85 protein-coding genes and 2 pseudogenes (1 of these 87 running past the window's edge) are annotated in these 115343 nt (G+C 73.0%); 35 read left to right on the plus strand and 52 right to left on the minus strand.

Annotated elements, in window-relative coordinates; translation table 11 throughout:
• Nucleotides 1-171 precede the first annotated feature (171 nt).
• Nucleotides 172-396: pseudogene (locus tag GXB85_RS18825) on the minus strand (transposase); the annotation flags it as partial.
• Nucleotides 377-727: pseudogene (locus GXB85_RS18830) on the minus strand (transposase); the annotation flags it as partial. The pseudogenes GXB85_RS18830 and GXB85_RS18825, both read right to left, overlap by 20 nt.
• Between GXB85_RS18830 and GXB85_RS18160 the strand changes: the two are divergent.
• Nucleotides 692-886, plus strand: coding sequence for a hypothetical protein (locus GXB85_RS18160; protein WP_237728101.1), 195 nt, complete (start codon nt 692-694; stop codon nt 884-886). The pseudogene GXB85_RS18830 and the gene GXB85_RS18160 overlap by 36 nt on opposite strands.
• 425 nt (nt 887-1311) lie before the next feature.
• On the opposite strand, the gene GXB85_RS08420 is transcribed toward GXB85_RS18160, so the two are convergent.
• From GXB85_RS08420 to GXB85_RS08470, 11 genes are all read right to left on the minus strand, one after another.
• Nucleotides 1312-6753, minus strand: a complete 5442-nt coding sequence (locus GXB85_RS08420; RefSeq protein WP_161917204.1) for a DUF3320 domain-containing protein — start codon at nt 6751-6753, stop codon at nt 1312-1314.
• Nucleotides 6750-8957 (minus strand): ATP-binding domain-containing protein, encoded by a 2208-nt coding sequence (locus GXB85_RS18835; protein WP_161917205.1) that lies wholly within the window; start codon nt 8955-8957, stop codon nt 6750-6752. Before GXB85_RS18835 ends, GXB85_RS08420 begins: the two co-directional genes overlap by 4 nt.
• Nucleotides 8958-9074: 117 nt before the next feature.
• Entirely contained in the window at nt 9075-11315 is a 2241-nt protein-coding gene (locus GXB85_RS08430; protein ID WP_161917206.1) for a UvrD-helicase domain-containing protein, read from the minus strand.
• Nucleotides 11315-17752 (minus strand): DEAD/DEAH box helicase, encoded by a 6438-nt coding sequence (locus GXB85_RS08435; RefSeq protein WP_161917207.1) that lies wholly within the window; start codon nt 17750-17752, stop codon nt 11315-11317. Before GXB85_RS08435 ends, GXB85_RS08430 begins: the two co-directional genes overlap by 1 nt.
• Nucleotides 17749-22356 carry a class I SAM-dependent DNA methyltransferase gene (locus GXB85_RS08440; RefSeq protein WP_161917208.1) on the minus strand — a complete coding sequence of 1536 codons (4608 nt, stop codon included), beginning with the start codon at nt 22354-22356 and terminating at the stop codon, nt 17749-17751. Before GXB85_RS08440 ends, GXB85_RS08435 begins: the two co-directional genes overlap by 4 nt.
• Nucleotides 22353-25247, minus strand: coding sequence for a helicase-related protein (locus GXB85_RS08445; RefSeq protein WP_161917209.1), 2895 nt, complete (start codon nt 25245-25247; stop codon nt 22353-22355). The genes GXB85_RS08440 and GXB85_RS08445 overlap by 4 nt, the downstream gene beginning before the upstream one ends.
• 511 nt (nt 25248-25758) lie before the next feature.
• Entirely contained in the window at nt 25759-26274 is a 516-nt protein-coding gene (locus tag GXB85_RS08450; RefSeq protein ID WP_202627751.1) for a hypothetical protein, read from the minus strand.
• Nucleotides 26275-26339: 65 nt separating this feature from the next.
• Nucleotides 26340-26861 carry a hypothetical protein gene (locus GXB85_RS08455; protein ID WP_161917210.1) on the minus strand — a complete coding sequence of 174 codons (522 nt, stop codon included), beginning with the start codon at nt 26859-26861 and terminating at the stop codon, nt 26340-26342.
• 62 nt (nt 26862-26923) lie between these two features.
• Complete coding sequence (locus GXB85_RS08460; protein WP_161917211.1) at nt 26924-30088, minus strand: helicase-related protein; 3165 nt, start codon at nt 30086-30088, stop codon at nt 26924-26926.
• Entirely contained in the window at nt 30085-31911 is a 1827-nt protein-coding gene (locus tag GXB85_RS08465; protein WP_161917212.1) for a phospholipase D family protein, read from the minus strand. Before GXB85_RS08465 ends, GXB85_RS08460 begins: the two co-directional genes overlap by 4 nt.
• Nucleotides 31898-33121 (minus strand): DUF6361 family protein, encoded by a 1224-nt coding sequence (locus tag GXB85_RS08470; protein ID WP_161917213.1) that lies wholly within the window; start codon nt 33119-33121, stop codon nt 31898-31900. The genes GXB85_RS08465 and GXB85_RS08470 overlap by 14 nt, the downstream gene beginning before the upstream one ends.
• A gap of 204 nt (nt 33122-33325) precedes the next feature.
• Here GXB85_RS08470 and GXB85_RS08475 point away from each other — a divergent pair, with 204 nt between their 5' ends.
• Both GXB85_RS08475 and GXB85_RS08480 read left to right on the plus strand, forming a co-directional pair.
• A complete protein-coding gene (locus GXB85_RS08475; RefSeq protein ID WP_161917214.1) occupies nt 33326-34924 on the plus strand; it encodes an SIR2 family protein in 1599 nt (532 codons plus the stop codon).
• Nucleotides 34925-34935: 11 nt separating this feature from the next.
• Nucleotides 34936-35229, plus strand: coding sequence for a hypothetical protein (locus GXB85_RS08480; RefSeq protein ID WP_161917215.1), 294 nt, complete (start codon nt 34936-34938; stop codon nt 35227-35229).
• A 53-nt stretch (nt 35230-35282) separates the two neighbouring features.
• Here GXB85_RS08480 and GXB85_RS08485 read toward each other — a convergent pair whose 3' ends face one another.
• Nucleotides 35283-36107: an endonuclease/exonuclease/phosphatase family protein gene (locus GXB85_RS08485; RefSeq protein WP_161917216.1), complete on the minus strand. Its 825-nt coding sequence runs from the start codon at nt 36105-36107 to the stop codon at nt 35283-35285.
• A gap of 206 nt (nt 36108-36313) precedes the next feature.
• Between GXB85_RS08485 and GXB85_RS08490 the strand changes: the two genes are divergently transcribed.
• From GXB85_RS08490 to GXB85_RS08505, 4 genes are all read left to right on the plus strand, one after another.
• The gene (locus GXB85_RS08490) at nt 36314-38026 is read left to right on the plus strand and encodes a hypothetical protein (protein WP_161917217.1); all 1713 of its coding nucleotides are present in this window, start codon (nt 36314-36316) and stop codon (nt 38024-38026) included.
• An 858-nt stretch (nt 38027-38884) separates the two neighbouring features.
• A complete protein-coding gene (locus GXB85_RS08495; RefSeq protein WP_161917218.1) occupies nt 38885-39664 on the plus strand; it encodes a hypothetical protein in 780 nt (259 codons plus the stop codon).
• Nucleotides 39665-39727: 63 nt separating this feature from the next.
• Nucleotides 39728-40183, plus strand: a complete 456-nt coding sequence (locus tag GXB85_RS08500; RefSeq protein WP_161917219.1) for a hypothetical protein — start codon at nt 39728-39730, stop codon at nt 40181-40183.
• A 51-nt stretch (nt 40184-40234) separates the two neighbouring features.
• Nucleotides 40235-40657, plus strand: a complete 423-nt coding sequence (locus tag GXB85_RS08505; RefSeq protein ID WP_161917220.1) for a hypothetical protein — start codon at nt 40235-40237, stop codon at nt 40655-40657.
• Between the two features lie 38 nt (nt 40658-40695).
• Here GXB85_RS08505 and GXB85_RS08510 read toward each other — a convergent pair whose 3' ends face one another.
• From GXB85_RS08510 to GXB85_RS08520, 3 genes are all read right to left on the minus strand, one after another.
• Nucleotides 40696-41196, minus strand: coding sequence for a hypothetical protein (locus GXB85_RS08510; protein WP_237728102.1), 501 nt, complete (start codon nt 41194-41196; stop codon nt 40696-40698).
• A 73-nt stretch (nt 41197-41269) separates the two neighbouring features.
• Complete coding sequence (locus GXB85_RS08515) at nt 41270-42421, minus strand: hypothetical protein (RefSeq protein ID WP_161917221.1); 1152 nt, start codon at nt 42419-42421, stop codon at nt 41270-41272.
• 2 nt (nt 42422-42423) lie between these two features.
• On the minus strand, nt 42424-42714 hold the full coding sequence (locus GXB85_RS08520; protein WP_161917222.1) for a hypothetical protein: 291 nt from the start codon (nt 42712-42714) through the stop codon (nt 42424-42426).
• A 217-nt stretch (nt 42715-42931) separates the two neighbouring features.
• Between GXB85_RS08520 and lgt the strand changes: the two genes are divergently transcribed.
• From lgt to GXB85_RS08545, 6 genes are all read left to right on the plus strand, one after another.
• On the plus strand, nt 42932-43840 hold the full coding sequence (gene lgt, locus GXB85_RS08525; protein WP_161917223.1) for a prolipoprotein diacylglyceryl transferase: 909 nt from the start codon (nt 42932-42934) through the stop codon (nt 43838-43840).
• Between the two features lie 788 nt (nt 43841-44628).
• The gene (locus GXB85_RS17825) at nt 44629-45306 is read left to right on the plus strand and encodes a hypothetical protein (protein ID WP_202627752.1); all 678 of its coding nucleotides are present in this window, start codon (nt 44629-44631) and stop codon (nt 45304-45306) included.
• Between the two features lie 179 nt (nt 45307-45485).
• A complete protein-coding gene (locus tag GXB85_RS08530) occupies nt 45486-45983 on the plus strand; it encodes a sigma-70 family RNA polymerase sigma factor (protein ID WP_202627753.1) in 498 nt (165 codons plus the stop codon).
• The gene (locus GXB85_RS08535) at nt 45967-47040 is read left to right on the plus strand and encodes a hypothetical protein (RefSeq protein ID WP_161917225.1); all 1074 of its coding nucleotides are present in this window, start codon (nt 45967-45969) and stop codon (nt 47038-47040) included. The genes GXB85_RS08530 and GXB85_RS08535 overlap by 17 nt, the downstream gene beginning before the upstream one ends.
• Nucleotides 47037-48068: an ABC transporter ATP-binding protein gene (locus tag GXB85_RS08540; RefSeq protein ID WP_161917226.1), complete on the plus strand. Its 1032-nt coding sequence runs from the start codon at nt 47037-47039 to the stop codon at nt 48066-48068. Before GXB85_RS08535 ends, GXB85_RS08540 begins: the two co-directional genes overlap by 4 nt.
• Nucleotides 48065-48913, plus strand: a complete 849-nt coding sequence (locus GXB85_RS08545; RefSeq protein ID WP_161917227.1) for an ABC transporter permease — start codon at nt 48065-48067, stop codon at nt 48911-48913. Before GXB85_RS08540 ends, GXB85_RS08545 begins: the two co-directional genes overlap by 4 nt.
• A 34-nt stretch (nt 48914-48947) precedes the next feature.
• On the opposite strand, the gene GXB85_RS08550 is transcribed toward GXB85_RS08545, so the two are convergent.
• The 3 genes from GXB85_RS08550 to GXB85_RS08560 are packed head-to-tail and all read right to left on the minus strand — an operon-like array spanning nt 48948 to nt 51124.
• On the minus strand, nt 48948-49886 hold the full coding sequence (locus tag GXB85_RS08550; RefSeq protein ID WP_161917228.1) for a hypothetical protein: 939 nt from the start codon (nt 49884-49886) through the stop codon (nt 48948-48950).
• Nucleotides 49855-50523 (minus strand): ATP-binding cassette domain-containing protein, encoded by a 669-nt coding sequence (locus GXB85_RS08555; protein ID WP_161917229.1) that lies wholly within the window; start codon nt 50521-50523, stop codon nt 49855-49857. The genes GXB85_RS08550 and GXB85_RS08555 overlap by 32 nt, the downstream gene beginning before the upstream one ends.
• 52 nt (nt 50524-50575) lie before the next feature.
• Nucleotides 50576-51124 (minus strand): hypothetical protein, encoded by a 549-nt coding sequence (locus tag GXB85_RS08560; protein ID WP_161917230.1) that lies wholly within the window; start codon nt 51122-51124, stop codon nt 50576-50578.
• Nucleotides 51125-51501: 377 nt separating this feature from the next.
• Here GXB85_RS08560 and GXB85_RS08565 point away from each other — a divergent pair, with 377 nt between their 5' ends.
• Nucleotides 51502-52839: a hypothetical protein gene (locus tag GXB85_RS08565; protein ID WP_161917231.1), complete on the plus strand. Its 1338-nt coding sequence runs from the start codon at nt 51502-51504 to the stop codon at nt 52837-52839.
• Nucleotides 52840-52886: 47 nt separating this feature from the next.
• Here GXB85_RS08565 and GXB85_RS08570 read toward each other — a convergent pair whose 3' ends face one another.
• Nucleotides 52887-53741, minus strand: coding sequence for a hypothetical protein (locus GXB85_RS08570; protein ID WP_161917232.1), 855 nt, complete (start codon nt 53739-53741; stop codon nt 52887-52889).
• A 219-nt stretch (nt 53742-53960) separates the two neighbouring features.
• On the opposite strand from GXB85_RS08570, the gene GXB85_RS08575 reads away from it, so the two are divergent.
• Entirely contained in the window at nt 53961-54635 is a 675-nt protein-coding gene (locus GXB85_RS08575) for a hemolysin III family protein (RefSeq protein WP_370524103.1), read from the plus strand.
• Here the strand turns inward: GXB85_RS08575 and GXB85_RS08580 are convergent.
• Both GXB85_RS08580 and GXB85_RS08585 read right to left on the minus strand, forming a co-directional pair.
• Complete coding sequence (locus GXB85_RS08580; protein WP_161917233.1) at nt 54617-55000, minus strand: DUF4440 domain-containing protein; 384 nt, start codon at nt 54998-55000, stop codon at nt 54617-54619. The two genes, GXB85_RS08575 and GXB85_RS08580, sit on opposite strands and share 19 nt — an antisense overlap.
• Before the next feature lie 40 nt (nt 55001-55040).
• A complete protein-coding gene (locus tag GXB85_RS08585) occupies nt 55041-55466 on the minus strand; it encodes a DUF2510 domain-containing protein (protein ID WP_161917234.1) in 426 nt (141 codons plus the stop codon).
• Nucleotides 55467-55749: 283 nt separating this feature from the next.
• On the opposite strand from GXB85_RS08585, the gene GXB85_RS08590 reads away from it, so the two are divergent.
• The gene (locus GXB85_RS08590; RefSeq protein ID WP_161917235.1) at nt 55750-56883 is read left to right on the plus strand and encodes an NADH-dependent oxidoreductase; all 1134 of its coding nucleotides are present in this window, start codon (nt 55750-55752) and stop codon (nt 56881-56883) included.
• Between the two features lie 99 nt (nt 56884-56982).
• On the opposite strand, the gene GXB85_RS08595 is transcribed toward GXB85_RS08590, so the two are convergent.
• The 3 genes from GXB85_RS08595 to GXB85_RS08605 form a co-directional block, all read right to left on the minus strand.
• A complete protein-coding gene (locus GXB85_RS08595) occupies nt 56983-57276 on the minus strand; it encodes a growth/differentiation factor (RefSeq protein WP_161917236.1) in 294 nt (97 codons plus the stop codon).
• 2 nt (nt 57277-57278) lie between these two features.
• Nucleotides 57279-58418 carry a TFIIB-type zinc ribbon-containing protein gene (locus tag GXB85_RS08600; RefSeq protein ID WP_202627754.1) on the minus strand — a complete coding sequence of 380 codons (1140 nt, stop codon included), beginning with the start codon at nt 58416-58418 and terminating at the stop codon, nt 57279-57281.
• Between the two features lie 95 nt (nt 58419-58513).
• Nucleotides 58514-59746: an SPFH domain-containing protein gene (locus tag GXB85_RS08605; protein ID WP_161917237.1), complete on the minus strand. Its 1233-nt coding sequence runs from the start codon at nt 59744-59746 to the stop codon at nt 58514-58516.
• Between the two features lie 138 nt (nt 59747-59884).
• On the opposite strand from GXB85_RS08605, the gene GXB85_RS08610 reads away from it, so the two are divergent.
• Nucleotides 59885-60760 carry a PhzF family phenazine biosynthesis protein gene (locus tag GXB85_RS08610; RefSeq protein ID WP_161917238.1) on the plus strand — a complete coding sequence of 292 codons (876 nt, stop codon included), beginning with the start codon at nt 59885-59887 and terminating at the stop codon, nt 60758-60760.
• Between the two features lie 84 nt (nt 60761-60844).
• Here the strand turns inward: GXB85_RS08610 and GXB85_RS08615 are convergent, their stop codons facing one another.
• The 5 genes from GXB85_RS08615 to GXB85_RS08635 are packed head-to-tail and all read right to left on the minus strand — an operon-like array spanning nt 60845 to nt 65598.
• Complete coding sequence (locus tag GXB85_RS08615; protein WP_161917239.1) at nt 60845-61621, minus strand: MBL fold metallo-hydrolase; 777 nt, start codon at nt 61619-61621, stop codon at nt 60845-60847.
• On the minus strand, nt 61618-62778 hold the full coding sequence (locus tag GXB85_RS08620) for an ABC transporter ATP-binding protein (RefSeq protein ID WP_161917240.1): 1161 nt from the start codon (nt 62776-62778) through the stop codon (nt 61618-61620). Before GXB85_RS08620 ends, GXB85_RS08615 begins: the two co-directional genes overlap by 4 nt.
• Nucleotides 62775-63686, minus strand: a complete 912-nt coding sequence (locus tag GXB85_RS08625; RefSeq protein WP_161917241.1) for an ABC transporter permease — start codon at nt 63684-63686, stop codon at nt 62775-62777. The genes GXB85_RS08620 and GXB85_RS08625 overlap by 4 nt, the downstream gene beginning before the upstream one ends.
• Nucleotides 63683-64537, minus strand: a complete 855-nt coding sequence (locus tag GXB85_RS08630; protein WP_161917242.1) for an ABC transporter permease — start codon at nt 64535-64537, stop codon at nt 63683-63685. The genes GXB85_RS08625 and GXB85_RS08630 overlap by 4 nt, the downstream gene beginning before the upstream one ends.
• The gene (locus tag GXB85_RS08635; RefSeq protein ID WP_161917243.1) at nt 64534-65598 is read right to left on the minus strand and encodes an extracellular solute-binding protein; all 1065 of its coding nucleotides are present in this window, start codon (nt 65596-65598) and stop codon (nt 64534-64536) included. Before GXB85_RS08635 ends, GXB85_RS08630 begins: the two co-directional genes overlap by 4 nt.
• A 178-nt stretch (nt 65599-65776) precedes the next feature.
• On the opposite strand from GXB85_RS08635, the gene GXB85_RS08640 reads away from it, so the two are divergent.
• On the plus strand, nt 65777-67195 hold the full coding sequence (locus tag GXB85_RS08640; protein WP_304515671.1) for an MFS transporter: 1419 nt from the start codon (nt 65777-65779) through the stop codon (nt 67193-67195).
• On the opposite strand, the gene GXB85_RS08645 is transcribed toward GXB85_RS08640, so the two are convergent.
• Nucleotides 67196-72088 (minus strand): DUF2510 domain-containing protein, encoded by a 4893-nt coding sequence (locus tag GXB85_RS08645; RefSeq protein ID WP_161917244.1) that lies wholly within the window; start codon nt 72086-72088, stop codon nt 67196-67198.
• Between the two features lie 244 nt (nt 72089-72332).
• Between GXB85_RS08645 and GXB85_RS08650 the strand changes: the two genes are divergently transcribed.
• Together GXB85_RS08650 and GXB85_RS08655 are read left to right on the plus strand one after the other, a co-directional pair.
• The gene (locus GXB85_RS08650) at nt 72333-72932 is read left to right on the plus strand and encodes a DUF6318 family protein (RefSeq protein ID WP_161917245.1); all 600 of its coding nucleotides are present in this window, start codon (nt 72333-72335) and stop codon (nt 72930-72932) included.
• Between the two features lie 389 nt (nt 72933-73321).
• Nucleotides 73322-73801 (plus strand): PKD domain-containing protein, encoded by a 480-nt coding sequence (locus GXB85_RS08655; RefSeq protein ID WP_161917246.1) that lies wholly within the window; start codon nt 73322-73324, stop codon nt 73799-73801.
• A gap of 13 nt (nt 73802-73814) precedes the next feature.
• Here GXB85_RS08655 and GXB85_RS08660 read toward each other — a convergent pair whose 3' ends face one another.
• Nucleotides 73815-74255, minus strand: coding sequence for a hypothetical protein (locus tag GXB85_RS08660; RefSeq protein WP_161917247.1), 441 nt, complete (start codon nt 74253-74255; stop codon nt 73815-73817).
• Nucleotides 74256-74403: 148 nt separating this feature from the next.
• Nucleotides 74404-74589 (minus strand): hypothetical protein, encoded by a 186-nt coding sequence (locus tag GXB85_RS08665; protein WP_161917248.1) that lies wholly within the window; start codon nt 74587-74589, stop codon nt 74404-74406.
• Nucleotides 74590-74789: 200 nt separating this feature from the next.
• Between GXB85_RS08665 and recC the strand changes: the two genes are divergently transcribed.
• The 3 genes from recC to recD are packed head-to-tail and all read left to right on the plus strand — an operon-like array spanning nt 74790 to nt 83616.
• Nucleotides 74790-78254: an exodeoxyribonuclease V subunit gamma gene (gene recC, locus GXB85_RS08670; protein ID WP_370524105.1), complete on the plus strand. Its 3465-nt coding sequence runs from the start codon at nt 74790-74792 to the stop codon at nt 78252-78254.
• On the plus strand, nt 78251-81631 hold the full coding sequence (locus GXB85_RS08675; protein WP_161917249.1) for a UvrD-helicase domain-containing protein: 3381 nt from the start codon (nt 78251-78253) through the stop codon (nt 81629-81631). The genes recC and GXB85_RS08675 overlap by 4 nt, the downstream gene beginning before the upstream one ends.
• Complete coding sequence (gene recD, locus GXB85_RS08680; protein WP_161917250.1) at nt 81628-83616, plus strand: exodeoxyribonuclease V subunit alpha; 1989 nt, start codon at nt 81628-81630, stop codon at nt 83614-83616. Before GXB85_RS08675 ends, recD begins: the two co-directional genes overlap by 4 nt.
• A 32-nt stretch (nt 83617-83648) precedes the next feature.
• On the opposite strand, the gene GXB85_RS08685 is transcribed toward recD, so the two are convergent.
• From GXB85_RS08685 to GXB85_RS08705, 5 genes are all read right to left on the minus strand, one after another.
• Entirely contained in the window at nt 83649-84524 is an 876-nt protein-coding gene (locus GXB85_RS08685) for a hypothetical protein (RefSeq protein WP_161917251.1), read from the minus strand.
• Complete coding sequence (locus GXB85_RS08690) at nt 84503-85717, minus strand: hypothetical protein (RefSeq protein ID WP_161917252.1); 1215 nt, start codon at nt 85715-85717, stop codon at nt 84503-84505. The genes GXB85_RS08685 and GXB85_RS08690 overlap by 22 nt, the downstream gene beginning before the upstream one ends.
• Nucleotides 85714-86010 (minus strand): hypothetical protein, encoded by a 297-nt coding sequence (locus GXB85_RS08695; protein ID WP_161917253.1) that lies wholly within the window; start codon nt 86008-86010, stop codon nt 85714-85716. Before GXB85_RS08695 ends, GXB85_RS08690 begins: the two co-directional genes overlap by 4 nt.
• Nucleotides 86007-86579, minus strand: coding sequence for an SAV_915 family protein (locus GXB85_RS18170; protein WP_237728104.1), 573 nt, complete (start codon nt 86577-86579; stop codon nt 86007-86009). Before GXB85_RS18170 ends, GXB85_RS08695 begins: the two co-directional genes overlap by 4 nt.
• 79 nt (nt 86580-86658) lie before the next feature.
• Entirely contained in the window at nt 86659-86862 is a 204-nt protein-coding gene (locus tag GXB85_RS08705) for a hypothetical protein (protein WP_161917254.1), read from the minus strand.
• Nucleotides 86863-87122: 260 nt separating this feature from the next.
• On the opposite strand from GXB85_RS08705, the gene GXB85_RS08710 reads away from it, so the two are divergent.
• The 4 genes from GXB85_RS08710 (at nt 87123) to GXB85_RS08725 (ending at nt 92262) form a co-directional block, all read left to right on the plus strand.
• On the plus strand, nt 87123-88667 hold the full coding sequence (locus GXB85_RS08710; RefSeq protein ID WP_161917255.1) for a glucose-6-phosphate dehydrogenase: 1545 nt from the start codon (nt 87123-87125) through the stop codon (nt 88665-88667).
• Between the two features lie 171 nt (nt 88668-88838).
• Entirely contained in the window at nt 88839-90041 is a 1203-nt protein-coding gene (locus tag GXB85_RS08715; protein WP_161917256.1) for a DUF4190 domain-containing protein, read from the plus strand.
• Nucleotides 90042-90202: 161 nt separating this feature from the next.
• Nucleotides 90203-90688, plus strand: coding sequence for an NfeD family protein (locus tag GXB85_RS08720; protein ID WP_161917257.1), 486 nt, complete (start codon nt 90203-90205; stop codon nt 90686-90688).
• Between the two features lie 86 nt (nt 90689-90774).
• Complete coding sequence (locus GXB85_RS08725) at nt 90775-92262, plus strand: flotillin family protein (RefSeq protein ID WP_161917258.1); 1488 nt, start codon at nt 90775-90777, stop codon at nt 92260-92262.
• Between the two features lie 60 nt (nt 92263-92322).
• Here the strand turns inward: GXB85_RS08725 and GXB85_RS08730 are convergent, their stop codons facing one another.
• Nucleotides 92323-92778 (minus strand): ATP-binding protein, encoded by a 456-nt coding sequence (locus GXB85_RS08730; RefSeq protein WP_161917259.1) that lies wholly within the window; start codon nt 92776-92778, stop codon nt 92323-92325.
• A gap of 220 nt (nt 92779-92998) precedes the next feature.
• Between GXB85_RS08730 and GXB85_RS08735 the strand changes: the two genes are divergently transcribed.
• On the plus strand, nt 92999-93256 hold the full coding sequence (locus GXB85_RS08735; protein ID WP_161917260.1) for a hypothetical protein: 258 nt from the start codon (nt 92999-93001) through the stop codon (nt 93254-93256).
• Here GXB85_RS08735 and GXB85_RS08740 read toward each other — a convergent pair.
• The gene (locus GXB85_RS08740) at nt 93235-93504 is read right to left on the minus strand and encodes a hypothetical protein (protein WP_161917261.1); all 270 of its coding nucleotides are present in this window, start codon (nt 93502-93504) and stop codon (nt 93235-93237) included. The two genes, GXB85_RS08735 and GXB85_RS08740, sit on opposite strands and share 22 nt — an antisense overlap.
• Nucleotides 93505-93720: 216 nt before the next feature.
• On the opposite strand from GXB85_RS08740, the gene GXB85_RS08745 reads away from it, so the two are divergent.
• Nucleotides 93721-94188: a hypothetical protein gene (locus tag GXB85_RS08745; protein ID WP_161917262.1), complete on the plus strand. Its 468-nt coding sequence runs from the start codon at nt 93721-93723 to the stop codon at nt 94186-94188.
• Between the two features lie 7 nt (nt 94189-94195).
• On the opposite strand, the gene GXB85_RS08750 is transcribed toward GXB85_RS08745, so the two are convergent.
• The 4 genes from GXB85_RS08750 to GXB85_RS08765 all read right to left on the minus strand — a co-directional run bounded on the left by GXB85_RS08750 (nt 94196) and on the right by GXB85_RS08765 (nt 97601).
• Complete coding sequence (locus GXB85_RS08750) at nt 94196-94969, minus strand: purine-nucleoside phosphorylase (protein WP_161917263.1); 774 nt, start codon at nt 94967-94969, stop codon at nt 94196-94198.
• A gap of 10 nt (nt 94970-94979) precedes the next feature.
• A complete protein-coding gene (locus GXB85_RS08755) occupies nt 94980-95132 on the minus strand; it encodes a methionine/alanine import family NSS transporter small subunit (RefSeq protein ID WP_161917264.1) in 153 nt (50 codons plus the stop codon).
• On the minus strand, nt 95132-96733 hold the full coding sequence (locus tag GXB85_RS08760; RefSeq protein ID WP_161917265.1) for a sodium-dependent transporter: 1602 nt from the start codon (nt 96731-96733) through the stop codon (nt 95132-95134). Before GXB85_RS08760 ends, GXB85_RS08755 begins: the two co-directional genes overlap by 1 nt.
• A gap of 181 nt (nt 96734-96914) precedes the next feature.
• Nucleotides 96915-97601 (minus strand): DUF2993 domain-containing protein, encoded by a 687-nt coding sequence (locus GXB85_RS08765; protein WP_161917266.1) that lies wholly within the window; start codon nt 97599-97601, stop codon nt 96915-96917.
• Nucleotides 97602-97656: 55 nt separating this feature from the next.
• Here GXB85_RS08765 and GXB85_RS18175 point away from each other — a divergent pair, with 55 nt between their 5' ends.
• A complete protein-coding gene (locus GXB85_RS18175) occupies nt 97657-98094 on the plus strand; it encodes a hypothetical protein (protein ID WP_237728105.1) in 438 nt (145 codons plus the stop codon).
• 9 nt (nt 98095-98103) lie between these two features.
• Here the strand turns inward: GXB85_RS18175 and GXB85_RS08775 are convergent, their stop codons facing one another.
• Nucleotides 98104-101124: an AAA family ATPase gene (locus GXB85_RS08775; protein ID WP_161917267.1), complete on the minus strand. Its 3021-nt coding sequence runs from the start codon at nt 101122-101124 to the stop codon at nt 98104-98106.
• On the minus strand, nt 101124-102335 hold the full coding sequence (locus GXB85_RS08780) for an exonuclease SbcCD subunit D (RefSeq protein ID WP_161917268.1): 1212 nt from the start codon (nt 102333-102335) through the stop codon (nt 101124-101126). The genes GXB85_RS08775 and GXB85_RS08780 overlap by 1 nt, the downstream gene beginning before the upstream one ends.
• A gap of 239 nt (nt 102336-102574) precedes the next feature.
• Here GXB85_RS08780 and GXB85_RS08785 point away from each other — a divergent pair, with 239 nt between their 5' ends.
• Entirely contained in the window at nt 102575-104746 is a 2172-nt protein-coding gene (locus GXB85_RS08785) for a prolyl oligopeptidase family serine peptidase (protein ID WP_161917269.1), read from the plus strand.
• Nucleotides 104747-104780: 34 nt separating this feature from the next.
• Here GXB85_RS08785 and GXB85_RS08790 read toward each other — a convergent pair whose 3' ends face one another.
• The 4 genes from GXB85_RS08790 to GXB85_RS08805 form a co-directional block, all read right to left on the minus strand.
• A complete protein-coding gene (locus tag GXB85_RS08790; protein WP_161917270.1) occupies nt 104781-106178 on the minus strand; it encodes a Cpe/LpqF family protein in 1398 nt (465 codons plus the stop codon).
• A complete protein-coding gene (locus tag GXB85_RS08795) occupies nt 106175-106552 on the minus strand; it encodes an STAS domain-containing protein (protein ID WP_161917271.1) in 378 nt (125 codons plus the stop codon). Before GXB85_RS08795 ends, GXB85_RS08790 begins: the two co-directional genes overlap by 4 nt.
• A 98-nt stretch (nt 106553-106650) precedes the next feature.
• Complete coding sequence (locus tag GXB85_RS08800; RefSeq protein ID WP_370524106.1) at nt 106651-107187, minus strand: aminoacyl-tRNA deacylase; 537 nt, start codon at nt 107185-107187, stop codon at nt 106651-106653.
• Nucleotides 107188-107253: 66 nt separating this feature from the next.
• Nucleotides 107254-108117, minus strand: coding sequence for a universal stress protein (locus tag GXB85_RS08805; protein ID WP_161917272.1), 864 nt, complete (start codon nt 108115-108117; stop codon nt 107254-107256).
• 162 nt (nt 108118-108279) lie between these two features.
• Here GXB85_RS08805 and GXB85_RS08810 point away from each other — a divergent pair, with 162 nt between their 5' ends.
• Complete coding sequence (locus tag GXB85_RS08810; protein ID WP_161917273.1) at nt 108280-109392, plus strand: hypothetical protein; 1113 nt, start codon at nt 108280-108282, stop codon at nt 109390-109392.
• A gap of 2 nt (nt 109393-109394) precedes the next feature.
• On the opposite strand, the gene GXB85_RS08815 is transcribed toward GXB85_RS08810, so the two are convergent.
• Nucleotides 109395-110168 (minus strand): hypothetical protein, encoded by a 774-nt coding sequence (locus GXB85_RS08815; protein WP_161917274.1) that lies wholly within the window; start codon nt 110166-110168, stop codon nt 109395-109397.
• Between the two features lie 164 nt (nt 110169-110332).
• On the opposite strand from GXB85_RS08815, the gene GXB85_RS08820 reads away from it, so the two are divergent.
• The 3 genes from GXB85_RS08820 to GXB85_RS08830 form a co-directional block, all read left to right on the plus strand.
• Entirely contained in the window at nt 110333-114904 is a 4572-nt protein-coding gene (locus tag GXB85_RS08820) for a DUF3418 domain-containing protein (RefSeq protein WP_370524107.1), read from the plus strand.
• Nucleotides 114905-114989: 85 nt separating this feature from the next.
• Nucleotides 114990-115175: a hypothetical protein gene (locus GXB85_RS08825; protein ID WP_161917275.1), complete on the plus strand. Its 186-nt coding sequence runs from the start codon at nt 114990-114992 to the stop codon at nt 115173-115175.
• A gap of 92 nt (nt 115176-115267) precedes the next feature.
• On the plus strand, nt 115268-115343 hold the 5' portion of the coding sequence (locus GXB85_RS08830) for a DNA-3-methyladenine glycosylase I (protein ID WP_161917276.1). 563 nt of this gene lie beyond the right edge of the window; 76 of the gene's 639 nt are visible here — the first part of the coding sequence; it begins with the start codon at nt 115268-115270; its stop codon lies beyond the right edge, outside the window.

Consider the following 115343-nt stretch of genomic DNA (forward strand, 5'->3'; position numbering starts at 1 on the left):
CAACGGGCGACTGGAGCACCTACGCGGCATCGCCCTCGGCTTCCGCAACCTCACCAACTACATCGCCCGCAGCCTGCTCGAGACCGGCGGCCTCAGACCGCGACTACACCCTCGATTGCGATGAGCCGGCAATGGTGTGACCTCCCAGTCCGGGTCCCCAGCCTCCAGGGCCGTCTCGAGTCGGGTGACCTGCCGGGCGGACAGGTGCTCGGCGCCGTGTCGCAGCAGCCCGCGGATCTCGCAGGGCGGGTCGTTCTTGTGTCCGCGGTGACCGAGGGTGTCCTGCTGGACGCGGCAGCGGACCTCGTCGACCACGGCCGTGCCGAGCTTGACGACGTGGAACGCGTCCAGGACCGCGACGGCGTTCTGGGGCCTCGCCGCGGATCGCGTTGGCATAGTTCCGGAACAGGTCCAAGGCGGCGTGCTCGACCGTCGCGGTGAACCCCTCGGCCTGGGCGGCCAACCACCTCAAGTAGGCGGTCCCGGACCGGCCAGAGACCACGCCCAGCAGCCGTGCGCGGACGCGCCCGTACTCGTCACGGCTCAGATCGACCATCGAGGTCACCGCCCGGTCCCCACCGCGGCGCGAGGGCTTCCAGACGTGCTCGTCCGCCCCCAAGGTGACCACCCCATCGAGCGCGTCCCAGCAGGTGTGCCAGTCCACTCCAGGTGCCGGGCCAGGGTTGCCACGGTGGTGTCGTCGTGGGGCAGCGCGTCGGTCGCCCACCCGATCGCCCGGCTCGTGAGCTTGGCCCGCGGCCCGATCAGCGGGTGGTCCTCGGAGAAGGTCACCACCGAGCAGCCGGCATCGGGACATCGCCAGATCCGCTTGCGCCAGCAGATCAACACCGAAGCCCCGAACGCCGGCGCGTCGTGCACCCGGTGAACACGGCGACCGTGACCGATCGCGACCACTTCGCAGGACCGACAGCCGATCACGACCTCATCGGTCTCGACCGTCACCACAGCCGGCCCGCGCCATCGTGAGCGACCTCGAGCATGTACAAGCCGGGGCGTGGAACACCTCGTCAGCGCGGGCGCACCAACGTGCGCCGTCGCCGCATCTGCTCCCAGACACGTCGGGCTTCCGAAGGACGGTTGCTTGGTCGCTGCCGACCTTGGAGGCCCCGACACCTACCTCCCTGGAGCACCGCGCACACCGCCCACGACGACCACCCACGCTCGACTCCGAAGAGCCGGATTCAGGAGATGCACGGCCGATCAATCACTCTGCGAGCGAAGCGCGCCGACCGGCCCGGCCGTGACCTGCTCCAGTGGCGCTGGGAGCGGTTCACGTCCTGAGTGCACGGGTCACGTCGACGCGTGAGCGATGCGGAAACTATCCCCTCGATTCTCGAGCCGACGTTCATGGACCAGCCGAGCCACAGCCTGGTTGGCCATGCGGCGCACTTCTTCGGTCGTGTTCCATCCGAAGAACTTGGCGACATCCCTCGCGATCTGGTCGCTCTCCGCTACGACGGCGTCGTCCACGATATGCGTGATCGCGACGCGGATCTCCTCGGGCGGGACTTGCCTGGGCTTGCGCTGGGACTCCGGGCCACTCGGGTAGCGGGGCACTCTGAAGGCCTCGCCAGGCAACGTGATGAAGTCCATCGAGTCGATGACGACCTTGCTGTCTCGGACACGAACCCCTTCGATCGCCCGGCGCGCGTTGCCGTCGATCTGCGACCCGATCCGGCCAATGCCCCAGTCGCGTCGCAGCCGGTCAAAGGCAACTGAGAGATGCATTGGCGCCTCGACGGCGAGAAGCTCTGCGAAGTACTGCCGCATGGCGGGCCGCGCCTCCACCGCGCCCGGCTCGTGCCAGGTCCGGTATCTCTCGCCACCCACGCGATACGGTCTCCCCCACTCTGGCGGCGCGTCCAGGTCCACTTGTTCGACTTCCAGCACAGGCGTCGTCGGACGAGTGAGGATGGCTGGCATACCCGTCGCCGAGACCGCCGCCTCGATCGCGGCGCGGAGCCGATCCAGCTGCTCAGCCCGTTCGCGGACCCAGCTAATGCCCCAGATGCGGTGGATGCGCCAGCCGAGCCTGGTCAGCACCTCCTCGCGAAGGCGATCGCGATCTCGCGCGACTCTCGACGAATGGTAGGCCGCGCCGTCACACTCGACACCGAGGATGAACCGTCCCGGCTCGAGGGGGTGCCGGATGCCGATGTCGATCCTGTAACCCGCTGTCCCGACTTGCGGGACCGCCTCGTAGCCCAGAGCGACGATCTCTCGGATGACGTCTTCCTCGAACGGGCTCTCAGCGTCGCCGAGACTGTCAGTGAGGTCCACGGCAAGCGCGGGCATGCCTCGTTGAGCGAAGTCGATGTAGCGCGCGAGTGCGCTGACACCCTCGTTCACGGAGACCAGTTGCCCCGGATGGAACGAGCTAACGACCTCGACCCGCTGACGGGCGCGTGTGATGGCAACATTCAAGCGCCGCCATCCGCCTTGTCGGTTCAGGGGACCAAAGTTTGTCGTCATCTTGCCGTGCTCGTCCGGGCCGTACCCGATGGAGAACAGGATGATGTCCCGCTCGTCACCCTGGACGCTCTCGAGACTCTTGATGAAGAAACCGTCAAGGCGGTCGTGCGAGTTCAAGAGGTCTGAGATCACGGGGTGTTCGAGCGCCTGTCGTTCCATCTCCGCGAAGATGGCGTCCTCCTGAGCGGTCGAGAAGGTGACCACCCCCAAGGAAAGGTCGGGGTGCTCCGTCGCGTGATGGACGATCCGCTCCACGACCTTCTGGGCCTCGACCGGGTTGTCGCGGGACGTACCTCGCCGGTACGTCCCGTTCACGACGATCGACTCGAGGCCGATGTCAGAGCCTTGCTCGCGCGCGCTCGGGAAGGTGAACAGCTCACCCTTGTAGAAGCGGTGGTTGGAGAAGGCGATGAGGCTCTCGTGGGCACTGCGGTAGTGCCAGCTGAGTGGTAGCGACGGCAGGGCGCCCGCTGCCTTGCATTGGTCGAGCACAGACTGGAAGACGTCCGGCTCCTCCTCGTCGTCCGTCTCCTCGTCCTGAAGGCCGCTGGTGAAGAAGCTCGTGGGCGGGAGCTGCTTCACGTCGCCGGCGACGATCAGTTGCTTCGCACGGTAGATGCAGTTGACCGCATCTGAGGGCAGCACCTGCGACGCCTCGTCAAAGATGACGACGTCAAAGCGCATGCCCGCAGGCAGGTACTGGGACACCGCCAGCGGGCTCATCATGAAGCAGGGCTTGAGCTCCTGGGCCACCTGCCCGGCGTCGGCAAGCACGGTACGGATCGGCTTGTGACGGCTCTTAAGATTCGCCTGGCGCTGGATCAGCTGCGCGCCCCTGCTGGTGGCCGACTTGGGTCTGCGAGCGTTGCAGGCCACAACCACCTTGTTGTGAGCTTCGTGGACGAGGCGCCGGTCGAGGTGGTGGAAGCGCTCGACCAGGGCGTTCCGGTCGTCTGCTCGAAGGGGCTTCAGGCGGTGGTCGGCGTTGATCGTTGCGTCGACCCAGGCCTCGAGGACGGCACGCTCCACAGCCTCAGGGACGTCCGCAGCAGCCGCTCTGGCACTTGTGAGCTCCTCGATCAGCGGGGCGCAGCCGAAGTCCTCGAACTGCTGGACGCGGTTCCGGTACTCGGCCCACACCGGGACGTCACGAGGTGCGTCAGCAGCCAGCTCCGCCAGAACCTCGTGCGCGATGTCAAGGTCCGTGTCGAGATCCGCCCGTAGCTCGGCTCGGCGGGCCTCGTCGAAGTTCGACAGCAGATCGTGGACTTGTCGCGAGTACGTCTCGACAAGCGGCGCCAGCTCGACCGAGCGGATTGTTGGCTCCCAAAGTCGCTCGGCGACCCATAGAGGAATTTGGTCGTTCACCCGCCCTCGGACCGCGCTGGCCCAGCCAAGCGCCCGCTCGACGGCGGGCCACTCGGTCGAGAAGGACTCGTACGCCGGGCCCAACGCGGCTCGGTCGTCCTCGTACCGGTCCAGGATCGTTGCCGTGGTGCGCGCATGGTCACCGACTGCCGTGAGGATGCTGCGCGCGTCGGCGATCGTCGTGTCGCGCCCGGCCGCGACGGCGACGCGCTCGAGCACCGTGACAGCTGCCCGGTAGCTCTCATCGAGCTGCTGCGCCGCCTCGGCGATGTCCTGAGGCGTACGCGGCGCTTCTGGCCGGTTGGTTTCGCCCCACGCGGCCGCCAGTGAGTGCCACCGAGAGAGCGCAACCTCGATACGGTCGGCGGTGCCGAGCAGCTGTGGGTCCGGATTGCCGGTCGCGCTGAGTTGGCGGGCGAGCGCGTCGGCATCGAGGTCGTCACCGACGAGCCGCAATGCTTGCTCGGCGGTCGCGATGGCGACGCTCACACGGCTGAAGTCCGTGTCGGTTCGGCGGTAGTAGCCGCCCAGCCGCGCGGCGTGGTCAGCCTCGGCACGGGTCAGGGCTGCCTCAGCTTGTTGCCACGAGATGGCATTCGGGAGCGCAGCGACCGCCTGCTTGTCGGCTCGACCACGAACCGTGATGCTCTTGAGCAAGCGACGATCCGCGCGCGCCGCGCTCGACCACCGACGCAGGCCGACATGCGTCTGGGTCAGCCTGGTGTGCAGAGCCGGGAGGTCCACGGTGAGCGCGTCTGACGTGAACTCGGCTTGCGTTCCCTTCTCCCACCCACGGACGAGCTCGACAAGGCTGCCGAGGATGCGCGCCGACTCGTGCACGGCTGCGGTCACAGCGGGGTTCAGCCAGTCGGCCTCCGGCCGTGCGCTCTGAGCTCCCAGCCTTGCGAGTGCGACGAGATCAGCGAGTCGCGAGACGGCGAGCCGCTCGGCGTCGACGCCGAGCATGTGAGCCAGTCGACGCCCTTCGCTGGCGAGCTCGGCGAGTACCACCGGAGCGTTCCTTGCCGCGTCGACCGCGGCCCGGAGCTGCGTCGCTGACGTCGAGGGGCTCGGCGACCAGAGGTCGTTCGCGATCTCGAGAGCAGTGAGCAGCTCGAGGTCGTCCGGTTGCAGCTCAGTCCATCTCGGACCGACGGACTCCTCGATCGTCGTGGTGGCGCGCGCGTGTGCGTCGACGAGCCGTCGCACGTCGGCCAGGCGCTTGCGGACTGCGTCGAGGTCCTCGGTTGTGAGGTGCGCGAGCTGGCTGCCGTCGGGGCGTTCTTCGAGGAGTTGCAGGAGGAGCACACGATCGCTGGCAGCGGCCGCGGTGACGGGCATCGAGACTTCAAGGTCGTCGTCGACCGCACGAGCTCGGGACGCGAGCGCCGCGGCGGAGTCACGGGCGGCGACTGCAAGGCGACGCAGCCGCTCGGGGTCTCCAGGGTCGGCGCAGCGCACGAGCCCTCGCCACGCGAAGGCGCTGCCGCGCTCCACCGGATCCCAGACCCGTGCCAGCGCGCCGGCGCCGCTGCGGATGTCGGCCAAGTCGTCGGCGCTGAGCGACGACCACTGAGCGCCACCGGGGAGCCGGAAAGTGGAAAGGCGGTGTGCAGCCGCCATCGTTCCAAGCGCCCAGTGAATGCTCCGGCCCGTGCGCGGTCGCACCTCGTTGAGCGCGATGGCGTAGCCGCTGAGATCGTTCCGCGCGCGTTCGAGCTCCTTGGCCTCCACGGCGGACAGGGGCTGCCCGGCACGAATGCGCTCGGAGAGGGCCTTACCCATGGTCTCGGCGAAGTGCTTGCGGGTGGTCGCGCTGCTGTGGAGTTCGAGCAAGAAGGGACCGAGCCCAACGTCCGAAAGTCGGTTGCGGACGACGTCCAGAGCGGCCGCCTTCTCGCTCACGAAGAGCACAGACCGCCCGCTCGCCATGAGCTCAGCGATCATGTTGGCGATCGTCTGGCTCTTGCCGCTCCCAGGTGGGCCATCCATGACGAAGCTGCGACCGTCACGGGCGGCGAGGATGCACTTGCGCTGGCTACCGTCGGCGTCCATCACGTTGTGCAGCAGCTCGGGAGGCATGACAGTGTCGAGCTCGTCGTCGCCGATGGGGTCAAACGCGAAGGAGCCTGCTGAAGGCGCGTCGGGTCCGAGGGCGACTAGCTGGACGAGTTCGCTCGCAAGCACCTCGTCCTGGTGCTCGCGCAGATCCTGGTAGATGGCTTCCTTGTGGAAGCTAAATGTGGTGAGGACGACACGTTCCTGGACGTCCCACCCACGGTGAGCCGCCACCTTCGCGCGGACCCCGGCGAACACCGAGGCGACATCCAACACATCCGGGTCGATATCGTCGAGGACGAGCCCGAAGTCGTGCTCGAGCTTGAGCGCAAGAACCGGGTTGAGCACGACGTCGTCCTCGGTCCGCGTGACGACGTACGGCATGTCCGCCGACGTCCGGCGCAGTCGCACGGGCGCTAGCAGGATGGGGCTGACAACCGGCTTGTCGTCCTGCGGGTCGCGCCAGGCGAGCATGCCGAGCCCGAGGTAGAGGGTCCACAGACCGCGATCGGCGAACGTCTGCTGGGAGTGCTGGTCGAGGCGTCGCAGACCCGCCTTAAGCTCGCTCTCGGTCTTGTCGACGATCACGAGCTCGCGTCCACCGACGGACGTTCGTTCGCCGTCGAGCACGACGCGAACATCGCCGTTCTCGGTGAGCATCAGAGCATTGCTAGGACTGGGCGCGACCACCTCGAGCGACGCAGACTTCGTGTGCTTGAAGTAGAGCAGCCGCTGCCGGCGGTCGAGCGTGACGAGTTCCCGACGCCATGTCTCGAGCTGACGTTCCAGGCGCGCGCGCACGTCGGACCGAGCGCCCGTCGAGTCTTCTGTCATGAGTCGTTCCTCGAAGTCCCCGGCATGAGCCGTCGTGCCATCGTGAGCAGTACCTCGACATCGTCATCGGCCAGGCCAGCGACGATCTCGAGAAGGCGATCGCGAGGGCCGCGGGTTGGCTCGTCAGGCGCTGGCTCGGCCAAGGGCTCGACGCGATCGTCCACCGGTTGCTGCGCCGAGGGTGTGGTGTCGAGGTGGTCGAGCCCGAGAGGGAGTGGCCGTGTGTGCGCGATGTACAGCGCCTGCGTGCATCGGGTCATCGCGGCGTAGAGGAGGCGCCGGTTGTCGTCGGAGGTCCCGACGATCGCGTCGGGCTCGGCAACGATCACGGCGTCGAACTCCAGGCCCTTGGCCAGCCGAGCGGGCACCACGGTCGTCGGACCAGCGAAGTCCCCGTCGCGGCCGTCCCCGATTGATGGGTCGAGCTCTCGAAGGTCGGCGAGCAGGCCGTCGTAGCCCGCGTCTTCGACGACGACACCGACGGACATCTCGAGCCTCCGCGCGTGCCGTATGGCGGACTCGACGACCGCGACGAGCGTGTCGGGCTCACCCCGGAGTACCTGAGGAACGAGTCGACCGGTTCGGATGGACTGTGGCGCACGAAGCGCCGAGGAGATGAGCGGAAGCTGACGCGCGGCGAGGTCGAGCACGGCGCTCGGGACGCGATAACCGATAGTCAAGGTCTCGACCTGGGCCGCGCTGTCTGACAGGTGTCGGCAGATCTGCGACCAGTCGTCCACCGCCCAGGTCGTGCGTGCCTGTGCGAGGTCGCCGAGCAGTGTCATCGAACCGCTTGGGCAACGGCGCGCCAACGCCCGCGCCTGCATCGGCGAGAGATCCTGCGCCTCGTCGACGACAACGTGTCCGTATGTGACGGGTGCTCCGTCGAGAAGCGCGGATAGCTCGTCGAGGCAGTAGAGATCCGCTTCCGTCCACGCCACCTCCGCGATCGGACCCGTGCCCTCACGGGCGATCGCCGCACGCTCGTCCGGAGTCAGGATGTCGGTGGCCGCGTCGACCAGCCACGAGCGCGTGGCGTAGAGCGTCCGGAGGAAGTCCTCGGGGGTGAACGTGGGCCAGAGCCGGTCGAGCGCGTTGGAGAACGCCGACAGCCGTCGGATCGTGGAGTCGTTCGCGACGGGTGGCCGTCCGTTGCGCCGCTGCTCGGCCGCGTAGACCTCGTACAGGGCATTCCCGAGGACCTGGCGGAGGACGCCGCGAGCCTCGTTGTGCGGCAGCGAACGACCGCGCACGTCATCGAGGATGGCCATCACCCGCGTACCGGGCAGTCGCACGCGGTCGGCACCGACTGCCAGCTCCACGTCTCCCGGCTGTGGATTCACCCTCTGCCGCAGCGCTGCCGCAAGGACCGCGGCCATGCGGTCAGAGCCCTTGACTGCTTCGCCCAGGGGCGTGTCCGTCGCGGTCGCACGGCCGTCTCCCGCGTACAGGTCCGGCAGCTGCACCTGCAGCACGTCGTTGACTCCGAGCAAGGGCAGGACGCCGCTGATGTAGCTGAGCAGCGTCGCGGACGGCGCCACGACCAGCATGCCTCGCTCGCGAAGCGCGGCGTTGTTGTAGGCGAGCCACGCGGCGCGATGCAGGCCGACGACCGTCTTGCCCGTGCCCGGCCCGCCCTGCACGACCAGCAGGTCCTCCATCGGGGCGCGGATCACTCTGAACTGCTCCGCCTGAATCGTGGCGACGACGTCACGCATGGCGCCGTCACGTGAGCGTTCCAGCTCGGCGAGGAGAGCGTCGCTGATGGTCGGCCCGCCCAGCGCGCCGACGGCGGTGTCGCCGAAGACCTCGTCGATCAGGCGGACGATTCGGCGCTCTTCTTCGACGAACGTCCGCTTGCTGGTCAGCCCCTGCGGATCGGCTGGCGTCGCCTGGTAGAAGGGAGCGGCCGCCGGCGTGTGCCAGCTGATGACCTTGAGGTTTTTCTTCTCGTCGTACACACGGCGACGACCTACGTAGAGGGTGGCGTCGGGTGCGTCCACGCGGCCGAATATCAGCGCACCGGTTCCTTTGGAGTGGCGTAGGACCTCGAGCGCGCGCCGCAGGGCGCGCGCAGAGGCCCGGTCGCCAGGCACCGCCGCCGCAATGCTCGCCTCGGCGTCGGCCATGCCGCGTTCGAGCAGGTCGTACGCGGTGTCCAGGTAAGCCTGCTCGTCCGCAAGCGCAGGATGGGCCGCCGTCACTCTCTCTCCTTCGGCACCGATGACTTGCTGCTGAACAGCTCTTCGGTCTCGTGAAGACTCGCACCGCTGGCCGGCATGCTCGTTGGGGCGACGGTCTGGCACCGCCCATTCCGCTGATCAATCACGACGCACCACCACCAGCTCGTCCCGCGCCCGCGTCGCTGCCACGTACTCGACCGATCGCTCCCGCAGCTCGGCGTCCGCGCGCTCGGCCTCGTCCAGTCCGGCGAATCGTCGCTCCGTCGCGCTCGGGTCGCCCAGGACGAGTACCACCTTGGAGAACTCCATGCCCTTGGCGCGGTGCATGGTCATGACCAGCGGCCTGCCGGCAACGGGCTTCTCGCGGTCGACGGCGCGCACCTCGACGCGGCGCTCGGCGAGGCCGCTCACCACGCGCTCTCGCTGGAAGCGGTCGTGCACCAGCACCGCAATCGTCTCTGCCGGCACCGCCGTGCCCAGCCAGCCGCGGACCCTGTCAGCGATGAGGTCCAGCTCGGCGGGGAGTGAGGCGACGTCGACCAGCTCGGGCTCCGGTCCACTTCGGGCAGAGCGGTAGCCAGTCTCCTCGGGGACGTTCTCGAGGTCGACGTACTCACCCTCCTCGAGGATTCCCATGGCGTAGCGGAGGTTCTGCGCGGTGGTCCGGTAGTTCAGCGTGAGGCGTCGCGACCGGCCGACGATGTTGATTCCGTAGCGGCTGAGCACCAGGCGGGGGCCGTAGATGCGCTGGTGCGAGTCCTCGGCGATGAACAGGTCGTCCGGGCCGGGCTCGACGAGGGCTCGTAGCAGCTGCCAGTGCCCGGGCGAGAGGTCCTGCCCTTCGTCCACCAGCACGTGGTCAGCGAGGCGGCGAGGTTCGCCACCCGCTCCCTCCAGGTAGGCCGCGGCCACGGCGGCGGTCTCGGGGTAGTCGAGCGTCCCGTCCACGCGGCCCTGGGCGCGGTACCGGCTGATGAGTTCCCACACGGCCGCTCGGCGCTTGCGGTCCAGTGGTGTCCCGCGGCCGGGCCGCCGTACGCGGAGGTACTGCTCCTCGGTGAGCACCCGGTTGGGCAGGACGACGGTCGCGTACTCGGCGGCGAGGAAGGCCTCGTGTGCGAGCTGTGGCGGAAGGTCGGTGGATGTCCCTTCGACCACCGCGCGCCACCGACCCTCGGGAGTGCGCCCACGCAGCTCGGGTCGCTCGTCGCCCAGCACGGCCTGCGTCGCCGCCCCGAGCGAGGGACCGCCGGCACTCCGCAAGACCGCGAAGGCGAGCGCATCGATGCCGGTGACGTGCACTCCGGCCTCGCCGGGTCCACCGGCGACAGGCACACCGGGATCGAGCTGCTGAAGGCTGTCCCGCAGGGAGTCGGCGAGGTTCCGCGTGAAGGTGGTGACGAGCATTCGCGCATCGGGTCGCGCACGGGCGAGGGCGCGTGTGCGGTGCACGACCACCACGGTCTTGCCCGTCCCCGCACCACCCGAGAGGCGGAAGGGCCCCTTGGTGGGGCGTTCGACGTAGCGCCGCTGGTCCGGGTGGAGGAACACGCGCCAGGCGCCGAAGTCCCCGGACTCGATGACGCGTCGCAGCTCGTCCTGGTCCTCGATGAACGTGAACTGCATCTGGGCGGCGGGGCGGCGCAGCGACCGCAGCAGCGCTTCATCGTCGTCGCTGGGCTCGGGCGCAGCTGCGATCTCCATGCGCTCGCGCACCGTGTCGACGCTGTCGCCGGTGGCGAGATCGATCAGCATGGTGCCGAGCCAGCCCTCGTGGTGCTGAGCCACGGCGAGCACACCGTCCTCGTCCGGCGCCACCAAGGCGAGGTCGGCAACCTCCACCGGCACGCCGAGGCGCTCGACGAGGTCGCTCCGTGTGACTCCCCGGCGACCGAGCAGCGGCTCGGTGGGCACGGGCTCCTCGCGAGTGTCGACCTCATCGCGTCGGACGTCGACAGCCGGCTTGTCCTGAGGCTCGTCGCTCCGCACAGGCCTTTCGCCCCCTGGGCCGGCGGCCGCGTGCTCACCGCCTCCCCCAGCGTCCGCCGGGACCGGGATCTCCTCGATCTGCGGCAGGCCGTTGATGGGGTTGAGCTTGAGGCGCACCTTCTTGGCGACCGCGATCGCGTCGTCGTGCTGCCACACCCCGTGGATGACGTAGTGGGGCTCACCCGCACCGTCGAGCCGGAACATCACGGCGCGGTAGGACTGGTCCACACGCCCGGTCCGCACGCGCGGGTCTGCGGACTGCTGGATGGGCTCGACGTGCAGCCCGGGCGTGGTGTCGTCGGCCGAGAGCTTCTGCAGGAACGCCATCGCCTTGGAGCGCACCGAGCCGTCGATCTTCACCGGCCACTTGGTCATGATGATGGTCGGCATCAGGCGTCGGCCTCCTGCTCGTCGGTGCGCTCGGCGTCGCGCAGCACCTGGGCGATCATGTCCACGTCAGGGTCCAGAACCTGCCACCCCGCACTGACAAGGTCGGCGCGATCCTCGTCAGCCATCGGGGCGACCTCGACGGCGATCCGCCGCGTCGGCCACGCCAGGTCGACCATGATCCCGTCCGGGCCCTCGACACCGACGGCGGGGGCTTCGACGCTCCCGGTGAGGCCCTTGCGGCTCGCGAGTGCCTGCACGAGGTCGCGCTCCGGGCCGGCCGTTGCGGCCTGCGCCGCCTCCCGCCATGCGCGCGGCCAGCTGACGTCGATCGTCGCCGGGGCCGCCTGCTCGGGCTGGCTCTCCGTGGCGGGCGTGGGCAGCGACGCACCACCGCCCTGCTCGGCGTCGACCAGGGTCAGCGTGGTGATCACGGTGGGCCAGTCGCGCAGCGCGAGCACATTGGACAGGCGCAGCCACGCGCGCCAGGCCTCGGCGTGCCCGTCGTCGAGGGACTCGTCACGGTCGTCGAGCACCACGGCCACGTCGATCACCGGGCCACGCGGCTCGATCGCGGCGACCAGCGCGCCGTGCCGCCACACCGCGACGCGACGCGTGCCCGACGGCGGCTGCTGGTCCCGTAGGCGCGCGGCGGCCACGTGCGCGAGCGGCACGCTGTCCGCGACCGTGAGCGCCTGCGCGCCCTGGGTGAGGAAGAACGGGACGGCCCGAGCGGTGATCCGCCTGTGGGCGGCGTCGGGCTCCTGGATCCACGCGAGCAGGCGGGCCAGGGGACCGTCGGCCAGCGCGGCGTAAGCGGACGGTGACGCCATGAGCGCGGGCCGGGTGATGAGGTGCCCGACGGCGTTCTCGTCGTACCAGGAGGGTGGGTCGGGCTGTTGGTGCTCGGCGGCGTCGAGGTCGGCAGAGGTGACGCCGACGACGACGTACCCGGCGGCACGCAGGTCCGCCCGTTTGGTCGCGTCGTCGCGCAGACGGTTCACGGCGGGCACGGCATGGAACCGTCGTCCGTCGACGAAGACGGCGATGCGCGGCACGTTCGTGTCGTTCGACTCGAGCAAGAAGTCCGGGCGGCAGGTGACGAGGTTCGCCTGCGGTCGCAGCGTCCAGCGCCGCTGCGACGAGGGCAGTGTGAAGGTGAGGGTGTTGCCCCAGGGGCCGGGGGTCTCGGTGACGGCCGCGCCCAGGGTGCTCAGGCGTTCGAGCACCATCTTCCGGAAGCGCTGCTCGAGGTAGGACTCTGGGTCGGTGTCGTCGGGCGCCTCGTCGGTGACGGTCCACGTCATGGTGTCCACGTCTGTGGCGTCGTCGGTGATCCCGAGGAGCGCGCGCAGGTGGCGTTCGGCGACGGCGCGGGACACCTGCCCGACGGCGTGCGGGGCGGCGAACGGGAGCAGGCAGCGGTGGCAGGCGAGGCGCTCCTCCGCGCTGCACTCGCAGTCCCGCACGTGGCGCCAGGCACGTGCGAGCAGGGCGTGCAGGCGCTCCGGCGTCGCGAGCTCGGCGAGGTAGCCGGTGCCGCCGGGCACGATGTCGTGCAGCAGCAGGCCGTCGTGGTTGGCCGAGCCGTCGCTGTAGGTCGGGTCGACCACGTGCGCCACCTGCAGGTGGTCGGGGTGCCCGCCCATCTGCTCGCGCAGGCCCAGGAGGAGCGCGGCGGAGAGGCTGGGCAGCGCGAAGGCGTCACCGACGGTCACGGTGCGCGGCAGCCGCAGCAGCAGACCTTGGGTTCTCAGGGTGCGCGTGAGCGCGACGGAGCGCGTGTTCTCCTCGAGGGAGTCGCGGTACTGGCACCAGGGCCGGTGCTCGTGCCTCGTGTTGCGCCCGGTGTCGCTGTCGAGCTTGCCGCAGCCCGCGCAGAGGCGGAACAGGGCCGCGGGTCTGTCCTCCCCCGCGATGGTGCGTGTCGTGCCGTGACCGGGGACGCCGGCGTTGATCCAGCGCAGGTTCATCGCGGTCAGGTAGGTGCAGCCGAGGCCGACGCCCTCGGTGAACCACCGGTGCCGGATGTGCTCAGGGTCCACGTCGGCGGCCATGAACACCTGGAAGCGGGCATTGTCGCGGGTGTCCTTGCGGTCGTTGATGGTGGCCTCGTCGCGGCGCACCTCGGCCGTGGCGTGGGTGAGCTCGACGACGTCGACGCGCTGGCCGGTGTCGGCGATGCCCGCGGAGCCGCAGCGCGGGCACTTGCTGAGGTGCACGGCTGCGCCGGTGGCCTCGACGTCGACGGCGTACCCGCAGGCGGGGCAGAAGGCCCAGGGGCGGATCGACTCGCCGTCGATGCCGAGGTCCACGGCGTCGACGCCGATCTCGAGGCCGCGCGCGTAGAAGGTCGCACCGGGTGCGAACTCCCGGATGGCCTGTGCGGCACCACGGACGAAGCCCACGTGGGCGGTCTGGAAGGTGTCGGTGTCCGGGTCCGTCCAGCTCAGCCCGACGTCGAGAGTCACGGTGTCGTCGAGCAGGGTGTAGTTCGGCAGGATCCCGTACTCCTCGAGCACGGCGATCCAGTGCTCACCGCGGAGGTGGCGTTGCTGGCCCTCGGTGAGCCTGCGCGCGGTCTGCGCCGAGCGCAGGGCGCGCTTGTCGTCGTCGGTCGCGGCGGGTGAGTCGGCCTGCCGCTGAAGCTCCGGGAGCACCGCGTCGATCGCGGTGATGCGGTGACCGAGGGTCTCGACGGTGCCCTGCCAGCGCCGGCTCGCTGCGTGAAGGTGTGCGGCGAGGCCGCTCGATCCAGGACCGTCCTGCGGGGTCGCCCACGCGCGAAGGCCCACCAGGGCTGCGTCGCCCACACCGTCAAGGCTCGCGGCGAACTGGCTGAGGTGCTCGTCGGTACCCGACTCGGCGAGCTCGATGAGGTCGCCGAGAAAGCTGCCGGGTTCGATCGAGCCGATGGCGTGCGTCGCGCGGCGTGGGTGGGTGCGGCTCGAGTCGCGCGCGAGGTGGTCGACGAGGTGCGCGGTGTACTGCCGCCGCAGGATCTCCTCAGCGTCGAGGTAGGTGGCGGGTGGCCGCACCTCGCCGTTGATGACGGACAGCGGGTCGCCGAGCTTGGGCAGGTGCTCGCCGCGGCCGGTGACGTACGCGAGGCTCAGCGCGTTGCCGGTCAGGCGCCCTGCCCGGCCCACGCGCTGGAGGTAGGACGCGACGGTGCGGGGCAGGGACGCGAGGAACACGGCCGAGAGGTCACCGATGTCGATGCCCATCTCGAGGGTGGGCGTGGCGACGAGCACGTTGGGGGCCTGCGGGTCGTCCTGGGCGCCCTTGAAGCCGTTCTCGTAGGCGAGGCGGGTCTCGTCGTCGAGCAGGCTGGTGTGCTCGCGCGCGACGACGCGGCGCATGTCGGGCGACGAGTACAGGCGACGGTAGAAGCCGTCGCCGACAGGGGCCGGGCGCAGCCGTCCGGTGCAACGCACGGCCAGGCAGGGCGCGTCCGCGAGCTCGGCGACCACGGTCGGGCTGCCTGGGGTGACGGCCCGGCAGACGTCGCACGTGAGCATGTGCTGGCCGGCGCGCAGCGCGTCGTCATCGGTGGGGCTCACGACGACGCTCGACGGCGGGATGGCGTAGACGGTCCCGCCGGACTGGGTGGTGGTCTCGACGAGCACGCCGTCCTTGGCGAGACGGTCGAGGAGCAGACGAGCGAGCAGGCCGCCGTCCTGGGGGCTGACAGGCAGCACGCGTGAGGTCCAGCGCGCGTACCAGGACTTGGCTGAGGTCACGGCGGCGAGGCCGGACTCCTTGGCCGCGTCTTGTGCGCCGCCGACGCGCGGGTACTCGGGGGCTGGGCGGCCACGGGGGAAGGCCGGCATGCCCTGTCCGCGAGGGCGCCCGCCCCAGATGGTCCAGCGGGCGCCGTCCTCGGCGCGGTAGCGGGCAAACCACTCGTGGTCGATCGCGCCCTGGGCGCGCATCCGGTCGAGCACGCCACGTACCCACTGGACGAGCACTCGGTCCCCAGGCTCATCCGAGCCGCCGTCAAGGGTGCCCAGGAGGGCGAAGCCCGAGAGGACGGTGCGCGCGGCCTTGGCCATGCGCTCGGGGTGGACCTGCACCTCCGCGGCGACAGCCCCGGTGAGCTCGAGCGTGCGGCCGGTGCGCGAGTTGAGGCCGAGCTCCATCGCGGCGTCGAATGCGAGGCGCCGGTGCACGCGTTTGCGCACGCTGGTCGAGACGCCGCGCAGGGTCGGCGCCTGCCAGAACGGCCGGAAGGCCTCCCGGTCCGCGCAGTCGGGCGAGATGATGCGATACCGGGCGAAGGCGTCGTCACCCGCGCGGCGGATCACCTCGTCGACGAGGGCATCGAGGGTGAGCGGGCCGTCGTCGACGGCCTCGCGCAGCACGGCGCGCAACGTGAGGGTGTGGGAGCGGGCCTGGACGAACCCGGCGCGGTGGGCGGCGTCCTGCACCGAATCGGTGAAAACGAGCGCCTTCTTCTCGCGTGCGTCGAGCTGGGCGGAGCCGAACAGGGTGGAGAGCGACACCGAGAGCAGCGTGGCGATCGCGCTACCGAGGAACCGGATGCCGTCGGCCTGCCCGCAGGAGGGGCAGTCGTCGTCCTTGGCAGCCTTGTCCGCGTCGGGTCCCACGGTGGTCAGCACCGGCAGCACCCAGCCGTCGCGCAGCTCGGGGTCGTCCTCGGCGGGCATCTCCTGGAGCAGGGTGCGGCCACGCACGGAGAACCAGACGAGGCCCTCGGGGGGATCACCCTCACCGAAGAACGCGCGGTCGGCCTCGACCGGGGCGTAGAGGAGGGCGCGGAAGCGTCCCTCGCGGGTGAGGTGGTTGACGCGGACCTTCTCGTCGCTGGACGCGAGGTCCCACCCGCCGCCGGGGGCGAGCTCGACGCCCCAGCCCGAGCGCCCGCAGTGCCGGCAGTAGAGGGCCGGGAAGGGTGGTCGTAGGTCGCCGGTCTCGGCCACCGGCGACGCCGGCCCGTCGTCCGCCCAACGGTACTGCGTGGTGGAGTCCGCTGCCCGGTCGATGCGGCTGAGTTCCCGCACCCACAGGTGCACGTCGACCGAGAGCGCGTCCCGCCCCGTGAGGGCACGGACGTGGCCGAGCATCGCGACGACGTGCGAGAGCACCTGCCCCCACGGGTCGTCTCGCCCGGCAGGTGGGCGTCCGAGCACAGCCTCGACGAGGCGCTCGACGGGCACGGCCTCGGCCGCGGCGCCGGCGAGAGCATGAACCAGGGGGTGCGACCGCGCGGCGTCGAGCAGCAGTCCGGTGTCCGGGCCTGCCCCGGTCACGGCGGAGAGGGCGGCCTCATCGCCGCTGAACAGGTGCTGCACGACGACGTGCGCGAGCGCCGACGACGACGGGTCGTGGCCGAGGGCCTCGACCGCCTCGAGCACGGCTGCGGGGTCGATCTCGGATGTGGCGCGTGGCGTCAGGCCGACGGCACGCGTGCGTGCCGGTGCGTCGGCGGCCCACTCCTCGAGGCTGAGGCGCGACTCCGTGACGACGGAGTCCGGCCCGAACTCCTCGCCGAACACCGTGCGGGCGAAGTCGACCATCACGGTCGGGTCGCCCTTGTCGCCGAGGGTGGCTGAGGTCGCGACCGGCGTGATGCGGCCGAGGGGCCGGGCGCGGTCCTCGTCGGTGCCGGTGGCGTCGTCGGTCCAGTGACTTTTGAGGGTGAGCCCGAGGCGGCGCAGGAGCATCGCGACGTCGGTGCCCTGGGCGCCGTCGTAGGTGTGGAACTCGTCGAGCACGAGGTACTGCAGGCTCGTGGCGGACTGACGCCACAGGTCCTGGTCGTCGCGGCGCAGCAGCAGCTGGTCGAGCATCTTGTAGTTGGTGAGCAGGATGTCCGGCGCCGAGTCGCGGATCACCGCGCGGTCGGTGATGAGCCCGTCCGCGGTGACACTCGTGCGCGTGGGGCCGGCCTGGCCGGTGTAGAGCGCGGCGGTGATGCCCGCGAGGTCCGACTTGGTGGTGAGGAGCTGGGTGAGGCGCAGCGCCTGGTCGTTGGCCAGGGCGTTCATCGGGTAGAGGATCAGCGCCTTGGTGCCGGTCACGCCGTCGCGGCGGGCGCGGAGTACGTGGTCGAGGATCGGGTAGAGGAAGGCCTCGGTCTTGCCAGACCCGGTGCCCGTGGTGACAAGGGTGGGCTGCGGACGGCGGCGCTGACCGTCCACCATCGACGAGAGCCGCCGGAAGGCGGCGGCCTGGTGGCCGTAGGGCGGGAATCCGTCGTACCACTCGAGGGCGTCCCGCCAGCCCTCGTCCGCCGGGCGGAACGGCAGGCGCAGGCGCACGTAGGGGCCCTTGAACATGCCGTCGGTGGGGTGCGACAGGAACTCGTCGAGTGCGTCGCGGGCGTCGGCGTCCGTGAGGGCGAAGGTGGTGACGAGGTAGTCGAGCAGTCCGCGGCGAACGCTCTCCGCCTGGGCGGTGGGGAGGAGCTCACTCACGAGCGCTCCGCGAGCCGACGCTCGAACTCCGTGTACGCCTGCCGCATGTCGGCCTCACGATCATAGCCCCCGCCAGGCTCAGCCGCACACGACCGACCATAGTCGTCCCCCGTCGACCTCAAGTCCTCCAGCCTAAACACACCGAACTGGGCTCGGTAGATCCCGATGAGTTCCTCGATGGTGAGCCCAAACCACATCGACACAATGACGTCGATTTCCAAAAGCGCCTGTCTACGGGCCCAGTCGCTCCGCAATGCTGTTTCCCACTGCCAAGTGCGACCTTGAAAGACGGGGCACTTCTCCTGCGCGGCGAGCTTCCCAGGCGGGGGCGACGTCCACCGGTCGCAGACTGGGCTGGCAGCCCGCTCTGATGCCCACTTATCCCACAGTCCGGCGTAAGCGGCGTTGACACAATTGAGGCGAAGTACGCGCAGCGCAAATTCCTGTTCTAGCGCCCCGACCACAGGCAACCGAAGCCGAGCGAGCGTCCCACCGCGGATGTCAGAGCGCTGCGCAACACGAATCTGGAAATCAAGCGGAAGGCTTGCCAGCACACCGCAAAGTACCGCCACAGCCACAGCGGGCCAGTCTGGATGGCCCACGCTCATAAGGGCGTCGATGTGCTTCACCCCGGGGGGAAGGATTGCAGCCTGCAGAGATCGCGCGCCGGCTGTGCTGACACGCCGGCGCCACGCCACACGAAACAAGTCATCGAACCCACACGAGGGAACCTTGGGCATGGAGTCGATAAGGCCCGCTTCGTTGACGACCTGGTAACCAGTCACCCATTCGGGCTCGGAAGGCAGATGTCGCAAGTCGACATCGAGCCAGTCACGGTGGTTACGCATTCCAACGCCGCGCTCCTGAAGAACCGGGTTGGCTACGCCGATGTGCGGGCCCTGTAGCACAACCTTGCTCGCGTCTCGTTGGCGCACCCAACCGGACCTGATTACGCCATGATCGACCCCGAAGGTCTCGCCGATTCCCGCCCATATGTACGGGCGCGAAGGACCAAACGCTTCGAAGCGCGGCGAACCGCCTATGATCGCGATTGCTCGGTCGACAAGGTTGTTGACCGCGAACATCAGGGGCGCCTGCTCCGGTGAAGCGCTCTCGTCGACCACCCATTCACGTAGCGCCGCGCGGTCGATCTTCCGTATGCGGGCGCGGTGAGGCCGATGATCCCAGCCGCCCTCTTCGGCCTTGATGTTTGGTGCCGCTCCGCTTCCGTCATGCGCCAAGGACCGCTCGATCACGTCCGGGTGTAACGCGAAGCAGGCATTGAGGAAGCAGGGGGAGGTGCGTGCGCGCCGATGTACGCTAATCGCGTACGCGACCCGGTTCCCGATTTCACCGAACAGCTTGAGTTCATTCGTGAAGTGCCACAGGCGCTCGAGCCTTCGGTAGCTCTCGCCTCGGAGTTCCGCGCCAGATTCCTCCTGATACAACGCGGCCGAGTGGATCAAGCCTGCGCGGCCACGATCCGACAGAAGGGCCCATGACCGCTCGAGGAACGATTTGTAGAGATCAGTCAGCGCTCCGGCCAGGAACGGGTAGTTTGCGCTCGCGCGCAGGAAGGACGATGAATTCGTAATTTGAGTTGCAGCCTCGAGCACCTCATCAACCTGAACCTGCGCCGCGTCCCGGGCCCATGCCCTCACCTCTGGTCGCTCATTGCCCAGAGCGACTTCTGGCGCGAACTCCGCTACCGCGATTGCGAGCTTGAACTCCTGACGGACCCAAGGCGGGTTGCCCACCTGGAGGTCGAATCCGCCGCGCGCGAAGACGGTCGCAAACTCGAGTTCCCAATGGAAGAAGCCCTGCTGTTCGGCCACCGCCTCGCACACCCGCAACCAGGGGTGCTTCTCGAGCACCGACCCGACCGGCATCGCGCTGGCGAACAGCTGGTCGGTCTGCTCATGGTCGGTGAGCTCCTCCCACGTCACGCCCGTGCTCAGCATCTGGTTGCCACCTGAGGCGGTGCGCGCCTTGCCGCTGTGCCGTCCGAGCAGCATCTGCAGGGCGTCAATCCACTGCTGCAGGCTCGGCGGCTGGATCCGCTGCACCACACCGTCGACCGTCCGCGTGGTGAGCGTGTCGGTGAGCGGCCAGAACCACAGCGCGCACCACGCGTCCATGACCCGACGCAGGCGCCGGTACGCACCCTTCGCATCGGCGAGCGCCAGCTCGATCTGCTCTCGCTGCACGGCCCCGCCTGAGGGCAGACCCTCCGCACCCCACACGGGGATCGCGCGGCGCACCTCGCGCTCGGCGATCTCGAGCCGCTGCAGGGCGATCTGCCACAGCGCCTCGACCCGGTAGGAGAGGTCAACCAGGGCGTCGACCTGCGCCTTGGTCGGCTTGGCCTGGACGGCCGAGCGCCAACTCTTCAGCCGCGCGAGCGCCTCAGGCCCGAGCTCCTTCGCCTCCTTGGCGTCCACGGCGGAGCCCCAGCCGGGGGCGGGCAGCAGGAAGTGATGGACGCCGCCGTCGACGCCCCTTGCCAGGGCGCCGTCGCGCACGTCGTCGGCCAGGGAGGTCAGTGGGACGTCGCGCGGCACCTCCTTGAGGTACGCCTTGGTCGTCACCTGGTCGCGCCGGAAAACCGCCCGCCGCGCGCCGATCAGGGAGTTCCCGCGCCGAAGGTGCAGCCCAAACCAAGGGGCGTCCAGCCCTTCGACCATCGTGTCGAGCCACAGCGAGATCTCGGCGAGCTCGACCGCTGTCGCGTTCAGGTCGACCCCATAGACGTTGTGCAGCGCGAGGTAGGCCTTGACCTCCTGGAGCCGCCGCGGGTACTCGTCCGGGTCGATCCGCTCGCCGAGCTCCTTCTGCCGTCGCTGGAGATACTGCTCCGCGAGCTGGCGCACGGCCTCGATAGCGAACGCACCCGAGCCCAGAGCCGGCTCGCACACGCTCAGCTCGAGTACCTCGGCCGCCGTCGTCGTTGTGCCGTCCTGGTCGAGCAGCTCCTCGAGCGCCTGCCCCACCGTGAACCGGGTGAGCACCTCGGGGGTGTAGTACGAGGCCGACTGCTGGCGCTCCCGGCCGGCGAGCCGGTAGACGAACGTGCCGCGCTCGTGCAGCACCGGACGTTCCTCACCGGTGGCGGGATCCTTGACCCGAACGAAGTCCTTGGCGTCGATGCCCTCGGCTCGCTCGACCGGAACCACCCATGAGCCCTTGCTCGGGTCGCCGCCCTTGGCGACCTCGTAGAGATCAGTCTCCGCGAAGAAGCCGGTGTACGACATGAGGCCCTCGTAGACCGCGCCCAGCTGGTTGATGCCGAGCTCGGCATAGGAGATGAAGCCGCGGTCCCGGCCACGGGACTCCTTGCTCAGCAGCAGGTGGCTCAGCACCTGTTGGAGCGCGACGTTGCTCATGCCCACCGTGTCGATGTGGGCCGTGGCCTGCGGGGTGAAGAGGTCCGCGCGCAGCGAGTTGAACGTGAGCCCGGCGTTCGTCGTCGAGTCGCCGTCGGCGGTCACGGTCCGTTTCGGGCTGTGCCCGCGGTCGACCAGGCGGAACAGCACGCCCAGGGACTCGTAGAGGTGCGTGCCCTCGCGGGACTGCGGCGTCGCAAGCTCGACCTGCACGAGCTCTCGCAGGCGGTCGAGGCTGTAGCCCTGCGCGTACTCGGGCTCGTTGACCGGCAGCACCCCGAGCTCCGGGGACGCCTCGGCGTAGAGCAGGAAGAGGATCCGGTAGAGAAACCGCAGCGACTGTGTCGCGAGCACCTGGGCCTGGTCCTGCGGCAGCGGCTCGAGCCCCTGGGCCGCACGCCGCGCGACGACGTCGTTCGCCAGGATCTCGATGGAGAGCCTGACCCCCTCGCGCAGGTCCTTCGAGACCCCGACGGTGTGCTTGACGGACTCCTCGAGCACCCCGTGCCACCACAGGTCTCCGTCGGCGTCCGGGGCGATGGACTCCGCGCTCAGGCACGTGAGCGCACGGTCGATCTCCCCGCCGCGCTTCGCCTCGTTGCGCTCGCACACCAGCTGGAGGTCGACGGCGAGGTAGCGACCCTCGGCCCACCGCTCCTGCTCGGCGAGCAGCGCCCAGCGCCCGGCGAGCACCAGGACCAGGGACGGCGCGCCCTCGGCGACGAAGAGTGCCGAGACCAGGCGGGCGGCCGAGGTGATCGGCTCACCGTCGGCGAGCTCGACCGGGTCGGCGAGCGTGCGACCGTCCTTGGCGAGCAGGTCCTCGACGCTTCCCACGGCCGTCGCGTGGACCACGGCAAGCGGAGCGCCCTCGGTGATGCCGGGGGCGGAGACCCGGAGCACCGGGCCGTCCTGGTCGAGGCGTCGGCCGTGGCCGGCGAGGCCCAGGACCTCGACCACGCGGCGGTGGACGTCCTCGGTCGCGGCGCGCTTGGTGGCCGGGTCCTCGTGCTCGTCGAGGCTCGCAAGGTCCACCTCAAGGCGGGCTCGCGCCTCGGTGAACCGTGAGCGCGCCGTCGGGCGTCCCTCTGCCGCCTCCTCATCCCACTGCTTGCGACGCTCGAGAACCTTCGCCTGGAAGGACTGCGAGCGCGCCTCGGTGGTGAAGTAGTGCTCGCTGATCCACGCCTCGCCGACAACGATCGCGTCCGACCCGCTCATGCCCGACCCTCCTGAGGAACCACGACCAGCAGCGGACGCACCAGCTGCCGGTCCGGGCTCATCGCCGCGACCAGCTCACGCTCCTGCTCGACGCTCACGCGCCGCTGCTTGAGCTCGCTGCGCTGGAACAGCACGTCCGCGTCGCGCTCCCACTGGTCGAGGCGGCGCGTCCAGTCCTCGACCCGCTGCGCGACCTCCGCCTCGGCTGCGGCGAAGAGGTCGCGCATCTGCGCGCGGGACCGCTCAACCGCCGGGGCGACGAGGGCCGTCAGCGCGTCGACGTCACTCACCGCGCCAGGGTTGCTACGCAGACCGGTCCAGCCGAGGCTCGCAAGCGCGCTCGCCGCTGACTCATGCGGGCTGATGAGCACGAAGGACGGCGACGTTAGGTCGGGGAACTCGGCCGTCAGCCAGGAGGCCGCGACCACCTGGCCGCGACGGTTGGTGAGCGTTCCGAGCAGGAGGACCGTCGGGCTCTCGACGTCGCCGCGCACGGCGAACACCTCGTTGCGGCCTAGCTTGGCGAGGGCGCGGTCAGATGCCCACTCGAGCACCGGGTGCAGCGGGCTCAGGTAGTGCGCCTCGGGCCAGCTCGAGTCGCTCTGATCCGAGAGTGCCGAGGCGAGGCTGGCCTTGCCGACCGTGGGCGTGGTCGCGAGGGTGAGCAGCTCGGTGACCTTGCGATCGGCGAGGTAGGACTGCGGGAGCACCTCGAGGCGCTGGACGAGGTCACGTGGCGGCACGAGCTCGGCCTTGCCGTAGCCCTGGTGATGACGCCAGGCCACGCTCTCCTTGCCGGGCTTGGCCGACGGGTCGAGGAACGCCGCATGCAGCGCCTCCTCGAGGTAGGTGACCTCGTCCGGATAGAGGCCGGAACCCGCCGTCGTGCCCGGTGGGCTTGCCGGCGCCGGCTGTGTGGACTGCGCGGCCGGGGCGTCGAAGAGGCGGAAGAACAGACCTGTGAGGTCGTCACCCTCCGCGACCTCTTCGACCGAGCGGACGACGTCGTCGAGGTCCTTGCTGCCCGCGAGGACCTTGCGGATCGCGTCCTCCTCACGGCCGACGTCGTACGTGCCCATGAGCGAGGCGACATCGCCGAGGGCGGTGTGCGCCTCGTGCTCCTTCTCGACCAGACGCGCGAGCACGCGGACATCACCCGAGAACCGCTCGCTCGCCGGGTCCAGGAGCAACGTCGTGATCTGCGGCGGGTGCTTCTGCCCGTACCGGTCGATGCGCCCGTTGCGCTGCTCGATGCGGATGAGGCTCCACGGGATGTCGAAGTGGATGAGCTCGTGGCACTGGGCGTGCAGGTTGACGCCCTCCGAAGCGACGTCGCCTGTGACCAGCACGCGCACGTCGGCGTGCTGCTGCTTGAACGCCTCCACGATGCGCTGCTGCTCGTCGTCCGGGAGCCCACCGTGCATCACCTCGACTGCCGCGGCGGGCATCCCGAGATCCTTGGGCAGATGCTCCTGGAGCCACCGGAGGGTCGCGATGCGCTCGGCGAAGACGACGGCGCGGGTTGAGGACCCCTTGCGCACCCCGATCTGCCGCAGGTGCTCGACGAGCCTCGTGTACTTGGCGGACGGCTGCGCCAGCGCCTGCTCGGTGAGCTCGAGCAGCCTCGCGAGCGCAGCACGCTCGTCGTCGGCCGCCTGACCCGCACCGAGGCGACCGCGGCGCTCGACGATCGTCTGCCGCAGCGCGGCCGGGGAGGAGAGGAAGGCCTTCGCGAGGGTCCAGGGGAAGAGCGAAGCGTTCTGACCTGAGTACGGGCTGCGACCGCCGACGGGGTGGAGCCACACCTCGTCGAGCTCGCGGGCGATCGCGTCCTCCGCCGGCGTCGCGGGGACGAGGACGTTCTGCGGCGGCTTGCGCTCCGCCCAGTCCGCACCGACCACCTGGGCGACCTCCGGGCTGTGCCGGTGGCGACGGATGACGAGCCGCTCGACCTCCTGGGGCACGAGGTCGCCGTCGGGCCGCACAGCCGAGGGATCCAGGAGGCGGATGAGTTCGGCGAACGAATCCGCCTTGCCGTTGTGCGGAGTGGCCGACGCGAGGATCAGCGCGTCGGAGTTGCGGGCCAAGAGACGTGCGAGCCGGTTGTTGAGCGTCGCCGAGTTCGAGAGGTTGTGGGACTCGTCGATCACGACGGCGTCCCAGCGCTGCTTCGACAAGTGCGCGACGTACCTGTCCGACTTGAGCGTGTCGATCGAGATGATCACGCGGCGGTAGAACGTGAACGGGTTGCGGGTGGCCGGGAGCTTCTGCCGAACCCGCTGGATGCCGGCCGAGTCCAGGCGGACGAACGGGAGCGCGAACCGCGACCACATCTCGTGCTGCATCTGCTCGAGCACGTGGCGCGGCGTCACGATGAGGATGCGGTCACCGCGACCACGGCGGACGAGCTCGGAGAGGATCATGCCGATCTCGAGCGTCTTGCCCAGGCCCACAGCGTCCGCCAGGAGGATGCGCGGGCGGAGGTTCGCCGGGTCCAGCGCCTTGCGCACCGCTGACTGCTGGTAGCTCAGACCGTCCGCGAGCGCGCGGGTCGAGACCGTGAGAGACGGATCCGCGAGGGGGACCGCAGTCTTGCGGATGGTCGACTCGAGCCACAGGCGCGCCTTGCGGTACTTCGGGCTGTCGTCGGGGACGACCTTGGCCTTCGCCGGATCGAGCGGATGGACGTCGTCGAGGCTCGTGTAGAACCGCGCCTCGGTCTCGCGGACCAGCTCGCCGAGCCCTTGCGCCGTGACGAGCAGGCCGTCAGCCGTCTCCTCGGTCGCGGTGACCAGCCACTCCTCATCGCGGACCACGACCACCGAGCCGGGGGCGATCGTGTCAGCCGGGCTCGCTCCGGCGGGCCGGTGCTCGTCGGTCACTGCCGTCATTGCCGTGAAGCCCCTGTCGATCGTCCTGCGGTGGCTGCGTGCAGCCTGTCACTCCGTGCTCTGTTGTGTCATCGGCGTGGGTGGGGTGAGACCTGAGGGGCCGCCGCCCATCAGGGGACTGCGCCGACGCTCGACCTGAGTCGGACGAGGACCTGGAGCAGCCTGAAGGCCGGGGCGCTCGTTGGGCGCTCGTCTGCGCGAGCGACGGCGAGCAGCTCGTTCACAGCGTCACCTCAGCGATCATTGATGGCGCACTCCAGCGCTGTGCCTCGCTGACTCAGATCCCTCGTCACCTCGTCGAAGGCTCGGGACACGGGCCCGCCGTAGTCCATCCTCTCGAGGTGCGTCGTCACCCCCGCGAAGTTGACCCGACGGGGTTCGCCAGATGCATTCCGGTGACGTCAGCCCTCCCTGCTCGCCGTCCACGTACGTGAGGAACATGACGAGATCGCAGCCCTCGACGTAGCGCAGGTTCGGCCGACGAGGTTCTCGCCGATGTCCCCAGTCATCGCTAGCCCCCCTTCCCACCCAGCGTGAACAGTGCGAGGTCGAGGTCGCGAGGTACCCACGACCGTGCGGGACCGGCGGGTGCGTCAGCGAGGAGCGCATCGAGACGCGCCATGTACCCGCTGTACACGCCGACCGGGGTGAGGGGGACGCCCAAGGTCTTGAAGCCCTCGACCACCCGACGGTCGTACACAGCCATGCGTTGGGGGGCCGCCGCCGTCAGGACCGCCGACGCCAAGGCCGGACCAGAGGCGAATCCGGGTAGCTCAAGCAGGGCTTCGCGCCCCGCCCTTGCAGCATCTTCGAGCGAGAGCGTCCGGTCGGTCACGAGCTCGATCGCGCGGGCCGTGGCCATGCGCACCACAGCATCCGGGACTGCGTGAAGCCGCGCTGCCCACCGCGCACTGGCGTTGATCCGCTTCCAGAAGACGAGGGCACCGATGCCAGCTTTGCCGAGAGAACCACGGGCCTGGATCGAGGAGGCGACCTCGTGGAGCACCTCGTCGTAGTACGGGGACACGCGCGCATCGCACGCAGCTCGCGCCTCGATCAGGCGTGGCCACGGGTCGAGATCGGAACCGTGCGTCATCGCGGTCCCTTGGTCTCTCGGGCGCTTTCCTGAGGGCCTTCGCCACCGCTCTCCGGCAAGCCCGGGGTCTCGTCCTCCGCTCGCTCGTCCTCGGGAAGCAGCGAGAGGAATGCCTCAGCCACCAAGGCGTCAGTCCGCTTCGCCACCTGCGCGAGCATGCGCCTCCTGGTTCGGCCCGTTTGCGCAGTTGCGAGCTCGAGCGCGCGCTCGATGCTCGCTGCCCGCTCGAGCCAGTCGCCTCCAACGACTGTGGCGCCATCACCAGACGCGGCCGCCTGCTCCTCGGCGATGCGGCGGACCGTGTCGAGGGTCGCGCGCACACGGGCTTCCGCACTGCGCTTCTTCTGTGCTGCGAGGAAGCTGTCCCGCCAGTCGTTGAACCGCTCACGAGCCCCGTCCGATACGCCTGGGTGCTCCTTGATGAATCGGTCCACCTGCTCGAACGCTGCACTCACCAACGGCCAGTACTTCACGAGGAACTCCCAGACCACCTTCGTGATCAGGATGAAGTTCGCCATCGCCAACTCTCCCTAGCTATCGCTTCTCCTCGACCGCACTCGTCGCGCGACCGTCCGACCGTTCACCCCACCGGCGGCCCCAGCTCCATCCGCATCCAGTCCCAGTCCGCGTCACCGGCCCCGACGTACTTGAGCAGGTCCTCCTGCCGCGGCTGCCCCACGACCATCCGGTACGCCCCCACCGTCCGCTGCAGGCGGCGGTACCGCTGCGTCTCGTTGCTGAGCGGCATCGCTGGCACGTAACGCTCGATCGCGGCGCCACCCTCGGGTGCGTAGACCCAGCACGGGACGATGTCGCTCAGTCCGTCCGGTCGTGCCCCGGTCGCGGCGAGGAACATGGCGAACCAGGGGTCGTCCACGGTCGCATGGAAGGCCGCGTCGGCGTGCTCCTGGGCGATGTTCTTCCGCACGGCGTGGCCCTTGTAGCGGTGCACCCGCCCCTCACGCTGCTCCAGGTCCACCGGGTTGCCCGGCAGGTTCCAGTGCACGACGGCGTGGGCGTAGGTGTGGAAGTCCAGACCTTCCTGACCCACCGACGTCGACGCGAGGACGAAGGGCCAGAACGGCGAGTTGAACGCCGTGCGCACGTGGGACTCGCGCACGACGGTCTTGTCCTCGGAGCGCGCACGGCCGAACCTCGCGGCGAAGTGGGACCGCACCGTGCGGCGGGTCAGGTCGAAGCCGCCGTCGTGCGGGGTGATCTCGTCGATCCCCTGGCTCGAGGTCTGGATGGTCAGCGCCTCGGTGATGCGCTCCGCCAGCCGCTCACCACGACGGTCAGGCTCCGCCTCCTGCAGACCCTCGGACTCGAGCAGCACGTGGGCGTACTCGTCGAGCACGGCCTGCAGGCCGCCGTCGAGCGCGTGCTCGAGCACCACGCGCCAGTAGGAGTCGCCGCGGTCCTCGTCGGCGCGGAGCACCGACATGATCTCGGGCCGGTTGAACAGGGACCGCAGGCCCTCGGCGACCTCGGAGGCCTGGTCACGCCGGGTCGCGTCGTCCAGGGCGTCATCGCCGCCGGAGATCCGCGACAGCGCTCGGAGCGCACACGGCCCGGGGCCGGCGAGCGCCATATCCGCCAGCACGTTCCCGAGGTCGTCGGGCCGCGGGCCGAGGTGCTCGGGTCGGATCTCCAGCAGGGTCCGAGCGTGCGCGGCGAAGCCCTGCCCGACGCCGGTGTCCTCCCGCCGGGCCCAGCGAGCCACGCGGTCCTCGAACCGGCCCTGACTCTCCAGGGCGGCCCCGCGGTCGAGCAGGATCGGAGCGGCCCAGTACCAGCGCTGGTCCACACCGGGGGTGCGCTCCGGGTCCCCGGCGGGCAGGACGCGGAGGGCGTCGTCGACCCGACGTCGCGCCTCCGCGATCACGGCGTCCCGGGGTGCGGGCAGACGATCGCCCACGGCGCGCGCGAGCTCGAGGGGGTCGCCGAGGCGAGCCAGGGTGGTGCTCGGGTAGGTGATCGCGAACGCCGGCATCCCGGCGGGGCGGTCGTTGGCGAGCCGGTACTGGAGCAGCCCGGTGGGCGGTGTCCCGCTGTAGCTGCGGCGGCCGCGGCCGGCAGGGGCGAACGCCCGTCGCTCGGCCTCGTAGCTGAGGACGATCGAGATGGCCTTGGGCACGACGGTCCAGGCCGAGAACACGAGGCGCTTGGTGAAGCGGCAGAGCGCAGGGTCGGCGTACGCGCCGGCGTGCTCGTAGTACGGCAGCGACGGCGGGAGCCAGGCCAGCCGCCACGCTCCGGCGTCGAGGACGTTGCCGACCAGGCCGCGCATCTTCGCGTTGCCGGGATCGAGAGCCTCGTACCGTTCGATCTCCTGCCAGTCGAGGAGTCCGTCGGCGCTGCGCAGCGCCTCGGTGACGGCCAGGTCGGACTGCGCGCCGGCGAGGTCGGTCTTGACCTTGTACCCGTCGCGCTCCATCACGTTGAGGATGTACGGGGCCGAGCGCCAGTACTCGAAGACGTCGCCGCGACCCAGCGCCCTCGCGACGCCGTCGAGCCCGCGCAGGGCCCGCAGGTCGTCGGCGACCACGTGACCGTCGGGGCTCGGCACCTCGCGGAGCATGCCGTCGCGGTCGTCGCTCACGGCCAGCCGCTCGGTCCGGCTCATCACCCTGCGCAGCGCAGCCTCGACACGGTCCTTGGCCGCCCGTGCCTCGTCGGTCGCATGCCCGGCGACCAGCGCCGTCCGCATGGTCCGCAGGTCCGCCTCGACCTGCGCTGCCATCGTCTTCCCGCCCAGGAAGCGCACGGTCGCGACGAAGTCCCGGTAGTGGTCGTCGCCCTCCGGCTCGTCGGGCAGCGTGTACATCTTGTACGGCGTCGCCGAGAGGAGCAGGACCTTCGCGTCGCGGTGGTCGAAGATGGCGTGCGCCAGCTCGGCGGCGTCGCTGCCCGGGTCCATAAGGTCCTTGAACCGCTGGAACTCGTCCATGATCACCAGGTCCGGCTCGAGCGCCTCGACGGAGGCTCGCGCGACCACGGAGCGCAGGGCACCGATGAGCCGGTACCGGCGCGAGGACACCTCCCAGGACGGTCGCCCACGCAGGTAGTTGAACTGGTCCACGGCGGACTCGAGCTCGTCTCTCAACGCTCCGCCGCCCGGGCCGCGGGCGGCGTCGAACGCGCGGGTGAACGCGTCGAGCACCTCGGGGTCGAGCTCGCGCGGGTCCAGCTCGGCCAGGCTGCGGCGGAACGTCTCCTCGCGGCGCACGCTCCCCTGGAAGAAGCGGACCCAGCGCCGGGGGCGGACGTGGTCCCTGCCCAGGGCGTGGGCAAGCATCCAGTAGAGGACGACCCGCTCGGCCGACTTCCCGCCGCCGTCGGCGACGTGGAACGAGGTGCCCGGGGTGAACGAGACGATGTTGATGCGCCGGCTGTTGAGCTGCTTGATGACCGTCGGCAGCATCGTGAGCCGGTCCGCGTGGTCGAGCTTCTGGCCGTCGACGACGTTGAGGCGGCTGAGGTTCTGCTGCGCGATCTGCTGGTTGGAGCAGATGTAGACGATGTCGATGCGCTCGACCTTGTCCCACAGGTGGTCGACCGTTGCGGCGATGACGCCCTTGGCGACGAGGGTCTTGCCGAGCCCCACCTCGTCCGCCACGAGGAAGCGCTTGGTCGGCTCCTCGTCGGTCCACAGGCGCCGGACCACGTGTTCCACGGTCGCGCGCTGGAAGTCCTTGAGGCCGCTCATCACGGCCGCGACGTCGGGGCGGTGGTCCACGGTCATGATCCGGCTCCGTCCATGACGACCTCGCGCACCACGGCCCACAGCTCCTCGAAGCCGTCCGGCAGCAGAGCGTCACCTCCGCGCAGCTCCTCGACCATGCCCGCGATCCGCTCGACCCCGGCCCGGTCCCGGACGGCCGCCCGGATCAACGGTTCGAAGAGGACGACGTCCTGCGGGGCAGCGGCACCGTCCATCTCGCTCGCACCCAGCGCCGTGAGCCCCGAGGAGACCGCGGAGGCGCCGAGCGTGGGGTCGGCCAGGAGGAGAGCCAGGTAGCGGACCACCGCGTCGACGTTGCTGAGGATCTCGTGGACGGCCTGCTGTCGGCGGCCGGGTGGGTCACCGATGAGCTCTGCACGCACGACGCACCGGCGCGTGACGGCGGTGCGTCCGGTCCCCGCGGTCGTCTCCACAGCGAGGAACGGGGTGACCGCCTCCACCGAGACGTCCGGCCACACCACCTCCTCCGCGAGCGGCTGCGCGTGCGTGTCCCGGCGCAGCGTGATCGGCCAGACCCGGGTCCGTCCTGGGCTCGCCGTCTCGAGCGCTACGCGTGCGGTGAGGACGACGGCGTCGTCGTCGGACCCCGCGGAGACTTCCACCTGCACCACCCCGGCCGCGAGAGCCTGGTGGAACAGCTCGACCTCGTGCTCCGTCGCCTCGCACGGGTCGACCACGCCCTCCGGGTCGGCGACGACGAACTCCTCGAGGAGCCGGGCAAGGCCGTCGGTCTCGTGCTGCCCGAGGACGGCCCGCACCCCGCAGCCGCGCACCGGTCCGGATAGATGGGCACCGAGCTCGACGTTCCCGCCCCAGGCCGCCGTGGTGAGGTTGGCGCTCCCGGTGATCACGTGGCCCCGCGAACCGACGTCGGCGACCACGACCTTGGCGTGCAGTCCGTCGGGGACGCGGCCCCAGCCGTCGCCGCTCGCGTGCGCCGGGGTGGCGTCGTCGTCGTCCGCGAGCTCGGCGTTCTCCGCACCCTCGGCGAGGCGGCTCAGCGTGCGGGTCTGCCAGCCCTCGAGCGCCGCACCGCCCAGCCGGGTGAACGTCTCCGCCCGGGAGACGAGCATGCGGTTCGCCGTCGTGCGCGCGAGGCTCGACACGGCACCGACATCCAGGAACGGGCTGATGGCGAGCGCACGGTCGACGGCGTCCGGCAGGGGCCACGCGGTGTCGTCCAGGCCCAGCGGGAGAAGCGTGACGGTGTCGAACGGTGCGGGTGCGGCCAGCCGGGCGTCGGTCAGCGTGCGCGTCAGGTCGGCGATCTGCTCGATGCGGTCGGTCGGCAGCGGCCGTACCGCCAGGCCGGGCAGCGCGCGGACGAACCCCACCAGCGGGGCGACGTCGACGCCGTGCCCGTCCTCGGACTCATCCAGCACCAAGGCGGTGTCCCAGGACCGGTCGAAGGTGAGGTTCCGGCTCAGCACGACGAGGCGGTGCCGGTGCACGCCGTCGTGGTCGACGAAGCGCAGCACCCAGACCTTCGGGTGGAAGATGTGGCCCGCCGTCGGGGCCGTGACCTCGCAGACGCTGCCCTCGACGAAGGTCAGGATGCGACGGTAGGCCCCGGGCACGGCGATGCCCCCCGCCTGGCAGAACACCGTCGTGCGCTCGCTGTACCGGCGCACGGCCGCGAGCAGGCTCGCGGGGTCAGTGCCCGCCAGGTCCTCACCCGGCTCGACGAACGCGAAGGACATGGGCGCGAGGAGCAGGGCGGTCAGGTCGAGCGAGTAGGTGGTGCCCACGGCGACGTCGAGCTGGAAACCCTCCGGTGGGCGCAGCGCGTCGCCGAGCAGCACGCGCGTGTCAGGCGTCAGCATCGACGGTCCCCTCGTGCTGGTGGAGGTCCCGGAGGAGCCGGTGGGCCACGCGCCAGCGGTAGTCGAGGCGGACCAGGCCGGAGGCGCCGGACCACTGGTCGAGGGCGGCACGGTTGCCGAGCCGGGCTCGCGCCCCCTTGATCGCATGCTCCCGCAGGCGGACCAGCTCGCGAGCCGCCGCGCTCTCGGCGACCCGCGTACCGGTGGCGAGCAGGTCGATCCACCCGTCGAGGAAGGCCCGGGTACGACGACTGATGCGGGGGTTCAGGGTCAGCAGGGTGGCCCAGAACTCGTCCCGGTCCCATCCGTCGAGGACGTCCGGCGCTGCCACCTCCGCGGCCCAGACGTCGAGGGCCTCGTTGTAGTCCTGCGTCAGGTCCTGGGAGCCGGACTCCTCCGCGAGCATGAGGTTGTAGAGCAAGGCAGCGCCGTGGACGACGGTGTGCAGTCGCCGCCCGTGGTCGACGAGGCTCACCATCGCCGGTGGAGCATGCTCGATGCCGGGCAGGTCCCACACGTGCTCGACGTCGCCCGTCGGCGGGTGGTCGACGAGCCACGCGAGGAGCGAACCTGTGGTGCTCGCCCGGATCTGGTGACCGAGGAACTCGGCCTCCTCCGCGGTGAGCCGGAAGTCGGTGCGCTCGAGGAGGCCGTCGGGCGCGGGCGGCAACGACGCGACGAAGCCCGACGTCGGCACGTGGTGGTCAGCCTCGGGATCGTCCGCACGTGGACGGGCAGCCGCGAGCTCACGCATGCCCGTGCCGCGGCGGAAGAGCCCGTCGGCGCTCTCGTCCCACACCCGGATCCCCCAGCGGCCCAGCACCGCCCAGAAGATCGCGCTCGGCATGCGCCGGAGGCGACCGCGGGCCGAGACCCCGATGACGCCCCAGCCGTCGTCGCCCAGGTCAGCAGTCCCACGGATGAGGCTGTCGATGAGCTCCGTCTCGAGCCGGCGCAGGCGACGCGCCGCCTGGGCGCTGCCGGCGGTGTGGTCCTGCGCGGCCTGGACCAGCCAGGGGACGAAGAGCACGTACCGCAGACGGGTGTGCAGCACCGAGAGCCCGGGGAAGAGCGCGTTGGCGATCGCGTCCCGCACCGTGCCGATGCCGATCTCGTCGATCGTGCCCTCGTCCTTGAAGAGCGCGACGACCTCCATCATCTGGCGACGCTGCGACTCGTTGGTGTCGAGCCAGCCGAATGTGGACGTCATCGTGCCGGCCTCGTCGTCGGGGATCTTCGGTCGATATGTCCATCGGCACCGGGGCGCGCACCTTGAGTCGGAACCGTCCTGCCGGCCTCAGCGTCACTGCTCGTCGCGCGTGTGCACCCGTCGAGAGATCCGGGGTCGAACCGCCTCTCATCGCGCCCTGTCCGGATCCGTCTCCGCTGGGCACCCGGCCGCTATCTTCCGGACATGAACGACACGGGCCACGTCTTCGTCGTCCGAGGACGACTCGAGAACCTGGACTGCGATGCCGTCGTCATCCCGACGGACCGGGCCTTCAACGTCGAGACCACGTGGGCGCCTGCTCTCGGCGTGAACGAGCCCCGAGCCGGCTACGCCTTTGGCATGCGACCCCATGACTGGGAGACCAAGCGGTGGGGCCGCTCGACCGTCCCGGGCGACGGTCAGGTGCCGGTCTGGTTCACGGACGTCGCGGTCGACCCGGAGATCCCATGGGATGCGACCGACCTGCAGGTGGATGCCGTCGTCACACGGCTTGCGTCCGTCCTCGAAGATGCGGCCAGAAACGCGAAGCACCCCCAGAACGACCGACCGCGCCCGCTCATCGCCGTTCCGACGCTCGGTGTCAGCCGGGGCGGCTTCGGACGCCATCGTGGCGCGATGATCCAGGCGCTCCTGCAGACGTGCGAGGACGCCGTCGCGCGGCTGCCGATCGACGTCGTGGTCGTCGCGTTCAACCCCGCAGACCACTCGGCATTCCAGGCTCTCCGGCGTCAACGCGCGGAGCCACCCGGTGATGAGGTGCGGCGGCTCGCGGAGCTCGCCCGGGGTGGGTCCCTCGCTCTCTTCGTAGGCGCAGGCGTCAGCGCTTCGGCCGGCCTACCGAGCTGGACGGGACTCCTGGAAGAGCTGACGGCGCGCCTCCCGGAGGACGTGGGCGTCGCGGAGCTGGCGTCTCCACTCGACCAGGCACAGCTGCTCAGGAACGTCATGGACCCGACCGGCGACACCCATCACCTGGGGGAGCACGTCAGAGAGATCGTCACGCAGCAGCAGCGGTACGGGCTGGCACACGCGCTGGTCGCAAGCCTCGGCTGCGATCACGTGGTCACGACGAACTACGACGAGCTGTACGAGAAGGCCGTGCGAGACCTCGGCGAGGACGCTGTGGTGGTCCTGCCGGGGGAGGCGAACCCTCCGAGCAAGCCGTGGCTGCTCAAGATGCACGGCAGCGTGACCGACCCGTCGAAGATCGTGCTGTCGCGCGCCGACTTCGTCGGCTTCCATGCACGCTCCGGCCCGTTCGGCGCCGTGGTCCAGTCGCTGATGCTGACCGAGCACCTGCTCGTGGTCGGCTCCTCCATGACCGACGACAACGTGCTCCGTCTCGCGCACGAGGTGCTCGCCGTGCGTGGCAAGAACGAGGCCTTCGCGACGGTCGTCACCTTCGACGTCCCGGCGGGCCTGGAAAGGCTCTGGGAGAACAGCTTCACGTTCGTCACCGTGGGGGAAGGCTCAGGGGACCGCCCACGCGAGGGGCGCGGACGCGATGCGCGTCGACTGGCGATCTTCCTCGACACCGTGGCGATGCACGCCGCGCCGACCAGACACGTCCTCGACGGTCGCTACCTCGCGGTCCTCGACGACCGCGCACGCGACGCGGCCCTCCAGGCTCGAGCACTGCGGAAGTCACTGCGCGCGCTGCCCGTCGAGATGGCGAGCGACTTCGCCGCTCTCTCGGCGGCTCTCGACGAGCTGGGAGCGGGCGGACCTGATCCTGATCGCGGTGTCAGTGGCTCGTGGGACGGTCTCACCGACAGCAGGTGAAGGAGGCGGCGATGAGCACACAACAGTTCACTCCTGGCGATCTCGGCTTCGAGATCGCTGAGATGATCGGCGGGCCTTTCGACGGTGCCCGCTACAAGGACATCCCGGTGCTCCCGGGGCCCGAGATGCCCAGCTTCCTGTCGCTCCCACTGGGCGGTGCGGACGCACCCCACGGCCGTGCGGGCTACAAGCGGCGTCCGCAGAAGGATGCGCCGTGCTGGCGCTACGACTACGTCGGGACCAAGCCGCCGAGCGCCCCGCACGCCGAGGCGGAAGCGCCCGTCCGGACGACGCTGAAGGCATGAGCGCTGAGCTGGGTGCCATCCGGGGACCAGGCTCGAAGAGGGTTGTGCACCGTTCAGACCCCCGCTCCACGCGTGATGAACTCGGCCACCACCGGCACGTGGTCGCTCAGCCCGTCGAACCCGGCATCTCTCACCACATGGCACGCCACCAGCGCGTCGTGCAGCTCGGCATCCGTGAACAGGTGGTCCAGCTCGTACGGCGCCGATGACGGCTCGACGTAGGTGCGCACCTCGTCGGGCTCGAACTTCCGCAGCGCGTGGTGCCAACCGCCGGCCTGCCGCCCGGCGAAGAACTGCGAGCTGGCCGGCGCCGTCGCCGGGTAGGTGGTGTCGAAGAGGGCGGCGACGTTCCAGTCCCCACCGATGACGAAGCGCGCGTCCTCCGTGAGCGGCGTCAGCGCCCCGGCGGCGACGTCGTTGAAGTACGCACGCGAGGCGCACGGCCGCCGCAGGGCCTCGTGGTCCTCGGCCGTGATCGCCGGATGATCAACCTCACCAGCGAGCGCATGGACACTCGCCACGTTGATCGGCACGCCCTCGACCACCAGGCGAGCCGGGGCGACGTAGCCCGCGAGGAACTCGAGCCAGCGCGCCGACGTGTCCCCCAGCTCATGGCCGTCCACGGCAACCAGAGCGTGCTCCGTCCGGGCGAGCACCGCCGCGCACGCCGTCCCGCCGGGCCGAGCCGCACCGACGATCGTGTACTCCTGCGCCATCCACGACGGCGCCAACGCGGCCAGGTCTGCGGGCCGGCACTCCTGGAGCAGAGCGACGTCGGGCGCGAGGGCAGCGAGCAGCGCCCACTGCCGACGGCGGTTCGCCGGCGTCTTGTGCCGGCTTGGCTTCATGTAGGCGAGGTTCCACGTCACGACGCGCATACCGTCACCCTCGCAGGTCGGGCTCACGTTCGGCACGGCGCTCGTCGCGCCCCTCTGCGTGCCGATAGATCCGGTAGAACCGAGCACTCTCGGGGGACGGTCGTGAGCCGCATGTCAGCGCCGGCTGCGATCCTCCACGTGAAGGAGGCCTCATGCCCAGCCGGAACCGCCATCGCGAAGCCGCGCGGCGTGGTGCCCGCGCGCGGGTGAGCGCACTCCCAGCCGCACCGCAGGCCGCCGGGCCCACGCGCATCACCGAACCTGCCGGCGCCGAGGTCCTCGCCGCGCACCTCCTGGATCCGGACCGCCGGCTGCCCGTAGCCGTGGTCTCCATCCCCAGTGGTGAGCAGGATCCCTGGATCCTCGCCGACGAAGTCGCACGCGATGTGGCGGGGCTCGCCGAGGTCTACGTCCTCCCGACGGACGAGTGCTCGTGGCGGCTGAGTGCCCTGCTCCCGGACATGACCCAGGTCTATGGCGGTGCAGGCCGGGTCTATCCCACGGGCCTGGCGTGGACCAAGGACCCGTTCGCCTCACCACTCCGGTTCGCCTACGACGCCGCCGAGGGTCAGAGAGCCACCGACGAGCTCACGCGCGACGCCCTCGGGATGGCTGCCCGCGCGGGTGTCTCCGCCTCGACCATGTCCGTCCTCGAAGCCTCCGGCACGGTCACCGCCCTCGCCCCGCCGTCGAGGGCCCTCGTCCGGCTCGACGACGGCGAGCCGGCCACGATCTGGCAAGAACTCACACTCCCGTCAGTCCCGATCGAGCATCTCGTGGAGCGGGGCATGGCCGTCTCCGGGCGGCTCGATCCCGAGACACGACGGCTCGACATCGCCGGCCTCCTCATGACGTCCCAGGCGCTCGAGCTCACGCCCGGCACCACCGTCCTGGCGAAGGTCGTGGAGGTGCGTCCCGACGTGGCGCACCTGGCTCTCCTGCCCGACGTCGTCGTCCCGGTCCAGCGCCACCGGGTCACGGCGAACCCCAACGACACGCTCACGTCACTGCTCACCGTGGGCGAGGTCGTGGTCGCCCGCGTCGAGACGGCCGGCAGCAGCATCGCGCTTCGACTCGACGACGTGGACGAGGACGACGAACCGCTCGCCGCCCCGTCCTTGATCGCCGGCGGCCCACCGTGGCTCGCGCCACCCACCTTTGGCCCCCTCGACGAGACGGACGTGTCGCCAGCCGTCTTGCCTCCCGTCGAGGCGGCACCACGTCCGCAGGCCATTGCCGCCGTTGCCCCGCCCGCCACCCGGACCCTGAGCCTCAGCCTTGACGCGGCCCGTGCACGCATCAGCGCACTCGAGGCCGAGCTGCATGCGAAGGACGCGCGCCTCGAGCCGCTCGAGAGGGAGCTCGCGGCGCATCGACGCCGGACAGAGCAGCTCACCGAAGAGGTCCAACGACTCCGCGAGCAGGTCGCGCACCAGAAGACCCACCTGCGGCTGCGCAGCAACAAGATGGCGAAGCAGAAGGTGGCCGTTGACCCGGACGTGACGACGCAGCGGTGGTTCGTCGACCCCGCAGAGCAGTTCCGGTACGAGGTCTACGCCGCGTGGGTGCGCCGCATCCCCGCGGGCGAGAAGCACGAGCGTGCCCTCACCGAGTACACGCTCGGCCCCGACTTCCTCCGGAGCATGGAACGCATCGAGGGCGTGCCCCGCGAGAAGGTCCTCAACGTGGTCGTCGAAGTCCTCACCGGCATCGCCGAGAGAGCAGCCGGCCGCGAGATGCATCCGTTGCGCAGCGGAGCCGGCGGCGCTGATCCGGTTGTCACCCGCGCCGACGGCGCCACGTGTTGGCGTGTGTCACTGCAGAGCAACACGCCGCAGGCGCGACGACTGCACTTCTGGCGGCGAGAGGGCATGGTCGAGTTCTCGCGCGTCGTCCTGCATGACGACATGAGTCCCTGAACAGCCCCGGGTGGATCCGGCTAGGTCATGCACTCCGGTCCCTCGCGCGAGATTCACCCACGCCCCGCGTCCCTGTCAGCGTCCCGGTTCGACGTCCCCGCGTCCGAGCCTCCGGGTACGGTGACCGAGCCGGAGCCAGACGACGTCGTCGCGACGTCCCAGCAGGAGGCAGGACGATGCCAGTACCGCTCATCCCCCTGGCCGTGGGCGGGGTGATCGCGGTCGGTGGGGCCGCCGTCGGGGTGTATCGCCGCCGGGCCCGGCAGCGGATGCTCCAGGTGCTCGGCCCGCGCGGGGCCGGCAAGTCCTCCCTCGCGCGGGTGCTGGACGGACACCCGGTCCCGACCTCGTACACGCCGAGCCTCGCCGACGAGCTCTCTGAGCACGTGATCCCGGGGGATCCTGAGCTCACCGTCACGCTGGAGGTGGTCCAGGGGGACGAGGGCGCTGTGCACGGGGCGCTCGGGAAGTGGCGGCACCGCGACGGCATCGTGCTCGTCGCCGATATGCGCCACCTCCTCGACCCCGACAGCGCCGAGGCGCACGCGGTGGAGACGCTCGCCAGGATCGCAGCCACGCGCCTCGACGCCAGGCGCCCACTTGGTCGGCCGTCCGTCCTGCTCGTCGTGACCCACGTGGACCACGATCCAGCCTGGCGTCGACGAACCCGGCCGCGTACATCGTCGGTCTCCGAGACCGCCCGGCGGTCAGGGCGATCAACCGCTCGCTCCGCATCTCGGACGTGGCCGCCGTCGACCTCACGGCGAGCTCCGCGCGTGAGGCTCTACGGCACGCCATCCGAGAGCTGCTGGACATGCGCGACCAGGCCGGGGCGGCCGCGCACGAGGAGGTCGACGAGTGAGCCAGCACCTTCCCGCTCGCTGGAGCGAGCGCCAGCTCCTCGTCGTGCTCACACCGGAGGAGGCGGTCGCACGCGACGAGGCCCGCCGGCGCGACCTCCCGCACGGGACGATCACCGTCGCGGCCCCCTACTTCGGCGACGACGCGCGCCTGGCCCGGCTCGAGGAGCGCGGCCTCCTGCGCCCCGGAGCGGTGCTCATCCAGAACCCCATGGACCGCGACGCCTACGTGCCCGACGACGACGCGGACGTGCGCCTCGCGGCGGAGAAGGCGATGCACTTCGCCGCGCTGTGCCAGGTGCTCGGCGCGCGCCGGGTCGCGGTGACGTCGATGAAGACCACCCACGTGGACGTCGACCGACGCGCAGACGCGAGCGGGGCCGCGCGAGGCGTCACGGCGGGGCTGGACATCCACGGCGCGAACGTCGACAGCCTCGCCCAGAAGATCGACCTCGAGATCACCTTCCCCGGCTCGCGCGAGCCAGACCTCGTCGCAGGTCGAGAGCTTCTCGCCCGCACGGGACTCGAAGGCGACTCGACCCTCGCCAACCTGCTCGAGTCACGCGGCTACCAGCGGAACCCCGTGCTCCAGCGCGTGCTCACGGTCGACCTCACCGCCGAGAGCCGCCACGTGCTCGACAGCGCCGCGAAAGCACGGGCAGCGATCGGCCAGATGACCCTCAAGGGCGGACGCACGGTCAAGAAGAGCAGCTCGTACCGCGTGACCTACGAGGTGCAGTTCCCCGAGCCGCCGTCCACACCCGCAGGCGGTGATTAGGGCCGCACGCTGAGGGATCTCGGCGGCATGTGCTCGATGCGCCGCACTCGGTGCTCGGCCCCGATGACGGAGGGACTGGCCGGTCTGGATGCACACCACGACGCGAGCTCGGATGCGCTCGACCAGCGGGAACGCCTTCGCCCCTGGATCGGCGTCGGCCTCCGGTTCGGCACGGTCCTCTTCCTCGCCCTCGGCCTGCTCGGCCTTGCCGGGGAGTGGGCGTTCGGGCTCGACGGCCCCGGATTCACGCCGATGGGCATCGTCGCAGCGGCGACGGGGGCCCTCGCGTACGTGGTGGTCAACGCGGCGAGAGAGCGGCGGGCAGAAGGGCGCCCGCCGCGAGCCCTGGGCGGGGAGGTCCTCGGCGTTGTCGCCGTCTGTGCCGCCGGCGTGGTCGTACTCCTCCTCGCCGGCGGTCTGGAACCGGTACGCGTGCCGCTCTGGTCGGTGCTCGCGCCGCTCGCCGTGGGCGTCGCGTGCGCGCTGGTGGGGAGAAGGTTCGCAAGTCCCGACGCCTGAGCAGCGCGGCCTCGCCGGAGGCCACACCCACTCCATGGAGAACCACCCCTGATGACCTCACCGACGCGCAGGCTCGTGGGCGCCGCGCTCGCCATCGCCACGCTGCTCGGCGCCACCGGCTGCACCGCATCCGACACCGACGCGGAGACGGCGACCGGTGCCGGTGAGCAGGTGACCGCACCCTCCGGCGACGTGGTCGCCACCCTCACGGAAGGCACCGAGCAGGACGGCGTCGCCATGCTCGACGTCGTCGTCACCGACGCCGACGGGACCGAGCTGTTCCGCACCCCCGAGCCCTACAGCTCACGTCACGGCGTGCTCCTGGCCTGGCAGTCCGACGACGACGTGCTGTGGGTGCTCTCCTCCGACGTCGGCACCTCGCGCATCGACGACAACGGCGACGGGTGGACCCAGACCTGGCTCACCCCCGAGACCCGCGACACCATGCCCGAGGAGATCGCCGCCCTGCGCTGAGAGCACCGGCGGCCGACCACAGCGGAGGCGCGCCTCCCTCACTCACCGACGATCACCAGCACGACGTCGTCCCCCGACTGCTCGAGGTATGCCGTCGTCCGCCAGCCGCCGTCGGAGAACGCCTCGTCCAGCTCGGGCCCGACCAGCAGCTCGGCAGGGACGTGCGTCGCGAGGTCGTCCACGACCTCGGGCCGCCCCGACGCGGGCGCGAGGTCCAGCGTCGCCCGCAGCTCGTCAGCGGCTCCCGGCGGGAGGGTCACGACGGCGTCGATCCAGTACAGGCTCGGCCCGGGCACGTCGTCAGAGCCCAGCGTCCCGCTGAACCAGACCGCCCCGGCCGCACCCTGCAGCGTCGGGATGCGGGTGGTCAGCGGTTCCAGGTCGGTCCGCTCCCGGCCGTCGCCGGACTTCTCGGCCTCGCTCGGCATGGTGGTCCTCGGGTTCTCGGGTTCGGTCGATGGTCCGATGCAGGCGGTGGTCCCCGTGACGAGCAGCAGGGCGACACCCGCGCCGGTCAGCGCCCGGGTGCGCGCGCTCACCGCGACTCCTCCGGCTCGGGCGCGGAGACGACCGGAGCCGACGGGTCGCCGAGCTGCCACGTCACGGTGCGTGTCACCTGGCCGCTGGTCGGGAACGGCTTGGCCCACCCACCTCGGTGAACCGCCCGTTCTCGTCGTCCGGGGCGCCGCTGGCGATGTCCGCCTGCCCGCGGTTGAAGTTGTAGTAGTCCTCGGCGTGGACCGTGACGACCATGGTGACGGTGTCCCCCGACACCGTGACGTCGCCGCTGCTCCACTGCTGGTAGCCGCCGACGGTCTTCTGCCAGTTCTCCGTCTCCGGGTACGCCGGTGCGCTCGCGGCGTCACCGGACATGCTGAAGGAGGTGTGGCCGCCGTCGATCAGCCGCTGTGCCCCGGCCACGGCCCGTGCGATCTCCGCGTCGACGTTGCGCGCGATCGCGGGGTCCTCGCGGATCGCCTCCTCGTAGTCGATATGGAAGCGGTTGCCGGTGTTCGACCAGTAGTGGTCGTAGGCGTCCAGCGCGTCGTCCAGGTCACGTCGCAGCACACGCGCGCCGCCCATCTTCGCCTTCCACTCGGCGGCGGAGGCGTAGTCACCCGGACCGGCGTCGTCCGAGTTCCACACGTAGTCCTCGTCCCAGGTGATCTGCGGACGAGTCGGCGGGCCGAGGACGAACTCCTCACCGCCGGCCGCACCAGGGGCCTCGCCCATGGGTGGCGCGCCCTCGAGCAGCGCACCCGGGTCAGCCACGCCGGACGACGACGCGAGGGCGAGCGCGAGGGCCTCATCCGCCTGGTCGAGGCCTGCCAGTCCCTCGCCGATCGCCGCGGAGTAGGTCTGCGCGGCCCGCAGGCGCCGCACCCACTCGGCGATGTCGAGCCCTGCGAAACGCGGCCGCACCCGGCCGGCATCGTCAACCCACAGGTCCTCACCCTGCGCGGCGGCCACCAGGCCCAGCACGTGGGTGCGCAGCGTGGCGAGCTCCTGGGCGGCGCGCTCGACGGCATGCGCGGCCGTGATCCAGTCCTCGGCGACCGTCAGCGTCGCCCGACGCTGCTCGATGACGCGCTCCCGCGCTCGGTCCGCTGCGGTCCCCTGCCAGTCGGTCGCATGCGTGTCGAAGTCCCGCACCAGTCCGTCCGCGGTGGACTCGACCACGCGGGCCGCGGTGAGCAGCTGGCTCGCGGGGGCGCCCAGCTGCCCAGGGGACCAGGTCCGCAGCACCGAGATAGTCGGACGCACCGTCAGCCACCCGCCTTCGAGCCGAACGACTGCGCCTGGCTGTGGTCCGTCGCGTCGTAGGTGGAGCTCGTCGCGGTCATCGTCGACGCGAGCCCTTGCACCGCGCGGGCCGCACCCTGGACCCGCTCCGCCTGAAGCTGCCCGACCTGCCCGGCAACCCACGCCGCGCGAGATCCCGGGAGGCTGCGCCCGACATCGGCGAAGGCCTGTGGCCCGTGGGACCGTGCGAGCTCGTCCGCAGACGCCGCCCACCGCCCTGCCAACGCGCGCAGCCGCGCCGTCGTGACGCTCATCGAACCGGACACATCGCCACCTCCCCCTGCGCGGCCGCAGCATATCCGAGGCGGTGAGAAGCGCTCCGGGTCGTCCCGGGTCACCGCTGGAGGACGGTCGCCCACCTGCCCGGCCAGGACCCCGACGACGACGACGGGCGCATCCACCGCGTGACCCTCGCTCCGCCCAGGCCCCCGAGCGGCCTACGCTCGGGATCGGCCTGCAGAAGGAGCCCGCATGCGTCTCGGCATCCCGAGTCCCGACCCGTCCTGGGCGTCGTTCTCGGTCGGCCCCCTGACCCTGCACACCTACGCGCTGTGCATCCTCGCGGGCATCGTGGCGGCGGTGTGGCTCACCTCGCGCCGGCTCACGGCCCGCGGGGGCCACCCGGACGCCGTGCTGGACATCACCATGTGGGCGGTGCCGTTCGGCATCGTCGGCGCCCGGATCTACCACGTGCTCACGCACTGGGGCGACTACTTCGGCGCCGGTCAGGACCCGCTGAGCGTCCTCTACATCTGGGAGGGCGGCATCGCCATCCTGGGGTCGCTGATCGGGGGAGCCGTCGGTGCGTGGATCGGCTGCCGCCGGGCGGGCATCCGCCTGTGGTCCTTCGCCGACGCCCTCGCCCCCGCCATGCTCCTGGCCCAGGCGCTCGGACGCCTCGGCAACTGGTTCAACCACGAGCTGTACGGGAGCCCGACCACGCTGCCGTGGGGCCTCGAGATCCCCGCGAGCAACCACGCCTTCCCGCCCGGCCTGCCCGCAGACACGTTGTTCCACCCGCTCTTCCTCTACGAGATGCTGTGGAACCTGCTGGGCATCGCGGCGATCCTGCTCCTCGAGAAGCGGTTCGCCCTGCGCTGGGGCAAGGCCTTCGGCGTCTACCTCATCTGGTACGGCGCGGCCCGGGTGTGGCTGGAGATGCTGCGAATCGACCCGACGAGCGTCACGCCGCTCGGGCTGCCCGCCAACGTCTGGGGCGCGCTGGCCGCCGTCACCGTGGGGGTCGCGATCATCGTCGTCCAGTCCCGTCGGCACCCCGAGCCCGAGACGTCGGTGTACCTGCCCGGCGGCGAGCCCGCGGCGGCTGCCGAAGCAGAGGCTCTGGGGAACGGGACGAACGGCTCCGGCTCACGCCTATAGCGTCGCATCGCACTGAGCGGCGGTGCGTTGTGCAGGTACGTGCACAACCGCCCTTGTGCAGGTACCTGCACATGCCGGTGTCGTCCAGTTCTCGCGCACTAGCGGGACGGACCAGCAAGCAACGGCTCGACGCCCCCGGCCTCATCGGGCGAGTCTGAGCTCCCCACCGCACACGCGGCCTGGACGTCGCCCGCCGCGCGACTGACAGCCTGGAGGATCGGCACCGCAACGCGAGTGGCCGACCGGACCTCCGGCTTCAGGTCACGGCACCCCGCAGGGGGAGACCCGCTCCAGTGGGAACCGATCACCAGCTCTCAAGGCTCACGCTCGACACGTCGATAGCAGGGGGGCTACACAGTGCCTCAACAGACCTCTCCCGCGCGGGCCCAACTCTCGCATCCAAAGGAACAACGATGGCAACGCGCTTCAATCCCCCACCTGGCTGGCCACCTGCACCGGAGGGATGGGTCCCGCCGCCCGGCTGGCGGCCGGACCCTGCGTGGCCTCCAGCACCCCCCGGATGGCAGCTCGTCGTCAACGATGCACAGGACGGCACGGGCCCTTACGGCCCGATGCGCACCGGAGTCACGGCTCCACATGGTGTGGCCTCCTCCTCGTCGCACGGCGCTCCGACAACGGCTCCTCGCCCTTGGCATCAGCGCACGGGCGTTCTGCTCGCGATCGGGGCAGTGCTACTCGTGGGCTCTGGTGCGGCCCTCGCCGCCCTTGCAGCAGCGGGTGGCGGTGCGAGTGTCTCGGCAAACACCGGGGACGCCGATACGCCCGCGGTGAGCCAGCCCCACGAGACCTCTACGGATGCAGGAGCGGCAGCCCCGGACGAGGCCGCCGAGGCGGCTGCACAGGCCGAAGCAGAAGCGGCCGAGCAGGCCGAGGAGAAGGCCGCCGCACAGGCTGAGGCGGAAGCCGCCGCACAGGCTGAGGCGGAAGCGGCGGCTGCGGCCGCCGAGGCCGAAGCCGCCGCTGTCGCCGCCTACGGCGAGCAGCCAGCACTTCAGAAGGAGTTCGTGGCGGCCGTCGTCGCAGCCCAGAACGCCGCGCGCGATGCGGCCAACGACCTGCAGCGGGGGGCCGCCAAGGCCGAGCGGGACCAGGCCATCTGCGCTCTGCTGCCCGCGAAGGCCGTCAGCGGGTGGACAGGGAAGATCACTGAGATCGACGCCAATGGTGACGGCAAGGGCATCTTCACAGTTGAGGTGGCTGAGGACGTCGAGATCGGGACGTGGAACAACGCCTTCTCGGACTTCCAGGACGACACGCTTGTCGAGCCGTCGTCTCCTGTCTTTACCAGCGGGCTCTCTCTCGAAGAAGGCCAGCTCGTCCGGTTCTCAGGCACCCTCGTAGCCGACTCCAGCGACGGCTGCCTGCGCGAGTCGAGCTTGACGCTCCGGGGTGGCCTTGAGAGTCCGTCGTTCATCTTCCGCTTCTCGGAGCTCGCTGGCCTGTAGGCGCGTCCCGCGCCGATATCGGGACGCCACACCACCTCTCTCGTCCCGAGGCGGCACCGGCCGGGGCGTCGCCTGCAGCCCTGAGGAAGCGGCGTCTGTACCTACCTCCTCACCGCCTCCTCACACACACTCCGCGCCGCTGTGTCACATCCACGCCGCCGGTGGTGCTCAATAGGCATGTGCACACCGGCCGCGCGGACCTCGAGCAGGTCTTCCGCACCACCTACCCGCGCGTGGTGGGCGTCGCGACCCGCGTGCTCGGCTCACCCGACGAAGCCGAGGACGTCGCCCAGGAGGTCTTCCTCTCCTTCGCCCGCACCACGATCCCCGCGGCCGAGGCACCCGGCTGGCTCGCCGTGGCCGCCGCCCACACCGCGCTCAACCACCTGCGCGGCAACCGCCGTCGGGCAGCCCGCGAGCTCCGTGCCGACGACGGCGTGCGCACCGCTCCCGACGTGGCCGACGACGTCGTCGTGCTCGACGAGCGCCGCCGCGTCCGCGCGGCCCTCGCCCGCCTGCCTCGACGGCAGGCCGTCGCCCTCGTCCTGCGTCACAGCGGCCTCAGCTACGCCGAGGTCGCCGCAGCCCTCGACCTCTCACCCGCGAGCGTCGGCACCACCGTGCGCCGCGCCGAGCACGCCCTACGCAAGGAGCTGAACGATGCGCCACCTCCATGACGGCACGCTGCGTCGCCTGGTCGACGAGCCCGCCTCCGTCACCGACGCCGACCACACCCACCTCGCCGCCTGCGCCACCTGCCGCGACGGCCTGCAGTCCGCGCGCGACGACGCCGCCCGGGTCGCCACCGCGCTGGATGCACAGAGTGAGGCGCCCGACGTCGACCGTGCCTGGGCTCGCTTCTCGGCCGCGGCCGACGACGGCGCCCCGGCGCGCGCCTCCCGCACCCTCTCGCCGTGGCGCGCCGCGATCCGCAAGCCCGTGGTGGCCGCCGTCGGCGTGGGCGTGGTGCTCGTGGGTGCCGGTGCGGCCGCCGCAGCGGACTGGCTGCCGATCTTCCGCACCGAGCAGATCGAGCCGGTCACGGTCACCGAGGCCGACCTCGAGGGCCTGCCCGAGCTCTCCGCCTACGGCGACCTCGAGCTGCTCGAGGGCCAGGAGCCGCGCGAGGTGCCCGACGCCGCGGCCGCCGCGGAGGCCAGCGGGCTCGACGTCCCCGAGGTCACCGACCTGCCGCGCGGGGTCACCGGCGATCCGACCTACCAGGTGATGGACGACGTCAGCGCGGTCTTCACGTTCTCGGCCGACGACGCCGCCCAGGCCGCCGAGGCTGCCGGTGGCACCGCGCCGCCGCCGCCCGCGGGCCTCGACGGCAGCGAGTTCCGGCTCACCGCGGGCCCGGGCGTCGCCGCCGTGTGGTCCGAGGCTCGCGGCATCCCGACCCTCGCCATCGCGCGCGGCGTCGCGCCGAGCGTCGACTCCTCCGGGGTCCCGTTCGCCACGGTCAGCGACTACCTGCTCTCCCTGCCCGGCGTGCCCGACGGCCTCGCGGAGCAGCTGCGCACGTTCGAGGACGGCACCACGCTGCCCCTGCCGCTGCCCGCGGACATGCTCGAGAGCTCCGACACGGACGTCGACGGCACCCCCGCCACCCTGCTGACCTCGAGCGACGGCACCATGGCCGCCGTCGTCTGGGTGCAGGACGGCGTGGTGACCGTCGTGGCCGGCACGCTCAGCACCGACGAGGTGCTCGCCGTCGCGCACGGGCTCGAGTGAGCGAGTCGACAACGGCCCTGCCCGTCGCCCCGGCCGTCTGGGCCTCAGGCCTGCGCAAGCGCTACGGCAAGCGTCCCGCCGTCGACGACGTGTCGTTCACGGTGAGGCGTGGCGAGGTGGTCGGCCTGCTCGGCCCCAACGGGGCGGGCAAGACCAGCGTCATCAAGATGCTCCTCGGCCTGGTCAAGCCCGACGCGGGTGAGGTGCACCTGCTCGGGCGCCCCGGCAGCGACCCGGCCGCCCGGGCGCGCGTCGGCTACCTGCCCGAGCTGTTCCGCTACCAGCCGTGGCTCACCGCGACCGAGGTGCTCGACCTGCACGTGCGCCTCGCGGGCATCGACGTCCCGCCCGCGGAGCGGCGTGAGCGGCTGGCCCTGGTGGGCCTGGCCGAACGCACGGCCGACCGGGTCTCGACCTTCTCCAAGGGCATGCAGCAGCGCCTCGGCCTGGCCGTCGCGCTCGTCGCGCGGCCCGAGCTCGTGGTGCTGGACGAGCCGACGAGCGCGATGGACCCCGTGGGCCGCGCCGACGTGCGCGACATCGTCCTCGCGCTGCGCGAGGCCGGGGTGGCCGTGCTGCTCAACTCCCACCTGATCGGCGAGGTCGAGCGGGTGTGCGACCGCGTGGTGATCCTCGACAAGGGCCGCGTCGCCGCGTCCGGGACTCTCGCCGAGCTGCTCGGCGCGCGCTCGCTGCGCCTCGAGCTGGACGCCGTCGGGCCCGAGGCGCTCGAGCGCCTGGCCCGCGACGGCGAGGTGTCGCACGACGGCGCCGTGGTAACCCTCGCGCTGTCGCCCGAGGCTCAGGGCCCAGGCGCGGTCCCGGACCTCGTGGCGGACCTGATCCGCCTGGGGGTGCGCGTGCACGCCGTCGAGCCGGGGCGTGTGAGCCTCGAGGACAGGCTGCTCGGCATCCTGCGCGGCGGCGCCGCGGCCGACGGCGACGTCCGCTCGGCCGGCGACGGCGCCAGGGCGCAGTCCCGCAGCGCCACGGCACACTCCGCCGCGAACGAGGGGGCCGAGGCATGAGCGCCGTCCTGACCATCGCATCCCTGACCCTGCGCGAGGCCGGGCGTCGTCGGGTGCTGCGCGCGCTCATCGTGCTCACCGTGGTGCTGCTCGGCCTGAGCGCCTGGGGCTTCTCGCGGCTGACGGCCGAGACCGACCTCGGGGCGCTGACCACGGGTGAGGCGCGCCTGGTCGCGTCCCAGCTGCTCAACCTCGTGATGTACGGGCTGAGCCTGATCGCTGCGTCCGGGACGGCGTTCCTCGCCGGGCCCACGGTGGCCGGGGAGATCGAGTCCGGGATGGCGCTCGCGGTCGCGGCCCGCCCGGTGCGGCGGGGGTCGATCCTGCTCGGCAAGTGGCTGGGCCTGGTGGGCTTCGGCGCGGGCTTCGTCACCGTGGCAGGGCTCGCGCAGTTCGTGATCGTGCAGGTCACGGTCGGCTACTGGCCGCCCCAGCCGGTGATCGCGCTCCTCCTGCTGGCGGCGCAGACGGCGATCCTGCTCACGCTGGCACTGCTGCTCTCGACGTTCCTGTCGCCCATGGCGTCCGGGATCGTGGCCGTGGGGCTGTTCGGCGCGACGTGGATCGCGGGCGTGGTCGGTGGCATCGGGGACGCGCTCGGCAACGACAGCGTCGCGCTCGTCGGGACCATCTCCCGGATGATCCTGCCGACCGACGGGCTGTGGCGCGGAGCCATGTACGCGCTGCAGGACCCGACCGTGCTCGGGGCGTTCGGCGAGCAGATGGCGGGTTTCCCTTTCCTCAGCCAGGCGGCGCTGAGCTGGCCGTACCTGGGCTGGGTGCTGCTGTGGGCCGCGCTGGTGCTCGGTCTCGCCACGACGGTCTTCCACCGGCGGGACGTGTAGGGGGCTGAGCCGCGGCGCGCCCGTCCCGGTGGCGTCAGCGAAGCCTGACCGACCGCGCACTGAGGACGACGACCACGGCCGCCGCCGCCAGGTAGCCGACCAGGACGCCGAGGGCGGCGCCGTCGGCGATCGGGATGGGCGGCCGCATCTCGAACTGGCCCCAGAAGTCGTAGACGCGAGACCCGAGGACGGCCACGAGGTTGCGCGGGTCCCAGCGGGACACGAACGGCAGGAGGAACAGCGCCAGTGCGGCGAGGACCATCGGCCACGACGCCGATCGGGTGACCACACCGACAGCGTACCCCACGACGCCGAAGAAGGTGCACACCAACGTCGTCATGCCGAGCTTGAGCACGAGCGGAGACGTCGACTCCGGCCGGACCAGGTCGTAGCCCATCTCCTGCGTGAGGCCCGCGACGGTGGGAGATATCGCTGCCGCGGCGGCCAGCGCGAGCAGGGCGGCAGCCAGTGTCGCGCCGACGGAGATGACGACGAGCGTGATCATCTTCCCCGTGACGACGCGGACCCAGCGCTCCCGCGAGGCTCGGAACGAGAGCGTGCCCGAGGTGCGGTCGTAGGTGGCCAGGCTCGCGCCGAGGATCAGGAAGAGCAACGGCGCGAAGATGAACGTGACCAGGTCCAGCGCGGTACCCACCATCGCGGTGCCCTGCAGCGCGTGGACAGCCTCGCTCACCTGCAGGTAGTCGTACTTCAACGGGTTGTCGATCGTCTGCATCGCCCCGTCCCCGGTGATGGTGAGGGGTGCGCTGAGCGCGTCCTCGAGCAGGATGCCGTTGCGCTCGTAGGTGACGACCTGCCGCTCGAAGAACGCGTGGGCGGAGCGGGCGCTGCTCAGCGAGCCGCTGGTGGCGACCGCGACGCCCACGGCGACGACCGCCAGGACGACGAAGAGCCGCTTGGCGTAGAACAGGTACCGGAGCTCAGCGACCAGCGCTCGGGTAGTGCTCGTCATAAACCCGCGCAAGATCGATCCTCCTCTCGGGGTGCTGCGGCGACAGGTCGGTGCGCGTCACCGTGCCGTCCTTGAGGACGAAGAGGTTGTCCACGACGTCGTCGTAGAACTCCAGGTTGTGGCCCGTGACGATGAAAGTGGTCGTCGCCGCCCGGGCCCGGATGTCGGCCTTGAGCCGATGCATCGTGTCGCGGTCGAGCCCGTTGGTCGGCTCGTCCAGGACCACGAGCTCGGCCCCGCTGTTGAGAGCGGCCGTCAGCGCGAGCCGCATCCGCTCACCGTGCGAGTAGCCCTTGACCTTCCGGCGCAGGACGTCGCGCGAGAGGTACACCGAGGAGCCGCCGACGCTCTCCGGGGAGAGGACCTTGAGGTTCTGCATGCCCGTGAGCGCAGCATGGAACGGGGCGTGGTCGAACACCGGGCACACCCGCCGTGCCGCCGGGTCGATCGGCGCGCCCTCCCAGGTGATGGAACCGCGGTACCGGTGCAAGCCGAGGATGCACCGGATCAGCGTGGTCTTCCCCGCTCCGTTCGGCCCCATCAGGAAGTTCACGGAACGGGCAGGCATCTCGACCGTCACTGCGTCGAGCACGGCCGTGCCACCGAACCTCTTGGTGACGTCCTTGATCGCCAGCATGCCGCCCCTTCCTGGGGGCGTCGCCACGGCGACGCCCCCAGGCCTCGAAGATTCAGTCCGACCAGGCCGACCAGGCACCGTTGTGGTTCACCGACAGACGGTGGACGTAGTCGGTCGAGTAGACCTTGACGTCACCCCACGGCGTCGGGACGCCCGCCCCGATCGTGTTCTTCGCACGGAACCTGTCGTTCTTGGCCGTGTTGTAGTACCGGCTGATCCCGTTGTTGCGGGCGACGTTCGGGAAGATCCAGCCCGCCTGCTGGTACGCGTCGGTCCACGTGACCCGGGACCAGTCGTACCCGAAGTCGACGTTGTCGCGGGTCCACATCAGCGCCGAACCGCGGTAGTACGAGGCGCGGCGTGACCCCGTCGCCGCGGTGGTCGCGCCGGGCGACGAGAGCCGGCCCAGGCGTGCGGCCGCGACGGTGCCCTCACCGACCTGGGCGCCCTCGGCGAACGACTCGATGGCCTCGAGCTGGGCCTGCGAGAGTCCGTCGACCGTGGTGAGGTCGTCGACGGGAATCTCCTCGGCCGCGGAGGCGGCCTGAGCGGGCAGCAGGCATGCCGCCGCGGTGACTGCTGTGACCAGAACCTTGCGCATGACGTTCCCCCATGTGTCGATCCCATGCAGAAGACGCCCCGAGTCACCGGAGCGCCACGCGCACCAACCCCCTGCCTGCGTGCCGCCCCATCAAGCCGTCAAGACGACGTTGTCATATGGCCGAGTCTCACGCGTCACTCCAAACCTAACAGCACGACCTGTAGCGGGGCGACTGGCGTTCGTCCGCCAGGTCGACGAGGCGATCGGAGCCCGAGGAGCTCACGGACTGTAGCGTTGGCCTCGTCACCAGGGCTTCTGCGAGGCGAATCCCCAACTGACAGGCCCGCGTACCGCAGGCCCGACGGCGTCGCCGTCGTCCCCCTGTCCCTCTTGGGCCCATGAGGGCGGCACAGGGCGGGGGCTCTAGGGTGACGGCCATGCCCGGCGCCCCTCGCTCCCTCGCGGCCCGCCTGCTCACGCTCGGCCTCGTGCTGCCCCTCGCCGCGTGCGGCAGCATCAACCGCGGTGACCAGCTCTCGACGGACTTCGTCACGTGGATGCGGGACGCGGACGGCGTGGCCGACGTGACGGCAGGCGGCACCAACCTGCTGCCGTGGGCCGGCAGCGCCACCGGCGTGGTGACGCTCGAGGCCGACCTCGACGAGGCCGCCGTCCGCGGCGTGCTCGAGCACGCCGATGCCTTCCCCGATCGCGACGAGGTGGACGTCGCCGCCGTGTACGCGGCAGGCGGCTTCACCGGCACCTTCGACGTGCCGCGCGCAGAGCAGGAGCGCGAGGCCGTGCTCGAGGCGGTGCTCGACGCCGCCGCACTCCCCGCCGCCGAGTCCCTCACCCTGGGCCCGCCCGCGGACGCGGACGCCGATCCCGACAGTGGCTGCGAGTACGTCCTCACCGTGACCGACGACCCGGTGGGCCGCTACGACGAGGCCGCGAGCGCGCTGCTCGGTCCGGGCAGGCCCTGCCCCACGCTCGAGGTCGCCACGCCCGACGGCGCCGTCACCGTCACCGCGCGTGAGGGCGAGGACCTCACGGGAGCCCGCGCCGCGCTCGACGCGGTCGCGACCGCCCATCCCGTGACCGAGGCGCACCTGACCCCCGAGGCCGTCGAGGTGCGCGTGGACGCGCCGCGCTCACGCGAGGTCACCGCGACCGCGAGCGCCGCTGCGCCCGGCGTCGCCGTCGTCGTCCAGTTCGGGATCGTGACGGCGGACGGCGCGTCCCCCGCAGCGCTCGCTGTGGCGGACGCCGCGGCCGCGAGCGGTGCGGCCCTCGAGGTGCACGCGGCGAGCCTCGTGACAGTGGACGTACGTGACGTCGCGGCCGCGCTCACCGCGGACGCCGCCGTCCGCGCGCTGCCCCAGGCCGCCGAGGTGCCGGTCGAGTACCGCACGGCCGACGACGTCTTCACGCTGTCGACCGACGACGGCCCGCTGGCCGACGACGCCCCGCTGCTCACCGCCCTCACCGCGACGCCGCTGCGTGAGCGCGTCGAGTCGGTCCATCGGCGCTCGGGCTGGCTCCAGGTCATGACGGACGACGCGACGACCGCCGACGACGCGCGTGCCCTCGGCGCGACGTGCGCGCACCTGCCGGTGGGCACCGAGCTGCGCCTCGTCCTCGGCGACCTCGACGGCTTCGACGTCGAGCTGCGGGCGGACGGCCCCACCGAGCCCGACTTCCACGCGCCCGACCACGAGGACGCCGGCTCGCCGCTGGTGCGTGCGTTCGACGACGCCTGCCGCGGCGCGCGCTGACGATCCCGCACGACGCGCGCGCTCGCGTCGCCGTCGTCCCCCTGTCCCTACCGGGCCCCCTCACGGGGCCCGCGCACCGTGCCGTCGGCCAGCGAGATCGCCTGCTCGGTGCCGTCGGTCGTCACGACCAGCTCGACCTCGGTGCACCCCGTCGGGACGGACAGCACGAGGTCCGTGACCACGTCCGAGTCCGTCCTCGTGTCCGCCGGGAGCGGCACCACGCCCACGTCCGCCCCCTCCACCCGGGCGTGCACCGCGACGTCGACCGCAGCGGCCCCCGGGGCCGGCTCGCTCACGAGGGTGGTGAGCAGGAACTCCCGGCCCTCACCCGCGCGCATCGGGTGCGCGTCCTCGTCGGTGCGCAGGTAGCTCACGCGGCGGACGCCCGTCACGCCGATCGTGCGGCTCGGCGTCACCAGGCGTCCGGTGAGCTCCACGTACGGCTGGGCGAGGCCGTAGGGGTCCAGCTCGTAGCCGTTGATCGCGACGTACGGCTGCTCGACGGCGGGCAGGGTCGCGAGCCACGCGTCGTGGTCGTCCACGACGGCGTGCGCACGGCCGTCGAGCCACGCCTGCAGCCGCGAGCGCCGTGCGGGGTCCGCGAGCGCCGGCGGCGCCGGGGGCACGGTCGAGACGACGACGGCGTAGCGCTCACCGAGGGCCGTGAGGTCGAAGCCCGGCAGCGGTGGCGGACGGAAGTCGAGCACGCTCAGCAGCACCGTCCCGCCGTCGTCGGTCTCGTAGGCGCAGGGGCGACCGCCGCCACCGCTCCGGTAGGTCAACCCGACGCCGAACAGGTCGCCGAGCTCGTCCTCCGTGCCGAACGCAGCGGTGCACAGCGCCTCGGCCTCGCCCGGGCCGGCCTTGCCGAGGGCGTGGAAGTCGATGGGCCCGCTACCCACGGCGGGTTCCACCGCCCGCATCCACGCCCATGCCTGCCCTCCGGCCACGTCCGCCGCGGCCGTCGGCAGTGCGCCCGGCCCGTCGACCACGCACGCTAGCGCCGGCGGCCTGCGCCGACGGCGCCTGATCATGCACCGGGCACGCGACGCCGCACCTAGGCTGACGGTGTGCCGCCTGACGCGGCACCGGTCTGCCCGGACCGTACCGAGGAAGGCATCGTGACCACCCAGCTGAGCAAGGACGGCAGCGTCCACGTCACCGACGAGCGCATCAACACCGTCTCGCACCTCGCGGCGACGTGCTTCGCGCTCGTGGGCTCGGCGTTGCTGATCTCGCAGGCGGGCGCCCAGGGCGACCCGTGGAAGATCGTCGGGTTCAGCGTCTACGGCTTCTGCGTGGTCATGCTGTTCGCGTCGAGCACGCTGCACCACGGCCTCGACCGCGGGCCGCGCGTCAACGAGGTGCTGCGCACGCTCGACTACGACTCGGTGTTCCTGCTGATCGCCGGCTCGGTGACCCCGCTGGTGCTCGTGCTGTTCCGCAACACCTACGGCACCACGGTGCTGAGCGTGGTGTGGGCGATCGCGATCGGCGGGATCGTGCTGCGGTCCCTCGTGCGCGACCTGCCCAAGTACGTGACGAACACGCTGTTCATCGTGCTCGGCTGGATGCCGGTGCTGCTGGTGGGCGCGGGGGTGGACCTGCCGTTCGGCGCGTACGCGCTCATGGCCGCGGGCGGGCTCGCCTACAGCGCGGGCTTCGTGATCTTCGTGATCGAGCGCCCCAACCCGGTGCCCGGCGTGCTCGGCTTCCACGAGATCTGGCACGTCATCGTGGTGGTCGCCGCGCTGCTGCACTACCTGCTCATGTACTTCTACGTGCTGCCCGCCTGAACGTCGTCGGGCACGCCGTCCACCACGCGCGAGCCCTGGTGGAAGCGCAGGCGCCACCCCGCCTCCGCGTCCCGCACCCACAGCGAGCTGCGCATCGACGCGATACCCCCGGCCGCGACGCGGTAGGTCACCAGCACGACGTCGTCCGCGAGCGCGACGGCCTCGAGCCCCTCGGGCTCACCGAACAGGCCCGGGTCGCCCGCGAGCATCGCGACGAGCTCGGCGTGGTGGCCCACCTGCCCCGACGGCCCGAACTCCACGACGTCCGGGTGCAGCAGCCCCTCGACGTCCTCGGGCGTGCGCGCGGCCGGGTGCAGCACCATGCGCTCGCGCCGGACGACCTGGTCCAGCTCCTCGTCCCCCATGGGGACCATCCTGACGCAGCGGCTCAGGCCGTGCCGCGCCTCAGAAGAGGAAGAGCTTGAAGAACGCCGTGCCGAGGGTCCCGAGGATCGCGAGGACCAGGCCCCAGACGGCCTTCGTCCGGCCGATCGCGCCGAAGCCCGAGCGCTCGAGCTGACCGGCCCGCGAGAGGCCGACGATCGACAGGATCAGCGCCGGCACCGAGACCAGCAGGAAGCTGTTGACGACCATGCAGATGATCCCGAGCACCATGCCCGCGGTCGCGGCGCTGTTCCTCGGCGGTGCGTAGCCGTAGGGACCGGGCGGCGGCACGATCGGCGCGCCGCAGGGACCGGGGACCATCGGCAGCTGCGCAGGGACCTGCCGCGTCGCGTGGTCCCACGCCCCACCGTTCCACCAGCGCTCGATCGGCGCGCCGCTCGGATCCGGGTACCAGCCGGGCGGGGTGACGGTGGGTCCGACGGACACGGGGTTCCTCCTCGCCGCGCCGGGCCGGCCGGCGCCGTTGGCACCGGCGGGCAGCCGGGCCGGGCCCGGGTCGACCAGGCTCACCGGGGGTATCGGCGGCCGCACCCACCTTCTGAAGCCGCCCCCGCACGCCGTCGTCGGCGGCCGCGTGCGTCACCCGGTCCCAAGGTCCCCACCAGGCGATCGAAACGGTTCGTACGCTCGAGCCAGCCCGACGGCGGGCGGCCCCCACCCCCGGCCGACGGGCTCCGACCACCCGTCTGACCTGTGGAGATGCTGCACCGTGGACCTCGAGACCCTCCTTGCCCCCTACACCCTGCCCAGTGGCGTCGTCCTGCGTGACCGCCTGGTGATGGCCCCCATGGTCGCCCAGGGATCCGACCCGGCGACGGGCCACGTCACCGACGAGGACGTCGCGTACTTCGCGCGGCGCAGCCGGGTCGCGGGCACGATCATCACGGCCGCGGCGTTCGTCGAGCGCGCGGGCCGCGGGTTCGAGCGGCAGATCTCGATCTCGGACGACTCCGACGTCACGGGCCTGCACCGCCTCGCCTCGGCGATCACGTCCGACGGCGCCCGCGCGATCGTGCAGCTGTACCACGGTGGTCGCGAGGCGCACCCCGCCGCGGCCGAGCTGGGCCGGGCCGTCGCACCGAGCACGATCGAGTTCCCGTGGCTGCCGTACGTGCCGCAGGAGATGACCGAGGCGGAGATCCGGGCGACGATCACGGCGTTCGGCGAGGCCACGCGCCGCGCCATCGAGGCCGGGTTCGACGGCGTCGAGATCCACGGCGCCAACCACTACCTGCTCCAGCAGTTCTTCTCGACGTTCTCCAACCACCGCACCGACGCGTGGGGCGGCGACCTCGAGCGGCGGATGGCGTTCCCGCTCGCCGTCGTGGACGAGGTCCAGCGCGTCGCGGCGACGGCGGGGCGGCCGTTCGTCGTCGGGTACCGGCTGTGCGCGGACGAGGTGCACGGCGAGACCGTCGGCTACACGGTCGAGGACACCGCAGTGCTCGCCGACCGGCTGGCCGCGCGCGGCGTCGACTACGTGCACGTCTCGCTGTTCACCGGCTACACGACGGCGCCCGAGGGCTCGGAGCGCAGCCACGGGCAGATCCTGCGCGACGTGGTCGCCGGCCGCTGCCCGCTGATCATCGTCTCCGAGGTGTTCACGCAGCACGACGCCGTGCGTGCGCTGGAGCACGGCGACCTGGTGGCGATCGGCCGCGCCGCGCTCGTCGAGCCCGAGTTCGCCGCCAAGCTCGCCGCGGGCCGCGCGGACGAGGTCGCGACCACCGTGAAGGGCCGCAAGGACGACGTCGTGCTTCCGGCCGGCCTGGTCGAGTGGTACCGCACCACGGGCAAGGGCCTCCTCCCGCCGCTCGAGGGCATCGACGAGCTCGAGGGCTGACTGCCCGACGACGACGCCCCGCCCCCTCACGTGCGAGGGGGCGGGGCGTCGTCGTGCAGGGGAGCTCGCCGTCAGGCGTGGGCGCCACGAGGTCCCGGCTCAGCCGTGTCGGGCTCCACGCACCTTCGTGTGGTTCGACGTGCGCATCGAGGCGTTCGAGACGCCCTTGAGCGAGTGGTTGAACTCGTCGCGGCTCTTCAGGTCGAGCACCTCGGCGCGGGTCTCGGTCTCGTGCTTGTGGCGCTTGTCCGAGTTGCGGTACCGCAGCCGCACCAGGCCGTAGAAGAGGAACCCGGACAGCAGGAACACCAGGCCGAGGTAGCTCGACTCGGAGTCCGACCCGCTCGAGGCGAGGACCACCGGGGTCGCGATCAGCAGCGTGCTCAGGTCCATGGTCAGCCACCTACCAGCATGATGAGGACCCCCACGACCGTGCCGATCGCCTGGACGACCGCCGAGACCGCCAGCAGCCGGGGCCGGTTGATCGGCACGCTGCCCATGGTCTCGCCGGTGCGGGCGTTGACCGCCACGTAGTGCAGGAACGAGCCCTTGGACGTGGTCTGGTGGTAGCTGTACAGCCACACCGGCAGGTACGCCGCGACCCACCGCTGGCCGACGACGTCGACCTGCTCGTGGTCCCAGCGCACCCCGCGGTCGTAGAAGCCCAGCGTCCGGGCCGCCCGGTTCCGGGCGATGTCGCCGATCTGCACGTGGGCGATCGGTGCCAGGTCGTCGACGTTGCTGTCGCGCCGCTCCGAGGCGAACCCCGCGAGGTAGTTCGCGTCGTACCGGACGGCGTTCTCGACGTCGAACGGCATGATCGAGTTGATGATGTTGTTCGCGCTCGTCGAGCTGCGCTCGAGGCGCTCGCTCGAGGACTCGACGGTCAGGTCGTCCACGTGCAGGTCGAACTCGCGGGCCACGTCGTAGACGTCGGCGTCGAAGAGCACCTGCTCCTTGTCGCCCTTCTTCACCGTGTACGAGCGGGTCTTGTGCTCCCCCTGCCCGACGAACGTCGCGTGCGCGTTGACGTCGACCACCATGTACGGCAGGTACACGCCCATCACGTTCTCAGGGTTGAACTCCGCCTTGAACGTGGGGTGGGCGAAGAAGGTGCGCTTGGAGACGAACTCGCCGATCTTCGCGACCGCCGCCTCCTTGGGCAGGCGGAAGGGCAGCACGACGTCGGGCACCGCGCCGTTGGGCACCTGCTGGTTCATCGACAGGGTGTTGCGGCACCAGTGGCAGCGCGCCTGCGTGCTGTGGGCCGTGTCGATGACCACCTCGGCGCCGCACGCGGTGCACTTGAAGGTCACGACGACGTCCGTGGACGGGATGATGTCCTCCGACCCGGACCCCATGACCACGCCGGACAGGCCGCCGATGTCACCGTCGAGGCCGAGGCTCGCGAGCGTCACGTCGCTCTGCCACTCGAAGCGGCAGTAGCCGCACCGCAGCCCCCCGGTGGCGGCGTTCAGCGAGATCTCCGTCGCCCCGCACCGCAGGCACTTGACCAGGCCGTCCGTCGCACCCACGTCGGTCCGCACGACCTGTGGCGCCGGCGGGCCGGCGGGCACGGGTGCCGACGTGGGCGGTGGCGTCGCTCCGTCGAGGTGGTCCACCGGTCCCCCTACAGCCCGAGGACCTTGTTCTTGGCCGCGTCGAAGTCGGCCTGGGTGATCAGCCCCTGGTCGAGCATCGCCTTGAACTGGGCCAGCTTGGCCACCGGGTCCTCCGCGGCCGCTGCCGGGGCCGCGGGTGCCTGGGGGGCCGGCTCCTGGGGTGCGGGGGCCGTGGTCTGCTGGTTCGGCGGCTGCACGTGCGGCTGCTGCAGCCCGCTCGCGGCCCCCGCCGTCGCGTTCACGCCCATGCCGAGGAAGGCCATGTTGGCCCCACCACCGGCACCGCCCGGGTTCTCCCCGGCGGCCTGGAAGCCGCGTGCGGCCGCCTGCTGCATGAACGAGTTGCCGCGCGCCCCGCCCAGGGCGTCGGCCTTCTTGACGTCGGACAGCAGGGCCCGCGTGTCCTCGTCGTACTCGATGGCCTGCAGCGCGACCTTGACGATCGTCAGACCACGCCCGGTGGTCCAGGCGTAGCCGTCCTCGACCGCCTGGGACAGCGACTGGGCGAACCCGATCGCGTCGCCCTGGATGCGGGCGATGCGGTTCCCCTTGCTCGGGTCGTTGGTGTAGTTCGAGAAGGCGGCCGAGAGCGAGCCGACCACCTCGTTGAACAGCTGGCTCGCGGCGTCGTTGTCCAGGTCGGAGAAGTCGAACACCCGCGGCGTCGCGCCCAGGTAGGTGAGGGGGACGAACTGCTTCACGAGCAGGATCGGGTCCACGATGCGGAGCGAGTACGAGCCTCGCGTGATCGCGCCCACCTGCGCGCCCAGGTAGGCGTCGTCCCAGTAGATCTCCGACTGGGTGCCGAACCGGTTGTTCGGGATCTCCTTGAGGTTGACGTAGAACGCAAGCTGCTGCGAGCCGGGCCGCCCACCGAACTTGAAGCGCTCCCACGACGTCGTCACCGTGGGGCTGAGGATGCCGTCGCCAGCGAAGAACGACTGCGAGTTCTGGTCCTCGGACGTGAAGATGAAGCCGCCGGGCTCGCCGACGAATCCCGTGAGCTGCCCGTCCTGGAACGTCACGAGGCCGTAGCCCTCGGGCACCACGATGCGGCTGCCGTTGGTGATGATGTGCTCGGACGCCTGGGTGTTGGCACCGCGACCGGCGTTCTGCCCCTGGGCCACGGCCGGGAAGATCGCGGCGGTCGGCGCCAGGTGCGCCGGCGGGGCCAGGAAGTCCTTCCACTGGTCGGCGAGCATGCCGCCGACAGCACCGGAGAATGCCTTGATGAATCCCACGGGACGTCCTTCGCTCGACCGGTCAGGCAGCTGCGATCACGCGACGACGGCGTGACCCGGCGAAACCCTATCGGCGCGACACCAGGACCCGGGGACGAACCGACACGAACGGCGTAAGGCCCCGGCTACGCTCGCGGCGTGAGCACGAGCGTCCTGCGCCTGACCGCGTTCGCCGCCGGCCCGTCGGGCGGCAACCCCGCGGGGGTGGTGCTCGACGCGAGCGACCTCACCGACGCGCAGATGCAGCGGATCGCCACCCGGGTGGGCTACGCCGAGACCGCGTTCGTGGTGCGCCCGCCCGCACCCGGGCCCGACGGCGTGCGCGCGGGCCTGCGGTACTTCTCGCCGTCCGCCGAGGTGCCGTTCTGCGGTCACGCGACGATCGCGACCGCCGTCGCCCTCGCCTGGCGCGACGGCGTGGGCACCACGGTCTTCGAGACCCCGGCCGGCCCCTTCGAGGTTCGTACCGCACGCGCCGACGACGGCGTGGTGACGGCCTCGTTCACGAGCGCCGAGCCCCGCGTGGAGCTGCTGCCCGACCACGTGCTCGCACGGCTGCTGGACGTCGTCGGGCTGGCGCCCGAGCAGCTGCACCCCGCGTACCCGCCGCGCGCGGCGTACGCGGGCAACGTGCACCCGGTGCTGGTGGTCGCGGACGTCGCGGCGCTCGACGGCGTGCGGTTCGACCCGGCCGAGCTGCGCGCGTTCATGGACACGCAGGGCTGGGCGGCGACCGTGACGATCGCCCATCCGCGCGACGCGGGGACCTTCGAGGCCCGCAACCCGTTCCCGGTGGGCACGCTCGACGAGGACCCGGCCACCGGCTCGGCGGCCGCGGCCCTGGGCGGGTACCTGCGTGAGCTCGGGCTCGTCGAACCGCCCGTGCGTGTGCTCGTCCACCAGGGCCGCCACGTCGGGCGGCCGAGCCTGCTCGCCGTCGACGTGCCCGCGACCGGCGGGATCATGGTGACCGGCACGGCGACGCCCGTCGACCCGCACGCCTCGACGCGCTAGGGGAGACGTGCTCGACCTGCTCCTGGGCCTCCTCGCCGTGATCGTCGAGGCGCCGAGAGCCCCCCGGCCGGCTCGGCCTCCGGATCAGGCGTCGAGCTCGACCACCATGCCCGGCACGGCGAGCTCGACCGGGCCCGCGAACGCGCGCCGGGCCTCCGCGAGGATCTCCGGGCCGTCGTCGGGATCGGCGAGGTGCGTGACGACCAGCCGCCCGACGCCGGCCTCGGCCGCGAGCTCGCCCACCGTGCGACCCGTGAGGTGGCCGTGCTCGCTCACGTCGATCCCCGCGGCGTCGCGGTAGGTCGCCTCGGCGAGCAGCACCTGCGCCCCGCGGCACGCCTCGACCAGCTCGGCGGACATCCCGGTGTCCGCCGTGTAGGCGAGGCCGAGGTCCGGGAACCGCATGGTCAGGGTGGGCACGGGGTGCACGGCCCGCGTGGTCGCGAGCGTCGTCCCGTCCACCACCACCGTCGCTCCCGGCTCGACCTCGGTGAGCGCGTAGCCCCCCGTGAACGGGTGCGCGAGATCGGGCAGCGTCGGGATGCCGTACACCGCGTCGAGGCCCTCGAGCTTGCGGCCGAACCCCGTGGGCGCCCACAGGGGCAGCGCGGGGAGCCGCTCGGGGAACCCCCGCCGGTAGCCGAGCGCCACCAGGTCCGCGCTGTGGTCGGCGTGCTCGTGCGAGATCACCACGCCCGTCAGGCGGCCCAGCAGGTCGCGCGACGCGAGCTCGGCCACCACCCCCGGGCCGCAGTCGACGAGCGTCGCGCCGCCGTCGTGCTCGAGCAGGTACCCCACCGCGGCACCGAGCGACGTCGGCGCGCACGCCGAGGCCCCGAGCACCGTGAGCCGCGCGCTCATCGCCCGACCACCGCCACGCTCCGCCCCGCCACGGCCGCCACCGTGACCCGCTGCCCCACCGTCAGCGGCGCGAGCGCGTGGGCGGGCACCGCGGGCCCTGCCTCGAGCCGCACCTGCAGCCGGTAGCGCTCACCCGCGAACTCCACGGTCTCGACCCGCCCCGCGGCGCCCTCGCGCGCCGCGGCGACGACCTCGCCCGACGGCGCGTCACCTGCCGCGTCCGCGTGCAGGTCACCGCTGCGCAGTGCGACCAGCACCTCGTCCCCGGCAGTGGCACGCGCGCCGTCGTCCGCGGGGGTGCGCAGCCCCACCACGAGCCCGGGTGCGAGCCGCGCGCCGCCGTCGGGCACCACCACCCCCGGGACCGTCACGGCATGACCGAGGAAGCCCGCGGCCCACGCGTCGGCCGGCTGCTCCCACAGGCGCGCCGACGGGCCGGCCTGGACCACGCCGCCGTCACGCAGCAGCACCAGCTGGTCGGCGACCGCGAGCGCCTCCTCCTGGTCGTGCGTCACGAGCAGCGTCGTCACCCCCGCCTCGCGGATCAGGGCCGCGAGCTCCGAGCGCAGCTGGACGCGCAGCTGCGGGTCGAGCGCCGCGAGCGGCTCGTCGAGCAGCAGGATGCGCGGGAACGGCGCGAGCGCCCGGGCGATCGCGACGCGCTGACGCTGCCCGCCCGAGAGGTCGGCGACGGGGCGCCGCGCGAGCTCGGAGATGCGGCACAGCTCGAGCATCCGACCCACGCGCTCGGCTCGCTCGGCCGCCGGCACCTTCTGCGCCCGCAGGCCGAAGGCCACGTTGCCCGTCACGTCGAGGTGCTCGAACAGCGCGTACTGCTGCGGCACCCAGCCCACTTTGCGCCGGGTCAGGGGCAGGTCCGTGGTGTCGGCGCCGTCGACGGCGATCTGCCCGGCCGTGGGCCGCAGCAGCCCGCCCACGAGCTTGAGCAGGGTCGTCTTGCCGCAGCCCGAGGGCCCCACGAGCGCGGTGATGGTGCCCGGGGCCGCGTCCACGTCGATGCCACGCAGCGCGTCGTCGGCGGCGCCCGGGTAGCGGAACCGCAGCCCGCTGCACACGAGGTGGGCGGCGTCGGGGCCGGTCACTGGGGGCTCGGCCGACGGCGCCGTGCGGCGCTGGGCCTCGTCGAGGAGCGTCATGCCTGCCCCACCTTCGCCCCGCCGAGGCGCTCGAGCGCGAGGGCCGCGGGCACCACGCACGCGAGGAACAGGACGGTCGCGGCGGCCGCGGCCTCGAGCCGGCCCGTGAGGTAGCCGTCGTACAGGACCACCGGCAGCGGCTGCTGCGTCGGCGTGAACAGGAAGAACGCCACGTTGAACTCTCCGAAGGACAGGGTGAGGACCATGAGGGTCGCGGCCAGCAGCGCACCGCGGACCCCGGGCAGGGTCACGGTGAGCAGGCGCCGCACCGGACCGGCGCCGAGCGTGGCCGCGACGGACTCCTGCACGCGCACGGCCGGGTCGCCGAGCGCCGGCGTGAGCGCGCCGAGCAGGAACGGCAGGGTGTAGAGCACGTGGCCCGCGACCATCAGCACGCCCGAGGGCCGCAGCGTGGGGTAGGCGAGGATCAGGCCCAGGCCGATCGCGATGCCGGGCACCGCGATGGGCACGGTGCTGACGGCCTGGAGCAGGCGCCGCCCCGGGAACCGGTGCCGCGCGATGAGCCACGCCGCCGGGAAGCCGATGAGCAGGTCCAGCACCAGCACGAGCACCGCGACCCGCACGCTCACGCCGAGGTTGCCCTGCACACGCGTCCACGCCTCGACGAGCCACTGCGTGGTGAGGCCCGCGAACGGGCCCTCGCGCCAGCTCGCGCTGAGCGCCACGAGCAGCACCAGCGGGATCGGCACCAGCGTCAGCACGGCCGCCCCGATCGCGAACGCCCGGCCCACGCGCGTCACGCCGTCGAGCGGCACCTGCTCGGGCCGACGACGACGGCGTGCGGACGGTCGGGTGGGTGAGGTGGGTGCGGGCGCGCGGACGACGTCGTCGGGCAGCGACGGTGCGCTGTCGCGAGCCGCCGCGGGTGCGCCGGGGCCCGCCGTCATGCCGGCCTCCCCTGCACCCGGGCCTCGCCGAGGCGGCCGACCCCCACGAGGATCACCGTCGTGAGCACCGCGAGCAGCACCGACAGCGTCGCCGCGAGCTCGGGCTGGAACGCGTCCGTGAACGCCGACGCGACCTCGAGCGGCACCACGCGGATGCCGCGGCTGAGCGTCGCGGCCGTGCCGAACGCGCCGAACGCCGTCGCGAGCGCGAGCGCGGCCGAGCTCGCGATCGCCGGACGCAGCGCGGGCAGGACGACGCGCCGGTAGACGGTCGCGGTCGAGGCGCCGAGCGAGCGTGCGACGTCCACGGCCTCGGGCCGCACCGCGCCGGCGGCGCCGCGCACCACGAGCACCACGCGCGGGATCTGGAAGTACAGGTAGCCGAGCAGGAGTCCGGCCCACGTGTAGGAGATCTGGAGCATGCGCTCACCCGTCACGGCCTCGGTGAGGGTGGGCACCACGCCCGTGTTGCCCACCGTGAGGATGATGAAGAACCCGATCACGATGCCCGGCAGCGACAGCGGCACCGTCATCGCGACCGCGAGCCCGCGGCCCGTGCGCGTCCGGTCGCGCTCGAGGTACAGGCCCGCGGGCACGCAGATGACCAGCGCGAGCACGGTCGAGGCGAGGGCGAGCACCGCGGTGAACACGAGCGACTCCGCGTAACGACCGCTCGTCAGCACCTCGACGTAGCGGCCCAGGTGCACGCCGCCGTCGGGCGCGGACACGCTGCGCAGCGCCATCGTGACCAGCGGCCACACGAGCACCACGAGCAGCAGGGCGCCCAGGGGTGCGCCGAGCGCCGCCGCCCGGGGGAGGCGGCGCCCGGCACGCGGACCTGCCGAGGTCATCCGAGGATCTCGGCCTGGTACCGCGCCATGACGTCCTCCTGGACCTGCTGCATCTGCGCGAAGTCGGGCGTCGCGACGAGCGAGTCGTAGTCGTCCGGGAACACCTCGGCGATCTGCGGGTCCACCTCGACGTCGCGGATCGGCTTGAGGTAGCTCTCGGCGAACAGCGCCTGGGCCTCGTCGCTCAGCACGTAGTCGAGGAACGCCTTGCCGGCCTCCTCGTGCGGGGCGTCGGCCACCAGGCTCATCACGTACGGGATCGCGAGCGAGCCGTCCTCGGGGTAGACGACCTCGATCGGGTCGCCCGCGGCCGTGAGGGTGTGGCCGTTGAAGTCCGCGTCGATGAGGATCGGGATCTCGCCCTGCTGCACGGACGCCGTCGCGGTCTGCACGGGGTTGACCACTCCGTTCGCCTTCATCTTCGCGGCCCACTCGAGCCCCGGGCCGAAGTCGTCCAGGTCCCCACCGAGCGCGAGGTTCGCGGCCGTGAGCACCGAGTAGCCGACGGCGGCCTGGGTCGGGTCGAGGTAGCCGACCATGCCCTCGTACATCGGGTCGGTGAGGTCCTCCCACGTGGTCGGCACGGGCAGGTCACCGAGCTCGTCGGTGTTCACGAGGAACGCGATCGCCCCCTGGTGCACCGCGAACCACTCGCCGTCCGGGTCCTTGAGCGCGTCGGGCACCTCGTCCACGCCCTCGGGCTCGTAGGCCTGGACCAGGCCCTTGTCCGAGGCCTGGTAACCGAAGACGACCCCGTAGTACGCGGTGTCTGCGACGGGCGCGGCGGCCTCGGCCTCGAGGGCCGCGATGCTCTGACCGGAGTTCTTCGGGTCGCTGGGCGCCTCGATGCCTGTCTCGGCGGTGAAGGCCTCGAGGACGGCGCCCCAGTTGGCCCACTCGGTGGGCGAGTTGTAGCTGATGACCGGGCCCTCGATGGTCGCTGCGGCGGAGTCCTGGCTGGGCTCCGCGGCGTCGTCGGTGGTCTCGGCGGAACAGGCCGCGAGGGCGGCGACGGCCGTGACCGTCGTGACCGCGGTGAGGGCGCGCAGGTGCGTACGCATGGGGAAGGGGGCTCCTCGATCGTCGTTGGCTGACGTACGACGACCCTTGAGGAGCGTCGTGACCTCGCGGCAGCCGCCCCTCGAACGTCGGGTGAACGTTCTCGGACGGCGGGCACGGTCGCGTCGGCGCTGCGTCGCGCCCCGATGACTTCTCGGTACCCGGCCGGTCCATCCACGCATGACCGAGCGCACCGACCTGCCTGAGGGCCTCGACCCACCCGCCGCCGCCGCGATGCGGACGTTCGGCCACCTGCTGGTCAACACGGCCGTCGCGAACATCACGACCAACTACCTGTGGTGGGCGCTGACGTTCTGGGTCTACCTCGAGACGCGGTCCGTGCTCGCCACGGGGCTGATCGGCGGCGGCTACATGCTGTTCGTGTCGTTCAGCAGCGTGTTCTTCGGCGCGTTCGTGGACCACCACCGCAAGCTCGCGGTGATGCGGGTGTCGACGGCGCTCACGCTGCTCGCGTTCGCCGTGGCGGGCGCGGTGTTCTGGTTGCTGCCGCGCGTGACGCTGCTGGACCTGGGCGCGCCATGGTTCTGGCTGTTCACCGCGATCATCCTCGCGGGCGCCGTGGTGGAGCACATGCGCAACATCGCGCTGTCCACCACGGTGACGATCCTGGTGCCCGACGAGCGGCGCGCGAACGCGAACGGCCTGGTGGGCACCGTGCAGGGGGTCGCGTTCATCGTGACGAGCGTGTTCAGCGGGCTGTCGGTGGGGCTGCTGGGCATGGGCTGGACGATCGTGGTGGCGCTCGCGCTCACGACGGTGTCGCTCCTGCACCTGCTCGGGCTGCGCTACCCCGAGGACCGCGTGGCCGCGGCCCCGGCCGAGGGGGTGCGTGCGTCGATCGACCTGCGCGGCTCGATCGTGGTGATCCGCGCGGCTCGAGGGCTGTTCGCGCTCATCGTGTTCTCGACGTTCAACAACCTCATCGGTGGGGTCTACATGGCCCTCATGGACCCGTACGGCCTCGAGATGTTCTCGGTCGAGGCGTGGGGGCTCGTGTTCGGCGTCGCGGCGACGGGGTTCATCGTGGGTGGGCTCGCGATCGCGAGGTTCGGGCTGGGGCGCAATCCGATGCGCACGATGCTGCTGGTGATCGTCGCGATGGGGCTGCTGGGCGCGACGTTCACGATCCGCGAGTGGTGGGTGCTGTACGCCGTCGGCATCTGGCTGTACCTGTGCCTGGTGCCCGCCGTCGAGGCGGCCGAGCAGACGGTGATCCAACGCGTGGTGCCGCTCGAGCGCCAGGGCCGGGTGTTCGGCTTCGCGATGGCGTTCGAGACCGCGGCCGCGCCCCTGACGGCGTTCGTGGTCGCCCCGATCGCCGAGGTGTGGATCCTGCCGTGGTCGCGCACCGAGGCGGGCCGTGCGGCGCTGGCCCCGTGGCTCGGCGAGGGCGAGACGCGCGGCATCGCGCTGATCTTCCTGGTCAGCGGGCTGCTCATGGTGGCGGCCGCGCTGATCGCGCTCCGCACGCCCGTGTACCGGTCGCTCTCGCGCACCTACCTGCGCGCAGCTCCCGCGGACGCGGCCGACGACGACGAGCCCACGGTCCCGGTGCCGGGGCAGACGACCCTGCGCTGACTACTCCCAGCCCTGGGTGGCCTCGACCAGGCGGGCGCGGCCCTGGCGGACGGTCGTGCGTCCGCGCTCGAGGAACGTCGCCGCGAGCACCACCACGAGGCCGAGCACAGCGACCAGCACCCAGGTCCCCACCTGCCCGGCCGCGGGGAGCAGCGCGGCGAGCGGCACCACCACCGCGAGCGCGACCCCGGCGAGCGTGACGCCCGCCCCCGCGAGCAGACGCCGTCGGACACGCGTCGCGACGCCCCACAGCGCGACCACCACGCCGATGCCTGCGGCGACCAGCGCGTGCAGCACCGAGACGGTGAACGCCGCGATGAACGAGGAGACGACGAGGAACGCGATCCCGGCGAGCTCGAGCCCGACGACGCCCCGGTCCGCCACCGGCAGGCTGCGGGCGCGACGGTCCGCGCGCCACACGGCGACCACGACGAGCAGGGCGAGCCCGACGGGCACGGTGAACCACACCGGGCTGCTCGCGAGGCCCTGCGCCGCGTAGACCGCCCAGGCGCCCCAGGCGACCACGGGCGACGCGAGTCGCAGCCCGAGCACGCTCCACGCCACACCGAGGGCCGCGGCCTGGACGGCGAACGTCGCGAGCACCGCGGCGACGAGGGCGGCTGAGCCGTGGTCGTCGGCCGCGGGCAGGTGCAGGGCCGCGAGCAGCGCCGTCGCGAGCCCGAGCACCGAGCCGGCGCGTGCCCATCCGGGCCGGAGCCGGCTGGGCGCGATGCCGACCTGCTCCACCGGGCCGACCCCGTCCTGCTGCCGAGGTCCGTCTGGCTCGTCCCGCTCGTTCGACCGGCCCACTCGGACCCGACGTCGCAGCACCACAGCCACCGCGGCGGCACAGCTCACCGCGACCAGGGTGAGGACCTTCCCGTCAGCCGGGACGCCCGCGGCGCCGAGGCCGACCAGCAGGCCGAACGTCGCCGTCGCGGCCGCGACCTCACGCCACCACGGCCGACGCGTCGCACCGACGAGCAACCCCGTGGCCACGGTCAGGAGCACCCACGCTGCCGTGTGCCACCACGTGGTGAGCGTGTCTGCGACGGAGAGGGACGGCGGTGTCATGTCGAGGCCACGCCACACGGCGCCGAACGAGCCCGGGGTGAGCACGAGGCCGGCGGTCGCGCCGAGCGACAGCGCGGCCGCGACCACGCCCCACACGCTCAGCCACGAGCGACCGCGACCGAGCGCGCGGACCACACCCACGAGGGCGAGCAGTGCCGCGGCGCCGGCGACGGCCGTCGCCTCGGAACCGCGCTGCGGCGTCCAGCCGGCGGCCACCGGCACCAGGAGCCAGGCCACGGCGGCGGCGAGCGCGCCGACCCACTGCCGCATGCGCCGCGCCGGGCCGACCTCACGGACCAGTGCGAGGGCGGTGTGCGCGGCCGACAGCACTGCGAAGGTGAGCACCGTCCACCACGCGCCGGCCTCGGTGGTCGCGCTCAGCACGAGCAACGTGCCCACCCAGCCGAGCACCTCACTGAGCACGCGCCGCCGTCGCACGCTCACGGCGGCGACGACCACCGCCGCGCCGACGACCAGGCGCACCGGGATGCGCTCGTCGGGCTCGGCGACGAGCACGGCGACGATCGCGGGCCATGCGGCGCCGATCGCGAGGGGCACGTCCCACCGTGCCCATCGCACCCGGGGCGGCCCGTCGGCGGCGAGGCCCTGCGCCACGGCCGCCATCGCGAGCGCCGTCCCCACGTGCGCCCACGCACCCGGGTGGTCGTCGCCGAGGAGGCCGAGCACGGCGATCCAGCCGAGCAGCACCGCACCGGCACCGAGCACGCCCACCCCGGTGAGCGCGGCGAGCGCACCCACCGCCACGGCCGCGCCCGCGACCACGACGCCCGCATCCCACGACGAGAGCCCGCCGAGGGCCACGAGCACCCCGAGCGCGACCTGGGCGGCGCCGAGCACGGCGGGCGGGAGCGCCGACCGGCGTCGGGGCAGCCAACGCGGGTCACGCGGCCGCGCGCGGTCGGCGAGCAGCGCCCCGGCCGCGAGCACGCCTCCCACGGCCACGAGTGCGGACGCGGTGAGCAGCAGGCGCGGCACGCCGTCGTCGACGAGCTGGTCGGCCACGACCGCGACCAGCGGCGTGACCGCGAGCCAGGCCGTCCACACCGGCACCGCGGGCCGCCGCCGCACGAGCGGCGCGTGCACCACGACGGCCGCGAGGGTCGCCACGGCCGGCCAACCCTCGGTCGCCATGCCCACGCCGACCAGCACGAGCGCGAACGCGAACCACGGCAGCAGCGGGAGCACCCGGCCCGCGCGCAGCACGCGCGTGAGGCCTGCGAGCACGAGACCCGCGCCCAGGACCGGCGCGGCACGCCACGCGTGGTCGAGCGACAGCGCCCCGGTGACGTGCAGCACGAGCACCGTCGAGGCGACGGCGCCGACGAGCGCGAGCGCCCAGGGGCCGTGACGACCGGCCGCGCCCAGCGCGTCGATCGCGCGTGTGGTGGGCGACCCGCGCCGGTCGCCCACCAGCGCGGTGGCCAGCCAGCCGGCCGTCCCGAGCAGCGCGGCGGCGGTGAGGGCGAGGAGGATCGCGGGCTCGCCGAACAGGTGCGCGTCGAGCACGTCCGGGGTGGGGACCACGGCGACCAGCACGGCCACGGTGCCGGTCACGTGACCTGCCACGCCGAGGGCCGCGCGCGTCGGGCCGGCGCTCTCCCGCTGGTGGGAGTGCCCGGGCAGCTGGCCGAGCAGCACGGCCGCGAGCCCCAGCACGGCGAGGCCGCCGGCCCGCACCACGACGTCGGCGTCCAGGGCGATCATCCCGACCAGCCAGAGCCACCACACCACGGGCGTCGCTGCCGCGACGGTCCAGGTGCCACGCAACGGCCCGAGGACCGTGGCTGCCAGCAGGACGAGCACGGCCCCCGGCACCGCGAGGCGCGGCCAGAGCTCCCCCGACCCGGCCTCTCCGGCGGCCGTCGCCGCGATCGTCCCGAGCAGCATGAGCACGCCGACGACGCCCCACCACCACTCCCACAGGTGCGGGGCGCCCGGGCGACGCAGCCGTCCGCGGGCGAGGGGCGTCGCCGCGAGGACCATGCCCGCACCCACGAGCAGCGAGCTCGGCAGGTCGAGCCCGGGCACGGCGGCGAGGGCGAGCAGCGGAGCTGCGGCCGCGAGGACGTCGAGACCCCCACCCAGCCCGCGCACCGCCGCCGGCTCGGCTCGGCGCCATGCGGCCCACACCGTCGTGAGCGCGAGCGCGCCCACGGCCCACCAGCGGTGCGGGACGGTCAGCAGCGCGACGGCCACGAGCGACAGGACGAGGAGCACGCGCGCCACGACCGCACGCCCGACGGCGTCCTGGCGTCCGAGCAGTGCGTGGGCGAGACCCACCCCGACCACGAGCACCGTGGGCACGAGCGCCGGGAGCGCACCGGGGCCGACGACGGCGCTGTCGCTCCCGGAGAGCAGCGGCGTCACCGCGTCCGCGACCAGCGCCCGGAGCGCGACCAGCATCCAGGCGACGACGAGCAGCACGTCCGCGGTGGGCGTCGAAACCCGGTCGGACGCACGGACGGCCAGCGCGAGGGCCAGCACGGTCACGGCGAACGGCAGTCCCGGCCAGCCCTCGACCAGCCCTGCGACCACACCCAGCACGGTCGTGATCACCACGCCCGGCAGCGCCGCGGCGAGCGCGCTGTCGGCGAGCCGGCGGCGCAGGACGGCGGTGTCGGGCACGGTGTGCGACCAACGGCGCGCGACGGCTGTCGTCACGAGCACGGCGAGCGCGAGCACGGCCACCTGGGCCGCGCCCGGGACGGCGACGTCCTCGCCGCGCGGCACGGGTCGGGCGAGGCCGACGGCGGCCATCGCGGCGGCGAGCCAGAGCACGGGCGCGACCACCGCGACGAGGGCGGTCCCGGGTCGCCGTCGGGCGATCAGCAGGTACGCGCCCGCGAGCGCGAGGCAGCCGAGTGCGGTGCCGATCGGGAGGGCGGCATCGTGCAGGTCGGGCGGGAAGGGGGCGCCGTCGACCGCGGACGTGACCAGCATCAGCGCGAGCAGCAGCCCGCCGACGGCGACCATCGCGCGGGCGACGAACTGCGCGCCGCTGCGCGCGAGCACGAGCGCAGCCACGAACGGGACCACGGCCACCGCGAGCTCGGCGACCGGACGCATCGCCGGGGCGACGTCACCGAACGCGAACGCGACCAGGCCGAACACGCCGACGAACAGCAGCAGCACGCCCAGGTAGGCGAGCCCGTGCACCGTGAGGTCGAGGTCCAGGCGCGCGCGGACTCCCGCCCACCAGCGTGCGACGGGGCCGGGCTGAGCAGGCGGCCGTGCGGGGAAGCCGGCGGATGGCCCTGCGACGCCCGGAGCCGGGAGGGGCGCGGCCGGGACTGGGCTCGCCGCCACGGGGGCCGGCGGCGTGCCCAGCTGCGTGGGGGCGGCAGGCGCAGCGTTCGGCTGGGCGGGGGCGGACGGCGCGGCACTCGGCTGCGGAGAGGCGGCACGAGCGGCACCCGGCTGCGCAGGAGCTGTCGGCTCGAGGCCCGATGCGGCACCGGGCGCCGCGGCGGAGCCGACGGGCGCCGAGATCGACCCGGCGGGCCGGGCTGCGGTCGGTGACGACGGCGGCGCGCCCGCCTCGCGGGTGAGCTCGTCGGCGAGCCGCTCGAGACCGTGCGCCTCGGGGCCGAGCGCGCCACGCCGTCGGGCCTCGGGGAGGAACACCTCTCGCACGAACCTCAGCCCGTCGAGGTGCTGCGGACCGATCGCGGGCGGCCGCTCGTCCCACACGCGCGCTCCGTCCGAGGCCCACGGGGTCCACTGGATGCCGTCCCACCAGCGCAGACGCGCGCGACGGTGCGGGTCCGGGTACCAACCCCCGGGCGGTCGTGGCTGCACGGCCCCTCCTCGATGTCGGGCACATCCTGGCGCACCCGTACGACCCGCGGGGCAGTTCGCCCACAGGGGGCGTGGGGAGTCAGGAGGTCGTGGGGTCGACGGCCGCTGCACCTGAGCGGGGAGCTCCCGTGCCGTCGGGCGGCACAAGGGCTCCCCGCTGTCCGTGCCGGACGACCATGGTGGCCGTCCACAGATCGGGTGAACGCCCTGCCCGGAATGTCCGGGTGACGGTAGGTTCACCGCCATGCACAACGGCAGGGGGCGGCGCGCGTGGCGCGCACTGGCACTGGTGGGGGCGCTCGCCCTGGCGGGCTGCACCACCACCGCAGGCCCGACGACGCTCGAGTCCTCACCCCCGTCGCCGGTCGCGGCAACACCGACGCCGACCCCCACGACTGGGGCCCCCGCCGCCCCCGAACGCCCGTCGGCGATGGACGAGGCAGACGTCGCCGGCGCCGAAGCCCTCGCCCGCTACTTCCTCGAGCTCTACCCCTACGTCTATGCCACCGGCGACCTCGCCGAGTGGAAAGCCCTCAGCCACCCCGAGTGCGTCTTCTGCACGGAGGTGGTCTCGTCGGTCGAGACGCAAGTAGCGGCTGGCAACACGAACGTCGGCTCGGATATCACCATCCACCTCGTCGTGGGACGTGAGGTGACACCCGGTGCGCTCTTCGCGGTAGATCTGGAAGCGACCGAGGGACCGTCAACGGAGTACGCGAGCGACGGCTCGGTGGTCGAGTCACGACCTGAGGCGTCTGACTACGACGTCGTCTTCGCCATCACCAACGAGGCGTCGGGGCTCGTCGTGCGCGAGGTCGATGTGGTCGCGAAGAAGGCGCCCTGACTCCGATGATCCGAGTGCGGGCGGCTGCCGCCGGTTTCCTGACGGTTGCCCTGATGCTCACGGCTGGGACTGCAGTCGCGGCTAGCAACCTCGGTGATGACGGGTCCCCGTCCACCGGGGGGAAGGCCGGGAACGGAGCCGTCGACCTCGTCGCACGCGCGGCTGCAGAAGAGGAGCAGCGGGCCTCTCTCCAAGACCCCGCTGTCCGGTTGGTCGAGTACATACGGGCAGAACTGTGCGCGATCGAGAGCGGCCAGCCATCGACCCCCGCGAACGGTGACTGCGCGCGCGTGCCCCAACCACAGGTCCTCGACTGCGGCGGGCAGACCTCACTGATGACGCTCTGGCGTCGCGAACGAGCGACCCCGACAAGCCCATGGAGCCGCTGGATGTACGCGGCGGGCGCATCCTGCCCCCAAGACACCCTGCCCGCCCTCACCGCCGAGGACTTCCGCCGCCTACCGCTGGCCCCGCCGACCCTGACCCTCCAACCGGCAGCCCCCACCGTCCTGATCAACGTCCCGACCATCACCTACGCCGACGCCCCGGTCCAGAACCTCACCACCGACCTGCTCGGCTACACCGTCGAGGTCCGCGCCACCGCAGACTCCTACACCTGGGACTACGGCGACGGCACCGACCCCCGCACCACCACCAGCCCCGGCAGCCCCTACCCCGACCACGACCTCACCCACACCTACACCCGCCCCGGCACCTACACGATCACCCTCACCACCACCTGGACCGGCCAGTACCGCCTCGCCGGCACCACCACCTGGCTCGACGTCACCGGCACCGCCACCACCACCGCCACCTCGACCCCCATCGAAGCCCTCGAAGCACCCACCACCCTCGTCGCGAACCCCTGACAGGCGACGAGCGTCACGAGCCTCGCTCGGTGCGAGCCTGTTCGAGACGTTCGGCCAGCCACGCCGGCGTGTGCTCGGGAGCCCTCGGGAACTCCTCCCACTCCTCGAGGTAGTGCCCCACGGCCTTGGAGGGCTGCCACGCGGGCTCGGAGTCGTAGTCGAAGTCGAAGGACATCCGGCCCTCAGGGGTCAGGGTGAGGACGGCCGTGAACCAGGCGCCCTTGCCTGGCTGGGCGAGAGCGGCACGCAGACCACGGAACGCCCTGATCATGGGCATCGTCGTGGAGCCGCCCACATGCTGGCCCGCCTCGTCGGTCGCGGAGGCCTCGGCCTGGAAGGCGTTGCCCACCTGGCGGTAGGTGACGACGCCCGTGACCCACCCCGAGCGGGGCACGGTCGAGAGGAACTCCCGGCCGATCGTCTGCTGGAGGTCGACGGGGTTCGGCTGGTTCATGGACGTGATCCTCCACCGTCGAGCAGGACGGCAACCTCGCGGGCGCCCGGTTCCAGCGTCCCGCCGTCGGGCACGTGGACCCGCTCGGCGTCGGCGTCCACTGCCTCGGACGCTGCGACCGTGGCCGCCCACACCACGAGGGCGAGCGTCACGCAGGCCACAGCGCCGGCCACGAGGAGGAAGGCCGCGCGGCGCGCGGGCAGGCCCCCGAGGTGCGTGGGAGCCGACCACCGAGCGCGACGGCACCGACCCCGGCGGCGAGCGTGAACACCCCGAACATCCCGCCGAGCGCACGCAGGCGCCACTGCTGCGCCGGGTGGAACCTGTCGCTCATCCGCCCTCCCGCTCGCGTCGGCCTGGAGCCTACGGCCGCCCACCGCGCCCCGCCCGGACCGGTCGATCTGTCGCTCGCCCGCTCGGGTGAGCGAGGGACAGGCCGACCTCGGTGCAGGGCGGGGGGGGGGGTGGCGGTGAGTAGGAGGCCGGGGTGTGGGCGGCGGCCAGTACGGTGGCGACGACCCCGAAGAACAGGACGTGCCCGTGCTCCAGCTGCACCGATCCGAGCGTGCCGACACGCTCGTGGTGCCGCTGGCCGGGGTGCTCGCGCGGGCGCTCCCGGACCCGTTCGCGCCCGACGTCGTGGCCGTGCCTACCCGCGGAGTCGAGCGCTGGCTCGCGCAGCGGCTCTCGCACCACCTGGGCGCGGCCGACGGCGAGGCCGGGATCACCGCGAACATCCGCTTCGACCCGCCAGAGCGTGTGCTCGACGACGCCGTCCACGCGGCCCTCGGCACCGCGCGCACGCACGATGACGACCCGTGGTCACCCGAGCGCCTCACGTGGCACGTGCTGACCACGATCGACGCGTGCGCGCACGAGCCCTGGTGCTCACCGCTCGGCCGGCACCTGGGCGCGGCCGACGACGACGTGCGGCGCGGCCGCCGCGTGCAGGTCACGGCCCACCTCGCGCGGCTGTTCCGCGCGTACGGCACCCAGCGGCCCTCGATGGTCGACGCGTGGGCGCGCGGCCTCGACGAGGACGGCACGGGGGCCCCGCTGCCCCCGGACCTCACCTGGCAGGCCGAGCTGTGGCGCCGCGTGCGTGACGCGATCGGCGAGACCTCACCCGCGGAGCTGATGCCCGAGGCGCTCCGTGCCCTCGACGAGCACCCCGACGTCGTCGACCTGCCTGAGCGGCTCTCGGTCTTCGGTCCCACCCGGCTCCCCGAGCACCACCTCCAGGTGCTCGCGGCCCTCGCCCGGCACCGCGAGGTCCACCTGTGGCTGCCGCATCCTTCACCCGCGCTGTGGGAAAGGGTGGCCGCGGTCGAGCCGCCCGGGGACCGGCGCCGTGCCGCGCGCGAGCCCGTCGCCGCCCACCCGCTTCTCGCGTCGATGGCCCGCGATGCGACCGAGCTGCAGGTGCGCCTCACCGGCACGGGCGCGCAGGCCGATGAGCACCACCCCGCACCCGAGCCCCCTGCGACCCTCCTCGGCACCCTGCAGCGCAGGCTCCGCGACGACGACGTCGTGTCCCCGCCGGCCGCACTCGCACCGCACGACCGCAGCGTGCAGGTCCACGCGTGCCACGGCCGCAGCCGTCAGGTCGAGGTGCTGCGCGAGGCCCTCCTTGGCCTGTTCGCGGACCACCCAGACCTCGAGCCGCGCGACGTCGTGGTGCTCTGCCCCGACGTCGAGGCGTTCGCCCCGCTGCTCACCGCGACGTTCGGCGCGCTCCCCGAGGGACCGGGTCACGACGTCCACCCCGGGCGCACCCTGCGCGTGCGGCTCGCGGACCGCTCGCTGCGCCAGACCAACCCCGTGCTCGCGATGCTCAGCCGGCTGCTCGAGCTGCCCGACGGTCGAGTCACGGCGTCGGACGTCATCGACCTCGCGGCGAGCCCACCCGTGCGCCGCCGCTTCCGGCTCGACGACGACGAGCTCGCGCGTCTGCGTACGTGGGCGGTCACCTCGGGCGTGCGCTGGGGCGAGGACCGCTCGCGCCGCGAGCGCTTCGGGCTCGGCCAGGTGGGTCAGGGCACGTGGGAGACCGGCCTCGACCGGTTGCTCCTCGGGGTCGCGATGGCCGAGGAGGACCACCGGTTCCTCGGCGCGGCGCTGCCGCTCGACGACGTCGACTCGACCGACGTGGACCTCGCCGGCAGGGTCGCGGAGCTCGTCGACCGGCTCGCGCGCGTGCTCGACCTTCTCGACGGTCCGCACGGGCTCGAGGACTGGCTGGGGGCGCTCGACCACGCGATCGACCTGCTCGCCGACGCCGCCCCCGCCGACGGGTGGCAGCTCACCGAGGCGCGCCGCACCCTCGCGGACGTGCGTGAGCACGCGCAGGCCAGGAGCCTGCGCACGCCGCTGCGGCTCGCCGACGTGCGTGCGCTGCTCGCGCGGCGCCTCGAGGGTCGGCCCACGCGCGCGGGCTTCCGCACCGGCGCGCTCACCGTGTGCGCGCTCGAGCCGATGCGCGCGGTGCCGCACCGCGTGGTGTGCCTGCTCGGCATGGACGACGGTGCGTTCCCACGGGGCGCGCGTACGGACGGTGACGACGTGCTGCTCCGCGCGCCACTGATCGGCGAGCGCGACCGGCGCAGCGAGGACCGTCAGCTCTTCCTCGACGCCGTCACCTCAGCAGGTGAGCACCTCGTCGTCCTCTACTCGGGCGCGCACGAACGCACCGGTGCCGAGCTCCCGCCCGCGGTCCCGGTGGGCGAGCTGCTCGACGCACTCGACCGCACCGCCGACGGCGCCCGCGCGCACGTCGTGGTGCAGCACCCGCTCCAGCCTGTCGACGAGCGGGCCTTCACCCCCGACGCCCTCGGCAGGCCCGGCCCCTTCAGCTTCGACACCGCGGCGTACCGCGCAGCGCTGGCGGGCCGCGAGCGCCCCGTCGAGAGCGCGAGCCGTACCCACCCGGACGGCGCCGGACCCGCCGACGGCGCACCCGTCCCGCCGCGGCTGTCGCGCGCGAACGCGACGTTCCTGCCCGCCCCGCTCGCCCCACCCGAGGCGACGAGCAGCGCACGCGCCCCCGAGGAGGACGACGCCCCCGACGTCGTGGACCTCGACGCCCTGGTGCGCGACCTCGAGCACCCCGTGCGCGCCTTCCTCCGCACGCGCCTCGGCGTGGTGCTGCCGGGTGAGATCGACGACGTCGAGGACGCGCTGCCCGTGACCCTCGACGGCCTCGGGACGTGGCAGATCGGGGACAGGTTGCTGAACGCCGCACTCGCGGGCGCAGACCTGGACCGGGCGGTGCAGGCCGAGTGGCGCCGCGGCGAGGTGCCGCCGCGAGCGCTCGGCCATGCGGTGCTCACGGAGGTGCGCGAGCGCATCGCGCCGATCGTCGCCGCGGCGGACCCGTTCAGCGGGCCCGGCCCGGCGCATGCGGTCGACGTGGACGTCGAGCTTCCGGACGGACGTCGCGTCACCGGCACGGTGCCCGGGGTGCACGACGACGTCCTGCTGCGCGCCGTGTACTCGCGGCTGAGCCCCAAGCACCGGCTGCGCGCATGGGTCCAGCTGCTCGCCCTCGCGGCCTCCGACCCCGCGCACCGGTACCGCGCCGTGACCGTGGGCCGCTCGCAGGGTCGCGCGCCCCGTGCCGCGGTGGCACGCCTCGACGCGCCGTCATCGGCCGACGCCACGCGTCACCTGGGTGAGCTGGTCGCCCTGCGCGACCAGGCGCTGCGCGAGCCTCTGCCGATGCCCGTCGAGACCGCGTGCGCGTACGCGACCGCCCGCGCGGCGGCGACCGAGGAGGTGCAGGCGCTCGACGCCGCGCGCACACGCTGGAAGGACGGCTTCGAGCGCACCGACGAGTACCACGTCGAGGTGTGGGGACCGGCCGCGACCCTCGACGACGTGGCCGGCACGCCGTCGGAGGCCGAACGTGCGTGGTGGCCCGAGGAGGGCACGCGCCTGGGCGTGCTGGCACGACGCGTGTGGGAGCCCGTGATCACCCACGAGGACACGGAGACCGCATGACGACGGCGCCCACCCCGCCCGTGTTCGACGTCTGCGGCCCGCTGCCCACCGGCACCACCGTGCTCGAGGCGAGCGCGGGGACCGGCAAGACGTTCACCATCGCGGCCCTCGCCACCCGTTACGTGGCCGAGGGCCTCGCCGAGCTGGGCGAGCTCATGCTCGTGACCTTCGGCCGTGCCGCGACCTCCGAGCTGCGCGACCGGGTCCGGGGCCGCCTGGTCTCCGCCGAGCGCGAGCTGCGTGCACCCGAGGCGCACACGTCGGCCGACCCGGTGATCGCGCACCTCGCGGCGTGCGACGCGGACGAGCTCGGCCGACGCCGCGACCGCCTCACCCGTGCGCTCGCGCAGTTCGACGCGGCGACCATCACCACGACCCACGGCTTCTGCCAGCAGATGCTCACCGCCCTGGGGGTCGCGGCCGACGTCGACGCCGACGCGGCGCTCGTGCCCGACGTGAGCGAGCTGCGCGACGAGGTGGTCGACGACCTGTACCTGCGCCGCTACGCCGCCGAGCCACGACCGGCGCTCGACGTGGAGCAGGCGCGCGAGGTCGCCCGCGCGGCGCTCGACGACCCGCAGGCGGCGCTCGAACCGGCGGACGCCGAGCCCGACACCCCCGCCTGGCACCGCGTGCGGTTCGCCGAGGCCGTGCGGGCCGAGGTCGAGCTGCGCAAGCGCACCCGGCGCGTGCTCGACTACGACGACCTGCTCACCCTGCTGCGCGACGCGCTCACCGACCCCGTGACCGGGGCCGCGGCCGCCGAGCGCGTGCGTGCCCGCTACCGCGTGGTGATGGTCGACGAGTTCCAGGACACGGACCCGGTGCAGTGGGAGATCCTGCGCACGGCGTTCCACGGCCACCGCACCCTCGTGCTCATCGGCGACCCCAAGCAGGCGATCTACGCGTTCCGCGGCGCGGACGTCGTCACGTACCTCTCGGCGCACGCCGAGGCGACGCACGTCGCGACCCTCGGCCGCAGCTGGCGGAGCGACGCCCCGCTCCTCACCGGGCTCGAGCACGTGCTGGGCCAGGCGGCACTCGGCGACCCGCGCATCGTCGTGCGACCCGTGGACGCCCAGCACACGGGACGCCGCCTCGAGGGCGGACCGCCGCTGCGGCTGCGCCAGGTCATGCGTGAGGCCTTCGGGGTCAAGGGCACCAAGAACCCGCCGATCGACGCGATCCGTGAGCTCGTGACGCAGGACCTCGCGGCCGACGTGGTGCGTCAGCTCGAAGAGACGCGCCTGCACGTCGACGGCGTGTGGCGACCGCTCGAGCCCGGTGACGTCGCGGTGCTCACCCACCGCAACGCCGATGCCGCCGCCGTGCGCGCCGCACTCGAGGCGGCGGGCGTCCCCGCGGTCGAGTCCGGGCTGTCCAGCGTGTTCGGCACCGACGCGGCCCGCCACTGGCGGCGCCTGCTCGTCTCGCTCACGCAGCCCGGTCACGCGGGCCGCGCCGTCGCGGTCGCACTCACACCGTTTGTGGGCTGGGACGCGACGCGGCTCGGCACCGCGACCGATGCCGAGCGCGACCACCTCGCGGACACGCTGCGCAGCTGGGCGCAGCTGCTCGCCGAGCGCGGGGTCGCGGCTCTGCTCGAGACCGCGACCGCCGAGGGGCTCGCGGAGCGGCTGCTCCGCGAGGAGAGCGGTGAACGCACCCTCACCGACCTGCGGCACGTGGGCCAGCTGCTGCACGAGGCCGCGACCGCGGGGTCGCTCGGCACCGCGGCCCTCACGGACTGGCTCGGCCGACGCATCACCGACGCGGCGCAGGACACCGCCGAGGAGCGCAGCCGCCGTCTCGAGACCGACGCCGCCGCGGTCCAGGTGGTGACGATCCACGCGAGCAAGGGGCTCGAGTTCCCCGTGGTGTACGTGCCGTTCGCGTGGAGCCGCTACGTCATGAGGAACCCCGGCACGTTCCGCGTGCACGACGACGCGGGCAGGCGCGTGCTCGACGTGGGCGGCCCGACCGGGCCCGACTACGCCACGTGGAGCGCACGAGCGCTCGCCGAGGCCCAGGGCGAGGACCTGCGTCAGCTCTACGTGGCGCTGACGCGCGCGAGCTCCCAGGTGGTCGCGTGGTGGTCCCCGTCGTTCAACAGCAGGGCCGGCGCGCTCACGCGCGTGCTCCTCGGCGGCCATTCGCCCGGCGAGCAGCCGGCGGACTCCGTGACCCCCGGCAGCGACGACGCCGTCGGCGAGCGCCTCGCCTCGCTCGCGGCCGCCTCGGCCGGCACGGTCGTGCACGAGCAGGTCACCGCCCGGCCCACCCCGCGCACGTGGACCCCACCGACCACCGCGCGGCCCGGTCTCGCCGTCGGGCGCCTGGACCGAGGCCTCGACGCGACGTGGCGTCGCACGTCGTACTCGGGCCTGACCGCGGCGGCGCACGAGCACCCGGGCGTCACGAGCGAGCCCGAGACCAGCGGCGTCCAGGACGAGCCCGACGTGGGCACGTCCGCCGTCGCGCCCGGCGACCACGGGACGGCGGCACCCGCGGCCGAGGCCCTCGAGCTGCCGATGGCCGACCTCCCGGGCGGGACGGGCTTCGGCACGCTCGTGCACGACGTCCTCGAGCACGTCGACACCTCGGCACCCGACCTCGACGCCGAGCTGCTCGAACGCACGCGCGCCTCGCTGCGCACCCACCTGCCCGGCGTCACGCCCGAGCAGCTCGCCGCAGCGCTCGCGCCCGTGCTGCACACCCCCCTCGGGCCGCTCGCCGGTGGCCGCACGCTCGCGCAGGTGCCACCGCGTGACCGGCTCGCCGAGCTCGAGTTCGAGCTCCCGCTCGCCGGCGGGGACCACCGCGACACCGCCGCCCGGACCGCTCTGACCCTGCGCGGCGTGGCCGACCTGCTCACCCACCACCTGCCCGACGACGACCCGTTCGCGGGGTACGCGGCGCGTCTCGCCGGGCTGGGGGCCGAGGAGGTGCGCGGGTACCTCACCGGGAGCATCGACGCCGTGCTGCGGGTGCCGACCCCACGGCCGGCCCACGAGGGCGACGGCGCCGACGTGCGCTACCTGGTGGTCGACTACAAGACCAACCGTCTGGCCCCCGCGGGTGAGCCGTTGACGCTCGCGCACTACCGGGCCGCGGCGATGGCCGAGGCCATGATGAGCTCGCACTACCCGCTCCAGCTGCTGCTCTACTCCGCCGCGCTGCACCGGTACCTGCGCTGGCGCCAGCCCGGGTACGACCCCGAGCGCCACCTGGGCGGCGGGCTGTACCTGTTCGTGCGCGGCATGGTGGGCCCGGGCACGCCCGCGGTCGACGGCACGCCGTACGGCGTGATGGCCTGGCGGCCGCCGACGGGTCTCGTGACGGACCTCTCGGCGCTGCTGGACGGGAGGCCACGATGACCGAGGCACCCTGGCCCCGCGGAGCGGGCGCACCCGACGCCGCGGCGCCGGTCGACGAGGCCGTCGGCACGCGACCACCGGGCGTGGTCGAGGGCTTCGCGCCGCAGCTCGTGGTGGGCGCGGGCCCGCTGCTCGCCGAGTTCAACCGCGCGGGCGTGCTCGCCGCAGCCGACGTGCACGTGGCGCAGCGCCTCGGTCGGCTCACGGGTGAGGCGGACCCGCGGGTGCTCCTGGCGGTGGCCCTCGCCGTGCGTGCCGTGCGCGGCGGCTCGGTGTGCGTGGTCCTCGACGAGGCGGCCGAGCTCACGACCGTCGACCGCGACGACGACGGCGACGCGGTCGTCGACCTCACGACGCTGCCCTGGCCCGAGCCCGCCGCCTGGCGCGCCGCGGTCGAGCGCAGCCGGATGGTCGCGGCGGGGCCGGACGATCCCGCCGAGCTGCCCGCCCGGTTCGTCGACGGTCGCCTCTACCTCGACCGCTACTGGCGCGACGAGCAGGCCGTGCGCACCACGGTCGACCGTCGGCTGCGCGCCGAGGTGCCCGGGCCGCCCGACGACGCCCTGCGCGCCGCCGCCGTGCGCGTGTTCCCACCCGTCACGACGCCCGACGGCCGCGCGTTCACCAATGCGCGCCAACGCTGCGCCATCGCGGCCGTCGCGCACAGCAGGCTCACGGTCCTCACGGGCGGCCCGGGCACAGGCAAGACGACGACCGTGGCGCGACTGCTCGCGGCCCTGCAGGAGGTGCTCGGCCCCGGCCTGCGCGTCGCCCTCGCCGCCCCCACCGGCAAGGCCGCGGCGCGCCTCCAGGAGGCCGTGCACAGCGAGCTCGGCGAGCTCACGGCGCCCGACCGCGCTCGTGTGGGCACCGTGCAGGCGACCACCGTGCACCGCCTGCTGGGGTGGCGGCCCGGCTCGTCGACCCGCTTCCGGCACGACCGCGACCACCACCTGCCGCACGACCTGGTGGTGGTGGACGAGACGTCGATGGTGTCGCTGCCACTCATGGCACGCCTGCTCGAGGCGCTGCGGCCCGAGGCCCGGCTGCTGCTGGTGGGCGACCCGGATCAGCTCGCGTCCGTCGAGGCGGGTGCGGTGCTCGGCGACCTCGTCGCCCGCCCGCCCGTGGCCGACCGGCTCCCGGCGGTCGTCGCGCGCGTGCTGCCCGACGACGACGTCGGCGCGAGGGACACGCTGCGCAACGGCGTGGTCGAGCTGGTCGAGTCGCACCGGTTCGACGACGCCGTGGGACGACTCGCGCGTGCGACGCGCGCCGCCGACACGGCCGCCGTGCTCGCCGAGCTGCGCGCGGGGTCACCCGACGTCGAGCTGGTCGAGGCCGGCGACGCCCCGACCGACGCGCACCTCGCAGGTGTGCGCTCGGACGTCGTCGAGGCGGGCGGCGCCCTCGTCGCCGCGGCACGGGCCGGGGACGAGGCGGGGGCCCTCGAGGCGCTCGGCCGCCACCGTCTGCTGCTCGCCCATCGCACCGGCCCGGCCGGTGTCGCGGTGTGGTCCGAGCGGGTCGAGCGCTGGGTCGACGAGGCCGTGGGCGGCCTGGCCGTCGGCGACCACCGCGGCAGCCCCTGGTACCCCGGCCGCCCCCTGCTCGTCACGACCAACGACAGGGACACCGGGCTGTACAACGGCGACACCGGTGTGGTGGTCGACGACGGCGCGGGCGGCGTGATCGCCGTGTTCGGCGACCCGCACGCCCCGCGCCGAGTGCGCCCGCACAGGCTCCCGGCGGTGCAGACCGTGCACGCGATGACCGTGCACCGCGGCCAGGGCAGTCAGTTCGACCGCGTCACCGTGCTGCTTCCGCCGGCGACGTCGCCGCTGCTCACGCGCGAGCTGTTCTACACCGCCGTCACCCGCGCTCGCAGCGCCGTGCGCGTGATCGGGAGCGCGGACGCCGTCGGGCTCGCAGTCCAGCGGCCCGTGCGCCGCGCGAGCGGCCTGCGCGAACCCCTCGACCGCTGAGGCACCTCACGGAAGGTGACCCTGCCCGGCGCCTACGCTCGGCGCGGCCCGCGCAGCTCGCCCTGCCGCACGCGCTCGACCGCCTCGGCCGTCCCGAGCTCGGCACGGTCACGCGCATGGGTGCGGTAGTGCTCGACGAGCGCCACGACGAGGTTCGGATCGCTGCGGTACGTGGCGAGCGGGAGCACGAGCCGCGCGTCCGCGAGCGCCTGCGAGGCTCGCGCACCCGCAGCCGGCGTCACCGAACGGCGCCAGATCGTGAGCTGTACCGCCGGATCGACCGAGAGCCGGGGCGCCGTGACCTCGTCCCACGGCAGCAGCTCGATCTCGGTGCCGCGCCTGCGTCCCACGCCGTCGGGCGTGAGGACCAGGCGGGCCGCGCGGGCGCCGCCCGGGGGGTTGCGGAGCACGCCCACCAGCACGATCGCCGCGAGGACCAGTCCCACGAACGGCGACGTGAACCGCGTCGGGCCCATGTCCACGCCCTGGAGCCCGCCGAGCACGAGCAGGGCCGAGAAGAGCAGCGCGAGCCCCGCCCCCACCGGTCCGGCGAGGCGTGCGACGCGGGTGGGCGGCAGCTCGAGGCGCCGGCGCACCGTCTCGAGCTCGATCCGCCCGTCGCGCGGCGCGAGCACGAGCGAGCCCACGGCCACGCATCCGAGCACGAGCGCGGCCGCGATCGTGAGGCCCAGTGCGAGCACCAGCGGCTCACCGGACAGCATCATGACCACCGCACCGAGGCCCGCGAGCGGCACCACGAGTGCGAGGGGCACGAGGATCCGCGCGCGCCGGCCGCGTGCGAGCCGCACCGGCGGTCCGGTCTCGAGCGGCGGGTGCAGCACCACCACCCCACCGGGCGACCGGGCGGCGCCGTCGGCCGCCGTCATCAGCCGAACACCGAGTTCCACGCGTCCGAGACCCCGCCGCTCACGGAGTCCCACGCGTCCTCGGCGAAGTCGGTCGTCGCGTCCCACGCGTCCTCGAGCCCCGCGTCGATCGCCTCGCGCACGTCCTGCGGCACGAGCTCCTCGTACGCCCACACCGCGCCCGCGCCGATCGCCGCACCACCGATGACGACGGCGCCCGCGGTGGCCCACACGGGTGCGGTCGCGCCGAGGACGGCGACCACGGCCGCTCCGGCAGCGATCCCGCCCACCACGCCCGCGACCTCGCCGATCGCGACCGACGACGGCGAGCCCCCGGAGGCGATCTCCTGCCCGGCGAGCCCCAGGCTCAGCGCGTCGCCGACGAGCGGCAGGTGACGCAGCGGGCTGCGGCGCAGGCCGTCGACGACGTCGTCGAGCGCGTTCGCGGTGCGTCGCATCTCGGCCGGGTTCGCGGCCTCGGCCGCGGCGCGCACGGCCGGGTTGCCCGAGCGGAGGCCGTCACGGAACTCGGCTGCCTCGGCCCGCATCTGCTCGGCCCGCGCGCGGAGCTCGTCGATGTCCGCCGACAGGCGCTGGTCCTTCGCCTCGATCGCGTAGTCGAAGGCGATCTTGTTGGTCGCGGCGAGGCCGCCCAGCACCGTCGTGATCAGCGGCTCGCTCGCGGTGATGCCGCTCTCGAACGCCTCGAGGTTGTCGGTGATCCACTTCTCGAGCTCACCCCACGCGGTGCCCACGTCGGTCGCGATCCGGTTGTAGAGCTCGACCTTGGCGAGCTGCCGTTCGTACGCCGCCTGCTGCGCCTCGAACTGGTCGACCGCCGCCTGCGGGGCGTCGTCGGCCAGGCAGTACTGCGGCGGGACGGCGGCGTCGGGGGGCTCGATCACGGTGCCCGCGACCACGAGGCCACCCGCACTCGCCTCGTCGCGCCAGTCGGCCATGTCGCTCTGCATCCGCTCGAGCTGGCCCGCGTAGGCGCGGAGCTTCTCGGCCGCGTCGCCCGCCGGACCCACCTGCTCGTCGGCCGCACGCATGAGCCGCTCGACGAACTCGAGGTAGGCCATGCCCGACTCGCCGTGCCACGCCGAGTGCCCCACACGCTGGTTGAGGCAGAAACCCGCGAACGCGTCGAGGGCGTTCTTCAGGGTGGGTGCGAGCCACTCGGCCGTCGCGCGCACCGAGGCCGGGCTGCCCGGCACGTGGGTGTCGATGCTCACTCGTCCCCCATGGTGTCGAGCGCGGAGCGGAACGCCTCGGCCGCCGACTCGTCGGTGCGGCGGGTGTCCGCGACGATCTCGTCGAGCACCGCGCCGGCGACGCGTGACGCCGTCGCGAGGTCGTCCGCGCGCGGCGCGAGCTTCGCGACGATCGAGGCGATCACGTCGCTCGCGACCCCGCCGTCGACCGACGTGGGCACCGAGGTGAGGGCTTCCTCGAGATCCTCGGCCGCCATGCGGTGGCGGCCGGCCATCTGCTCGATGACCTCGAGCTCCATCTGGATCTCGCTCATGCGATGCGCCCCTCCCGGCGGTGCTGCTCGGGCACGTGCAGGTCGAAGACCACCACGTCGTACGGCTGACGTCGCTTGACCTCGCCGAGCGACGCCGTCGGCAGCGCGACCCACGGCTGCTCAGGGCCGCAGCCCGCGGCGAGACGGTCGAGCGCGGTGTAGGCGAGCAGCGCGGGACGCCCGTCGCGCAGCGGACGCACCTCGACGCTGGCGCCGTCGTCGCGCACCGGCAGGTACACGACGGGTGGTGGCGCGGTGCGGCCCCGCCCGCCGGCCCGCGCACCTTCCCCGCCCGACGGCGCCGCGGTGGCCGTGGCGGCGTGCGCGGGCGGCGGCTCGTCGAGCACCAGCGCGTCGAAGGGGCCGTAGACGTCGTCGAGCTGCTCGGTGCGGGCGAGCGTCCAGCGCTGCTCGGGGCCGCACAGGTCGACCAGCCGGTCGAGCGAGGAGTACGCGAGCAGGGCCCGACGGCCGTCCGCGAGGCCGTGCAGCAGCACGAGCAGGTCGTCGGGCGTCGAGTCGTCGGTGCACAGCAGGTACACGAACGGTGGGACCGGTCGGTCGACCACGCGTGCCCCCTCTCGTGGGCCCAGCCGGGACGCCGGGCGAGCGAGAGTCTAGGGAGCGCCGCCCGGGGCGCGCACGGGATCAGCCGTGCCGCGAGACGCGCCGCACGAGCTCGCACATCTGGTGTGCCGTCATGAGCTGGACGTCCTTCTCGGCGAGCACCCACACCTGCGGGTCGGTGATGTGCCCGTCGGCCCGCTCGACCACGAAGCTCGCGCCCCCGCGCTCGGCCGACGGCAGGGGTGTCAGGTGCGAGGTGACCGGGTAGCCGCGGAGGGGGTGCATGCCGTGGAGGACCACTGCTGCGCCGCGCGAGAAAGGCACTGCTCCGCCGCGCGGGACGGACGGTGCTGGTGCGCTGGGGGTGAGGGTCGCGCTCACGGGGGCCTGCCGAGGTTCACCAGGGGCGTCGCCGGCTGCGTTGCCCGTACCTCTTCATCGGCACAGGTCGACGGGCGGTGACCGCCGCAACCGGGTGAAGCTGCCGACGCGCGCCAGGGGCCGGGCGCACGTAGCGTCGAACGGAGCTACCCCGAGGAGCGCGCATGACGACGGACCGCACGCACGACGACGCACACGACCCCGGCACCGAGCGCGACCCGGGCGGCCACCGCCGGCCGCTCGTGCTCGTGCTGCACGGCGCCCGCGGCGACCTCGCCCGCCGGCTCGTGCTGCCGTCGCTCGCCACCCTGCACCGGCGCAGCCTGCTGCCCGAGCGGTTCGCGCTGCTGGGCACGGGTCGTACGGCGATCAGCACGGAGGAGTTCCGCGACCTCGTGGACGACGCCCTGGGCGAGTTCGGCCAGGAGGGCACACGGGCGGCCGACGTCGAGGCGCTCACGCGCCACTCGTGGTTCGCCGCCGAGGTGACCGAGGACGACGACGCCGAGCTCCCGGACGCCCTCGCCCGCACGAGCGAGGCGCTCGTCGACGGGCTCGACGGCGTCGACGCCGCCGACGTGACCGTGGTGCACTACCTGGCCGTGCCGCCGTCGGCGTTCGTCGGCCTGACCCGCGCTCTCGGTGCGCACGGCATGCACCGCGGCCCGGCCGGGCAGGAGGGCGACCCGCGCACGGACACGGTGCGGATCGTGTTCGAGAAGCCGTACGGCACGTCACCCGAGACGTTCCGCGAGCTCGACGCCGTGGTCCACGAGGTGTTCGACGAGGAGCAGGTGTTCCGGATCGACCACTTCCTGGGCAAGGAGGCGACGCAGAACCTGCACGTGCTGCGCTTCGCGAACGAGCTGTTCGGCTCGGTCTGGGACCGCCACCACGTCGAGCGGGTGGAGATCGACGTGCCGGAGACGCTCGACGTGGCGCAGCGTGCCGAGTTCTACGACGCGACGGGTGCGGCGCTCGACATGGTGGTCTCCCACCTCTTCCAGGTGGCCGCGCAGGTCGCGATGGGACCGCCCGAGGACCTCGCCGCGACAGGTCTGGTGCGCGCGCGCGAGGAGGCGCTCACGCACCTGCGACCCCTGGACCCCGAGGACGACGTCGTGCTCGGGCAGTTCGAGGGGTACCGCGAGATCGAGGGGATCGCGGACGACTCGACGACCGACACGTTCATCGCCGCGCGGGCGTGGTTCGACGACGACCGCTGGCGCGGCGTGCCGTTCCTGCTGCGCACCGGCAAGCGCATGGCCGCGTCGGCGCAGCGCGTCACGCTCGTGCTGCGCCGCGACCCCGAGCACCTGTTCGGGGACGAGATCGGGCCGAGCGCGATCAGCCTGTCCCTCGCGGGCGACGGCGCGATCGAGGTCACGACGACGGTCAAGCGCCCGGGACCGGACCTCGCCCTCGCGACGGGCACGGCCCGGCTCGACCTCGACGACGTCGAGCCGGGAGAGCCGCTGCCCGCGTACGCGTCGCTGCTCGACGACGTGCTCGTGGGCGACCGCACGCTGTTCACGACTCCGGTGGGCCTCGCCGCCGCGTGGGACGCCTTCGCGCCGCTGCTCGGCGACGGCCGTCCCGAGCCCGAGCCGTACGCGCCGGGCAGCTGGGGCCCGCGCGCGGCCGACGACCTCGCGGGCCCGGACGGCTGGTGGCTCACGACCCGTCAGGGTGAAACCGGGCAAAGGTAGCGGCGCGACGTCGGCGCCCTTCGATAAGGTCTGCGCGGCTGCCGCACGCGGGCAGGGGGCCTCGCCGCAGGGGGAGTCCCCGCAGGACGCGCTCCTGCATGCATGCGCGCACGCGGCCACGAACCCCCGGCCGACGTCAGGCGCGGGGGTACCCACGACGATGGAGCAGGTATGAGCGAGAACGACGACCGGCGCACCGAGCCCGAGGGCTCGGTGCCCCCGCCCCCGCCCTCGGACTGGGCGCAGACGGATGCGTCGGCCCCCCAGCCGGCCGCCGCGCAGCCCGGGGACGAGCAGCCCACCGAGGTCCACCCCACGGTCGAGCAGCCCTACGCGGCGCCCTACGCCCAGCCCGGCGCGACCACCGAGCAGCCGTACGCGGCTGCCGGCGCGCCGGCGCAGCAGCCGTACGCGCAGCCCTACGCCCAGCCGCAGACGGACCAGCAGTACGCCCAGCCGGGGGCTGCGTACGCCCAGCCCTACGGCGGCTACGGCCAGCCGGCCCCGAGCAAGACGAACGGCCTCGGGATCGCCGCGCTCATCGTCGGCATCCTGTCGCTCCTCATCTGCTACATCCCGTTCGTCGGCTTCGTCTCGGTGCTCGGCGGCATCATCGCCGTGGTGCTCGGCATCCTCGGCATGCGCAAGGCGAAGGACGGTCAGACCGGCGGGCGCGGCATGAGCCTCGCGGGCCTCATCACGGGTGCCATCGCGCTCCTGGTCGCGGTCGTCATCAACGTCTTCGTGATCATCGGCCTCAACTCGCTCGACAGCTCGCTCGACGACTCCCTCCAGGAGCTCGAGGACTCGGGCTTCCTCGACGAGACCGAGGGCAGCGTCTCGGGTGGCGACGCCACCGACGACACCATGACGGACGACACCACGGACCCGGGCACCGAGGACGAGGGCGGCGTCGAGGCCGGCGCGCTCGGCTCGCGCGAGAACCCGGCGACCCCGGGCACCGACGTCATCACCTTCACCGAGGACGGCCAGCCCACGTGGGAGGTCACCCTGGGCGCCGCGAACGTCGACGCCTGGGCCGCCGTGCAGGCCGAGAACGAGTTCAACGAGCCGCCGGCCGACGGCAACGTGCACGTGCTGCTCCCCGTCTCGGCGACCTACCTGGGCACCGAGACCGGCACGCCCGCGTGGGACCTCACCATCGCGTTCGTCTCGGCCGACGGCCGCACGTTCGACCAGGCGTTCGGCGTGATCCCGGACGACCTGATGAACGTCTCGGAGCTCTACGAGGGCGGCAGCGGCCAGGGCAACGTGCTCTTCGAGGTCCCGGCCGACGCGCTCGAGGGCGCCACCTGGTCGGTCGAGGCCGGCTGGAACAGCGACCGGATGTTCTTCGCGGTCGTCCCGCAGTGACCTGACGCCGGCACCGCCGGCACGCGTCTCCCCGGAGGGTCGGACCAGACGGTCCGGCCCTCCGGCACGTCCGGGGGCCGACCGGGTGACCCGGCCCCACGGCGCACCCGCGCACCGATAGGGTGCGCGTGGGCTCGGCGCAGGGGAGGGACTCGCACACCATGACGGTCTTCATCGTGATCGGCGCCCTGGGGCTCGTGCTCCTGCTGGTCGCCCTTCCGCTCGGCGACGTCTTCGAGATCGGCGACGGCGCCCTCTCGGGCACCTCGCTCGGCGCGGGGGCCGTCGCCTTCGGCGCCCTCGGCGCCATCGTCAAGGCCAACGGGCTCCCCACCGTGTGGGCCTACGTCGCGTCGATCCTGTTCGCCGTCCTCACCGTCGTGGTCGTGCAGCGTGTGGTCGCGCAGCTGCGCGCGTCGGAGGACGGGCAACCCCTCGTGCTCACCGGCGTGCCCGGCGTGGTCACCTCGACCGTCGGCCCGAGCGGCACGGGCGAGGTCAGCCTGGACGACCCGCGCGAGCTCGAGCGTCGCCTCGCCTGGGCCGACGCCGTGATCCCGGAGGGCACGCGCATCGTCGTCGTCGAGCAGTCCGGCAGCCGCGTCAAGGTCGAGGCGGTCACGCCCACCGACCCGACCGCGCCGTGACGCGCGGCTCCTGACGCACCGGCCCCCGCCCCACCACCGCTGTCCGGCTCCACCTCCACCCGCACGTCACGACAGGAAGGTCCCCCGTGGGAACCAACTTCGCCGCCGAGACCGTCACGGTCATCGGGGTCGTCGCCCTCGCCATCGCGCTCCTCGCGATCCTCGCGTTCATCGCGCGCCGGATCCGCCGGGTGCCGCCCAACGAGGCGCTCATCATCGTCGGCCGCGGTGCCGGCAAGAAGGCCGCGGCCGACGCGGGTCAGCGCGTCGTCGTCGGCGGCCGCGTGTTCGTCTGGCCGATCCTCCAGCAGGGCTTCCCGATCTCGCTCGAGCAGCGCCAGATCGGCATCACCGTCGAGGGCGTCGACAAGAACCGCATCAAGATCGCCATCAAGGCGTCCATCAACTTCAAGGTGCGCGGTGACGAGGAGGGCGTGCGGCGTGCGGCCCAGCGCTTCCTGTCCCAGCAGGGCACGCTGACCGAGATCATCAAGGAGTCCCTCGAGGGCTCGCTCCGCTCGATCGTGGGCGACATGACGATCGAGCAGATCATCTCCGACCGCAAGGGCCTGTCGGACCGCGTGGTCGAGTCGACCAAGGCGGACCTGGCCGAGCAGGGCCTGCAGGTCGACCTGCTCAACATCTCCGACATCTCGACGCCCGGCTCGGACTACCTGGGCAACCTGGGTCGCGCCGAGAACGCCCGCGCCCGCCAGGTCGCCGAGGTCTCGGAGGCCGAGGCCAAGCGGATCGCCGAGTTCGCCGTGATCGAGGCCGCCGAGCAGATCGCCGAGCGGCAGAAGGCCCTCGACCTGCGCCGCGCCTCCATCAAGGCCGACACCGACCGCGCGAACGCCGAGGCCGAGGCCGCGGGTCAGCTCGCGCGCGCCGAGCAGGACAAGATCGTCGCCGTGCAGCAGCGCGACGCCCTCGCCGAGCAGGCACGCGTGACCGAGGAGCAGCTCGACATCGACGTGCGCAAGCCCGCCGAGGCCGAGGCGTACGCCGAGGTGCAGCGCGCGACCGCCCAGCGCGACGCCGCGAACGCCGCGACCGAGGCCGACGCGTACAAGCGGACCACGATCGCCGAGGCCAACAAGAAGGCCGCGATCCAGGACGCCGAGGCCGCGGCCGAGGCCGTGCGCCGTGCCGGTGAGGCCGAGCGCGACCGTCAGCTCGCGCTCGCCGCGGCGATCAAGGCCGAGGGTGAGGCACGCGCCGCGGCGATCGAGGCCGAGGGTCGTGCCGAGGCCGCCGCGACGGACGCCAAGGCCGAGGCGCTCAAGAAGTACGGCGAGGCCGCCATCGCGCAGGAGGTCATCTCGCGCCTGCCCGAGATCGTGCGGGCCGCGGCCGAGCCCATCGGCTCGATCGCGAACATGACGGTGGTCTCCACCGACGGCGCGTCGTCGCTCACCAAGAACGTCGCGTCCGTGCTCGGCGAGGGTCAGGAGGTCGTGCGCCAGCTCACCGGGCTCGACCTGTCGCAGCTCATCTCCAACGTCGCGGGCGGCCGCGCCACAGGGGCGTCGACCGACGGCACGGGTGAGGTCGCCGGGCGCACGCAGGCCTGAGGCCGGCTCAGGCGCACGCCGGGGCCAGACCCGGCACGAGGACGACGGCGGGTCGTCCGGTCACGCAGTGGCCGGGCGGCCCGCCGCGCTGTCGGGAAAGCACGCCCACACGTGCTTCGTGGCATCCGTCGTGTACCAGCCCACCTGCTCGGCGAGCAGCTCGGTGAGCCGCAGGCCGTGGCCGCCCTCGCCGGCGTCGCGGCCCGACGCGAGGAACGGGGTCGCCTCCGGGTCCTGGTCCGCGACGTCGAGCATCCACTGCCCGTCCATGCACCTCAGGGTCACGGTGGTCGGGGGCAGGCCGTGACGCAGGGCATTGGTCGCGAGCTCGCTCGCGACCAGGACCATCTTCTCCGGCACCGTGCCGAGCGTCGCGCGGCCCGACGCCCGCTCGCCCGTGAGCGCGAAGGTCAGCTCCCCGCGCAGGGCGGACAGCTCCTGGGGCGAGTCGAGCACCCACCGCGCCACCTGGTCGTAGCCCTCGGGTGGTCGGCTCTCCGGGAGCGGCTGGTTCATCTGGGCACCTCATGTCTCGTCCGGCGGGACCGCTGCCCCAGTCGGCGGGCGACGCCCGTGACCACTCGATGGTGAGGCACGCGCCCGGTCCGCGCCACCCGACGCGCGGCCCGGGGAAACGGGTGAAAACGGACCTCCGTCGCAGGTGGGCGGGCTTGCGGGGTCAAGTCACGCGTGCCTCGCGCCGATGCACCGGACAACCGACACGCAGGGAGGGACCGTGGACACCACGGCTGCACGCGCCGCCGCCGTCGCTCGTCACCGGCGCCCCCTGCTCGACCACGTGCCCGCGCCGCGCCGCCGGCCCGAAGGCGCAGGCGCCGAGTCGGAGCGTCTCGCGGCCGTGGACGCGGCTGCCGGTGGGCGCCACGGCCACGACGTCACCGGCCTGCTCGACGGCGCGCCCGTGCGTCTGGGCGCGATCGTGGCCACGGCCGCGGCCCACCTCGTGGCGACTCAGGCGTCCTCGAGCACCTGACGCACGAGGGCGAGCACCTCGGTGAGCCCGACCACCTGCGCGTCGCGCTGCGCCTGCATCCACAGCGCGGGGCTGCGGATGTCGCCCTGTGCCTTCTCGACCAGGTACGTGCCAGGGGCGCCGTCGTCGTCGAGGGAGCTCACGTGCCAGGTCACCGGCACATGGGTCGCGGGGTCGATCCCGTGGATCGACAGGGTCGTGTCGGGGGTCAGCGCCGATCCGTGCGGCGGGACGAGCACCTGGGTCATGTCCACCTCCTCGTCGGACGGCGTGCCGGCTGTCGTCCTCCTGATCGGCACGGCCGCCGTGAGGTGAGCCGTCGCGCCGAGCTTTCACCCCCCGACGCCGTCGTCCGGGCCCGGCGCCGGGATCCCGCGGTGCCCCCTACCTGAAGAGAGTGCCGACCGGCGTCGTCATGACGCCGTGCGGTTGCCCTTCACCCACCACCGTCGTTGGATCGGCGCATGGATGACACCCGACACGCCGCACAGGTCCCCGACGGTCCCGACGAGGCGCACCAGGTGCCCGACGGCGTGGACGACGCGACCGTCGAGGCGGTGGGCCGGCTCACGGCCGCGCTCGAGGTCGTCGAGCAGGCCCGCGGGATGCTCTACGGCTTCCACCGGATGACCGGGCGGGCGGACAACGACCTGGCCGACGCGCTCGACGCGCTCGAGGACGCGGGCCACGCCGAGCTCGCCCGCAGCATCCGCACCGACCTGCTCGGCCGCAACGTGCTCTCGCGGCGCTGGACCTTCCAGGTGGTCGAGGACTACGACGACGACTACTGGCAGCCCTTCCGCACGTGGGAGGCGCGCGTACGGGACGGGCTCATGGCCGGGCGCCGGCACGTGTACGAGGCGCAGCTCAAGGAGCGCAACCGCACGCACGGCCGGGCGCACCACGAGGCGCGGCCCGCCCCCGGGGAGTGAGACGCGGTCAGGCCGTGAACGCCGCGAGGCCCAGCGCCACCGAGCGGTCGAACAGCTGCTCACGCTCGGCCGCCGACAGCGACGCGTCGCGGAACAGCAGGTCGGAGATGGTGCAGATGGCGAGCGCCTGCCCACCCTCGGCGTCGGCGGTCGCGTAGAGACCCGCGGCCTCCATCTCGACCGCGAGCGTGCCGTGGGCGACGAGCCTGTCGTTCGTCTCGGCGCGCTCGGCGTAGAACGCGTCGGACGAGAGCACGGCGCCCACGTGCACCGTCCCGGTGCGCGGGCGGCGTCGTCGTCGGCCCGTGTCCGGTGCCGGCTTGCGCGGGGTCGCCTCATGGCCCGTCCCCACGCCACCGGCGGCCGCGGCGGCCGAGAGCAGCGCGAAGCTCGGCGCGTGGCTGTAGTGGATACCCGGGATGCGACCCGCGGTCATGGCCGAGTCGGTGTGCGCGGCGCTCGCGATGACGACGTCGCCGATCTCGAGGTGGGGCGCCATGCCGCCGGCCGTGCCGATGCGGATGATGCGGCGCACGTCGAAGAACCGGAACAGCTCGGTCGCGTAGATCGTGATCGAGGGCATGCCCATGCCCGAGGCGAGCACCGAGACGGGCCTGCCGTCGAACGTCCCGGTGTAGCCGAGGATCCCACGCACCTCGGTGACCAGCCGGGCGTCGGTGAGCACGGTCTCCGCGATGCGCTGCGCGCGCCGCGGGTCACCCGGCATCAGGACGTCCGGGGCGAGGTCGCCGGGCTCGGCGTCGATGTGCGGCGTGGCCATGCCTGCGACCCTAACGCGGCGCCCCCGGCGTCGCCGGGTCGTGGTGGGCCACCTCGGCGGCCTCGCGCCGGGTGTCGGCGCGCAGCCGGAGGATGCTCGCCACGAGCCCGCCCCAGACCAGCAGCACGGCGAGCGCGAAGAACAGCAGCGCCGTCGTCGTCATCAGGGCTCCCCTCGGGTGGTGGTGGACCCACCGTGCACGTCACCCGTCCGGGTGAGCACGCGCGCGGGCAGGTCGGCCGGCGTGAAGTCGTCAGGGCTGCGGCGCCACGGCGCGAAGGTCATGCCGAGGGCGAGCGCGACGGCGAGGCCGATGACACCCCAGCCGACGGTGTTGACGAACGACCACGGCATCTCGCCGTAGGGCACGGTCGCGAACTCGACGATCCCGCTCACGAGGATGTAGCCGAGCGCGACCGGGGCGATGACGCCGACGAGGACGCGCCACCACGTGCCGACGTGCACACCGGCGCGGGCGTTGAGGTGCGCCTGGAGCTCGGGCAGGCGACGCAGGCCGAGGCCCACGAGGATCGTCATGACGACGGCCGAGCCCAGCACGCCCACCTCGTTGACGTAGGCGTCCACGGTGTCGAGCAGGGGCAGCGCCGTCGTCGTCGAGAAGAGGGCGATCGAGAGCACCGCGGCGACGGCCCCGATGCGCACCGCGGCCTGTCGCGGGCTGATGCCGAGCTTCTCCTGGAAGGCCGCCGAGACCACCTGCAGGATCGAGAGCAGTGAAGTGAGACCCGCGAGCGTCAGCGAGCCGAAGAACAGCACGCCGAACACCGGGCCCGCGGGCATCATCGAGATGATCTGGGGGAACGCGACGAACGCGAGCAGGATCCCCTGGTAGCTCGTGTCCTCGATCGCGATGCCGCTCTGCGCCGCCATGAAACCGATCGCGCTGAACACGCCGATGCCCGCGAGCAGCTCGAACGACGAGTTCGCGAAGCCCACGACGAGACCCGTGGAGGTCAGGTTCGCGCGTCGGCGCAGGTACGAGGAGAACGTGATCATGATCCCGAACGCGATCGAGAGCGAGAAGAAGATCTGGCTGTAGGCCGCGACCCACACGCCCGGGTCGGCGAGGGCCTCCCAGTGCGGCGTGAAGAACGCGTTGAGCCCGTCCGCCGCCCCCTCGAGCGTCACGGCACGCACCACGAGGCTCAGGAACATGACGAGGAGCAGCGGGATGAAGATGCGGTTGGCGCGCTCGACGCCCTTCTGGACGCCGAGGGCGAGGATCCCGATCGCGACGAGCCACGTGATCACGAGGGCCGCGAGCACCTGGGGCACCACCTGCGTGCTCAGGCCCGGGTCCGCCGCCTGGAGGTAGTCGCTCACGAGGAACGTCTGCGGGTCGTCACCCCAGGCCTCGGTGAACGAGAAGACCATGTAGCTGCCGGCCCACGCGATGATGACCGTGTAGTAGAGCGTGATCGCGCACGAGATCGCGACCTGGAACCAGCCGAGGGGCTCCGCGCCGCGCCGCAGGCGGCGGAAGACGGTGGGCGCGGCCCCCCGGAACCGGTGGCCGAGCGAGTAGTCGAGCCACAGGATCGGGATGCCCGCCGTGAGCAGCGCGACGAGGTACGGGACGAGGAACGCGCCCCCGCCGTTCTCGTAGGCGACGCCGGGGAACCGCCAGATGTTGCCCAGCCCCACGGCCGAGCCGATCGCCGCGAGGACGAAGCCGAGCTGCCCCGACCACTGCTCACGCGGCGGGTGGGCACCCGCTCCCGACGCGGCGGACTGCTGACTCATGGGCACCTCGCTGGTCGGGCTCGTGGGGACGGGCCGAGGGTGGGGCCCACGTCGCTCGCCGCGGGGAGGGTGGGCGCGGCCGGACGCTGCGCAGCGAACATATCGCCGTCCTCGGCGGGCTGCGAGGGATCGAGGGCCCGGGCGGGGACGACGGCGTGTGCAAGGCGGCGAGCGCCTCGCCTCAGCCCGCGCCCTCGGCGGTCAGCACCACGTCGGTGCCCTCGGCGACCAGCTGGGCGCCACCCTCGTCGAGGGTGAGGTCGGTGAGCTCGAGACCCTCCGGGAGTCCGTCGATCGGCACCTCGAGCCCCTCGAGCTGCTCGGTGAGGGCGGAGGGCAGGTCGGATGCGGACACCGTCGCCCCGGCGAGGCGCAGCCCGTCGACGTCGACCAGCACCGCATCACCACCCGCCGTCGGGACCAGCAGCACCTCGAGCGGGAGCCCGAGCAGCTGGGTGCTCGCGACGAGCCGGTCGCCCTCGATGACGAGGTCCAGGGGGAGGTCCAGTGCGGCGGTGAGCTGGTCGAGCGGCGCGTACGCCGTCATCCGCGCGGAGCCCGCCGTGGTGGGTCGGCTGGTCGACACCTGCTCGAGGCGCACGACGACGTCCTCGAGCACGAGGTCCTGCACCGTCGCCTCGGGAGCGGTGACGTCGACGGCACCGAGCTCGCCCGCGAGCACCTGGGTCAGGAAGGGGAAGCCGTGCACGGTGACGTCCGGCTCGGTCGCCAGGCCGGGGATCTCGTCCTGGAGCTCGCCGGCGATGCGCTGCTCGGCCTCGGCGTGCAGCACGCGGTCGACGACGACCGCGCCGCCCGCGAGGACCCCCACGACGACGACGCCCACGATCGCTCCCCGCGCACCCATGCGGTGACCCTACGGCCGCCGTACGCTGGTGACATCTCGACGACGAGGACCGGCCATGGGCGTGGCGACTGCACTCTGGCTCCTGCTCCCGATGGCGTTCTACGGGGTGCTTGCGCTCGCACTGCCACCGCCGGGACCGCCACCGGCCTGGCGCGTGCGCGTGCACGAGCGGTGGACGGGTGTCGCGGACCGGTGGCGCGCGAGGCGCGGACGCCGTCGTCCCCCACCTCCACCCGACCCGTTCGCGGCGCTGCGTCTGCAGCTGCGCCTCGCCGACCTCGCCGCCCAGGTGCGGGCGATCGAGGAGGACCGGCGCCTCTGGGCCCGCGCGCGCCGGCTCGAGGCGGTCCAGGCCGCGTACGACGGCCTCCTGGTCGAGGCCTGCCGGCTCGCGGGGGTGCCGGTGCCCGAGATGACGGGGTGGGGCCGGCTCACCGAGGTCGAGCGGCTCGACGACGAGCTCGCCCTGGTGCAGGCCGGGTGGTCGTGGTGACGTGCCTCCTCACGCACGGACCGCGAGGGTGCTGACCCCGCGCCCGGTGCGGCGAACCTCGATGCGCTCGGCGATCGACTGCTTGAGGGTGTCGACGTGGGAGACCACGCCCACCACGCGACCGCCCTCGCGCAGCCGACCGAGCTCGGCGAGCACGCCGTCCAGTGTCTGCGGGTCGAGCGAGCCGAAACCCTCGTCGACGAACAGGGTGCCCAGGTCCGTGCCGCCGGCCTCGGCGGTCACGACGTCGGCCAGGCCGAGGGCCAGGCACAGCGAGACGTAGAACGTCTCCCCGCCCGAGAGCGTGCGCGGGTCACGCTCGAGCTCGAGGTGGTGGTCGACGACCTTCATCGCCAGACCCGTGCGGCGCGCCCGCACGGCCTCGCGCTCGTCGCTGCGCACCAGCTCGTAGCGGCCGTCGGACATCGAGCCGAGCCTGGCGTTCGCGGCAGCCACGACGTCCTCGAACCGGCGCACCAGGACGTAGGTGGCCAGGGTCAGCTGCTTGCCGTTGTCGGCACCGCTCGCGGCCGCGAGGTTGGCCATGCGCACCACGGGGCCCGCCTTGGCGTGGGCCACCCGCAGGTCCCCGAGCGCGGCGACCACCTCGTCGGCTGCGGAGCGTGCGGCGTGCGCGCGGGCGCTTCGCCGTGCGGCCTCCTCGGCGGCGGCGGTGGCTGCGGCGTCGGCGACGGCGTGCGCCTCCTCCGCGGCCTCGACGTCGACCTCGAGGTCCTCGGGAAGCTCGGCGAGCTCGGCCAGGTTCGCGCGCACACGGTCGAGCGCGCTGCGGTGCGACCGCACGAGCTCCTCGAGCCGGTTCAGCTCGGCCGGGTCGAGGTGGGCCTCCACGGCGTCGGCGAGCGCGTCGAAGCCGTGCTCGCCGAGCATCGCGTCGAGCTCGACCTCGCGCGCAGCGACCTGTGCTCCGGCGTCCTCGAGCCTGCCGAGGGCCTCGAGCCACCGACCCGCGATCTCGACCCGCGCGTCGAGCTCGGCGGACCGCTCGGCCACCGTCGCGGAGCCGGCCCGGGCGGCCTCGACCTCGACCTCGTCCGAGGTCAGGGCCTCGCGGAGCGCACTCACGCGTTCGGCGGCGGCGGCGAGCTCCGCCGCGAGCTCGGCCACCACCCGTTCGAGCGCGGCTGTCGCGGCGTCGTGGTCCGCGAGGGTGCGCACAGCCGCGCGGTGCTCGACACCCGCGCGCTCGGCTGCGGCGACCTCGGCCCCCGCCGGGCCGAGCAGGGCCTCGACCTCCTCGAGGCTTCCTCCCGCGGCGGCCCGACGCGACGTGAGGCGCTCACGCAAGGCGACGAGCTCCTCGCGCGTCGAGCCCAGGGCGTCCTGCGCGAGCGTGCGCAGCCGCTCGGCCTCCTCGACCTCGTCCGTCGTCACGTGCGCAGGGTCCAGCGGGGCGGGAGCCGGGTGGTCGGTGCCGCCGCAGACCAGGCACGGCTCACCCGTGACCAGGCGGCTCGCGAGCTCACCCGCGATCCCGGCGACCCGGGCCCGTTGCACCTCGGCCGCGTGGTCGATCGCCACCCGGGCCACCTCCGCGGCGCGTGCGAGCCCTGCCTCCGCCTCGGTGACCTCAGCGGCGAGCTGCTCAGCCTCGCGCGCCGCCACCCGTCGCAGCTCGAGCGTGCGGACCTTCTCCTGGGCCGGACCCAGCCCGTCGGCCGCCACGGAGAGCCGTTCGACCTGTGCGACGACCTCGGCCCGCTCAGCCGGGCGCGCAGCGAGGCGCGCCCGCTCGACGTCGAGGCGCTCCGTGAGCTCGGCACGAGAGTCCTGCGCGGAACGCAGCTGCTCGCGACGCCCGGCCAGCCCGGCCTCGACGTCGACGAGCCGGTGCAGGGCTCCCTGGAGCGCGGTGCACCTGTCGCGCTCCTCGGCCAGGTTCTTGCGCTGGACCCCCACCTCCGTGGCCGGGTCCACGGCGCCGGCCAGGTCGACCGGGGCGGCCGCTCGCAGACGCTCGGCCGTCGCGGTCGCCTCGGTCACCGTCGCGCGCGCCGCGTCGAGCCCGCGTGCGACGGGCAGGACGGCCTGGGCGCGCCGGGCGACCTCGCACCTGGCGGCGTCCCGGGTGTGGCCCGCGTCGCGCTCCTCGAGGGCTGCGAGGTCGGCGCGCAGACGCGCGCGCCGTGCGAGCGACTCGGCCGTGCGGCGGGCCGTGTCGAGCGCCGTGCGCCGCTCGACGCAGTCCGCACGCGCGCGCCGCGCGGTCCGCTGGGCCTCCGCCTCGGAGCGCGAGAGCGCGTCCGCGAGCGAGCGCACGCGCGCGTCGAGGTCGGCGCCCTCGGCGCTCGCCGCGGCCGTCCGTAGGTGAGCCGCGTCCTCCTCGGCCGGGTCCGCCGCACCGACGAAGCGCGCGACGCTGCGCTCGAGGGCCGCCCGCGCCTGGTCGAGCTCACGACCGCTCTCGGCGCGCATGCGCTCGAGCCGCTGCTGGAGCTGTTCGTAGACCTCGGTGCCGAAGACCCTCTGGAGCACGCCACGACGGTCCTCGGGGTTGGCCCGCAGGAAGCCCGCGAACTCGCCCTGCGGCAGCACGACCGTCTGGACGAACTGCGTGCGGTCGAGCCCGATGATCCGCTGGAGCTCCGCACCGGCCTCGTCGAGGCGCGCCGAGACCAGCTCGCCCTCGTCCGGGCGGTCGGGATCCGCGAGACGCCACAGGCGCACACCCGCCTGCTGCAGGGTGGTGCCCGTGCCGCGTTGCTTGGGCCTGCGGTAGGCGGGCGTGCGGCGCACCCGGTGGATCCCGGCACGGGTCTCGAGCACGAGGTCCACGAAGGTCTCGTCCTCGGGGGCCGCGTGACCCGATCGCAGCCGCTCCTCGCTCGCGTCCTTCGAGGCGACCTTGCCGTACAACGCGAAGACGACGGCGTCGATGATCGTGGACTTGCCCGCCCCCGTGGGGCCCTCGAGCAGGAACAGACCCGAGGCACCCAGCCGCGCGAAGTCGATCGTGTGCGTGCCGGCGAACGGGCCCAGCGCCTGGAGCGTCATGCGGTGCAGGTACATCAGGCGCTCCGCTCGGCCGCGAGCACGTCCTCGTACGCGCGCCGCAGCACCGCGCGCTCCTCGGGCGTGGGCGCCGCGCCGGTCACGTGCTCGACGAACTCGTCGGCCACCTCGAGCGGGTCCCGGGCGGACGTGACCGCACGCACGTGCTCGACACGCGAGCCCTCGGGCCGGTGCTCGACGACGAGCAGGTGCGGGAACCGCGCGCGCAGCCGCGCGTACAGCTCGGGCGGACGCCGGGCGTCGGTCACGACCACCCGCAGCCAGTCGGCGACGTGCTCCTCGGCTCGCGGCCCGAGCAGCTCCTCGACCGTCCCGCTCAGCTCGGTGAGCCGCCTGGGGACCGGTGCGGCGACGAGCTCGACATCGCGCACGCCGTCGGGCCCCAGGTCGACGAGGGCCGAGGCCTTGCGCTGGTGGCGCTCGGAGAACGAGTACGCCAGCGGCGACCCCGAGTACTGGAGCACCGCGCCGCGGGACGTCCCGGCTCCCGGGTCCGCGCCGGAGGGTCCGGCGATGCGCTGGGGCCCGTGCAGGTGGCCGAGCGCGACGTAGTCGACGCCGTCGAACACCCCGGCCGGCACCGAGTCCACCCCGCCCACGCGGATGTCGCGCTCGGACTCCGACGCCGCACCGCCCACCACGAACGCGTGCGCCATCACGACCGACCGTGGACACGGCCCGGACGTCGCGGCGAGGTGGGCCCGCACACGGCGCATGGCCGCCGACGTCACGGCCTCGTGCGAGCGCGGCAGCAGGCCGTCGACCGCCGCCGGGTCGCCCTCCGCGAGCTCGCGTCGCGTCGTATCCGGGTCCAGGTACGGCAGCGCGTAGACGTGCACCGGGGCGCCGTCGGCCGGGTCCACGAGCTCGACCGGGCGCCCGACGTCGGCCACCCGGGCGCGCACGTGCACCGAGCTCCGCAGCAGCGGCGCCGCGAAGCCGAGCCGGACCGCGGAGTCGTGGTTGCCCGGCGTCAGCACCACGGTCGCGCGGTCGCTCAGCCGTGCGAGCGCGTCACCGAGCAGCCGCACCGCCTCGACCGGCGGCACCGCGCGGTCGTACACGTCACCTGCGACGAGAACGGCGTCGACCCCCTCGGCGTCGACCAGCTCGACGAGGTGGTCGAGGTACGCCGCCTGGTGCTCGAGCAGGTCCACACCGTGCAGCGTGCGACCCAGGTGCCAGTCGCTGGTGTGGAGGATCCGCATGCCAGGGACGCTAACCCCCGCCCCCGACACACGGCCCCAGCGACACCCGTGCACCCACGTCCCGTGCGGCACGTCCCCGCCGGGTGGCAGGATCGCGGGGGTGAGATCGGCCCCGCGCGGTCAAGAGCGCGACCGCGGGGGCCGATGATGACCACGTCGCCCGACGGCCCTCCCGGTGCCGTCGCCCGACCCGCACGGCCGACAGGTGCGCGCCGGCGCACCAGCACAGGAGGAGTTCCATGCCGTCCAGCCCCGAGAGCGGTCCCGAGCTGCGCCTCATCCAGGGCGAGGGCGACACGCCCACGCTCACGACGGCGTTCCACGAGCTCGACGAGTACGTCGCGCTCCCGCGGATGTCCGGCCTGGTCCTCTCGCCCGACGGCTCGCGCCTGGTGACCCAGGTGTCGACGCTCAACCACGACGCGACCAAGGTGCACACGGCCCTCTGGGAGGTCTACCCGACCCGCGCCCGGCCCGCCCGGCGCCTCACGCGCTCGGCCCAGGGTGAGTCGGGGGCCGCGTTCACGCCCGACGGCGACCTGCTCTTCACCTCGCGGCGCCCCAACGCCGACGCGTCCGACGACGAGAAGGGCTCCGACAAGCCCGCGCTGTGGGTGCTGCCGGCAGGTGGCGGTGAGGCCCGGATCGTCGCGACGCGCCCGGGCGGCGTGCGCGACGTGCGCACGGCGCGCTCGTCCCCCGCGGTGGTCTTCGCGACCGACATGCTCCCCCGGGCGACCGACGGCGCGGACGACGAGCGGCTGCGCACCCAGCGCAAGGACACGAAGGTGTCGGCGATCCTGCACACGGGCTACCCCGTGCGGCACTGGGACGCCGACCTCGGCCCTGACGTGCCGCACCTGCTCGGTTGGCACTTCCGCGCGGGGGACGACGTCGCGCGCTCGGTGGAGGTCGCGAGCCTGAGCGTCGAGCACCTGAAGGTGGACGACCTGACGCCCGCGCCCGGCGCGGCGCTGCGCGAGGCGCAGTACGACCTGAGCCCTGACGGCTCCTTCGTCGTCTCGACCTGGAACGTGCCGATGCCGCGTGGCGCGCACCGCACGGTGCTCGTGCGGATCGAGCTCGACTCGGCCGAGCGCACGGTGCTCGTCGACGACCCGGACGCAGACCTCGGCCAGCCGGTCATCTCACCCGACGGCCGCGCGGTCGCGTACGTGCGCTGGTCCCACTCGGACGCGGACACCGCGACGCGCAGCACGCTGCACGTCCTCCCGCTCGGCGCGGACGCCGCCGGCCCGGGCCGGCCGCGCGCCGTCGTCGCGCACTGGGACCGCTGGACCACGTGCCACCAGTGGCTCCCGGACGGCTCGGGGCTGCTGGTCACGGCCGACCAGGACGGCCGTGCGCCGGTGTTCGCGATCGACCTCGCGACCGACACCGTCACGCAGGTGACGCATGACGACTACGCCTACTCCGACCTGCAGGTGGCCCCCGACGCGTCGGTCGTCTACGCGATGCGCGCGTCCTACCTCGCCCCCGCCCACCCGGTGCGGATCCACCTCGTCGCCGACGAGCACCGTCCGCGCGGCACCGTGACGGTGCTGCGTGCGCCCGCGCCGCCGCCCACCCTCCCGGGGATGCTGGACGAGGTCCGCACCACGACCGAGGACGGCGTCGAGGTGCGCGGCTGGCTCGCCGTGCCGGACAGCGCGACGGCCGAGTCCCCGGCCCCGCTGCTGCTCTGGATCCACGGCGGCCCGTTGGGCTCGTGGAACAGCTGGTCGTGGCGGTGGAACCCGTGGCTCATGGTCGCCCAGGGCTACGCCGTGCTGCTGCCCGACCCGGCCCTGTCGACCGGCTACGGGCAGGACTTCGTCCAGCGCGGCTGGGGCCGTTGGGGCGACGCGCCCTACACGGACCTCATGGCCATCACCGACGCGACGGTTGCGCGCCCCGAGATCGACGAGACCCGTACGGCCGCGATGGGCGGCTCGTTCGGCGGCTACATGGCGAACTGGGTCGCCGGCCAGACGGACCGCTTCGACGCGATCGTCACGCACGCGAGCCTGTGGGCGCTGGACCAGTTCGGGCCGACCACGGACGCGGCCTTCTACTGGGCACGTGAGATGAGCCCTGAGATGGCCGAGCGCTACTCCCCGCACCGGAACGTCGCCAGCATCACGACGCCGATGCTCGTGATCCACGGCGACAAGGACTACCGCGTGCCCATCGGCGAGGGCCTGCGCCTGTGGTACGAGCTGCTGTCCTCCTCGGGTCTCCCGGCCGACGACGAGGGTCGCACCCCGCACCGGTTCCTCTACTACCCCGACGAGAACCACTGGATCCTGACCCCGCAGCACGCGAAGGTCTGGTACCAGGTGGTGCTGGGCTTCCTCGCGCAGCACGTCCTCGGTGAGGACGCGCCCGAGCTCCCCGAGACCCTGGGCTGACCCGGGCCCGCGGCGCCTCGGGCCCACCTCGGGCTCAGGGCGCCGCGAGTCGCAGGGCGTCCTCGGCGATGCCCACCATCGTCCGGGCCGCGACCGCGTCGTTCGCCGAGCGCGCCGCCGTCTGCAGCACCACGACCACGGGTGGGCCGTCACCTGCGGGCACGGCGTACCAGGAACCGGCCATGGTGCCCACGGAGCTCCCGCCCTTGTAGGCGATCGACGACCACGCGTCGTCCGGCGTGACGCCGGGGTTCGCCGTGAGGATCTCGGTGAGCGGCTCGCCCGCCGGGGTCTGCGCGCGCTCGGCGAGCGCGGCGTGCGCCGCGCAGACGTCGGCTGCGGTGGCGAACCAGTCCACGCCGTCGGGCCAGGCGGCCACGAGGCTCATCGCGGCGGGGTCGATCTCGGGTGGGCCCGGTGGCAGCTCGGCGAGCAGGGCGCGCCGACCGGCCTCGTCGGCACCCGACCAGCGCTCGCGCAGCGTCGGGTCCCCCCAGCCCAGGTGGAACAGCTCACGCGTGCTCGCGAACGGGATGTTGATCCCCGGGTCGGCGTGGCCCATGTCGACCATCGCGCGCTCGACCGCCTCGCGGCCCACCGCGTCGATCAGCAGGTCCGTCGCGGTGTTGTCACTGATCTCGATCATCTTCTGCGCCGCCTCGCGCACCGTGAGGGTGGTCCCGGCCTCGGCGTCCTGGAGCTCGCCCGACGGCAGCGAGCGCAGGGCGTCGGTCACCGTCACCTCGTCCTCCCACGCGAGCGTGCCCGCCGCGATGGCGTCCACCACGGCGCCGAGCACCCAGAGCTTCGCGATCGAGCCGACCGGGAGCTCGGCGCCCGCGGACGAGCCACCCACGAGCCCCTCGACGGGCACGCACGCGCCGTCGAGCACCTCGGCCACGAGCAGCGAGGAGCCCGGGAGCCCGGCGACCTCGTCGAGCAGCGCCGCCGCGTCGGCAGCGGGTTCGCGCGCGGGGGCCGCCTCGCCGAAGAAGAGGCCCGCGATGAGGCCGGCCTCGTCCACGGCGAGCTGCATCTCGAGGTCCTGGCCCTGCCCGCCGATCTGCGCGACGAGGGCGTCGGGGCCCGCCTCGACGCCCGTGACCGTCCAGGGCGCGAGCGGCCGCAGCTGCTCGACGACGGCGACGAGCTCATCGCTCGGCACCTGGGCGAGCAGCTCGGCGGAGAACCGCTCCTCGACCTCGGGCAGGCCGCTGCCTGCCGGGGCGTCGAGCTGCTCGAGCACCCAGCGCGCCTGCTCACCGGCGGGCGAGTCCGGGAGCTCGACGACGGCGGGCTGTGTCGGCTCGACCGTGGGCGTCGCCGACGGGCTGGGTGCGTCCCCGCCGGCACCTGTGCACGCGCCGAGCAGAACGGCGGCGGCGAGCATCCCCGCCGCCACACGTGCCGCGACCCCTCGGTGCACCGTCACGGGACCGGCACGCCCTCCATCTCGAGCGCGTCGCCCGGCGTGAAGTCGAGCGCGATGCGACCGCCGAGGCCCAGCATGTCGAGCATGTCGAGCACCAGGATCGGCGGGTCGCGCAGCACCATGCGCAGTGCCGGGTCCTCCTCACCGAGCCGGTGCAGCTGGAGCAGGAACGCGAGCCCCGAGGAGTCGATGAACGTGACCTGCGCGAGGTCCACCGTCACGGGGCCGCCCCGGGCCACCACCTCGGCCATCGCGAGGCCGGCCTGGTCACGCAGCTGGCCGTCGATCTCCCCGCGCAGCGTCACCCGGGACCCGGCGTCCTCGGGTGCGACCTCGATGCCGCCGTTCTCGTGCTGCTCCACAGTGCCTCTCATCAGCCCTGGTCCGGGCGTGCTCTCGGGTTCGGGGCGTGGCCCCACAGATAAGGACGACCGGACGCTCGCGGGTGTTCCCCGCCCCGGCCGGCCGGTGGTCATCGCCCGTCGGGCTCCGGGTCGGTCACGTCCGCGACGGTCGCGCCAAGCGCCAGGACCATCTGGCTCCCGTCGACGGTCGCGGCGACGCCGTGGGCCCCCGCACCGATCGACATGGGGCGCCCCGCGACACGCGCGTCGGCGACCACCGGCCAGGGCCGCAGCGAGCCGAACGGCGTGATCGTGCCGCGCTCGTAGCCGGTCACCTCGCGGGCGACCTCGGCGTCCGGGAGCGACAGCCGGGAGACCCCGAGCACCTCACGCAGCCGCGGCCAGGCGATGGTGCGGCCGCCGGGCACGAGCACGAACAGGAAGTCGTCCTCGCCGCGGCGCACCACGATCGTCTTGACCACCTGGTCCGGACCCAGGCGCCGCGCACGCGCGGCCTCCTCGAGACTGCGGACCGGGCCGTGCCGGACGAGCCGGTACCGCAGACCGCTCGCCTCGAGCGCGGCGACCGCGCGGCGCTCGCCCTCGCTCGGCTCGCCCGGTGCGTCGCCCGACGGCACGACGTCGTGCGGGGGTGCTGGATCCACGCGGGCAAGTCTCGCACCCCGGCCCGACACCGCCCAGCCGGACCCACAGGCCGGGCGCACGCCGTCTCAGGAGCGGACCACCACCACGGGGCACGGCGCGTTGAGCACCACGGCGTGGCTCACCGAGCCCAGCAGCATGCGCGCGACGCCCTGGCGCCCGCGGCTGCCGACCACGAGCACGGCCGCCCGGTCCGCCGCCGCGAGCAGGACGGTCGCCGGGCGACCCTCGACCAGGTGCTGGTGCACGGGCAGGTCCGGGTACCGCTCGGCGACCCCTGCGACGGCCTCGGACAGCACCACGCGCTCGGTCTCGACCACCTGCTCCTCGAGCCCGCCCGCGAGGTACTCCATGCCGAGGTAGAGCGCGGGCTCCTCCCAGCTGTGCACCACGTGCAGCTCAAGGCCCAGACGATCGGCCTCGGCGGCACCGTAGGCGACCGCGGCGACCGAGTCGTGCGAGCCGTCCGCGCCCACGACCACCCGGTCCGCACCCGCGTCGGCGAGCCGCGGCACCACGGCGACCGGGCAGTGCGAACCCGCGACCACCTGATAGCTCAGCGAGCCCGCGAGCACCCGTTCCATGGCCGAGAGCCGGTGCGAGCCCACCACCACGAGGCCCGCGTGCTTCGAGCGCGCGGTGAGCGAGCGCGCGGGCGTGTCGCGGTCGATCTCCGTGCGCACGGTCAGCCCGGGCGCCTCGGTCTCGGCCCGCGCGGCCTCGCGTGCGAGCAGCTGCTTGCCGGACTGCTCGATCGCCTCGTCGAAGGTCAGCTCGTAACCCGTGAGCGGGTGCCCGATCGCGTGCACCACGTCGAGCTCGGCGCCGCGGGCGCGGGCGATGCGCGCCGCCCACAGCAGCGCGTCGTTCGCCGAGCTGCCCTCGACGCCGACGACGACGGGGCGACGGTCCGTTCGCTGCGTGCTGGTCATCTCGGCACTCCCCTCCCGGTGGCCGGGCAGGGTGCCGGACCGGACGAGGAGCGGGCCTGCCCAGGGCTTGCTCCCACCGTGCGCCCCCTGGGGCGGGCGGGACAAGGGCCCTTGGTCCTCCGGGGGTGCCGTGCGGCGACGGGCCTGTGCGAGGGTGGCGCGATGGGGACGCTGCCGCCGACGCTGCCCACGGTCGAGCTCGCCGGTGACCTGCTGGGGGAGCCGCTCACCGCGGGAGCGCACCTCGGCGGGTCGCAGCGCTCGCTCGTCCTGCGCTGCACGCGAACCGACGGCACGTCCGTCGTCGTCAAGGCCTACCCGGCGGACGGGCGCACGTCCTTCCTGCGCGAGCGCACGGGCCTGCGCGAGATCCCCGGGACGCCCCGGCTGCTGGGCGCCGACCACGCGGAGCGGGTGCTCGTGATGGAGGACCTGGGCTCCGCACCCACGCTCGCGGACCTGCTGCTCGGCGAGGACCGCGACGCCGCGTGGGCGGGCGCGCGCACCTGGGCCCATGCCCTCGGTGCCCTGCTCGGTGGCACCCGCGGAGCCGCGCGACGCGTGGCGGCCGAGCTCGACGGGGCCGGGCTCCACGACGCCGACACGCCCGCGGCGCTCAGCACGGGACTCGCACGGCTCACGGCCCTCGGCGACGGGACCACGGGGCTGCCGCCCGCGCCCAGGGAGGCAGCGCTCGCACGCGACACGCAGACGCTGCTGGCCGCCCTCGACCGCGACGTCGCCCTGGCCCACGGCCTTGCCGCGGTCACCCCGGGCGACACGTGCCCCGACAACGCCATGCGCACACCGCACGGGTGGCGGTTCCTCGACGCCGAGGGCGCGACCGTCCAGCACGTCGCGCTCGACGCCGCCTACACGCTCCTGCCGTTCGCGACGTGCTGGTGCGTGTTCGACCCGCCGCCCGGCCTCGCCGACGACCTTCTGGCCGGCTTCGAGCGGGGCCTCGACGAGCCAGGGCTGACCTCGTCCGACGCGTGGCGACCGATGCTCGACGCGGCGTGCGGCGCCTGGGTGCTGGCCATGACGGGGTGGCTCGTCGACGGCGCGCTCGAGGACCGACCGCGCATCGGCCCCGCGGGCCTGCCCTCCCCGACCTACCGTCAGCTGGTCGCGACCCGCTGGGCGTGGACCGCGGAACGGGTGGCCTCGACCCTGCCGGCCGTCGCGGACGCGTGCGCGCGCGGCGCCGCCTGGGCGCGCCGCACGTGGGGCGAGGACGCGCTGCGGCTGGCCCCCTACCCGGCGCTCGGGTGACGTCAGACCTCGGGCGGCAGGATCTCGACCGGCTCGCCCCAGTCGAAGAACTCGTCGACGGTGCTCGCGGTGAACCCCGCCAGCGTCAGCGTCGCCTCGACGCGCACGGGGAGGTGGTCGTCGTCGAGCCACACGACGTACCGCTCCGGGGTCGTCCCCATGAGGTCGGGCGTCCCGCTGTAGGCCCGCGCGCCCTCGACCTCGGTCACGCCCGACGCGGGCTCCCACGCGGGCGACGACGCGAACAGCGCGCGCTGCAGCTCGACCGTGGTGAGCTGCCCGATCGCCGAGATCACGCTGTGCGCCATCACCTGGGGCGGGGTCCCGGCCGGGTCACCCACCACCCAGCCCTCGCCCGGCACCAGCAGCCACCCCTGCTCGCCGATCACGACGACGTCCATGTCGTGGTTGTTCGTGAGGGCGATGGACCCGGGCTCGCGCCAGGCGACGACCCCCTCGGCCCACGACCCGTCGTCGCCCGACGTGCGGTACCCCGAGGTCCCCGCGGCCAGCACGGCGTCGGCGGCGCAGTCGGCGAAGAGACGGCCGGGCACCGGGTCGTGGAGGTTCACGAGGCGGTCGCCGCACGTGTCGTCCGCGTCGGGGCCGTCGTCGGCGGCGTCGTCCGCCGCGGGGTCGTCCGCGGCCGGCGACGCGGGGGCCTCCGTCTCCTGCGGTGGGTCCGGGTCGGGACCGGCGCCGCCATCCCCGGCCGTACCGCACGCACCCAGGCCGAGCACCGCCGCTGCCACGAGCACCCCGAGCCGCCGCCGCATGTGTCCCTCCCCGCCGCACGGGCATCTCCCCCGCGGATCGCGGCAACCCTACCGGCAGGCCGCCGGCGCGGGACGGGCGGGCACGGGCCCGCGTCGGCGCACCCGGCCGGGACGGACCGATTCCCGGTGCCGACCGGGCGCGACGTCGGCGAGAATGGTGCTCCGTGACTCCCGACCCCGCCGAGCGACCGCCGTCCGAGCGACGACGTCGGTCCGGTCGCGGCCGCGGACGTCGACGCGGCGGGCCCGCGTCGGAGGGCGCCGCAGCACCCGCGAGCGGCACGCGCCCGGCGGCCCGTGAGCGCGGGCGGCCGCAGGACCCCGCGCGCGAGGCCGAGCGTCTCGCCCGCCGGGCCCAGCAGCGCCACGCCGTCGTCGTGCCCCCGATCACGTACCCCGAGGAACTGCCGGTCAGCGCGCGGCGCGACGAGATCGCCGCCGCGATCCGCGACCACCAGGTGGTGATCGTCGCGGGCGAGACGGGCTCCGGGAAGACGACGCAGCTGCCCAAGATCCTGCTCGAGCTGGGGCGCGGCCGCGACGGGCAGATCGGTCACACCCAGCCGCGGCGCATCGCGGCGCGCAGCGTGGCCGAGCGCATCAGCGAGGAGATCACGGGCGGGGCCGGGGCGCTCGGCTCGATCGTCGGCTACCAGGTGCGCTTCACCGACCAGTCGTCCGAGCAGACGCTGGTCAAGCTCATGACCGACGGGATCCTGCTCGCGCAGATCCAGCGCGACCCGATGCTGCTCGCGTACGACACGCTGATCGTCGACGAGGCCCACGAGCGCTCGCTCAACATCGACTTCATCCTCGGCTACCTCACCCGCCTGCTGCCGCAGCGGCCCGACCTCAAGCTCGTCATCACGTCGGCCACGATCGACTCGCAGCGGTTCGCGCGGCACTTCGCGGGCCCGCCCACGGCCGAGCACCCCGAGGGCGTGCCCGCACCCGTGGTCGAGGTGACGGGCCGCACGTACCCGGTCGAGATCCGCTACCGGCCGCTGTCGCCCGACGCCCCGGCGCAGGACGACGACGACGCGCTCGACGAGGGACCCGCGCCGACCGCCCGACCCGCACGCGGGCGCCAGGGCAACCGCACGTCCGCCACGCCCGCACGCGGTGCGGCCCGGGGCGAGGACCGCGACCTCATGACGGCGATCTGCGAGGCGGTGGACGAGCTCGCCGCCGAGGGTCCTGGGGACGTGCTCGTGTTCCTCTCGGGCGAGCGCGAGATCCGCGACGCCGAGGAGGCCCTGCGCCAGCACCTGGGCGAGCGCGTGCTCGGCGCGGGTCCCACGTCGCCGCGCTCGGTCGAGCTGCTGCCGCTGTACTCACGCCTCTCGGCCGCCGAGCAGCACCGCGTGTTCGAGCGGCACGGCCATCGGCGCGTCGTGCTGTCGACCAACGTCGCCGAGACCTCGCTCACGGTGCCGGGCGTGCGCTACGTCGTGGACCCGGGCACGGCGCGCATCTCGCGGTTCTCGAAGCAGACGAAGGTGCAGCGGCTGCCGATCGAGCCGATCTCGCAGGCGAGCGCCAACCAGCGCGCGGGTCGCTGCGGTCGCGTGGCCGACGGCGTCGCGATCCGCCTGTACTCGGAGGCGGATCTCGCGTCGCGCCCCGAGTTCACCGAGCCCGAGATCCTGCGGACCTCGCTCGCCTCGGTGATCCTGCAGATGGTCGCCGTGGGCGTCGCGCAGAGCCCCGACGACGTCGCCGCGTTCCCGTTCGTCGAGCCGCCCGACATACGCGCGATCCGCGACGGCGTGCAGCTCCTCACCGAGCTGGGCGCGCTCGAGACGCGCGGCAGCAGCACCCGCCTCACCGAGACCGGCCGCGCGCTCGCGCTGCTGCCGATGGACCCTCGCCTCGCGCGCATGATCGTCGAGGGCGGGCGGCAGGACGTCGCGCGCGAGGTCATGGTGATCACCGCGGCGCTGTCCATCCAGGACCCGCGCGAGCGCCCCGCGGAGCAGCGGCCCCAGGCCGACCAGGCGCACGCGCGCTTCGCCGACCCGACGTCGGACTTCCTCACCTACCTCAACCTGTGGCACTACGTGCGTGACCGCCAGCGTGAGCTGTCCGGGAGCGCGTTCCGGCGTCTGTGCCGCGCCGAGCACCTGAACTACCTGCGCCTGCGCGAGTGGCAGGACGTCGTCGGGCAGCTCAAGGAGATGGCCAAGCCGCTCGGCATCACGGTGCGGCCGCCCGCGCGGACGGGACCGGTGGCCGAGGCGCCCGACGGCGAGCCCGACCTGCGCCGCTCGTGGGACGCCGACCGCATCCACCGGTCGCTGCTGGCCGGCCTGCTCAGCCACGTGGGCATGCAGCAGGTCACCGAGGTCAAGGTGTCCGGCCGCGGCGCGGGCGGACGCGGCGACGACCGGCGTGGCAAGCCGGCCACGCGGCTCCAGCGCAACGAGTACCTCGGCGCGCGCGGCAGCCGCTTCGCGATCTTCCCCGGCTCGCCGCTGTCGAAGAAGCCACCCGCGTGGATCATGGCCGGTGAGCTGGTCGAGACGTCGCGCCTGTGGGCCCGCGACGTCGCGCGCATCACGCCCGAGTGGGCCGAGGAGCTCGCGCCGCACCTGGTCAAGCGCACCTACTCCGAGCCCACGTGGTCCACCAAGCAGGGCGCCGCCGTCGCGCGCGAGAAGGTGCTGCTGTACGGCGTGCCGATCGTCAACGACCGCCGCGTGCTGTGGGCGAAGGTCGACCCCGAGCACGCGCGCGAGCTGTTCCTGCGGCACGCGCTGGTGCAGGGCGAGTGGACCACCCACCACGAGTTCGTCGCGACCAACGCGCGGCTGCGCGCCGAGGCCGAGCAGGTCGAGAACCGGGCACGCCGCCGCGGCCTGGTCGCCGACGACGACGCGCTGTTCGCCTTCTACGACGCGCGCGTCCCGGCCGACGTCGTCTCGGCCCGGCACTTCGACCGGTGGTGGCGCGGCGCCCGGCGCGAGCAGCCCGAGCTGCTGACGTTCACGCGCGAGCTGCTGCTGGGCGACGCCGAGGTGGACCCGTACGAGTTCCCGTCGACGTGGCCGCAGGGTGACCTCGAGCTCGACCTGACCTACCAGTTCGAGCCGGGCACCGAGGCCGACGGCGTCACCGTGCACATCCCGGTGGCGGTGCTCAACCGCGTCCGGCCCGAGGGCTTCGACTGGCTCGTCCCCGGGATGCACACGGACCTCGTGACGGGCCTCGTGCGGAGCCTGCCGAAGCCGGTGCGCGTGCAGCTGGTGCCCGCGCCGGACGTCGCGCGCGACGTCGTGGCGTGGATCCGGGAGCACGCCGCGGCCTGGGCGGACACGGTTCGGGCCGCCGACGCCGCGCCGTCGTTCCGCGAGGTCGTGACGCGTGCCGTGCGTGAGCTGCGCGGCGTCGAGATCCCGGCGGACGCGTGGGACGCGGGTCGCCTGCCCGCGCACCTGCGCGCGACGTTCCGCGTGCACGAGGACCGCGGCGGGTCGAGCCTCCTGCTCGACGAGGGCACCGACCTGGTGGCGCTCCAGCGCAGGCTCGCGGCGCGCAGCCAGGCCGCCGTCCGCACGGCGGTGCGCGACGCCGTGCGCACCGCCGTCCGGGAGTCCGGGGGCGCGCCAGGCGCCGGCCGGGCTGCCGGTGCGGAGCGTTCCGGCGCCGGTGTGGAGCGTTCGGGGCCCGCAGTGGAGCGTTCCCGGGCGGAGTGGAGCGGAACCGGGGCCGACGACGGCGTGTCGCCCCGGGAACGCTCCACACGCGGGGTGGCGAGCGATGACGGCTCGGTGGCGGGCGCCGGCGGGTCGGTGGCGGGCGCGGCGGGCGGGGCCGACGGCGTGCCGGGGACCGAGCTCGAGCAGGTCGGGCTCACGGGGTGGCCGGAAGGGTTGCCCGACGGGCGCGTGCCCGAGGTCGTGAGCACCAGCGCCGGCGGCCTCACGGTCGAGGGGTACCCCGCGCTGGTGGTCGAGCGCGCCGGACGCGGGCCCGCGCGGGTGTCGCTGCGCGTGCTCGCCGACCGCGCACTGGCCGCTCGCCGCCACCGCGAGGGCGTGCGGGAGCTGCTGCTCGCCGGCCTCGCCCTCCCGACGGCGCGTGTCACGACCCGCTGGTCGGCCGCACAGGCGCTGAGCCTCGCGGCCAGCCCGTACCCGACCACCGACGCCCTCGTCCTGGACCTGCAGCGCGCCGCGCTCGACGCGCTGCTCGCCGAGCGCGACACGACCGACCTGCGCGACGCCGCCACCTGGACCGCCGTCCGCGGCGGCCTGCGCGACGCGCTCGAGGACCGCACACGGGCCGTGGCCGACGACGCCGCACGTGTGCTCGCGGCGGCCCGCGAGCTCGACGGACGCATCCGCGCCGCCTCGAGCCTCACGCTGCTGCCGACGGTGAGCGACGTCCGCGCGCAGCTCGACGCGCTGGTCCACGACGGGTTCGTGGCCGAGGCGGGTGCGGCCCGCCTCCCGCACCTGGTGCGCTACCTGCGCGCCGCGGCGCACCGGATCGACAAGGCCGCGGAGAACCCGACGCGGGACGAGGGCCTCGCGTGGCAGGTGCGCGAGGTCTCCGAGGAGTACGCGCAGGCGCTCGCCGCGGCGCGCACCGCGAGCCCCGACCCGGCTCGCGACGCCCGCCTCGAGGAGGTCCGCTGGATGCTCGAGGAGCTCCGGGTGAGCCTCTTCGCGCAGCAGCTCGGCACGGCCCACCCGGTCTCGCCGAAGCGCATCCGCACGGCCCTCGCGGGGTGAGCCGCGTCACCCGTTCGCGCGACACGCGGGCCCCGTGCGAGACGCGGGCTGCCGCAGCGCGTCCGCCCTGCGTACATTTGTCCCCATGACGGATACCCCCGACCTCGCCTCGGTCATGGCGGACCTCACCGCCTCGAGCCGCCCGGTCGACCGTCGCCTGCTGGGCGAGGTCCGGACCGGCCTCGAGCAGCTGCCCGACGACGCCGGGACGCTCGCGTTCCAGCCCGCCGACTCCCGTCCCGACCTCGCGGTGCGCCGCCGGCACCTCTAGCGCGCACCTCGCACCCGCGCGCCGGTCGGGCGGTCGAGGGTGGCCCTGTGGACGACGGTCCGGACGTCACCGCCCGGGCGTAGGTTCGCGGCATGACGACGGCGGAGCAGACCACCTCACCCACCGGCAGCTCGGTCCCGGGTCCCGTGACCACGGCCGCGACGGGGC

Origin of the sequence: Cellulomonas sp. APG4 (assembly GCF_009996735.1) — a bacterium.
Classification (GTDB): Bacteria; Actinomycetota; Actinomycetes; order Actinomycetales; family Cellulomonadaceae; genus Actinotalea.

Coding starts and splice junctions, on each gene's coding strand:
- GXB85_RS08705 (WP_161917254.1), bottom strand. CDS start 86,862: ATGCACCCCCTCCGCGGCTACCCGGTCACCTCGCACCTGACACCCCTG.
- GXB85_RS08755 (WP_161917264.1), bottom strand. CDS start 95,132: ATGACGACGACGGCGCTGCTGTTCTTCGCGCTCGCCGTGCTGCTGGTC.
- GXB85_RS08465 (WP_161917212.1), bottom strand. CDS start 31,911: ATGCTGACGCCTGACACGCGCGTGCTGCTCGGCGACGCGCTGCGCCCA.
- GXB85_RS08480 (WP_161917215.1), top strand. CDS start 34,936: ATGAGCACACAACAGTTCACTCCTGGCGATCTCGGCTTCGAGATCGCT.
- GXB85_RS08440 (WP_161917208.1), bottom strand. CDS start 22,356: ATGAGCGGGTCGGACGCGATCGTTGTCGGCGAGGCGTGGATCAGCGAG.
- GXB85_RS08805 (WP_161917272.1), bottom strand. CDS start 108,117: ATGACCAGCACGCAGCGAACGGACCGTCGCCCCGTCGTCGTCGGCGTC.
- GXB85_RS08420 (WP_161917204.1), bottom strand. CDS start 6,753: ATGACAGAAGACTCGACGGGCGCTCGGTCCGACGTGCGCGCGCGCCTG.
- GXB85_RS08595 (WP_161917236.1), bottom strand. CDS start 57,276: ATGGACCTGAGCACGCTGCTGATCGCGACCCCGGTGGTCCTCGCCTCG.
- GXB85_RS08810 (WP_161917273.1), top strand. CDS start 108,280: ATGGGGACGCTGCCGCCGACGCTGCCCACGGTCGAGCTCGCCGGTGAC.
- GXB85_RS08750 (WP_161917263.1), bottom strand. CDS start 94,969: ATGGCCACGCCGCACATCGACGCCGAGCCCGGCGACCTCGCCCCGGAC.
- GXB85_RS08780 (WP_161917268.1), bottom strand. CDS start 102,335: ATGCGGATCCTCCACACCAGCGACTGGCACCTGGGTCGCACGCTGCAC.
- GXB85_RS08475 (WP_161917214.1), top strand. CDS start 33,326: ATGAACGACACGGGCCACGTCTTCGTCGTCCGAGGACGACTCGAGAAC.
- GXB85_RS08760 (WP_161917265.1), bottom strand. CDS start 96,733: ATGAGTCAGCAGTCCGCCGCGTCGGGAGCGGGTGCCCACCCGCCGCGT.
- GXB85_RS08650 (WP_161917245.1), top strand. CDS start 72,333: ATGCACAACGGCAGGGGGCGGCGCGCGTGGCGCGCACTGGCACTGGTG.
- GXB85_RS08565 (WP_161917231.1), top strand. CDS start 51,502: ATGCCCGGCGCCCCTCGCTCCCTCGCGGCCCGCCTGCTCACGCTCGGC.
- GXB85_RS08815 (WP_161917274.1), bottom strand. CDS start 110,168: ATGCGGCGGCGGCTCGGGGTGCTCGTGGCAGCGGCGGTGCTCGGCCTG.
- GXB85_RS08655 (WP_161917246.1), top strand. CDS start 73,322: ATGTACGCGGCGGGCGCATCCTGCCCCCAAGACACCCTGCCCGCCCTC.
- GXB85_RS08445 (WP_161917209.1), bottom strand. CDS start 25,247: ATGACGGCAGTGACCGACGAGCACCGGCCCGCCGGAGCGAGCCCGGCT.
- GXB85_RS08745 (WP_161917262.1), top strand. CDS start 93,721: ATGGATGACACCCGACACGCCGCACAGGTCCCCGACGGTCCCGACGAG.
- lgt (WP_161917223.1), top strand. CDS start 42,932: ATGCGTCTCGGCATCCCGAGTCCCGACCCGTCCTGGGCGTCGTTCTCG.
- GXB85_RS08555 (WP_161917229.1), bottom strand. CDS start 50,523: ATGCTGGCGATCAAGGACGTCACCAAGAGGTTCGGTGGCACGGCCGTG.
- GXB85_RS08485 (WP_161917216.1), bottom strand. CDS start 36,107: ATGCGCGTCGTGACGTGGAACCTCGCCTACATGAAGCCAAGCCGGCAC.
- GXB85_RS08635 (WP_161917243.1), bottom strand. CDS start 65,598: ATGCGTACGCACCTGCGCGCCCTCACCGCGGTCACGACGGTCACGGCC.
- GXB85_RS08630 (WP_161917242.1), bottom strand. CDS start 64,537: ATGACCTCGGCAGGTCCGCGTGCCGGGCGCCGCCTCCCCCGGGCGGCG.
- GXB85_RS08730 (WP_161917259.1), bottom strand. CDS start 92,778: ATGAACCAGCCGCTCCCGGAGAGCCGACCACCCGAGGGCTACGACCAG.
- GXB85_RS18175 (WP_237728105.1), top strand. CDS start 97,657: ATGGGCGTGGCGACTGCACTCTGGCTCCTGCTCCCGATGGCGTTCTAC.
- GXB85_RS08765 (WP_161917266.1), bottom strand. CDS start 97,601: ATGGGTGCGCGGGGAGCGATCGTGGGCGTCGTCGTCGTGGGGGTCCTC.
- GXB85_RS08580 (WP_161917233.1), bottom strand. CDS start 55,000: ATGGGGGACGAGGAGCTGGACCAGGTCGTCCGGCGCGAGCGCATGGTG.
- GXB85_RS08470 (WP_161917213.1), bottom strand. CDS start 33,121: ATGACGTCCACATTCGGCTGGCTCGACACCAACGAGTCGCAGCGTCGC.
- GXB85_RS08665 (WP_161917248.1), bottom strand. CDS start 74,589: ATGAGCGACAGGTTCCACCCGGCGCAGCAGTGGCGCCTGCGTGCGCTC.
- GXB85_RS08545 (WP_161917227.1), top strand. CDS start 48,065: ATGAGCGCCGTCCTGACCATCGCATCCCTGACCCTGCGCGAGGCCGGG.
- GXB85_RS08520 (WP_161917222.1), bottom strand. CDS start 42,714: ATGAGCGTCACGACGGCGCGGCTGCGCGCGTTGGCAGGGCGGTGGGCG.
- GXB85_RS08660 (WP_161917247.1), bottom strand. CDS start 74,255: ATGAACCAGCCGAACCCCGTCGACCTCCAGCAGACGATCGGCCGGGAG.
- GXB85_RS08775 (WP_161917267.1), bottom strand. CDS start 101,124: ATGTACCTGCACCGCATGACGCTCCAGGCGCTGGGCCCGTTCGCCGGC.
- GXB85_RS08620 (WP_161917240.1), bottom strand. CDS start 62,778: ATGACGCTCCTCGACGAGGCCCAGCGCCGCACGGCGCCGTCGGCCGAG.
- GXB85_RS08625 (WP_161917241.1), bottom strand. CDS start 63,686: ATGACGGCGGGCCCCGGCGCACCCGCGGCGGCTCGCGACAGCGCACCG.
- recD (WP_161917250.1), top strand. CDS start 81,628: ATGACCGAGGCACCCTGGCCCCGCGGAGCGGGCGCACCCGACGCCGCG.
- GXB85_RS08695 (WP_161917253.1), bottom strand. CDS start 86,010: ATGAGCGAGATCCAGATGGAGCTCGAGGTCATCGAGCAGATGGCCGGC.
- GXB85_RS08430 (WP_161917206.1), bottom strand. CDS start 11,315: ATGCCGACCATCATCATGACCAAGTGGCCGGTGAAGATCGACGGCTCG.
- GXB85_RS08615 (WP_161917239.1), bottom strand. CDS start 61,621: ATGAGCGCGCGGCTCACGGTGCTCGGGGCCTCGGCGTGCGCGCCGACG.
- GXB85_RS08785 (WP_161917269.1), top strand. CDS start 102,575: ATGCCGTCCAGCCCCGAGAGCGGTCCCGAGCTGCGCCTCATCCAGGGC.
- GXB85_RS08795 (WP_161917271.1), bottom strand. CDS start 106,552: ATGAGAGGCACTGTGGAGCAGCACGAGAACGGCGGCATCGAGGTCGCA.
- GXB85_RS08825 (WP_161917275.1), top strand. CDS start 114,990: ATGACGGATACCCCCGACCTCGCCTCGGTCATGGCGGACCTCACCGCC.
- GXB85_RS08500 (WP_161917219.1), top strand. CDS start 39,728: ATGACGGAGGGACTGGCCGGTCTGGATGCACACCACGACGCGAGCTCG.
- GXB85_RS08710 (WP_161917255.1), top strand. CDS start 87,123: ATGACGACGGACCGCACGCACGACGACGCACACGACCCCGGCACCGAG.
- GXB85_RS08460 (WP_161917211.1), bottom strand. CDS start 30,088: ATGACCGTGGACCACCGCCCCGACGTCGCGGCCGTGATGAGCGGCCTC.
- GXB85_RS08675 (WP_161917249.1), top strand. CDS start 78,251: ATGACGACGGCGCCCACCCCGCCCGTGTTCGACGTCTGCGGCCCGCTG.
- GXB85_RS08715 (WP_161917256.1), top strand. CDS start 88,839: ATGAGCGAGAACGACGACCGGCGCACCGAGCCCGAGGGCTCGGTGCCC.
- GXB85_RS08640 (WP_304515671.1), top strand. CDS start 65,777: ATGACCGAGCGCACCGACCTGCCTGAGGGCCTCGACCCACCCGCCGCC.
- GXB85_RS08505 (WP_161917220.1), top strand. CDS start 40,235: ATGACCTCACCGACGCGCAGGCTCGTGGGCGCCGCGCTCGCCATCGCC.
- GXB85_RS08720 (WP_161917257.1), top strand. CDS start 90,203: ATGACGGTCTTCATCGTGATCGGCGCCCTGGGGCTCGTGCTCCTGCTG.
- GXB85_RS08740 (WP_161917261.1), bottom strand. CDS start 93,504: ATGACCCAGGTGCTCGTCCCGCCGCACGGATCGGCGCTGACCCCCGAC.
- GXB85_RS08550 (WP_161917228.1), bottom strand. CDS start 49,886: ATGACGAGCACTACCCGAGCGCTGGTCGCTGAGCTCCGGTACCTGTTC.
- GXB85_RS08455 (WP_161917210.1), bottom strand. CDS start 26,861: ATGGCGAACTTCATCCTGATCACGAAGGTGGTCTGGGAGTTCCTCGTG.
- GXB85_RS08560 (WP_161917230.1), bottom strand. CDS start 51,124: ATGCGCAAGGTTCTGGTCACAGCAGTCACCGCGGCGGCATGCCTGCTG.
- GXB85_RS08535 (WP_161917225.1), top strand. CDS start 45,967: ATGCGCCACCTCCATGACGGCACGCTGCGTCGCCTGGTCGACGAGCCC.